This window comes from Caballeronia sp. INML2 (assembly GCF_023631365.1).
Lineage (GTDB): Bacteria > Pseudomonadota > Gammaproteobacteria > Burkholderiales > Burkholderiaceae > Caballeronia > Caballeronia turbans.
In genome coordinates this window covers 57111-141912 of the sequence record NZ_JALQDH010000061.1, presented here as the reverse complement: position 1 = coordinate 141912, position 84802 = coordinate 57111, and the positions used below count along the sequence as shown (strand labels likewise).

Here is an 84802-nt window from a genome sequence, read left to right as displayed (position 1 = left end):
CGTGCTGGGCCATGCGAAGACGCTAAAGATCGACGAGCAAGAGCCGATTCGCTTTACGCGTGACATGGCGGGACGGCCCAGTCGTGTGGGCTTCTCGGCGGAACTCGATCACGTTCTTGAGTACGACCGCGCCGGGCGACCCAGCCGTCACACGACGATGCACGGCACACAGACTGTCGATCAGGTTGCTTACCGTTACGACGTGCTAGGCAATCTCACCGAGCGCGACGACTCGCGGCTTGGCACAGACCGCTATCGCTATGATCCGTTAGGGCGCATCGTGGCGCATACGGACCCTGCGCAGACGTTGCGGCACTTCGTATATGACAGGCAAGGCGATCGTTTCAGCAGGCAGTATGCGAACAAGGATGGACGGCAGATAGAGCACGACGGCGGCGCGCGATGGTGGCTCGATGCGGCGGGACAACTCATCGAGCGGCATTATCACCGGTCGGGCGTGCAGCGTTTCAAGTGGGATGCGTTCGGTCGGCTCGTGCAGTTCGAGAACACGCGTAACGAGCAGTGGGCGTATCGCTATGACGCGCTGGGGAGGCGTATCTGCAAGGAGGCGCTGGGAAGACTTTACACCGCGCAGCCTGACGAGGTGCAGACCCGCTGCTTTCTGTGGGACGGCGATGCGATGGCGGGCGAGATCCGTCATGTACGCTCCAAGAACGAGGGCCGCTTCTATGCTTACCACCTGAAGAGCTTCGAGCCGCTGGCGATGCAGGCCGTCTCGATAGATGAGGCCGCAGGTGCGCCGCGTGCTGAAATGTTCTACTATCAGAACGACTCGAACGGCGCACCGGTGAGACTACGCACCGACGACGGGCAGATCGCTTGGGAGGCACACTATGGTGTAACGGGCGCGGTTGATCATATCCAGACGCATACAATCGACCAGCCGATCCGCCTCCAAGGCCAATACTCGGACGATGAGTCGGGACTGAGGTACAACCGGTATAGGTACTTTGACTCCTAGACCGGCAACTTCATCTCGCAAGATCCGATTGGCCTGCACGGCGGCGTTAATCCACATCAGTTTGCGCCAAATACATTCGGGTGGATCGACCCTACAGGCTTAACTAATGAGACTGTTCCGTATTGGCCGCCCAATGACGGCGCATCAGGGCCCGTTAGCACTATCACCTTGAAGCCGGGGACGCTTATCGATCGTTATGGCTATCCTGGCGGTAGTTATACATCACCGATAGGGACGCCATACCCGATACGAGCCTTGCCGCAAGGAACCGATGTCACGAAACCCTATTACACCTACGAGGTAGTCAAGCCTATAGAGGAAGTTAAAGCGAGCAAGATTGCAGCATGGTTTGGTGAACCCGGCGGGGGAATTCAATATCTTTTGCCACGATCAGTACAGGAGCTCATCGATTCTGGTCACTTGCGTGAGGTAAAGAGTAATTGTGAATAAACACGAACTAGTTAGAGTGTTGGAATCAACTGACTTTCCTAAGGACAGTTATTCAATTGATGAAGTATCGGACGAATCGCTTTGTTTGATTCATGAAGGAAAGACTTGGAGGATTTTTTATAGCGAGCGCGGTCAGCGCACCGAAGAGCGGTCGTATTCCGACGAAGCGGAAGCTTGTAGTGAATTCTTTGAAAGACTGAAGCACATGTTAGGACGATAACTCAAGGGAACGCGAAAAGCGTCCCTATTGCTGATGATCCACTCGGCAGAAAATCCAATGGGCCTTAAAGACAAGCGTAGGTTTTCGGGAGAGAGCTTTTATTGGAGCAGGCAGAATAACGGCGTCGGGCCGCTGACGCGGCGGCCTTTGGCTCTATCTTGTTCAGTGGGAATCGCAGGCCGATCCGCGACGACCTTGACGCGCTGCCTCAGCGCGAATTCGGCGGGCTTGGGAAGCGAGCGGGACAGACTAAATCGCGATTCCCATCGGTCCAACGCTCAACTTTGCTTGACGTGGCGAATGAGGTGCTCATTCGCCGACACGCGTTCATCAACGTCCTAACCGCCACCACCCGCCGCAATCCGCCCAGCCGCAGTCGGATCGCCATGCGGCACGAAGATATACCCCTGCCCCCAAACCGTCTGCACATAACGCGGCTCCGACGGATCGATCTCGAGCAGCCGCCGCAACCGCCAGATCGCGACATCGAGACTGCGATCGCGATGCGTGCCGTTTCCGCGCATCTTTTCATTCAACTCAGCGCGCGTGAGCACGACCATCGCGTTTTTAACGAGCGTCTTGAGCAGCGCGAATTCGCCCGAGCGCAGCGCAATACGCTCGCCATCGCGGCGCAGTTCGCGCGTGCCGAAGTCCATTTCGAACGGGCCGAAGCGATAGGCCGGCCGCATCTCCGGCGCGCTCGCCACGACCGGCGACGCGGGCTCGCGACGCCTCAGGATCGAGCGGATGCGTGCGAGCAGTTCGCGCGGATCGAAGGGCTTGCCGAGATAATCGTCCGCGCCGAGCTCGAGCCCGATGACGCGATCGAGCACGTCCGAGCGCGCCGTCAGAAGCATCACGGGGATATCGTCGCGCGCGTTGCGCAACTCGCGCAGCGCGCTGATGCCGTCCTTGCCGGGCATCATGACGTCGAGCACGATCATCGAAGGACGCTCGGCCTGCACGCGGCGCTTCAGGTCCGTTCCATCGCTCAGGACGGAGACATCGAAGCCGTGCTGCCGCAGATAGTCGCGAACGTGATCGCGCACAACGGGGTCGTCGTCGACCATCAGTACATGGGGTGTCATGGGCGGATTCTAAGCGCAAGCCCGATGCCGTCGCGATGGCCGCGAACTTTCCATTTCTTTCCGTTACGGCGCGTTTCAACGACGATGCGCCGGCGGCTCTCCCACGTACGCGGGTCCGCGCGAGATAGCACGCGCGTGCTTCACACGTTTCTGGCGTCCGCAATGCGTTCCGTAAACATCCGTAATGTCGCGCCAGGCGTACGAAGCGCGATAAGGAATTAAGGCCGAATAAAATTTTGAGATGTCTACATCGGTTCTTATCGTCGACGACGACCCCGCGGTGCGCGATTTGCTGCGCCGCTTCTTCAACGCGCAAGGCATCGACGTTTCCGTCCTCCACGACGGCGGCGGCCTGCGGCGGCGGCTTACACTCGAACGTCCGTCCATAGTCGTGCTCGACATCATGATGCCGGACATCGACGGCCTGCGCGCGCTGCGTGATCTGCGCGCGGCGGGCGAGGACATTCCGGTGATCTTCGTGACCGGTTGCGACAGCGTGCCGCAAAAGATCGCGGGGCTGCAGTCGGGTGCGGACGACTACCTCGCCAAGCCTTTCGATCCGCGCGAACTGCTCGCGCGCATCGAGGCGGTGCTGCGGCGGCGCGCGAGCGCGCCGAGCCGTCCGGAGCCCGCGCCGCGCGAACGCTTCGGGCGCTTCGAAGTGGACTTCGTGACGCGCTCGCTATCGAGCGGCGGCGAACGCATCGCGTTGCGCGATAGCGAATTCGCGCTACTCAAGGTGTTCATCAAGCATCCGTACAAGGTGCTGTCGCGCGTGCTGATTCACGATCTAGTGCATCGCGACGATCTGCCTTTTCGCGATCGCGGCCTCGATGTGCCGATCTGGCGTTTGCGCCGCCTCATCGAAGACGATCCATCGCATCCGCGTCATGTGCAGACCGTGCGCGGGCAGGGGTACGTATTCGTCCCCGACACGGACGCTCCGGCATCCGGCTGGACCGAGGCCTAACCACGATGCGTCCGGGTTTCTGGGAGTCCGCGCGCAGGCCGCGCGGTTTCATCGACACGCTGTTCGGCCGCATGGCGATCGTGTCGATCTGCGTGCTGCTCGCGCTTCAGGGCGGATGGTTCGCGATTCTGCACGTGCAAGGGCCGCACAAGGAAGCCGATGGTTACGCGCGCGCGTTGCTCATCGTGCTGGAAGCGGCGCATAACGATGTCGCGCTCGGCGGACGGCTCATGCGCGAGACGCGCGTGCATCTCGTGCCGGTGTGGAACATGCCCGAGCCGCTCACGCTGCGCGACGCCGCGAAGACGCGCCATGCGCACCTCGCGCGCCAGCTCGCCGAGCGGTTGCCGCCGGGCTCGCAGATCGCCGTCGATATCGATGGCCATAACAAGTCGCGGCTCTGGGTGCGTTATCCGTCGAGCAACGTGTGGATCGTCACGCCGATCGATCTGCCGCCGCCCGCGCCGTTCATCACGGAGGGCGTCGTGCTGCTCGCCGGTGCGCTCGTGCTCTCGCTCATCGCGACGTGGCAACTGCAACGCCCGCTCGCACGCGTCGCGCAGGCGGCGCGCCGCTTCGGTGGCGGCGAACGGCCGGTGCCCGTAGAGGAAAACGGGCCGCGCGAATTGCGCGAACTGATCGGCGCGTTCAATCAGATGATGAAGAAACTCACCGACGCCGACGACGATCGCGCCGTGATGCTCGCCGGCATCGCGCACGATCTGAAGGCGCCGCTCACGCGCCTGTCGTTGCGCGCGACCGTGCTCGCGAAAGACGAACGCGAGCGCGCGCATTTTCTGCGCGATATCGATTCGATGACGCGCATCGTGCAGCAGTTCCTCGAATTCGCGGGCCGGTCGTCGTCGGAGAGCGCGAAGACCGGTGTCGATGCGTTCATCGCGGAGCAGTTCGCATCGCCCGAAGATGGCGACGAACCCTTGTTCGCGCTGTCGCTCGAAGCGGGCGAGACATTCAGGTTGCCGCGGACCTTCATCGATCGCCTGATGACCAATCTCGTCGACAACGCGCTCGAGCATGGCGAGCCGCCTGTCGAAATCCGCACCGCGCGGCAGGGCGGCGACTGGCTGATCGAAGTGCGCGACCACGGACCCGGCATTCCCGATGAGCGTCTCGACGACGTGCTGCGGCCCTTCGTGCGGCTCGACCCAGCGCGCAGCGGCAACGGGCATTGCGGGCTCGGGCTCACCATCGTCGAACGTCTTGCGCGCGAGCAGCGCGGCCGCTGCGAGATCGGCAATGCCGAAGGCGGCGGGCTGATCGTGCGCATCGTCATTCCCTTCGAAGAAACATGATGCTCGTTTCGTCCATGTGCACGACGCCGTTGTCGCGCCGTGCTTTCATTCGCCGCGGCGCGCGTGCGGCGCTGCTTTCGACCACGTTCGGCGCAGGCGCGCTGCTATCGGCGTGCGGCGGCGCGAGCGACGGCCAGAACGTGACCGACACGCCGAAGCTGTCCACGATCGAAAACTTCCGCGATATTGCCGGGATGGGCGAGGGCTATCCGACCGTCGATGGCGCACGCTTGCGGCGCGGCATGTTCTATCGCTCGGGCGCGCTCACGCCCGACGATGCGGACGCGGCTGCGCTCGCGCGCCTGTCGCTGCGCGCGGTGCATGATCTTCGCGTCGTAGGAGAAGCTTCGATCGCGCCGGATCACCTGCCATCGGGCGCCGTGCGCGAGACGCACGAGATCGCGCCGATCGACGTTGCCGCGGCGAGTCCGGCCGACGCCGCTGCCGCGAGCGCGTGGATCGTGGAGCGTGAGCGTCAGCTCGTCACGGACCCGGTCGCGCGTTTGCAGTTCGGCTTGCTCCTGACGCGGCTCGCGCGCGTGTCGGGGCCGCAGGTGATCCACGGCACGGCGGGCAAGGACCGCACCGGCTGGGCGGCGGCGCTTCTGCTCTCCATCGCGGGCGTGCCGCTCGACGTGATCATCCAGGACTATCTGCTGACGAACACGGCGGCACAGACGCAGATCGACGCACGCATGACGGCGCATGCGGCGCGACTCGGCACCGATACGCAGACGGTCGCGCCGCTGTATCAAGCGCAAAGCGCGACGCTCGAAGCGGCGTTCGAAGAAATGCATCGCGAATTCGGCACGCTCGGCCGCTATCTCGCGCAGGGCTTGTCAATGAATAGTGTGGATGTGGCGATGTTGCGGGCGAAGCTGATTGCGTAGACGGGACGCTCAGGCTTGCGCATGCTCCCGATACGCCGCAAATTTCGACGTTTTCCCGATGCCCGGATTGAAGCAATTGCACGGATCGAGTTGCTTGTAGAACGCGGCGAGCTGCGGCTTCGCCTCGTACAGATGCCCTACGTTGTGCTCGGCGGGATACTCGGCGCCACGCTCATCGAGCAATGCGAGCATCTCGTGCTCGAGTGCCATGCAGTCGTTGCCCTTGGCGACGATGTAATCCTGATGGAACACATGACACAGAAAGTGCCCGTAATACAGCTTCAGAATGATCGGGCGCTCGATCTTCTCCGGCAAGCGCTCGTACCAGTCGCGGTCGTTGCGCCGTAGCGCGATATCGAGCGCGACGATATCCTCGACCTCGCGGTGATGCACCGCGCGATAACGCACCGCCGCGCTTGCCGCCGCAAAGCGATGCAGAAAGGCTTTGCGGCCCTCTTCGTCGGTGCATTCGAAATACGCGCCGCCGCCGTTCGCGAAACGCTGGGCCAGGAACGCGCGTGCTTCCTCGATGCCCGCTGCCGGCACCTTCAGCATCAGATGATGCTCGTACTGTGCGCGATACGCGTTGAGCCGCGCCGGCAGATGGTCGGGCAGACGCTCGCTCACCCACTGCAGCATGCGATCGCTCATATGCTTCGGCAGGACAGCGAGGCGCTCGAACCACGCATCGCATCGCGTCTTCAGATTGAAGAAGAGGGGCAATCGATCCGTGCCGAACCTGTCGATGATGACGAAGAGATCCTTGCCGTATCTCTTCGCGATGTCGAACGCATCGCGATGCAGATACTCGCCCGCAATCGGCAAATGCGTGAAGTTCGCGAGCGCATGCCGTCGAATGTCGGTCAGCACGTTCGTATCGTTCGTGCCGATGTAGAACACCTTCGCGCCTGGCTCCGCGGCGAACGTGTCGAGACGCACCGCGAACGTCATCACCTTGCCTGCCGAACCGGATGCTTCGAACAGGCGGCGCGGGTCCGCATTGAAGCGCGCGGGCGTGGGTGCGTCGATATCGCGGACGTGCGTCGCGTAATCGTGATCCGAAGCGGCCGCGCCATCACGAACATCGGCATCGGTGAATGTCCCGTTTTCGATGCGCGACAGAATCTCATCGGGCGTGCTGCCGAGTTCGATGCCCAGATGATTCACGAGGCGCAGCACGCCCGATGCATCGACGGCGGCGAACAGCGCCATCTCCGTATAAGCCGGCCCGCGATGCACGAGCGAGCCGCCCGAATTGTTGCTGATACCGCCGAGCACCGATGCGCCGATGCACGACGAGCCGATCACCGAATGCGGCTCGCGTCCGAGGGGCTTGAGCGCCCGTTCGAGTTGATCGAGCGTCGTGCCGCCGATACACACCACCTGCTTTCCGCCCTCGATCAGATGCACGCGTTTGATGCGCGTCGTGCTGACAATGACGACGTCGCGATCGTAGTCGTCGCCATCGGGTGTCGAACCGCCCGTCAGACCCGTGTTCGACGCCTGCGTGATGACGATTGCGCGCGCGGCGACGCATGCGGCGAGCACGCGCCATTGCTCGACGAGCGTGCCGGGCCGCACCACCGCCAGAACGCGGCCGCTGCCGAAGCGGTAGCCGGTGCGATAGCGGCGCGTTTCATCGTCGCCTGTGAGCACGTTGTGCGTGCCGACGACATCGCCGAGCGATGCGAGCAAGCTCGCACGCGACGCGCCGAACGAAAGGGCGGAGAGGGCGGTATCGGACATGATGGCCTCACGCGCGGCGCGGTTCCGAAGACGACTCTTGCGGCGCCCCCGCCGTTGCGCGCTGCGTGAGCGTCAGCACCGCGCCGACGACGAGCGCTCCCGCAACGACGACGAGACCGGCGTTCGTGCTGTGCGTGACATCCTTCATCCAGCCGATGATCGACGGGCTCACGAAGCCGGCGAGGTTGCCGATCGAATTGATCATCGCAATGCCGGCTGCCGCGGCGGTGCCGGTCAGCACGCTGCTCGGATAGGTCCAGAAAACCGGCATCATCGACAATACGCCGGCCGTGCCGAGCGACAGCGTGACAAGCGCGAGCGCGAGGTTGCCCGTATGGAGCGTGCTCGCGTAAAAGCCCGCTGCGGCCGCGATGCCCGCGAGCGCGAGATGCCAGCGGCGTTCGTTGCGGCGGTCGGAAGAGCGCGCGACGAGCATCATCGACACGATCGCGACCGCATAGGGAATCGCGGTGAACAGGCCGACGTCGAGTGCGTCCTTCACGCCCGCCGTCTTGATGAGCGTCGGCAGATAGAAGCTCACGCCATAGAGGCCCATCATGCAGCAGAAGTAGATCGCGGCGAGCCGCCACACGCGGCCGTTCGACACGACGCGCTTGAGCGAATGATCCGCGCCGGCGGAATCATCGCGTGCGATGTTGGCTTCCAGAAGCTGCTTTTCCTGCTCGCCGAGCCAGGACGCAGCGCGGATGCCGTTCGGCAGCAAGAATAACGTCAGGATGCCGAGCACGAGCGACGGCAGCGCTTCGAGCAGAAAGAGCCATTGCCAGTTCGACAAGCCGTGGACGCCATTGAACGCCTGCATGATCCAGCCCGAAAGCGGCCCGCCGACCACACCCGCCACCGGAATGCCGATCATGAAGAGCGCGTTCATGCGGCCGCGTCGCGTACCCGGATACCAGTACGTCAGATACAGCACGATGCCCGGAAAGAACCCGGCCTCGGCGACGCCGAGCAGAAAGCGCAGCGTGTAGAACATCGCGGGCGTCTTCACGAAGAGCGACGCCGCCGACACCAGCGCCCACGTCACCATGATGCGGCTGATCCACACGCGCGCACCCACGCGATGCAGGAGGATATTGCTCGGCACCTCGAACAGGAAGTAGCCGATGAAGAAAATGCCTGCGCCCAGCCCGTACACGGATTCGCTGAACTTCAGGTCGTTGAGCATCTGCAGCTTCGCGAATCCGACGTTGACGCGATCCAGATAGGCCGCGACGTAGCAGATGAAAAGAAAGGGCAGCAGACGCAAGGTCACTTTCGCGTACGTCGCGTTTTCGAACTGGGCGGTGGCTGTCGGGCTGTCTGGGTGCATCGTGAAAGTCTCCTGAACGTGCGGCTTCGTGCCGCTACTGGCTTTGCTGGAGCGCATTGTTCCGTGCCAGCAAGAGACTGTCGAGACGTCGAGCCACTGGTCCTACCACTTATTTTTCCCGTGCCAGATGTGCTTCGTGCTTGAATCAATGGCGGTGCGGCCGCCCGGGTTTCCGCACGTTTGTACGCCCGACGGGCGGTACGAGATTACGCCCAGCCTTTGAGCCGCAAGGTCGCGCGCACCAGACGCTGCTCTTCCGCCTCGATTTCCCGCATGCAGGCGGTCGTCGTGGAGATATGCGTGCTGGCGGCCTTGCGCGCCTGCTCCGGCTGTTTGCCGAGAACGGCCTTGTAGAGGCGTGCGTGCTGTTTGTCGATGACGCGCTTTTGCGCCTCGCGAGGATAGAGGTTATTGACCGAAGCGAAGACCGAGCTGAGCAGCAGATCCGTGAGCGAGCTCAGCGTGTGTACGAGCACCGGATTGTGCGACGCCTCGCAGATCGAGAGATGGAAGTTATAGTCGAGCCGCGCGCGGGTCGATTCGCCCACCTCGCTTTCGTTCGCGGCGAGCATCTCTTCGTATCGGCGGGTGATGAGCGCGAAATCCGCCTGCGTGCCGCGCAGCGTCGCCAGACGCGCCGATTCGGCCTCGAGCATTTCGCGCACTTCGAAGATGTCGTAGAGGGTGCGCGGCTGCGAGCCGAGCAGATGCATCATCGGCGTGAGTGCGGGTTGCGTGGTCAGCGCGGCGACGAACGATCCGCGTCCGTGCGACGTTTCGATGATGCCGCGCGTGCGCAGCACCCTGAGCCCCTCTCGCACCGCCGATCGTGACACGCCGAGTTTCGCCGTGAGCCGTCGCTCGGAAGGCAGCGCCTGGCCCGGCTTGAGCACGCCGTCGACGATCAGTCCTTCGATGCGTCCGGCGACGGCATCCGCGATCTGTAATGCATCTTCCTGGTTGTCTTCGAGCATGGCACCCCTCACTGGTCCGACCACTTGCAGGAGAATCCTAGCATTGTCGACGTCGGTGTGAAGGCTCGGCCGTTCGGTACGAACAGATCAAAAAAAACGGCTCGCCGCAAAACAATGGCGAGCCGCAAGAGGGATCGGTCAATAACTACAGCGTGGGCAGATTAGCATTGCTTCGATGCGCGAAATCGCATCGGAAAGATGCCGTAAGGAAAGCGCGCCTTACTGTGTGCGGGAGACCACCATGCGGTCCACCAGCGCATCCAGCTTCTGCCGCGCGCTCGCGAAACGATCGATGTTCAGACCATTGGTGTCGTAACGCGCGGTCACGAGAATCTGCCCTTGCCGCACGAGTGTCAGATCGATGGCAGACAGATACGACACCGGCTCGCTGCTGAACGCGTGCCGGTCCCAACTGGTCGTCGCGCCATAGACGAGCATCGCCTCGCAACCGGGCGGTGACGTGCCGGGGTTGTAGACCGCCGAATCCACGCCGCGCCGGCGCAAGGCGACTTGCAGCACCGGCACGAAGTCGCCGGTCGCGACGGTCTGATTCAGTTCGATGCAGACAGATTGCAGCGCGGCGGGCGGGCCCGTCACCGAAGTCGGCGACGAATAGTTCGACGCAACCGTGAAGCCCGCCTGCACCAGCGAGCCAGCCGCATCGGCGGCCGTGATCAACGTCCATGTGCAGCCGGAGAGCGCACCTGCGACGACAGCAAGGAGCGCGCGAGAAGCGAGCGTTCTGAACATGCGCTTGCCGTCATCCGCGTTCAGGAACTCAGCGGACGATGCGCAGGCGCATCGTGTTCGGCGTTTCGATCGTCGCGGTCATCGTGGTCACACGCTTGCCGTTCACGTCGCGCAGCGCGAAGTGCTGGCGTGTGGACGTGTTCACGTCGTGACGGACGTCGGGAAAGCAGGCGGCAATGTCCGCGCCCAACTCCTGCAGCGGGTCGGCAAGGACGCCGTCCGGGCCGCAATGCGCTCGCCAGCGGCAATCATAGACGTGCGCGCTGCCGCGGCATGCTCCCTGGCCCGGCGAAGCGGGCGGCATCAGCGCGCGACCCTTGGCGAGCGTATCGAACGAGGGTGCATCGACGATGGTCTTCAGCGCGGAACAGACGTCGGGGAGATCTTCGGCGGATGCGGACAGCACGGGCGCAAAAAGCGCTACGGCAACGAGCGCGCGGCGCACGGAGAAAAGGCGGAGGCGGATTGTAGGTTGAGCTTGCATGACCTGGCGTAGTGTCGAAGGAAGGAGGGCGTCATGTCGAGAGCGGACATCACGCATCGAGATCTTCCCGCGATGCACCGCGATTCGATATGCGGAGCAAAGCGCCAATCGTGCAAGTTATTTCCAGCTATTAATTCGCGCGCGCGACTCCATCATACGAACAAGGAGACAATGCCGCCGATGGTCACGGCCGCCGCCATCCATTTGCCCGCGGTGTAAAAGCCGTTCGTGTCGGTTGCCTGCATCTCGGGGCGTTCGAGGCCGAGTGCGCCATACGCGAGTGATTTCACCGACGATGGCGCGTCGGCTTCTTGAGTGACGTCAGCGGGGCGTTGGGGAGAAGGCGCATCGTCGCGCGTGTAAGTGGTCGTGGACGCACTGTTGATCTGCATCGTTGCCCTCGTCGCAATCCGGTCTGCAAAGCCGCGATAACGGCCGCTTCGCGCGCGGGCTTGAACGCAAGCGCCTTTCCGTTTCTTACCGCCGATGGATTTACATCGGATGGTTCTGCACGAAGTCCTTGTAGGCCCAGTAGGCGGCTTTCTTCGTCGTGCCGTCGCCCTCGAGAAGACCGTAGGCGCCTTCGCCATCGTCATAGAGCTGAAAGGCCTGAATCGACTGGATGTTGTACTTCGACGCGACGCTCGCGAATTGCGCCATCATCAGGTTGCCCGTCATGTAAGTCGCGATCTGGTCGTAAGAGCCCAAGTCCGGGCGCACGCCGAACTCGTTGATCCAGATCGGCTTGCCCATGTCGTGGAGTATCTGGAGCACGTCATGACATCCCGTTCCCCCGCAGGCGTGCGTGATGTCGCCTTCGTTCGAATACCAGTGCCACGAAGTGACGTCCCAGCCCACGGCCGGATGACCCCAGGTGCCATCGGGTTGCGAGCCGTCGGCGAGCATCTGAAAGAAGGCGGTGTGCATCCACGTGCCGCCCAGCACGATCTTCGCCGAGCCGTCGACGGACTTCACGCCCGCGATCAGGCCGCGGATCGCGCCGCGTGCGAGCGTGTAGGACCAGTTGTCGTATTGATACCAGACGGTGCCGTCGACATTACCGATGAGCGCCTTCGCCTCCAGCTCGTTGCCGACCTCGTAGTACTTGTAGTGATAGCTGCTCGCGGTTTCCTGGCCGAGCGTGAATCCTGCATTGTAGGCGTCGTCCTCGCTGTTGTAGTTGAGGTTCATGAGCATCACGGGATACATCGTGATGCCGGCTTGTTCCATCGTCTTCGCGACGCCCGCGACCATCTTCGCCGATGTCTGGCTGTACACGTCATTGCGATAGATCGTTGCGCCCAGATCCTGCAATTGCGAAAGCTGCGTCTGCACGCTCGTGAAGTCGTATGCGCCGCCGTTGCTGTTATGGCCGTTCGCGCCGTAGAAGATCGAGCCGCTGCCGCTTGCGGCTTTCGCGGTCGATTTGGGTGATGCGGCGCGCTTGCTCGCCGCGGCGGTGTCGGCGGGGCTGTCGCTGCCGCCGCAGGCGGCAAGCATCATACTTGCGACGATCGCCGCTGCGATGGAATGGGAGAAGGCGGGAATGGATGAGTTCTGCATATCAAGTAGTACGACTAACGGAGACGCGAGCATCGATCACGTATTCGATATGGTCGAGAAGCGTCGTTAGTGATCCGAATGACTGCCTGAAGATGAGCTGCTGCATCGGGCGCACATCAGTGCGCCACAACAGTCAAGGCAGTACAGATTGTCTGAAGCAAAATCCGAGTGCACCATCGACATGCAATCGGATAGCGGGAGCGCGGCGCCATGCGTGGCAAGCGCTCGATGATGACAGGCTCGACTCGGCGTTGCCTGTCCTCGGTAACATATGCGGCGACCGCGTCTCGGGCGCGTCAAAATTTCTGACGATAGCGCGAGTTACGTGCAACCCGCGCCTGTATCGCGGGGGTAAATCAGCGAGGAAAGGTTACTTTGTTCTGATGTAGATGTAAACCGGGCAGCAGAAAAAACATCTTGCTCATAGCAAGATTTAGATTGCTTACCTCTGCTTATCGTCGCTCCTGGCGCATTGGTTTCTACCGGTGGAAGATTCCCGGTTACGTCGTACCACCGACGCAGGCGCGAAATAGCGCGCGATGCAAAGGACATAGGTAATCAAAGCCGAGACGGTGTACATTGCCGATCGCTCCATGAAAAACAGAAGGAGCACGGCAATCGCGAGAAGCAGCATCTCGGCACGAGGCGCTATAGCGGACTGTTGCACATCGGGTCGCTCCAGCGCGGTGCCGAGAAGAATCACCAGAGGGATCAGCGCGACGACCATGTGAATCGGCTCGAGGATCGGCGCGGCGAGCAGCATCGTGATGCAGGCAAGCGCGTAGTCCATGCGCCTCTCGCGACTGCGGCGGAGCACGAGATAGCATGCGAACACACAGATGATCGCGGCGAAGATTGTCGATGTTGCGTGAAGCGTTGCCTCGGACGCGGGCATGCCGAGCTTCTCCGATATCGTCTGCAGGGCGCCACGGACCGAGCTATTGCCGGGCAGGCCGCCCGCACTCAGGATCTGCGTCTGCGCGCGCCCGATCTCGACGGTCAGGTAGTCCCAGATCACGCGAAAGCCGAGCCGGCTTGCGGTGAAGAGCGTGATTGCGATGGCGCAGACGCCCGTCGATATCACCGTGCGCCATTCACGCCGCAACAGAAGCAGGCCGACGACCGCGAGCGGCGTCACCTTGAATACGACTGCGAACGCGAGAAAGAGACCCGCCAGCCACCGATTGCCACGTTCGATCAGGAAGAACGACGTCGCGAGCAGAAAGAACAGAAGCTGATTCGATTGCCCGAGATACGCGTCATGCAGCACGGGAAAGCTCAACAGGGTCACCGCGATAAGCAGCGCCGTCACGCGCCTGTCTTCACCGCGATAGGCCATCTTTGCAAGCAGGATCGCGCCGACGATGCACAGTACGACGGACATCGCGACCCAGACGAGTTTTGCAGTGAACGACGGAAGCAATGCGAATGGAGAAAAGATCACTGCGAACTGCGGCGGATAACAGTAGATGAGGATATCGTCGAGATTCGCGCCGAGTTTCGACAGATACGCAACGAGATGCTCGTTGTTATAGATGAGCGATGGATCGTGCGGCGGGTTCAGCACGGTGCTGAACGCGTAATAGTAGAAGTTGAAATCGCTGAAGGCCCGTGGGTGATCGGACACATAGGTCAGCGTATAGTGATAGATGATGACCATGCGGATTGCGAGAAACCCTGCGGCGACCAGCATGAGCAGAGCTGCAATGATCCGCACATTGTCAGCGGATCTGGCGCCAGTCCGAGCGTTCAGCATGGACGTTCTCCCGTGTGTCGGCTATCGCGTTGTAGGGGCGCTCGACTAAGAGTCTCAGGATCGATCAGCCATTCGTCGTACAGAAACAAATATTTCGGCGGATCTTACGGTCTACGAATCGTGACAGCATCACCGGGGCGGCGTCAATCGCGTTTTGCGCGCCGCAGCGGCGAAATCATTTTTGAAAATGATGACGCGCATTTGTTTTTATGAGTCGGCGCGGCTTGCGAGAATTTATTAAGTCGTTATGGACGCGCCGCGCACGCTGCGCCGTTTCCGCACCGCGATGAAGCAGCGCAGACGGCGCAGTTCCCTGCCTCACTTTTCCGTGGCGACTTTGTCCTGCGTCCGCGCGGCGAAGTCTGACGCATCGTGGCGCTCGTGCAACTGCATCGAAGGCTCGCCGAAAGTCCGGTTGACCATGCGGCCGCGCTGCACGGCGGGACGCGCGCCGATCACGTCGGCCCAGCGTCGCACGTGCGTGTATTCCTGAACGGAAAGGAACTCGGCCGCGTCATACAGCCAGCCGTTCACGAGCCCGCCATACCACGGAAAGATCGCGATATCGGCGATCGTGTAGGCATCGCCAGCAATATAAGCGCTGTCGGCGAGACGCTTGTCGAGCACGTCGAGCTGACGCTTCACCTCCATCGCGAAGCGGTCGATCGGATACTCCATCTTGCTCGGCGCATACGCATAGAAGTGCCCGAAGCCGCCGCCGAGATACGGCGCACTGCCCATCTGCCAGAAGAGCCACGACAGGCATTCGGCACGCGTTGCCGGGTCCGTCGGCACCAACGCGCCGAACTTTTCCGCGAGATAGAGCAGGATCGCGCCGGATTCGAACACACGCACGGGTGTCGCGCCGCTGCGATCCACGAGCGCCGGTATCTTCGAATTCGGATTGACTTCGACGAAGCCACTGCCGAACTGTTCGCCTTCGCCGATGCGGATGAGCCAGGCATCGTACTCGGCGCCGCGATGGCCGAGCGCGAGGAGTTCTTCGAGCATCACGGTGACCTTCACGCCATTGGGCGTCGCCAGCGAATAGAGCTGCAGCGGATGACGGCCGACCGGCAACGCCTTCTCATGCGTCGGCCCGGAGATCGGCCGATTGATGCTGGCAAAGCGTCCGCCGCTTTCCTTGCTCCATGTCCACACGGCCGGCGGCACGTATTCGGGCAATGCGCTCATGCTTCACGCTCCTCGTTGCAATTGGATTGAATTCGCCCGAGGTTAGCAGTTCGACCGCAAACGTGCTCGACCGGGCCTTGGACAATCCGCGCTGCGTGCCACGAGGAGAAACGAATGAGCCAGCGTCCATCGCGCAACCGTTCAGGGCTCGCATGGCGCCGCCGCAGTTGCGGCCTGAAGCGACGGCACGTTCGACGATAGAGCGGGCATGCCGAAGCGTCATCGGCCCGCTTCGCGCTTTTCCTGTTCTTCGACCGTAAGTATGGCTTCGGGCATCGCGTCGAGGCGCGCTTTCGGAATGGGCACGCCGCTTTCGTCCGAAAGACCATAGGTGCCTTCCGCGATCTTCTGCAATGCGCGCTGGATATCGCCGATGCGCCGATCGTTCACATCGCGCAATGCCTGATTCGTGATGTCCTGCTCCATGCGCTGAGCATCGTCCTCGTACTCTTCTGCTTCCGAACCGCGCTCTTCCTGCAAGCGACGCTCGGCCGCGATACCGCCTTCTTCGTTGCCGAGCAGTTCGCGCTTCAGCGTGAGCAGGCGTTCTCGCTGCGTCGCGATGAAGTCGTCGCTCAAGCCGCTTTGTTGATTGGCCATGGTCATGCTCCATGAAACGGATGGTTGAAAGCGGGGCGGCCGATAGTGCCGCCACGCTCCATGCAGGCGATCAGTGTTCGCTCTTCGCGGATTCCTTCTTGCCTTCGCCCTTCGCCGCGTTTTTCTTTGCGGCGGGCCGGCCTTTCTTTTCCTTCGGTTGCGCCTGTGCGTCCAGCCTGGTGAACTTGACCTTATCGGTTTCCTTGTCGAAGCTCACGTTGACCGTGTCGCCTGACTTGAGCTTGTCGCCGAGGATTTCCTTCGCGAGACGCGTCTCCAGTTCCTGACGAATCTGGCGTTTCAGTTCACGCGCGCCGAACTCAGGCCGATAACCGACATCGGCGAGATGATCGATGACCGAATCATCGACCTTGAGCGTGATGTCCTGCGCCGCGGCGGTGCGCGTGACGCGATCGAGCTGGATCTCGACAATCGAGCGGATCACCTCGCGCGAGAGCCCATGAAACACGATGATTTCGTCGATGCGATTGAGAAACTCGGGACGAAAGTGGCCTTTCAGCACGTCCATCAGTTTCGCGCGCATCGCCTTCTCAGATTCGCGGTCCTTCTCGCTCTTCTCGAGATTGTCCATGATGATGGACGCGCCGAGATTGCTCGTCGCGATGATGATCGTGTTGCTGAAATCGACCACGCGGCCCTTGCCATCGGTGAGGCGGCCATCGTCGAAAACCTGCAGCAGCACGTTGTTCACATCGGGATGCGCTTTTTCGATTTCATCGAGCAGGATCACGCTATACGGACGGCGGCGCACGCGCTCGGTCAACTGACCGCCTTCGTCATAACCGACGTACCCCGGCGGCGCGCCGATGAGTCTCGCCACGGCATGCCGCTCCATATACTCCGACATGTCGATGCGAATCACCGCCTGTTCGTCGCCGAACACGGTTTCCGCGAGCGCCTTTGCGAGTTCGGTCTTGCCGACGCCGGTCGGGCCGAGGAAGAGGAACGTCGCGATCGGCCGATGTATCTGGCCCATGCCCGCGCGTGACAGGCGCACCGCATCGCTGACGGCGACCACGGCTTCGTCTTGCCCGACGACGCGCTCGCGCAACTTGTTCTCCATGTCGAGCAGCTTCTGACGCTCTTCCTGCGTGAGTTCGGTAACGGGAATGCCCGTGAGACGCGACACGACTTCCGCCACCGATGCGACGGTCACTTCGAGCGTCTCCGATCCGGTCTTGCGCTGCCACGCTTCGGTCAGTTCATCGAGCTTCGCCTGCTTCTCGTTGATGCGCTCTTCGAACCCCTTCGCCTCGTCGAAGCGCTTGCGTGACGACGCATAATCCTGCTCGCGCTTCAGTTGCGCGATCTCCGCTTCGAGCTCCTGCATCTCGGGCGGGCGCGACTTCGAACGGATACGTACCCGCGCCGCGGCCTGATCGATAAGATCGATAGCCTTGTCCGGCAGAAAACGCGACGTGATGTAGCGATCCGATAACTCCGCCGCCGCGACGAATGCATCGTCGGCAAAGGTCACCTGATGATGTGCTTCGAGTTTGTCGCGCAAGCCGCGCAGGATCACGATGGTCTGCTCGACCGTCGGCTCGGGCACGAGCACCGGCTGAAAGCGCCGCTCGAGCGCCGCGTCCTTCTCGATGTACTTCTGATACTCGTTGAGCGTCGTCGCACCGATCAAGCTCAGCTCGCCGCGCGCGAGCGCCGGCTTCAGCACGTTTGCGATATCGAGTCCGCCTTCGCCGCCGCCCTGGCCCGCACCGACGATCGTATGCAACTCGTCGATGAACACGATCAGTTCATCCTGCTTGGCCGTGATCTCGTCGATGAGCTGCTTTGCGCGCTCCTCGAATTCGCCGCGATACTTCGCGCCTGCGACCATCGAATTGATGTTGATCTCGACGAGCCGCTTGTTGCGCAGATCCTCGGGCACGTCGTCGTTGACGATGCGTTGCGCGAGTCCTTCGACGATCGCCGTTTTGCCGACGCCCGGCTCGCCGATCAGCACGGGGTTGTTCTTCTTGCGTCGCGCGAGCACTTCGATCGTGCTCTCGATTTCCTGCGCGCGTCCGAGCACCGGATCGAGCTTGCCTTGCCGCGCCATCGCGGTGAGATCGCGGCCGAACTTGTCGAGTGTCGGCGTGCCGGTGGGTGTGTCGACGCGCCCGTCTTCCGCGCCCTTGCCGACGATTTTCACGACCTTCTGACGCAAGGCCTCGGGCGTAACACCGTATTTCTTCAGGAGCGTGCCCGCAATGCTGTCGGGCACGGAAGCAAGACCGATCAGCACATGCTCGGGACCGACATAAGAATGGCCGAGCTCGCGTGACGCCTGAAACGCGAACTGGAACGCCTTCTTGAGACGCGGCGAGATTGTCATCTTCTCGACCGGCGCGTCGGGCTCCGCTTTACCTTTCTGCGCGTGCTCGTCGATATAGCGCTTGATGTCGTCGGGCGAAAGCTTCATCTCCTTGAAGAGCGCCTGAACGACATCGGTGTCGGCGAGCACGTATAGCACCTGTTCGGTGTCGAGCTCGGTCTTCTGCAGTTCGTGCGCTTTTTCTGCGGCACGCTGCAGCAGTTCCATCGTTTGTTCGCTGAAGGCGTCGGTGACATCGACGGATTCGCGTGGCACCGAGGCTACCATGTCTTCGGTATCGTTCTCATCGCCGTGGTCGGGCATGCCGCCCATCAGGCGCGACAGGCCGCCGCCGCCCAATAGCGAGTCGAACGGGTTCAACATGCTCTGATGCCGCATCAACTGGCGGTAGTCGTACTCGCAAATCGACATCGACTTGCGTTGGCCGTTCTGCACGACGGTCACTTGCGCAACCGCGGGCCGGGCATGACAGATTTCGCAAAGGGCTGGCATGATCGAGTATCTCCATGTTCAGGACGGTCGATGTCCGGCCCGAACGATCACGCGCCACGCAATGCAATCGTCGACTCAGGCCGCACCACCGCCAGATGAGCAGTGCATTCCCCTCATAGGTCTTTTATCGGCCATTCTTCTGATGCGGCTATTCGACGGCCGCGATCGAAACGGAGGCCTCGCTCGTCAACATAAGGAACGTGAGCGTTTCGCGCAAATAGAGTTGTACGGCTGTATCCGTATGGCTCGTATAACCGATCGACAGGTCCTGTCCGATGTGCAGTTCATAATCGCCGCCGCGTGTCGAGAGCACGCAGCCGCCCTGAAGCGCGGGCGCCCATACGAGGTCGCCGCTCACGATGCGCTTGATGTGCTGGATGACCGGATATCCCTGATCGCTTGCTTCGGCGAGCGCGGTATAGGCATCTGCGCCGAGGAGCACGGAGTAGGGACCATCGACGCCGGCGAGCCGCAGTTTTTCGAGTGCCTGGCTGATCGCGGCGGGGTAGTCGGCCACATCCGCGGGCAGAAGCGTGGGGGCGTTCGAACTGCCTTCGCGAATGCCGGTGATGCCGGCGGCCGCGAAGCCGTCGAAGATCGCGGCGTCTTCGGCGAGTGCGAGCTCGTTCGCGGCGGTCTTCGCGGGTTGCCAGTCGCCGTCGTTCGAGCCGCGCTCCACGCTGTCGATAGCTTCACGCTGCAGCGTGAAGGGCACGGTGAGTTGCACGAGTTGCTTCACGTCGTAAAGGCTTGCCAGGACGCCTTTCTTCGGCGCTGCGATGTTCGCCTGATGTCCCGTGCCGATGCCCGACAACGCGACGCCGCCGGGACTCTTCACGTCGACGACGCGGCGGCCCGCGAGCGCGCGCTTGAAGGTGCGGGCCACTTCCGCTTCGATCTGCGACCATGCGGCGCCGGAGATCGGCGCAAGCTCTCTATGCAAGTTATTCATCTTGTGATGTTCCTCTGAGTGAGCCAATGTTCAACGTGCCTTCTCGCTCATCCTTTTGCTGGCCTTCGCCGATGGACGACGGCGCGGCGTCCGGGTTCCGGTCGGGAAGCTCGTCGAGCAGATCGCTGGACGGCACGAAGAACAGGCCGCCCGTGACCGCGCGGCTGTAGTCGAGCAGCCGGTCATAGTTGCCCGGTGGCCTGCCGACGAACATGTTCTCCATCATCTGTTCGATCGGCGCGGGCGTGCGCGCATAGCCGATGAAATACGTGCCGAACTCCTTCGATCCCGGCCGGCCGAAAGCCATGTTGTGCCGCAGGATCTTCACTTCCTTGCCGTCCTCGTCGATCGTCGTGAGCGAACTGTGCGAGCAGGAAGGCTTGATCGATTCGTCGAGCTCGACATCGGATAACTTTTCGCGTCCGATGATTCGCTCCTGCTGTTCGACGGTGAGGCCGTTCCATGCATCCAGGTTATGCAAATACTTCTGCACGATCACATAGCTGCCGCCGGCGAACTCGGGATCTTCTTCGTCGATGATCGTGTATTGCGCAGCGCTCTTGCCCGTCGGATTTTCGGTGCCGTCGACGAAGCCCACCATGTCGCGCAAATCGAAGTAGCGAAAGCCATGCACTTCATCGACGACCGTGACTGCATCGCCCAGCTTGTTTAGCATTTGCGATGCAAGCTCGAAGCATAGGTCCATGTGATCGGCGCGGATATGCAGGAGGATGTCGCCGGGCGTTGCAATCGCGCGGCGATCGCCCTGGCCGAACTCGCGAAACGGATGCAGCGATGCGGGACGCGGTGCGCCGAAGAGAAGGTCCCACGCATCGGCGCCGAAGCCGCATACGCATGACAGGTTCGCGGCAGGCGCACGGGTGGCGACCGCGCGTACCAGCGCCGCGATATCGCCGCACCATGAGCGCACGACATCGGCTTTGTCTTTGCCGCGGGCCACGGTCGCGACGATGAAGATCGCGCTTCGGGAAATCGGATTACAGACGGCTTGTGGTTCGGGTGTGTTGTTGGGCATCTGAAGAGTTCGATTGCGTGAAGCGGTTGGTCAAAACGATTTGCAAGTCACGGCGCGCGTCGCTTTTTGAAAAGCGACGCGCGCAGGATCCCGGCGGAGGCACCGGCGCCTTAGAAAAGAAGCATCCGGCTCGAGCGAATGTCTTATCGACCGGGCGTAAAGGTGTGCCCGGAAAGTCGTTCCGTTTCGGTGGTGAACCATGTTTGGGCGTGCCGGCGCGTGGCAACCCAGGAATGATGGGCGCGGTCGTCGAGGTGCTGCCTGATCACGCGCCGGGCCCGTTCGATGCCGTCGCGTATCGCCTCGTCCGGTGTGCGCCATTCCGGTTGCACGGTCTCGGGCCAGGGAGCGAGCACGGGCTTGCCATCGCGATTCACCGACAAGTCCGCGACCCATGCGCCGCGTTCGTTGCGTCGCGCCGCAACCGAGATTTCGAATCCCGCATAGACGTCAAAGGCAGATTCCATCTGGTCCTCCGATGCGGATCAAGGCTGCGATAAAGGCAACCTGAAGATTTATACGATTATATGCTCACGTATTCCACGCGCTTTGAGCGAAAGCAGTGGACTGACGATACACCAACTCGATGCAACGAACACTTCACAAGGCACGGCTTTGTAACATCAGGCCGAGCGCGACGCTGTGATCCTTAGCATCCTTTTGACTGACAGGAGCGACTGTGAAACTGACCGACTTCGACACACTGACGTTCGACTGCTACGGCACGCTGATCGACTGGGAAACGGGAATTTTCGAAGGACTGCGCCCGTTGCTGGAGCGCGTAGCGCCCGCATTGACGCGCGATCAGGTTCTGGAAGCCCATGCGCGTCACGAGTCATCGCAACAGAAGTACACGCCGGGCAAACGCTATCAGGCGCTTCTGGCCATCGTCTATAAGCGGCTGGCCGAAGAGTGGGGCGTGCCCTTCACTCAGGAAGAATGCATTGCCTATGGTCGCTCGATTCGCGAATGGCCCGCCTTCGCGGATTCCGCCGATGCGCTCCGATATCTGAAGCAGCATTACAAACTCGTGATCCTGTCGAATGTCGATAACGAAAGCTTCGCCCATAGCAACGCAAGACTACAGGTGGATTTCGACGCGATCATTACGGCGGAGGATGTCGGATCGTACAAGCCTTCGCCGCGCAATTTCGAATACATGCTGGAAAAGCTAGGCGCACGCGGTATCCGGAAGGAAAAGATTCTGCACACGGCCGAAAGCCTTTTCCACGATCACAAACCCGCGAACGGTTTCGGTCTTGCGTCGTGCTGGATCTATCGCCGTCATTCAAAGCCCGGCTTCGGCGCGACGATGGACCCAGGTTCTCAGCCGAGAATCGACTTCCGCTTCAACAGCATGGCCGAACTGGCGGACGCGCATCGCGAGGCGCTGCACGGAAAGTAACGTCATCGCTAGGGATCGGCACGGCGCGATATAGCGCGTGCCGAATCGAATAAATCGGAAGACTAACTATTATTCGTTTCTCACGCAACTAACTGTCTCTTATTCGCGCCGCCTTCAGGCGGAATATGTCATCGCCACAGTTCGGCCAGTCATGCGACGAGCCGCCAAAAAACGGCGACTTGCCGCTAAAATTCGAAGATTTTCGCTAGCGTTTCATTTTCTTGTCGTCAAGGCGGCAACAATGCCTATACTCGGAGCTATCCCCGTGCCCGTGACGGTCGGCATAATGTGGACCATCAAATGAATATCGCAATACGATCGGCAACCGCAAACATATGAGCGAACAACGAGCAAAACGAGACCCGGAAGGCACGCGACGGCGCATTCTCGAAGCCGCCACCGAGCAATTCACGAAATTCGGCCTCGCGGGCGCACGGGTCGACGCCATCGCCACGGCGGCGGGCACGAACGAGCGCATGCTTTACTACTACTTCGCAAGCAAGGAAGGGCTGTACGTCGCCGTGCTCGAATCGATGTACGCGCAATTCGCGCAGCGGGAGCAAAGCCTCGAACTCACCGCCATGCAGCCGGCCGATGCGATCCGCGAGCTGGCGCAGTCCATCTGGGCGCATTTGCGGGAAAACCCGCAATGGCTGAGCCTCATCAATAATGAAAATCTGCACGAGGGACGCTATCTGGAGCGTTCGAACCACTTGCGCGAGACCATCTCGCCGGTGGTCGACCTGCTGCGCGTCACGCTCGAGCGTGGCGCGGCAGCGGGGCAGTTCCGTCAGGGCGTCGATCCGCTGGACTTCTACGTGACGCTGGTTGGCATGGGCTACTACATCGTGTCCAACCGCTTCACCATCGATATGTTCACGGGCCGGAATTACGTCGAGCAACGCCATCAGGCGTCGATTTCCGCCATGCATCTCGACATGTTGCTCGCGTACCTGCGTCCGGTGAACTAGGCGGCGGCGCGCGGCTTACCTGATGAAGCCGAGCTGCGCGCTGATCCTGTCGAGAACGGGCTTCTTCTTTTCGTTGAACGCGGCCTTGTTCTGCTGAATCAGGTTGTTGCCCTTCGTGTCGATGGAAATGATCAACGGCCCGAATTCGCGGACGCGATTGATCCACAGGGTTTCGGGCATGCCGAGATCCTGCCACTCCGCGCCTTCGATTTCCTCGACCAGCGTCGCCGCCAGCACCGCGCAACCGCCGGGGAAAATGGCGTGCACCGCCTTGTGCTCCTCACATCCCGCAGCCGTTTCAGGGCCCATTCCGCCTTTGCCGACGATCAGCTTCACGCCGGTCTGCTCGATGAACTCGCGCTCGAACTTCTCCATCCGCATGCTCGTCGTCGGGCCGATGGACACCATTTCGAAACTGCCGTCGTCCTTCTTCCGGACGATCGGACCCGCGTGAAAGATCGCACCGCCTTCGAGATCGACAGGCAGTTGCCGGCCCTGTTCGATCAGTCGCCTATGCGCGACATCACGGCACGTCACGAGCCGGCCCGTCAGATAGACGACATCGCCGACCTGGAGATCCTCGAGATCTTCGCTCTTGATGGGGGTCGTCAGAATCTTTTTCACAGCACCACTCCTTCGTGGGAAAGGATTTCATAGGACAGGTCGGCATGAATGCGGATCTTGCCGCGCCGGTGCGCCCAGCAGCCGGTATTGATGGCGACGCCGATGGTCGATGGATGACGCGCCGACGACTCGATGTTGACGCCCATCACGCTGTTATTGCCCTTCAGGCCTTGCGGGCCGATGCCGATCTCGTTGAGTCCGTCCTCCAGCAATTGCTCCATCAGCGCGGCGCGGGGGTTGTCGCTCTTCGAATCGACCGGCCGCAGGATCGCCAGCTTGGACAGGCGCGCCGCGGTCTCGACCGAAGTCGACACGCCGATGCCGACCAGCAGCGGCGGACACGCATTGACGCCGCGCTCCGTGATCACATCCATCACGAATTCGGCCACACCTTCGTAGCCCTGTCCCGGCATCAGCACCTTGGCCGCACCGGGCAGCGTGCAACCGCCGCCGGCCATGTAGACGTCGATGGTGCAGCTATCCTTTTCCGGGACGATGCGCCAGTCCAGCCACGGGATCTGTGTGCCCGTGTTGGTGCCGGTGTTCTTTTCGTCGAACGTCTCGACGGCGTTGTGGCGCAGCGGCCCCATCCGCGTGGCGCCCGCGGTGGCTTCGCGCAGGATTTCCTCCAGCTCGCCGAGCAGCGGAAAGTTCGCGCCGGCCTCGACGAAATACTGAATGACGCCGGTGTCCTGGCAGCTCGGGCGATCCAGCTTGTCGGCCGCTTCCTGATTGCCGTCCATCGAGTCGTAGATCGACTTGGCGAGCGGATTGGTTTCCAGCGTGCGCAACTCGGCGAGCTTTGCCTTCACGTCGCGGGGCAGACGCTTGCCGATATAGGCGGTGAATTTGGCCATCGTGTCCGTCACGGACTGAATGGCGAGTTCCTTATCCATGTTGCATTCCTCTGACAACGTAACGAGATTGGGGGAGGCGTTTTTTCAATGCGCGGCCGCATTGCCGGGCGCGACCGGCGATTTCTGCGTGCGGGCCAGCAAGAGCGTGAGCACGGCGGAGAGCATGAGCAGGCCCGCCACGAAATAGAGTCCGCCGGTGAAGCTGCCCGTCTGATCTTTCACCCAGCCGATCATCGCCGGGCCGGCGAAGCCGCCGAGATTGCCGATCGAATTGATGGTGGCGATGCCCGTCGCGGCTGCGGCACCCGAGAGGAACATCGTCGGCATGGTCCACAGGGGCGGCTTCGCGCAACTGATGCCGATGTTCACGAGCGTCAGCGCGGCGATGAGCCCGACGACGCTGTTGGCCATAGCCGCCACCACGAGGCCGATCGCCGCCGCCACGCACGCCAGCACGACGTGCCAGGTGCGCTCGCCGGTGCGGTCGGAATGGCGCGACCAGAAGATCATCGCGACTACGGACACGATCGGCGGAATCGCGTTGAGCAGGCCTGTCGTCATCGACGAAACGCCGAGTTGCCTGATGATCTGGGGCGCCCAGATGCCGAGCGTGTAGAGGCCCGCCGACGTGCCGAAGTAGATCAGCGACAAAGCCAGCACACGCGGATTCGCAAGGCCGCTGATGATGCCGTGCGCGGCGCCCGCCGTGGCTCTGCTCGCGGTTTCCGCATTCATCACGTTGACGAGCCATGCGCGCTCGTCGTCCTTCAGCCACTTCGCCTTTTCGGGCCTGTCGGTCATGTAGAAGAACACGACGACACCCAGAATGAGCGCGGGCACGGCTTCGAGAATGAACATCCATTGCCAGCCGCGCAGACCCATCACGCCGTTCATTTCGAGCAAAGCGGCGGAGAGCGGCGAGCCGAGCGCAGTGGAGATCGGCGCGGCGGCCATGAAGAACGCCGTCACGCCCGCCCGATGCCGCGCTGGAAACCAGTAGCTGAGATACAGGATGATGCCGGGGAAGAAGCCCGCTTCCGCCGCGCCGAGCAGAAAGCGTATGACGTAGAAGCTGGTCGGCCCTTCGACGAAGGCCATCGCCGCGGAAATGACGCCCCACGTGACCATCACGCGGGCTATCCACAGTCGCGCGCCGACCTTGTGAAGAATGATGTTGGAGGGCACTTCGAACATGAAGTAGCCCCAGAAGAAGATGCCGGCGCCGAAGCCGAGCATCGAGGCGGTGAAGCCCAGGTCCGTCTTCATCGTGAGCGACGCGAAGCCGATGTTGACCCGGTCGATATAAGCGACGAAGTACAGCAGCATGATGAACGGCACGATGCGCCAGGTGATCCTGCGCAGGGTGCGTTTTTCCAGATCGATATCCATCGAATGTCTCCTTGATTCCGATGACCAGTCGAATGTCTTAGCCGTCTTTTGCGGCCTTGCTCTAGTCGGAACCAAGGTTAAAACCGATGGAATCGCGTATGAATCGATCTAGACTAAATACATCCTTGCAAAAAAATCACGAATGAACATGGACTCGGAACTGGGCTTCTTCTGCCTGCTCGTGAAGCAGGGCAGTCTGGCCGCCACCGCGCGCGAGTTGAACCTCACGCCGCCCGCGGTTTCCCGCCGGCTTTCGGCGATGGAAGATCGTCTGGGCGTGCGCCTTCTCAACCGCACGACGCGGCGGATCAGCCTGACGAGCGAGGGCGAGGTCTATTTCGCGAATGCGCAGCGCATCCTGAGCGACATCGACGACATGGAACAGCTCGTTTCCAGCAGCCGGGCCGCGCCGAAAGGACTGCTGCGGGTGAATGCGCCGCTGGGGTTCGGGCGCTCGTATATCGGTCCGTCGATCTCGCTGTTCAGTCAGCGTTTTCCCGATGTCGAAGTGCAGTTGCATCTCACCGACCGGCCCATCGGCCTGCCCGACGAGAGCATCGACGTGTCCGTGCGTTTCGGCGAGATGCCGGATTCGCGACTCATCGCGAAGAAGATCGCGTCCAACCGGCGGCTGCTGGTGTCGTCGCCGGGTTATCTCCGTGGCGCGGGCGAACCCGCTCATCCGCATGACCTGACGCATCATCAGTGCATCGTGCTGCGGCAGAACGAATCCGCCTATGGCAACTGGCGCCTGAGCCGCGGCGGGCGCACGGAGACGATCAAGGTGCACGGCAAGCTGAGCACCAACGACGGCGAAGTGGCGCTCAACTGGGCGCTGGAAGGACACGGCATTCTTATGCGCGCGGAATGGGACGTCGCCAAATACCTTCGCAGCGGTCGTCTGGTGCAGGTCCTGAGCGACTACGACACGCCGCCCGCCGACGTCTACGCCGTCTATCCGGAACGCCTGAATCTCTCGGCCAAGGTCGCGTGCTTCGTCGATCACCTGCGCGACTATCTGGGCCAGCATGCCGACGGCCCGACGCGCGTCAGTTCGAACTGGTAGTCCTCATTCGTGCACAAAACTTAATAATGCTTTAAGTTTCGCGCCGGTTTCCGCGCCCGGATGTGAGTAAAGTCCGGTGACATACCCATCTGGAGGACGGAGACATGAAGACCTATCGCATCGCGACCATTCCTGGCGACGGCATCGGCAAGGAGGTCGTGCCCGCTGGCCGTCAAGTGCTGGAGGCGCTGGCACGCAGCACGCATGATTTTGCATTCCAGTTCGAGAATTTCGACTGGGGCGCGGACTATTACCGCGAGCACGGCGTGATGATGCCCGCCGATGGCCTCGACGCCCTTCGCGACAAGGACGCGATCCTGTTCGGCTCGGCGGGCGACCCGGACGTGCCCGATCACATCACGCTGTGGGGCCTGCGTCTGAAGATCTGCCAGGGGCTCGACCAGTACGCCAACGTGCGCCCGACGCGCATCCTGCCGGGCATCGACGCGCCGCTCAAGCGCTGCAAGCCGGAAGACCTGAACTGGGTGATCGTGCGCGAAAACTCGGAAGGCGAATATTCGGGCGTCGGCGGCCGCGTGCATCAGGGCCATCCGATCGAGACCGCGACCGATGTTTCGATCCTCACGCGCGCCGGTGTCGAACGCATCATGCGTTTTGCATTCAAACTCGCGCAGGCGCGTCCGCGCAAGCTGCTGACGGTCATCACGAAGAGCAACGCGCAGCGTCACGCGATGGTCATGTGGGACGAGATTGCCGGCGAAATCGCGAAAGAATTTCCCGACGTCAAATGGGACAAGGAACTGGTCGACGCATCGACCGCGCGCATGGTCAACCGGCCCGCGTCGCTCGATACGATCGTCGCCACGAACCTTCATGCCGATATTCTCAGCGACCTCGCCGCCGCGCTCGCGGGCAGCCTCGGCATCGCGCCGACTGGCAACATCGATCCGGAGCGCCGCTATCCGTCGATGTTCGAGCCGATTCACGGTTCCGCCTTCGACATCATGGGCCACGGCCTGGCGAATCCGGTCGGCACGTTCTGGTCGGTCGTGATGCTGCTGGAACATCTCGGCGAATTCGACGCCGCGAACCGCGTGATGCAGGCGATCGAAGCCGTGACCTCCGACAAGTCGCTGCACACGCGCGACCTCGGCGGCGTCGCGACGACCGCGCAAGTGACCGATGCCGTGTGCGCGCTGATCGGCACGAGAGCGGCTCACGCCGCCTGAAAGGAGCCGGGGCCGCGAGCAGAACGCGCAGACGGACGGGGCCCGACTCACGAAGTACCGCTACCCCTTCGAAGCCGGCGCTAGCCGGAGTAAACTGTTTTTGCGGTGTGCTTGCCGCGAAAGGAGGTTGCGATGAGATTCGCCGACATGTTCAAGCGCCCGAAACGCGGCGCCACGGCTGCTCACACCGGTGACGCGGAGCCTCACCACGAGGACCACGCGAAGTCGGTGCAGAAGCAGGCGCGCAAGCTGTGGGACGCGATCGGACGCAATCGCCATAAGAGCGCGAAGTGGTAGTAGCAAGGCGGGCCCGGGAACGAAAGTCCCGGGCCCGAAACGTCTTCAGGCTTTTAGCGCCCTCACCACGACACGCCGACTTTACTCTTGCGTAAAACCCGCGATATAAAGGGATTACTCTTGAATTAAAGTCAACGATGAAAGTCACTCTCGACGAGCTTCAAACCTTTGCGACGGTAGTCGACACAGGCTCCATCACGGCGGCGGCGCAACAACTCGATCAGACGGTATCCGGTGCGAGCCGCACGCTCGGACGGCTCGAAGAGAAGCTGCAGACGACGCTACTGCGCAGAACCACGCGGCGTCTCGAGCTGACGGAGGAGGGCAAGAGCTTCCTGCAGAGTGCGCGCGAGATCATCGGCGCGGTGGAAAGCGCCGAGGAACAGATCGCCGCGCGCCGCGAGCGGCCTTCGGGGCTGCTGCGCGTCGATGCCGCGACGCCGTTCATGCTGCATGTGATCGTGCCGCTCGTCGCGGGATATCGGGAGCGCTATCCGCATGTCGAGCTCGAGTTGAACAGCAATGAAGGCGTGATCGATCTGCTGGAGCGCCGCACCGATGTTGCAATTCGCATCGGCAGGCTGAAGGATTCGACGCTGCACAGCCGCCCGATCGGCAGCAGCCGCATTCGGGTGCTCGCGACGCCGCGGTATCTCGAGACTCACGGTCTTCCGAAGCGCGTCGACGAACTCGCGAATCACTCTCTGCTCGGCTTCACGCAGCCCGAATCGCTCAATGTCTGGCCGCTTTCGGGGCACGACGACGAGCCATACCGGATCACGCCGAGCATCGCTTCATCGAGCGGCGAGACGCTGCGGCATCTCGCGCTGGAGAGCGCGGGCATCGTGTGTCTGTCTGACTTCATGACGCTGCGCGATCGGCGCGACGGCAAGCTCGTGCAGATCCTCGCGCGTCAAACGCAGGAAGTACGGCAACCGATCAGCGCCGTCTACTATCGCAACACGGCGATCTCCGCGCGCATCGCGTCGTTCGTGGACTATCTTGCCGAAGCCGTGAAGGCCACAGAATTCGCGCCGACGGGCCGTCGCTGACGCGTCAGTCTTCCTCAAGCCGCGAACATCGCCGGGTCGATATCAGGGACCGCCTTGAACGCAGGCCTCGCAAAAAAATAGCCCTGCATCAGCGTCACGCCGTTCGCTGCGAAGAAATCTCGCTCTCCACGCGTTTCGATCCCTTCGGCAATGACCCGGATTCCCAGGTCGCGGCATATTGCAAGCACGCCGCACGCGATCCGCTGGCGCACGAAATCCGTGTCGATTCCGCGCACGAGCTCCATGTCGAGCTTGATCAGATCGGGTTGAAAGTCCGCCAGCAGGGTGAGGCCGGAATAGCCCGCGCCGAAGTCGTCGATGGCGGTCTGGAAGCCGAAGCGCTTGTACGCGCGGAATATGTCGACCAGATGCGGCCGGCTGATGATGTTCTCGCCCTCGACCGTCTCGAAGATGATCCGCTCGATCGGAAAGCCGTGCCGCTCGGCCGCCTCGAGCGTGCTGCGGATACAGGCTTCCGGCCGGTAGACGGCGTTCGGCATGAAGTTGATCGACAGAAACCCGTCCATGCTCAACGCGGCGGCCTGGGCGATCGCGGTTGTCCGGCACCGCTGGTCGAAGTGATAGCGATTGGTCGCGTCGACCTGCGCGAGCACCGATCCCGCCGACTCGCCGTTCGGCCCGCGCACGAGCGCTTCGTGCGCGTATGCGCGGCCGGCGGCCATATCGACGATCGGCTGGAAGGCGAATGCGAACTCGAACGGCGTGGCTGTGTCGCTTTTGCAACCGGCACAGCCACGGTTCGGAGCCAATATTTCAGGGATGCTTGCGTCGGACGTCTTCGTCATGCGTGGTGCTCGATCAGTGCAACGAGGGAACCCGTTGTGCGGGCCTGCTCCTGTTTAACGGACGACGCACGCGGATCTTGAGCCCGGCACGAACGGCAAGGCAGCAAGCCCATGCGCTTCGTGTTGCACGCGCTCACTCGATGAGTCGCGGCGAATCAGCGAGCGCATGGGCCGCGCGAGCCGTGTCTCAAACCTGAGCCATGCCGCCGTCGATGAAAAGTTCGATGCCGTTGATGAAGCTCGCCGATTCGGATGCGAGGAAGGCGACTGCCTTGCCGATTTCCTCGGGTTCGCCGAGGCGGCCGAGCGGCACTTGCGAGGCGAGCGCGTCGTACAGGCCTTGACGCGCTTCATCGGGCACGAGACCGCCCAGGCCCGGCGTCCGGACGGGTCCGGGGCTGACGACGTTGACGCGGATGCCGCGATCTTTCAGATCGAGCGCCCACGACCGGGCGAAATTCCGGACTGCCGCCTTGCTGGCGCTGTAGACGCTGAAGCTGGCGGTCCCCGTGACGGACGTGATCGACGAAGTCAGAATGACCGATGCGCCGTCGACGAGCAGCGGCAACGCCTTCTGCACGGTGAACAGCACGCCGCGCACATTCGTGTCGAAGATACGATCGAAGTGCTCTTCGGTGATCGCGCCCAGCGGCATCATGTCTCCACCGCCCGCATTGGCGAACAGGACATCGAGCTTGCCCGCTGTTTCGGCGATTTGGGCGTACACGGCATCCAGGTCGGACAACACCGATGCATCCGCGCGAATCGCGGTGGCCGACGGGCCGATGGCGGCTACGGCTGCATCCAGTTCGGCCTGACGGCGACCCGTAATGAATACGCGCGCGCCTTGCTCCACGAGTTCCTTTGCCGCCGCGAGACCGATGCCCGTGCTGCCGCCGGTGACGAGCGCGATCTTTCCGTTCAGTTGCGTGTTCATGACTTGCTCCAGTTCGAAGTTTTAGAAAGTGCCAGGATTTGCCCGTTGCGTCGCGCCTTCAAGGTCTTCCGATGCGAGTCGCGTTGGGCATGGGTGAACTTTAGCGGCGGTGAGTTTTTTGATAAATGGTGAATAATGAATTGACTATGCACGCGTATGTATAATCGGCGCGGATCATCTACGGGACGCGAATCGAATGGATCAATTGCTGGCAATGCGCGCTTTCTCCCGCGTGGTCGAGGCGGGCAGCTTCACGCGCGCGGCGGACTCGCTCGATATGCCCAACGCGACGATGAGCAAGCTGGTTCAGGAACTCGAAGCGCATCTGGGCGTGCGGCTGTTACAGCGGACGACGCGACGGGTCACGGTAACGCCGGAAGGCCAAGACTATTACGCGAAGGCGACGCGTATTCTCAGAGACCTCGAAGATATCGACTCGTCGTTCAGTGTTGCACGAAGCAATCCGCGCGGCCGTCTGCGCGTCGATGTAGGCGGATTGCCCGCGCGAAACGTGCTGATTCCATTGCTTTCGGATTTCATCGCGCGTTATCCGGACATCAGGATCGATCTGGGCGTGTCCGATCGCCCGGTGGACTTGATAAGCGATAACGTCGACTGTGTCATCCGTGGCGGGCCGTTGGACGACTCGTCGCTCATCGCGCGTCATATCGGCGATGCCGTGATGGTCACATGCGCCACGCCGAAATATCTTAAGCAGTTCGGCGTTCCCGCCTACCCCGAGGAACTGAAGAACGGGCATAAATTGATCAGCTACCTGTCACCGCAAAACGGCAAGGCAATGCCATTCCGGTTCGAGCGTGACGGCGACAGGATCGAGATACAGGCGCAGCGTCATATCGGGATCAACGAAAGCAACGCGCATCTTGCGGCTTCCATCGCGGGACTGGGCATCGTTCAAACCTTTGCCTACGCCGCCAATCCGGCTATTCGCGATGGGTCGCTCGTGGAGATCCTGAAGAAATGGCGTCCGCCGCCTTATCCGTTCCATGTCGTGTATCCGAACAACCGTCACGTGACACACAGGCTTCGGGTGTTCGTCGACTGGCTGCTGGCGTGCTTTCCCGCCGGGGTGCGCGGTACGGACCGGCGCTAGCCTGATTCGACGATCGTTGCCGGCCACGACGCGGCATCCTTTTTGCGCGGGGAGGGTTACGCCTGCATATTGCGGGCATATCGGAGAGCGATCATGAATGAGGATCAGGTGAAGGGCGTCGGGGAGAAGGTCAAAGGTAAGATCAACGAAGGCGTCGGCAAGGTGACGGATGACCCCGTGCAGGAGGCAAAAGGCGACGCCCAGCAGGTCGAGGGCGAAGCACGCAAGGATCTCGGTGACGCCAAAGAGGATCTGAAGGACGCCACTGACGACACGGCGAAGCCCTGACTTGCCGGCCCGTGAAGCCGGGCCGCGTCGATGGCGCGGCCCGGCGCAGCGTGAGCGCCCGCTTCCCGCGGGCGTTTTTTTACTTTCGGAGCGCTGTCAGCCGCCCGTATTCACACGATGAAAGGCGAGACGGTGGCGAGAGACTTGCTTGCACAGTCGCCAACTCCCTCAGCGTTCAGGCTCTTCATGCCGCGACCGTCGTTCTCGACTCAGCTCTTCGCGCTCTGGATTCTCGTCGCCATTTTGTGCGGCCTCCTGACGGCGGTCGTGTGGCTCATGCTTTCGTCAGCGCTCGGCGAGCGCGTCACGACCGCGAAGCAGCAGGCGGCTGCGGCCTGCACGGCGGTCGCATCGCGCTACGATCTGTCGATGCAGCGCCCCGGCGAAACCAACATCGATCTCATGCACGCCGTGCTTGATCTCGTGCTGATCCGCACCGATGGCATCGAAGGCGGTTTCTGGAACGGCACGGCGGCGGCCGGCACGCCCAGCGGCTTTCTGGCCTATGCGTTTCCTACCTACGAAGGCAGCGGCGTGAAGCGCGATATTCCCGAGGCCGAGACGCCGCTCATTCTGCGCACGCTGAGGAAAGCGGGGGGCGCGGGCCAGATGCAGGTCGATGTCGTATCGAGCGGTGCGGATGCCGTCATCGCCGTCGCTTGCCCCGTGCCGCGCCACGCGGGCCTGCTGGCGTGGATGCTCACGCGCGCGCGGCCGCCGCTCGGACCGTACGGCGAGCGTGCCGCGACCATTCTGGTCGGGGTGCTCGCAATCATCGTCGTGCTGGCGTTGTTTCTGGCCGTAGCGCTCAGGCGCTGGAGACGCAACCTCGCGCGGCTGGAACAGGCGCTCGCGCCCGATGGCGGATTCGAGCAGGGCAGGCGGCTCGAACGGCTCGGCGAGCGCGATCTGGACCTTATCGTCGATGCGCTCAATCGCTATGTCGAGCGCGCCGAGCGCCTCCAGCGCGAGGCGAGTGCGCTTGGCACGCAGCTGGCGCAGGCCGAACGATTCGGCGCGCTCGGCAAGATGGCCGCGCAGATTGCGCACGAGATCCGCAACCCCGCGGGCGCGATGCGTCTCAAGGCAGAAAACGCGCTCGCCGGCGACAGCGTGCGCCGCGAAGCCGCGCTGCGAACGATCATCGAGCAGGTGGGGCGCATCGAGGCGCAGGTGACCAGTCTGCTCGCGCTCACGCAGCCGGTGACCGTGAACGCGCGCGCAGTCGATCTGCACGCGTGGCTCGGCGACATCGTGCATACGCATGAACCGGGCGCGGCGAACCGCGACATAGCGTTGCGGGCGGTGATCGAAACGGGCGCGATGCAGCCCGTCTTCGATCCCGCGCAACTGGCGCGTGCGCTCGACAACCTGATCGTGAATGCGCTGCGCCACGCGCCGCCGGGCGGTCACGTGACGGTGCGCGCGACGGGCGCACGATGGACAGAGGGCGAACGCCTCCGGCTGGAAGTGATGGACGATGGTCCCGGCGTGAGCGCAGCCGAGCGCGAGCGTATTTTCGAGCCTTTCGTGACGGGCCGGCCCGATGGCTCCGGTCTCGGCCTCGCCGTGGTGCGCGAGATCGCGTCGGCACATGGAGGCCGCGCGTATCTCGCCGAGGATTCAGAGGTGACATGCTTCGTGATCGCCTTGCCATGGCGACCATACTGATCATCGACGACGACGATGCCTTTCGCGAAGGCCTCGCCGAAACCGTGCAGGATCTCGGCCACACGCCGCTCGAAGCGCGCTCGGGCGAAGCGGCGCTGGAACACTTGCGCGAGCGCGGAGCGCCCGACTGCATCTTTCTGGACTTTCGTCTGCCGGGCGCGGACGGTCTCGCCGTGCTCGAATCGCTGCGCGGCATGGAGGGCCTGCAGCACGTGCCTGTCGTGATGCTGACCGCGCATGCGACGAGCGACAACACCATCGGCGCGATGCGGCTCGGCGCGTTCGAGCACCTGACCAAACCCGTCGGCCGTGACGAGATCGCGGTGCTGCTCGGACGCATGCTCGCGGCGCATCCCGATGCGCCTGTCGCCGCAACGTCGGCCTTCGCGGACGAACCGTCGTCCTGCGAGCCGCAACTGCTCGGCGTGAGCGATGCCATGCGCGACGTGCAAAAGCGCCTGGGCCGCGCGGCGGGAACCCGCTCGACCGTGCTCATCACCGGGGAGACGGGCACGGGCAAGGAAGTGGCGGCGCGCGTGCTGCATCGCGCATCGGCGCGGGCGGGCAGGCCGTTCGTGGCCGTGAACTGCGCGGCGATACCGGAGGACTTGCTCGAAAGCGAGCTCTTCGGGCATGGCAAAGGCGCGTTCACCGGCGCACATGCGGAGCGGCGAGGGCGTTTCGAGGAGGCGCACGGCGGAACGCTCTTCCTCGATGAAGTCGGTGACATGCCGCTCGCCATGCAGGCCAAGCTGCTGCGCGTGCTTCAGGAACGGCAGGTCACGCCGCTCGGCACGAACCGGCCCGTCGCTGTCGATGTGCGCATTGTCGCCGCGACGCATCGCGATCTGGCGGCGATGGTCGCGGCGGGAACATTCCGGCAGGATCTGCTGTATCGGCTGAACGTGATCCCGCTGCACTTGCCGCCCCTGCGAGAGCGCGTAGCGGATATCCTCCCGCTCGCGGAGCATTTCCTGTCTACTCCGGGGGCATCGCCCGATGCGGCGCACAAGCGGCTCTCAGCCGATGCGCAGCGCATGCTCGTCACCTTCGGCTGGCCCGGCAACGTGCGTGAACTGGCGAACGCGATCGAGCGGGCGAGCGCACTCGCGCCGGGTGCGTTGCTCACGCGCGAGGACTTCGCTTTCCTCGTCGACACGACCGCCGGCGGCAATGACGCAATCCCAGTCAGCCTCGCCGAACTTCCGCTCAACGACGCACTCGCGCAACTCGAACGCGCGTTGATTGCGCGCGCCCTCGCGCTCACCGACGGCAATCGCGCCGAGGCGGCACGCAGGCTCGGCATCAGCCGTCAATCGCTCTATACGCGGCTCGCGAGCCTCGGGATATCCGGCGCCGATGCCTGAGCGAGTGTCAAGCGATCGGACACCTGGCGTCCGATCGCTTGACACCATTCCTTGCCTCATCCCGCCGATTCCTTGACCAGCAACGTTTTTCGTCCCATGGCATAGCCTTTGCACATCCCTCCACGCCATGTGAGGGAGTGAATCATGCAATCGACATCGACGAAGCGAGTCCGCCGCGACACCGCACGCGTCCTGAGCGCGATCAATCTCGTCGCGCTGCTGGCGACGAGCGCGGGCTGCGTTGCTCAGACTGAACCGCCTGTTGCGGCAGCGGGCTTGGCGCCGCCGCCTGCGCCCCGCATCGGCGCGGCTCCGCTCGTGGAAGGGACGGCCGTCAGCGCGCAAGCCACGGTTTCGCGCTTTCTCATCAACCCGGACGGCGATGTCGACGGCTTCCTGACCGGCGACGGCGCGCTCGTTCACTTCCCGCCGCATATGAGCGCCCAGCTCACGTCGGCGATACGCCCGGGTGACAGCGTGCAGATCGACGGATGGCGCGTTGCGGGCGGCAATCTCGAGGCGCAACGCATCACCGATGCACGCAGCGGCCAGCAACTCACCGATCAGCCGCCCTTGCCGGGCACGCTGCCGCGTGAGCTGCGCGGCGCCGGCCTTTCACGCCTGAGCGCGCAGGGACAAGTGGCGCACATCACCACCGCGCCACGCGGCGAGCCCGACGGCGTGATTCTCGCGGATGGCACCGTCATCAAGCTCACGCCTCCCGTCGCCCAGCAATTCCCGAGGCTCGTTCAATCGGGCGCGCGCGTGTCCGCGCAAGGCTACGGCACGCGCAACCAGTACGGCACCGCGCTCCAGGCGACGTCGTTCGGTTCGCCGGGCAACCTGACCCGGCTCTACGACCGCGTTGCGCCCGGCCCATGAGCGCGTCGGCTGCCGACACGCTTTCATCGACATCAACCGAGGATCAACGACATGCATTGGATCGACCCCGAAAGCCTTCCCGAAACGCGCGGCACGGTGACGCGTTTTCTATTGAACCCGCACGGTGAAATCGACGGGATCGTACTCGGCGCGCGGCAGGCGCTGCAGGTTCATTTTCCGCCTCATCTGTCGCCACAGATCGCGCGACAGGTCGCCGTGGGCGACGAGGTTCGCGTGCGCGGCGTGAAGCCGCGCGGCGCGGACATGATCGCGGCGGTCTCGCTCGCGACGAAGAACGGCAAGGTCATTCTGGACGAAGGCCCGCATCACGACGGCGAAAAGCATCACAAACCGTACGTCGAACACAAGCCGATGGACGCGCTCGGCGAAGTGGTGCTGTCGCTCTTCGGGCCGAAGGGCGAGCTGCGCGGCGCGTTGCTCGACGAAGGCACATCGCTGCGGATGCCGCCGCATGCCGCCGCCGAACTCGCGGCGTATCTCGCGCCGGGCGCGCACGTACACGCGTGGGGGCACGGCATTCGGAACCGTCATGGGCGGACGATCGAAGTGGATGAGATCGCCGAGCTCATCGACGCACCGGTCGCCGGCTGACGCAACACAAGCTGCCGGCCGTGAGCGCGTCCGGGGGCAACCCGAAGCAAACAGGCTTGCAACTCGAGCCCGACAAGAACAGACGTCGCGGATGACCGGCCCATGAATCCTCTCTATGCACTCGAAGGACTCAACTTCTTCATGGCCGATGTCCAGGCGGGGATCGGCCCTTTTCTCGGCGTCTTTCTGCAGGCGCAGGGCTGGCATCCCGAGTCGATCGGTACGGTGATGACCCTCGGCGGCATCGCCGGCATGCTCACGACGTCGCCGGCGGGCGCACTCGTCGATGCGACGCATCACAAGCGCCGCCTCATCGTGGCTGCGGGCGTCATGACGACGCTCGCTTCGCTCGCGCTGTGGGTGTCGCACGACTTCTGGATGGTCGCCGCCTCGCAGGTCCTCACGGCGGTGACCGGTGCCGCGCTCGGGCCGGCGGTCGCGGGCGTGACGCTCGGCATCGTGCGCGAGCGCGGCTTCGACCGGCAGTTCGCGCGCAATCAGATGGCGAATCACGCCGGCAACGTCGTGGGCGCGGCGCTTTTCGGGCTGGCTCGGCTGGCGCTTCGGATTCGGTGCGGTGTTCGCGCTCGCGGGCGTATTCGGTGCGATGACGGTCCTCTCGACGCTGCTCATCAGCCGGGATTCGATCGATCACGACAGCGCGCGCGGCCTCGTCGCCTCGTCGTCTTCGTCGTCTTCTTCGGAGCATGAGCACGCGAGCGGCTTTCGCATGTTGCTCGCGTGCAGGCCGTTGCTGTTGCTCGCCGCCGCGCTCGCGATGTTCCACCTCGGCAATGCGGCCATGCTGCCGCTCTATGGCCTCGCCGTCGTCGCCGCGCATCAGGGCGATCCGAGCGCCTTCACCGCGCAGACGATCGTGGTCGCGCAACTCGTGATGGTCGCCGCGGCATTCTTCGCGAACCGGCTGATTCAACGCGCCGGCTACTGGGGCGTCATTTTGATCACTTTCCTTGCGCTGCCGCTGCGCGGACTCGTCGCGGCGATCTTCATCACGGCATGGGGGGTGTGGCCCGTGCAGGCGCTCGACGGCATCGGCGCGGGGCTGCAAAGCGTGGCTGTTCCCGCGCTCGTCGTGCGTTTGCTGCAAGGCACCGGGCGCGTCAATGTCGGGCAGGGCGTCGTGATGACGGTGCAGGGCATCGGTGCCGCGCTCAGCCCCGCGCTGGGCGGCGCGCTCGCACAACATTTCGGCTATGTGAGGGCGTTTCTCGCACTGGGCGCCGTATCGACGGGCTCGCTCGCGCTGTGGCTCTGCTTCGGCGCATCGCTCAAGAAAGCGTGCGGCAATTGCCGCGATTCCGCCAACGATCCGTCGCTTGCCACATGAATCCGATTTTTCTCGCGTGCTTGCCGTGAACCGTGCGAAAGGCTCGCCGCGCAAGCTCTTCTTGCTGATGCATCTGGTTCGCCGTGCGCTTTCGAACGGCAAATGAAACGCGAGCACGGGCGGTGACGCCTTCGTGAGTCGATCGCCTGGCGTGTCGTGCCGCTCACGGCTCCGGTGACGTCGCCGCTTCAGTTGATGGCCAATGCCTGAACCCGTCAACGCGCTCTCCCGCACTAAAGTTTTCCGTCGATCTTCCGTTATCTCATTGTCGGCGCGTCCCGAAGGGTTGCGGCCTGAACACACTCCGAATACCAAAAACACGCCATGAAACTCGTATCGAAGCTCACGCTGCTCGCTTTGCCGATACTCGCTGCCTGCGGCGGCGGGAATGACGACCAGACTTGCGTGTCCGACCTCAGCAATCTGAAGAAAACTTGCGTCGCTACGACTTCCCATGCGTTGCCGGAAGGCGTCTGGTACGGATCGGTGAATTCGTCGCAGTCGGTTGCGGCGCAGACCATCGTTCTCGAAACCGGTCAGTACTACAGCATCTTTACGCAGGGCGGTTCGTTTGTCTGGCTGATCGAGGGCATCATGACGGCAACCGACGGCGCATTCAGCGATCCGGCGACCGTCGGCTTCCACACACTTGGCGCGATTCGCGCTGGATCCCTCTCCGGCAACTTCACCACGAAGAGCGCGCTCACGGCGACCACGAGCCTCTTCGTCGCGCCGGATACGACCGCCACGAACTTCAACGGCAACTACAATGCGACGTACGACACGCCGATCGCCATCAGCGACGTCGCGCGCACGTGGAACAGTGGGGCGGGCGTTGCGCCGGTCTCAACTATCACGTTCGCCACGGACGGCACAGCGAAAGGCGCGCAAAGTGCCTGTACGTTCACCGGCAGCTTCAAACCGCGATCGACGGGCAAGCACCTGCTCGACGGCACGCTGAATTTCGCGGGTTCGTCGTGCGCGCTCAATAACGTGTCGATGTCCGTCGAAGCGACCGTCATAAACGGCCTGCTCACGGTCGTCGGCGTAACCCCGCAACGAGACCAGGCGTTCTATCTGTCGGCCCAGTGAGCGGCGATTCGCTGGTTCGGCCGGCCCGGCGGATTTGCATCTGATCCTTCAGGCAAGCGGAATGCGCGCATCATCGAGCGGGCGCAGCTTGCCCGGATGCACGACGCGGCACAAGGCTTCGACAAAGAAGAAGTCACCGAACATGGTTGCGCCGTCCACGCCGATGTTATGCGGCTTCGAATAGCACGAGTTATGCAGCAGGCCATGTTGGCCGTCCTTCGTGAACTCGTCGCGGCACAGTGCTTCGAGCATCGCCACACCGTGACGCTGCCACTTCGCGGCGGCTTGCGCATCCGGATGCAGACGCGCCATTTCCAGCAGCGCCGATGCCGTTACCGCAGCAGCGGCCGTATCCTTGATCTCCGCATCGCGGCCCGTCGCGTCGAAGTCCCACGGCGGCACCTGGCGGCCATCGAGGCGGCGCAGGTAGTAATCGGCAAGACGCTCGGCGAGATCGAGATACGTGCGCTTGCCCGTCTCGCGCGCGGAGTTGACATAGCCGTAGATCGCCCATGCCTGGCCACGGCTCCACGCGGATTCGTCGAAGGCGCCCTGAAACGTGTAGCCGCGCTTGCGTGCGCCGCTTTCCACGTCGTATTCGACGGCGTGATAAGTCGAGTCGTCATTGCGCACGAATGCGCGCGCGGTCATCTCGGCATGAGCATCGGCGGCGTGCCGGTAGCTGCCGTCGCCGGCGTGATTTGCGGCCCAGTAGAGCAAGGACAGATTCGCCATCGTGTCGATCGCGGACGCGCTTCGGCCGCGCGCATCGGAAAGCGGGCCCCATGACGCGAGATACGCGCCGTCGCGTGTCGTCACGAGCCGCGCACGCAGCTTGTCGGCCGCTTCGAGCGCGATGCGCGCGAACCGTTCGTCGCCCGTGATGTGATGCCCGGGCACCGCGCTGCTGTCGAAGATGAAGCCGATATCGTGCGTGTTCGGGTCCTGTGCGCGCTGCTCGACCAGCAACATGCGGGCACGCGCCCATTCGAGAAAACGCGTCTCGCCCGTATGCAGATACGAGGTCAGCAGGAGCCCTACCCAGAAGCCGCAGAACCAGTTGCCGTGGCTCCATGCGTCGCCGTCGTAGCCTGCGGAAAGCGAGGCGGGCAGACGCACCCATTGGCCATCGGGGCCGGTCACTTGCGGAAATTCGACGCCGAAGGTCAGCTCGTCGGCGGCGACTTTCTGCGCGGTCTTATCGAGAGTCTGGCGAAACAGTCTCGTCTGTTCGTCGGAAAGCGCCAGCGTTTGCGTTGCGTTCGACACGGTGTCTCCTTGAGTTCGTCATGCGCAGGACGATTGTAAAAAGCCCCTGCGCAACGGCGTTAGGATGAAACGCGTGAACTGTTGGACATTTCCGCACCGGCGCGGCGCGCGTGACGAATCAGATATGCAGCTTCTCGAGGCTGCGCCGATAGTCGATCGGTGAGCGGCCGGTGTGCTTGCGAAAGCAGCGGCTGAAATAGGCAGGATCGTCGAAGGAGAGCATGGCGGCGATCTCGGCGACATTCACTTCGGAGTGCAGCAGCAAACGCTTTGCCTCGAGCATCACGCGCTCGCGGATCAGTTTGGGCGCCGTGCTGCCGAGCGCCTGACGGGTCGACTCGTTGAGCGCGCGTTCGGTCACGTTGAGCAGGCGCGCATAGTCCGCCGCTTCGTTGACCGATCGAAAGTGCTTCTCGAGCAGGCTCTTGAAGCGACGAGACAGCAGCACGCTGCGCGATGCGGCGGCATCGCGCATGGCGGCGGCATCGCACATGCGCGCAACCTTGATCAGAAATACATGCAGCCAGGCCCAGATCGCATCCGTGTAGCCGACCTGCTCCTCCTGATACTCCTGGCGGATGCCGTCCATCACGCGCGTCAGTTCGCGCACCTGTGCATCGCTCAGATGCAGGCAGGCACCGAGTTGCTCGAAGTCATAGACGGGTACATCGGTCGCGGTATGACGGTTTTGCACCCGAAACGCAAAGAACTCGGACGAAAAGCTGATCGAATAGCCGAGCGTGTCGGCGGACAGGTCGAGATCGTGGATCTGTCCGGGCGTCATGAAATAGAGCGTATGCGGGCGCACTTCGTAGCGCACCGAATCGATCACGTGAGAGCCGCTGCCCGCGATCACCCACATGACGTGATAGAAGTCATGGCGATGCGGATAGACGAGCGTTGATTTGAGCGCTTCGATCGGCGCGAGATGAAAGTCCGGCGTCTTGACGTGCGCGCCGTATTCGTAGTCCTCGATCCTGATGACCGGAACGTGGCAGCAACATGCGGTATCCAACTGTCTCCTCCTCGTCGTCGGCGATGTGTCTTCGCGCCTGCAGCATGCCCGCGCGATCGCGGGCCGCTGCACGAGTGTAGCCGCGCAGCCAGCGGGGCGTAATTGGCACTTACACCATGCGACGCGCGACGTGCGAGGTCATGCCGCGACGTTGCGCGCCATCATTGCTTCGTCGAAGCGCAGTTCCTTCAACGCGGAAAGCCCGCTCAACACCACGTGGCCGTGCTGATTTCGAACGGTCGTGTCCATCACGAGAATATGCTTGGCGGGCTTTTTCTCGACGACGCAGACGTTGATCGTCGCCGTATCGCCGATATACACCGGCCCGAGAAATCGCAGCTCCTGTCCGACATACGCGAAACCCGGCCCCGTCAGTTCCGTATGCGCCGCCGACACCAGCGCCGCCGTCAGAAGACCATGCACCACGCGCCGGCCGAAGGGCGAGCATTCGGCGAACGCGTCTTCCATGTGCAGCGGATTCAGGTCGCCGGACAGATGCCCGAACGCGTTCACTTCGGCTTCGGTGACCGTATGCACGACCACCTGCGTGCGGCCGATTTCGATATCGTCGAAGCGCAGGAGCGCCGGCCAGTTGTTCGGTTGTGCGCTCATGCGTCTCTCCTCGAAGTCAGTGCAATGCGCCCCTCGACAAAGGCGTCGATCTCTTGCGGCGTATATCCCAGTTCCGCGAGCACCTCGCGGGTATGTTGTCCGTGTTTCGGCGGATGCCGGCGCAGAGGCGGCGCCTCGCCGTCATAGCGCACCGGATGCGCCAGCACGCGCACCGGGCCGGCCTGCTCGTGCTCGAACGACATGATCATCTGATTGTGCGCGACTTGCGGATCGTGCTCGACCTGTTCGTAATCGTTGACCGGCGCGAACCAGATGTCGTGTTCCTCGAAGATGCGCATCCATTCTTCGGTCGTGCGCGTCGTGAGCGTGTCGTAGACAAGGCGGTTGATTTCCTCGCGGCGCATGACATTGTCCTTCGGATGCGTGAACCCGGCGAGTGCGGGACAAGACAGCGCACCGGCGAGCTTCTGGGTCGGCGTGAGCGACATCGCAATGTAGCCGTCCCGCGTCCGGTACACGCCATACGGCGCCGGGTGGAAACGGCTGCCGGTAGGCGGATGCGTGCGCGGCCACAGCGGCCCCTTGTTCATGTAGTACGTGAACGGCTCGATCTGAAGATCGAGCGCGGCGTTGAGCAGGTTGCTCTCGACGCGCGTACCGACGCCCGTGCGCTCGCGCGACTGCAACGCGGCGACCACGCCGAACGCGGCGAGCACGGCGGCATGCTGATCGACGATGGCTGAGCCGACCGGCGTGGGCGGCGACTCCGCATCGCCGGAAAGCATGGTCATGCCGCTCATCGCCTGAAGCAGCAAGTCCTGGCCCGGACGCTTCAGATAAGGTCCGGACGAGCCGTACCCCGTGCACGAACAGTAGACGAGACGCGGGTTGGCCTCATGTACCTGCGCATAACCGAAGCCGAGCTTGTCGAGCACGCCCGGCCGATAGTTTTCGATCAGGACATCGGCCTCACGAATCAGGCGCCAGACGATCTCGCGCGCGGCTTGCTCGCGAAGATCGAGCGAAATGCTGCGTTGATTGCGGTTGCCGAGCAGAAAGAAGACGCTCACGCCTTCGACGAACGCATCCGCCCCGGTCCAGCTACGCTCGAATGCGCCGCCGGGCGGCTCGATCTTGATCACGTCGGCGCCGACATCGGCGAGCATCTGCACGGCGGCTGGGCCTTGCAAGAAGTGCGTGAAACTCAGTACCTTGATGCCTTCCAGCATAAACACTCCCCTCGATGTTTCAGCGCGAATTCACGCGAGCAGCGTGCGCGCGATGATCATGCGTTGTATTTCCGACGTTCCTTCGACAATCTCGAGCACCTTCGCATCGCCGAACGCGCGTGCGACCGGAAACTCGGCCATCACGCCGTAGCCGCCGTGGATCTGCAAGGCCTGGTGCGCCGCCGTCATCGCGTGTTCCGAGGCGAAGAGCTTCGCCTGCGACGCCTGCGTATCGAAGGGCGCGCCCGCACCCTTGAGCGCGGCCGCGTCGTAGAGCATGAGGCGTGCAGCATGCGCATGGGTCGCGATGTCGGCGACCTTGAATTGCAGTCCCTGAAACTCGGCCAGGGGCCGCCCGAACGCGCGACGCTCCTTCATGTATGCGATGGAACGATCGAGCGAGCCTTGCAAGATGCCGAGCGCGAGCGCGCCGATGAGAATGCGGCCCGTGCTGATCTGCGCGAGCGTCTGACGCAGGCCCGCGCCGCGTTCGCCGAGCAGTTGATCGGCGGGAATCGCGCACTGCTCGAAGAACAGCTCATGCGTGATCGAAGCGCGCCAGCCGATCTTGCGCAGCTTGCGGCCCTTGCTGAACCCCGGCGTTCCCTGCGGCACGACGAAGTTGGAAATCTCCTTGCGGCCATCGGGACGCGTGCCCGTCACCGCCGCGATCACCGTGGGGCCGCCTATCTCCGTGCCCGAATTGCTGATGAACGTCTTCGCGCCATCGATGACCCAGCGCTCGCCGTCGAAACGCGCGCGCGTGGCGATGTTGGCCGCATCCGATCCGGCGTCCGGCTCGGAAAGGCCGATGGCCCCGATCTGCGTGCCATCGAGGATGGGCTTCAGGAAGCGCTCTTTCTGAGCGCTCGTGCCATAGTTGGTCAGCAGGCTCGCGACCGTCGCATTGGCCATCAGCGCATTGGCGACGGCGCAATCCACGCGCGCGAGTTCCTCCAGCACGATGACGAACGACAGCCAGTCGCCACCGCCGCCGCCGAATTGTTCGGGATAGGGCAAACCCGTGAAGCCGAGTTCGCAAGCCTGACGCCATAGCGTGTAGGGAAACGCCTCCTGTTCCCAGAGCGTTTCCGACTGCGGCGCGATTTCCTTTTCGGCGAAGCGTCGCACCGCTTCGCGGATCATCGCGTGCTGTTCGCCGAGCCAGTGCGGCTGCTTCAGGCTTGTCATCATGGTGTGAGCGGTGCCGGGTTGGGGCGCGCCGTGCGCCGGGTGAGCTTCTGTTCCATGAATTGGCGCAGCCCGGCGCGCGCGCCTTCGCTCGAAAAGTTGACCGCGTATTGCGCGGCTTCGAAATCGAGTCCCGCCGACAACGGCATGTCGCTCGCGCGATTCAACGCGCGTTTGGCCATCTCGACTGCGAACGGATCGTAGGATGCCAGCGTCGCAGCAAGGGACTGCACCGCATCGAAAAGCGCATCGGGGGCCGCAAGCTCATGGATGAAGCCGAACGCCTCGCATTGCGCCGCGGAAAAACGCCTGCCGCTCATGATGAAGCGCTTGGCGCACGCGAGCCCCATCTTGGCGACGGCGAGTTGCGTGCCGCCCCAGCCGGGCATCGTGTTGAGCGTGATCTCCGGAAACGCGAAGCTCGCATGATTCGATGCCACGATGAAGTCGCACGCGAGCGCCAGCTCGAAGCCGCCGCCGAGCGCATAGCCGTTGACCATCGCGATGGTCGGCTTCGCGCACTCGTGCAGGCGCAGCAAGGCGCGCTGACCGGCGACCATGTCGCGATAGGCGGCGACGCCATCGAGCGAGACGAGCCGTTCTATATCGTTGCCGGCCGCGAATGCCTTCGCACCGCGGCCGGTGACGGCGATCACGCGCGTGGCGTCGTCGGCCGTGGCGTCGTCGATTGCGGCCGTGAGCGCGGCCAGCATCTCGGGCGTGAATGCGTTGAGCTTGTCGGCCCGATTGAGCGTCAGGAGCCGCAAGGTGCCGTGCTGCGAGGCGAGGACGGGGTCCGTGTTGTTCTCCATGGCCTTCACAGCACTTTCAGGTAAGTCTTGCCCGATGCGACGACCACGCCGTCCTGGCGGGTCACGTCGGCGGCGAACACGCACACGTTGCGTTCCTCGTCCTTGTCCTCGAGCGTCAGGCGTGCGGTAACCGTATCGCCGATGAACACCGGTGCGTTGAAGGTGATGTCATAGCGATACGAAACCGCGCCGGGGCTGGGCGCTTTCTGCGCCATCAACCCCATCACCGTCGACAGAAATCCGACCGACAGGCAGCCCTGCGCGATACGCTTCTCGAAGCGCGTGCTCTTTGCATATTCCTCGTTGAGATGCACGGCGTAAAAATCGCCGACGATGCCGGCAAAGCCGTAGATGTCGTATTCGGAGACGGTCTTGGCGAAATCGGCGGTGTCGCCGATTGCATAGCAATCCATATGAGGACGTTTGGCCATGTCGATGAGTCTTCGTTGTCGGTGGAGATGAACGTGACACGGTGCGTTCCGGCACCGTGCCGCCAGCATGGAAGTCACTTTAAAGAGAGGCCACGGCGAACCGGTAGGACGGTTCGCGCGATCTTTTGGACTTTTTTGCAGCGCTTCGCACGAGGCGCGAGCGCACCGTTAAAAAGTCCAAGAAATTCGAAGACTGGTCCTAACGCATCATCGCCACGATCACAAATACTTGCCTCAACCCGCCGGCCTGTGAAAGTTCATCGTCAGTCAGCATCGGGGCGATGCACGTCACACGCGAGGCGGTGTCCATATCGAGCAAGGAGACAACATGAGTTCGCTTTTCAAAGCGCAGAACATGCTGCGCGTGGCGATGAGCGCAGCGCTCGCCGCGATGTGCGTGGCCGCATCGTCCAGCGCGATCGCGCAGGACAAGGTCGTGATGAAACTCGGCCATACGCTCGCGCCCGACAATCACTATCAGCTCACGGCGCAGGTGTTCGCGAAGGAAGTGGCGACACGCACGCATGGTCACATCGAGATCCAGTTGTTTCCGCAGTCGCAGCTCGGCGGCGAAGTGCAGATGGCGCAGGCATTGCGCACCGGCACGCAGGACCTGATGATTTCCGCGCAGGCGCCGATCGACAACACCATCAAGCAATGGCAGATCTTCGACATGCCGTATCTTTTCTCCGGCATGGACGAAGCCAATCGCGTGCTGCAAGGTCCGGTCGGCCGCAAGTATCTCGACATGATGAAGCCGGTGAACATGATCGGACTCACCTGGCTCGCGGTGGGCGAGCGCAACCTCTTCACGACCAAGCGCCCCGTCACCTCGCTTGCCGATATGAAAGACCTCAAGGTGCGCGTGATGCAGAGCCCCGGGTATATCGCGGGCTACAAGGCGCTGGGCGCGAATCCGACGCCGCTCGCCTATAACCAGTTGTTCCTCGCGCTCTCGCAAGGTCTCGTCGATGGCGCCGACACCTCGCCCGAGCAGTTCGTGCAGGACAAGTTCTCCGATATCGCCAAGCATTTCTATGTGACGCACGTGAACTATCTGCCGGTCGTGCTCGCGATGAGCAAGGCGTCATGGGACAAGCTGTCGCCCGCGGATCAGAAGGCGTTCCAGGAATCGGCGAAGATTGCGGCGGACTACGACCTGAAGGAATACAAGCACGAATACGACGACGCGATCGCCACGATGAAGTCCAAGGGCATACAGGTGACGGTCGTCGATACCGCGCCGTGGGCGCAAGCCACCAAGGCCGCGCGCGACGAACTGGTCGCGAAGATTCCGGACGGCCCGGCGCTCTATCAGGAGATCAACACGGCGAGGCAAGCGTCCGCGGTCGCATCGAAATGACGGACGCGAACGACGGTCGAGGCTCGAACCCGGCATCGGAGATGACACGCATGGAAAAGCTCGCGCGCGGCTTGATGTCGGTCGACGACATCGTGCTGAAGATCAATCTGTTCGTCTGTAGCTGCCTGCTGCTCGGGGCGGTGATCGTGGCCGGCCTCGGCGTGATCTTCCGCTTCGTGCTGCACGATTCGCTGTCGTGGTCCGACGAGGTCTCGGCCTATCTGTTCGTATGGCTCACGTGCCTCGGCGCGGCAGCGGGCGTGAAGCTGCGCGCGCATCCGGAAGTGCGCGTGCTGGCCGATCGCGTGCCGGCCGCGTTCGCGCCGTTGCTCAAGGACTTCACGGATTGCGCGATTCTCGCGCTCGGCGCGGTGTTCATGCTGTACGGCACCGACATGCTGGCGCTGATGGGCACCGAAACCGCCGCGTCGATTCCGATCTCGATGGTCTATCCGTATCTCTCGATTCCCGTGTGCGGAGCGCTGCTCGCGTTTCACTCGCTGGTGCGCATCGTCGTCTCGCATCTCGCGCCGCAGGCGCAGACAGACGCCACGCTGGTCGAGGGCGTGTCGGAACATCTCTAGGATAAACATCATGTGGGCAATCGCTTTTGGAGCAGGACTGCTCGGGCTCGGCGTGCCGGTGGCCATCTGCATCGGCATTGCGGCGACGCTCGCGCTGTCGATCAACGGCACGCCGCTGCTCGTGATTCCGCAGCAGTTGTTTTCGAACCTGAACAACGTCGGTCTGCTCGCCATTCCGTTTTTCATGCTGACGGGCGCGATCATGGACTCGGGCGGCGTGTCGAAGCGCATCATCGAGTTCTCGCAGGCACTCGTGGGCTTCATGCGCGGCGGGATCGGTCAGGTGACGATCGTCGCGAGCATGTTCTTCGCGGACCTCTCCGGCTCGGCCACGGCGGACACAGCCGCGATCGGCTCGGTGATGATTCCGGGGATGGTGAAGAAAGGCTATAACCGCGCGTTCGCGGTGGCGCTGCAATCGGCGGCGGGCTCGCTCGGGCTGCTTTCACCGGTGTCGATGAGCATGCTCGTCTATGCGTACACGGCCAACGTTTCGGTCGGCACGATGTTCATCGCCGGCATCATTCCGATGCTGCTCGTCGTGGCGTCGTTCATGATCGTCAATTACGTGACCGCCGTCAGGAACGACTACAGCGCAGTCGAGCCGTTCGATGGGCGCAAGCTGTGGACGACCTTCCGCGAGGCTTTCTGGGCGCTGCTCACGCCGGTCATCATTCTGGGCGGGATTCTCGGCGGCATCTTCACGCCCGTCGAGGCGGGTGTGGTCGCGGCGGTCTATGTGACGCTCGTGAGCGCGTTCATCTTCCGTACGCTCAAGCTCTCGCATTTCAAGGACATTCTGGTGCGCACCTCGGTGAACACCACGCGCGTGTCGTTCCTGCTCGGGCTGGCGTTCGTGCTCGGGCGCTATCTGATCGAGGCGCAGATTCCGCTCCACGTGGCGAACAGTTTTCTTGCAATCACGACGAGCGCAATCGTGTTGCTGATCCTGATCAACCTGTTCCTGATCGCGGCGCATACCGTGCTCGAAACGATCTCGAGCATCGCGGTGGTGATTCCTGTGTTTCTGCCGCTCGTCGTGCAGATGCATATCGACCCGATCGTGTTCGGCGTGATCGTGCTGATCAACTCGGCCATCGGCATCAATCTGCCGCCGATCGGCTTCTGTCTGTTCACGGCCGCGTCGATCGGCGGCGTATCGGTGGAGAAGGCAACACGCGCGATCCTGCCGTTCATCCTGGCGCTGGTGATCGACTTGTTGCTGATCATCTTCTTCCCGCATATTCCGCAGTTCCTGCCGCATCTGCTGGGCGCGAAGTAAGCGGATCACATTCCACGCAGCGCACGCAGGCGCTGCGCCTCACGTCCGTCCGCGCGGCGCTTCGATTTCGAAGCGCCGCGTTTTCACTCGTTACGCAAGCGCAACCACCGCAATCTCGACCAGCAGATGAGGCGCTGCAAGTCTCGCTTCGACGGTCGCGCGCGTCGGCGCGCAGCCTTGCGGCACCCACGCATCCCAGACTTCGTTCATGCCGGCGAAATCGCGCGTGATATCCGCGAGCCACACTTGCGCGGATACGAGGCGCGTCTTGTCGATGCCGGCTTTCTCCAGAAAGCCGTCGATCTTCTCCAGCACTTTCGCGGTTTGCAGCTTCACATCGGGCGTCGGATCGGCGCAGGTCTGCCCGCCGATGAAGACGAGGCCCGCCGCCTTGACGACGCGGCTCATGCGCTGATTGGTGTCGATGCGAACGATATCGCTCATGAAAATCTCTCCGATAAAGGAATGAAAGCGCCGCACGGGCCGACCGGTCCGCGCGCGGCAAGAAGAAAACGGGTTCAGTGAGTGACGAGTTGCGAGCCGCCGACATCCGACGATGCGGTGTCGAGGCCGAAGCGATCGATGGCGAAGGCATCGATCGAAATCGACGGCGCGCCGTCGACCATCAGTTCCGACACGAGCTTGCCGCAGCCCGGCCCGAGCTGAAAACCGCTGCCGCAATAGCCGAACGAGTAGTAGAGATTCGACGCCCGGCGGCTTGCCGAGATCACCGGCAGTTCGTCTTCCGTAAAGGCCTCGACACCGGCCCATGCGCGATTCACCCCGAGATGGCGCAGATGCGGAAAGAGCTCCGTCACGGTGCGCGCGCTCTTCACGAGACGGATGAAATCCACTTCGCCGTGACGATGTGCGAGATCCGCAATGCCGATCAGCTTGCCGCCGATCACCACGGTGCCGTTGTCGAATTGCTTGAACGAGAGCGGCCGGCCGGTCGCGCCGAGCGTCGCGCGGCAGAACGGCGCGACGCGATGCGTGACCATCAGCATCAGGCCTTCGGGATGCACCGGGACCGGTTCGCCCACTTGTTTCGCAAGCTCGCCGGACCAGGCGCCCGCCGTGACGAGCAGCTTTTCCGCGCTGAAGGTGCCGCGCGGCGTGTGCGCGAGCCAGCGCGCACCGCGCTGCTCGATGCGGCGCGCGGGCGTGCCTTCCAGAAAGCGCACGCCGAGCTTCTGCGCGGCGAGGCGAAAGGCGGTCGTGGTTCTGAACGGCAGCGCGTAGCCGTCGCGCTCGACCCAGATGCCGCCCGTGACGTGCCGCGCGAGTGCGGGTTCGAGTTCGAGCACGGTTTCGCGGTCGATTACTTTCTCATGCGTGAAGCCGTGCGATTCGAGCAGCGCGACGCGCGCGCGGCACGCTTCGAGTTCGTCATCGGTTTCGGCGATCTTCAACTGGCCGGAGGCAACGAAGCCGCCGTCCTCGCCGATCAGATCGGTCATGCCGTGCCATATCTCGCGCGACATCAGCGCGAGCGGAATCTCCGGCACGGGGCGCCCGAGCGTGCGCACGCCGCCCGCATTGACGCCCGACGAATGACGCGCGACGTAATCGGCTTCGAGCACGATCACCTTCGCGCCGCGCCGCGCCAGGTGAAACGCGCTGCTCGTGCCGTGCAGCCCGCCGCCGATGACGAGCACGTCCGCTTCCTGCGATTCGGTTGCGTCATTCACCGGCGAGTTCTCCGAGCGTGAGCGGCTTGATCGGCGGACGAATGCGGTAATAGCCGACTTCGGCGGGCGACACCTGGCGCGCATCGGCGATGACTTCCGTCACCGTGAGGCCGCACATGCGGCCCTGGCACGGTCCCATGCCGCACCGTCCGAACGATTTCGCCTGATTCGGTCCCACGCAACCCAGTTCGACGAACTTGCGCAACTCGCCCGCCGTGACTTCCTCGCAGCGGCACACGATGGTCTCGCTGCGCGGAATGCGGTTGACGTCGCGCGGGCGATACAGGCTGTCGAGAAACGGGCGGATGCGCGTGACATCCGCGAGCGCGCGGCGCAGTCCGGCCGCTTCGGCATCGCGCTTCGCACGTTCGACCGCGCCCAGTTGCGCCGCCGCCGCGAGCCCCGCGAGCGTGCCCTGCAGCGCCGCCGCCTGCGCGCCGCCGATGCCGGCGCCATCGCCCGCGACGAAGATGCCGGGTACATCGAGCTCGCCCCACGCATCGACGTTCGGCGTGAAGCACAGCTGGGCGTCGTCCCAGCGATGCGACGCGCGCAACGCCTGCGTGAACTGCGTATTCGGCACGACGCCCTGATGCAGCAGTATCACGTCCGCCTCGATGCGGTGCGCCGTGCCCTGCGTCGTGAAACTGAGCGCCGCCGCATGTTCGACCCGATCCGCGCCGAGGCGCGATTCCACGCGCAGATCGTCGGCTGCTTCGAAGATCGGCACGCCCGCCTCGCGCAGCGTACGGATCAGTTGCAGGCCCTTCGAGAGAAACGGCCACGCGCGCAGCGCCGAGAGCAGGTGGCGCTTCGCGCGCCAGCGGTCTTCGTGGCGCGTGGTATCGACGAGCGCGCGGATCGGCACGCCGGCGCGCACGTATTGCCAGCCGAGCAGATACAGGAGCGGGCCGCAGCCCGCGAGAACCGGCGGCGCGGCGGGCACTTCGCCCGCGCTCTTCAAAAGGATCTGCGCCGCGCCCGCGGTCAGCACGCCGGGCAGCGTCCAGCCGGGAATCGGGAAGGGGCGCTCGAGCGCGCCGCTCGCCAGAATCACGCGCTGTGCGTCGAAGGAGCCGATCTTGCCGTCTTTCAGGAAATTGACGCCGCGCTCGCGCGTGACCTGCCAGACGCTCGCGTTCGTGAGGTGACGCGCGCCGGATGCGGCGAATGCTTCCGCGATGGCGGCGCCCGCCGCGTAGTCCGGCCCGAGAATCTCCTTGCGGCGCGCGTCCGCCTTGCCGATCGCCCGATAAATCTGTCCGCCGACGGCGTCCTGCTCGTCGATCAGCACCGTTTTCAGGCCCGCGCGGGCGGCGCGTGTCGCGGCGCTCATGCCGGCGGGACCGGCGCCGATCACGACGACATCGACGGCTTCCGAAGCGAAATCAGCGGCCATGCGCGTTCTCCAGCGAGGCGTCGATGGGCGCCGCGGGCGGCAGATCGCGTGCGCCTTCCTGCGAACGCACGCGCATGCCGGCTTTCACTTCGACCATGCAGCTCTGGCGGCTCGGCACGCCGTCGATTTCGACGAGGCATTCGAAGCACGCGCCCATCATGCAGTAGGGTGCGCGCGGCGCACCGGAGACGGGCGTCGCACGAAAGCGCGAGATGCCCGCCGCGAAGAGCGCCGCCGCGACGGAGCGGCCCGCGGCCACGGTGAGCGGTCGGTCGTTGAACCAGATTTCGATGGCTGCGGCGCCTTGCTCGCCCGGCAGCGGTTTGAAGAGCGTATGGATCGTCTGGGAAGTCATGGCGAATTCAGTGAGCGGGAGTCAGTTCCGCGGCGTTTTCAAAGCGGCGCGCGGAGAAGCTGGGCAGTTCGTCGGGCATCGGCGCGCCCGAAATCCACGGCGCCACGCGCAGCGCATGCGCGGCCGCGAGCGTCACGCCGCTGTGGCAGGTGACGACGAACGCACCCGGATGCGTCTGCGAGCGGTCGTAGATCGGAAAACCGTCGGGGCTGTAGACGCGCAGCGCGGCCCACATGCGCACGAGGCGCACGTCCTTCAGCATCGGGAAGGCACGCACGCCGCGCCGGGCGATGTCGGAGAGCACGTGCGTCGTCGTGAAATCGTTGAGGCCGACTTCTTCCATCGAATCGCCGAACTGCACGCTGCCTTCGTCGGTCTGGCGCACGTTGAGGGTCGGATAGTGGAGAAACGGCGCGACGCGCTCGGTCACCAGCACCTGGCCGCGATTGGGCGCGACGGGCGCATTCAGCCCGACGAACGGCGCGAGCGCGCGATTGCCGAGGCCGGCGGCCAGCACCACGCGGGCCGCGCGATATGTCCCGCGCCTCGCGTGGACCGTGAAGCCGTTCGCGTCCGGCACGATGCGCTCCGCGCGCTCGCCCGGAACGAGCCGCACGCCGCGTGTCTGCATCGCGGCATGCAGGCCGCGCAGCAGCTTGAGCGGATTCACGTGACCGTCCATCGGCGTATAGCTCGCGCCGATCACGGCCGGCCCGACCTGCGCAATCCGCTCGCGCACTTCGGCGGCGTCGAGCATCTGATACGGGTAGTCGCCAAGCTCGGCATTGAGCGTCGAAAGGCGTTTCTCGCGATCGGCGAGTTCCGCTTCGTTGAAGCAGAAGTGAAAGCCGCCCGGCTGACGCAAGGCCACGTCGATGCCCGTTTCCGCGAGCAACGCATCGGCGAAACCGGGCCAGCGCACGGCCGACGAGCGCGACCAGCGCGCGTAAGGCGAGAGGCCGTAGCCTTTGCCCTGAATCCACACGAGGCCGAAATTGCCGCGCGAAGCGCGAAAGCCGCCGTCGTCCTCGTCGAGCACCGTCACGCGCGCGCCTTCGCGGGCGAGTCCGTAAGCGACGGCCGAGCCGACGAGGCCGCCGCCGAGCACGAGCACGTCGGGGCTGGCGGAACTTGAAAGGGTCATCGGGCTTCTCCGATCAGAATGCGATCCAGCCCGACCATGCGGTCGAGCAGCATCATCAGCAACACGGTGCCGACGATCAGCACCGCCGACACCGATGCGACCAGCGGATCGATCGTCTGCGCGATCTGGTTGTACATGGCGACGGGCAAGGTGGTGGTGCCGGGCGTCGCGACGAAGATCGTCATCGTCAGCTCGTCGAAGCTCTGGATGAACGACAGCACCCATCCGCCCGCGACGCCGGTGCGGATCATCGGCAGGACGACGCGGCGAAACGCGGTGAAGCGGCTCGCGCCGCACGAGAGCGCCGCGCGCTCGGCATCGCGATCGAGGCCGACTGCCGACGACAGCGCGAGCCGCAGCGCATACGGCAGCACGATGATCACGTGCGCCGCGACGAGCGACCAGAACGAGCCGGACAGATGCAGCAGCGACAGGAAGCGCAAAAACGCGATGCCGAGCACGACGGCCGGAATCATCATCGGCGAAAGGAAGAAGCTCGTGAGCGCGGCGCGGCCGGGAAAGCGGTAGCGCGCGATGGCGAGCGCGGCGGGCACCGCGAGCAGCACGCCGATGGTGGCCGCGGCGAAGGCAAGACGGACCGACAGCCAGAACGCAGAGACGATGTCGCCGTTCTCGACGATCGCGCGGAACCAGCGCAGCGACGCGCCGTCGAAGGGCATCGAAATGAAGCCCTTGTCGGTGAAAGCCACGAGCATCACCACGACCAGCGGCGCGAGAATGAAGGTCAGGAAGCAGGCGTTGAAAGTGAGCCCGAGCCAGCCGTTTTCTTTCATGTTCGTTCTCCGCTCAATCGAAAATGTGCCGGAAGCGGCGTTCCGCGAGGCGGCTGCAGCCCATCACGATCGCGACGTTCGCAATCAGCAGCAACACCGCGATGCTCGCGCCGAGCGGCCAGTTGAGCGTGCCGAGGAATTCGTCGTAGGCGGCGGTCGCGACCACTTTCAAGCGTCGTCCGCCGATCAGCGCCGGTGTCGCGAACGCGGAAGCCGACAGCGCGAATACGATGATCGACCCCGAGAGCACGCCCGGCATGATCTGCGGCAGGATCACGCGGCGAAACACCGCGAGCGGCGAGCCGCCGAGCGAGCGGCCGGCCCATTCCATTTGCGGGTCGAGCTTTTGCATCGTCGCCCAGACCGACATCACCATGAAGGGCACGAGCACGTGTGTCAGCGCGATGATGACCCCGGTCATCGTGAAGACGAGGCGCACCGGCTCGTCCGTGATGTGTAGCGCCTGCAGCACGTTGTTCAGGACGCCGTTGTTACCGAGCAGGATCTGCCAGCCGAGCGTGCGCACGACCACCGAAATGAGCAGCGGGCCGAGCACGATCAACAGACACAGCGATTGCCACGGCCGCTTCATGCGCGCGAGCACGATGGTTTCCGGCACGCCCAGCACGATGGACAACAGCGTGACCGCGAAGGCGAGGCCGGCGGTGCGCAGGAAGATGGTGCCGTAGTACGGGTCGCTCACCACTTCCCAGTAGTTTCCGAGCGTGAAGCTCGGCAACACGCCGGCCGTGTCGCTGAACACGCGAAACGACAGCAGCAGCGTGAGCAGCAGCGGCACCAGCAACAAGCCGATGAACAGCAGCAGCGCGGGCCCCGACAACAGCCACGGCGCGGCGCCGGGACGGGCGTCGTCAAGCGTGGCCATTCGCGTTCTCCCGGATATCCTGCGTGAGCACGCGCAGATCGTCATCGGTCCAGTCGAGGCCCACTTCGTCGCCTTCCTCGGGCGGCGGCGCGCCATGATTCGGCTGTGCGACACGCAGCTTGCCGAGCCCGGTTTCGACTTCGAGCAGCCATTGATTGCCGACGAAAACACGCGTCGCGATGCGGCCGCGCACGCGGGCGTTCGCCCCATTGCCGTTCGCAAGGTGGACCTTCTCCGGGCGGATATAGACGTTCACGGCGCCATCGACGTGACGGCCTTCGTGCGGCACGTGCAGCGTCGTGCCGGCGACATCGACGATCGCGCAGCGCGGATTGCGCTGCAACACTTCGCCGGCGAACGCGTTGGTGCGGCCGAGGAAGGTCGAGGTGAACTGCGTGGCGGGGCGCTCGTAGGCGTCGTAAGGTGTGGAAAGCTGTGCAATGGCCCCGCGATGCATCACCGCGATGCGGTCGCTCATGGTCATGGCTTCCACCTGATCGTGCGTGACGAGGATCGTCGTGATGCCGAGGCGCTTCTGGATGGCGCGCAGTTCGATATGCATTTCCTCGCGCAACTTGGCGTCGAGGTTGGACATCGGTTCGTCGAGCAGCAGCAGCTCGGGCTGCATCGCGATGGCGCGCGCGATCGCGACGCGCTGGCGCTGGCCGCCCGACAGTTCCTTCGGAAAGCGATGCCCGAGCCCCTTCAGGCGCACGAGCGCGAGCGCTTCCTCGACGCGCTCTTCGCGTTCCTTGCGCTTCACCTTGCGCATCTCCAGCCCGAAGCCGACGTTGCCCGCCACCGTCATATGCGGGAAGAGCGCGTAGCTCTGAAACACCACGCCGATGCCGCGCTTTTCCGGGCGCTCGTTCGTGATGTCGCGGCCATCGAGCAGGATGCGGCCGGTGGTCGGCGTGACGAAGCCCGCGACCATTTGCAGCGTGGTGGTCTTGCCGCAGCCGGACGGGCCGAGCAGCGACAACAGCTCGCCGCGCTCGACCGAAAGATCGAGCCGTTCGATCGCCGTGAAATCGCCGTAGCGTTTCGAAATGCCTTGCAGAGTCAGAAAGGCCATGCGCCTTGCTCCTTCGTCACGTCAACGGATGCCGGGCCGCGAATCAGCGCTCGACCGAACGATTCCAGCGCTCGGTCCATTCGGTGCGATGCTGGTTGATCGTGGCCCAGTCCATCGCGGTGAGCTTGCTGATCTGGTCGGGACCGTACGGCACGCGGGCGGCGACATCGGGTGTGAGCTTCACCGTCTTGTTGACGGGACCGAGGCCGATGTTCTGCGCCTGCAAGGTCTGCACTTCAGGCGTGAGCAGGTACTGCACGAACTGTTGCGACAACTGCGGCTGCGCATTCTCCGCCACGACGCACGCCGCCACCTGCAACGCGACCGCGCCTTCCTTCGGGTAGATGAACTTGAGCGGAAAGCCGGTGTTCTGCAATGCGACGGCGCGGCCGCTGCCGTAGGGCGCGAGGATGACGTCGCCGGACTGCATCTGGCCGTCCATCTCGCCGGGCGTCGGCGCCCAGGAGAGCACGTTGGGCGCAACCTGCTTCGTCATCTCGGTGAAGCCCGGATCGATGTTCTTCTCGCCGCCGCCGGAGAGGCGCGCCAGCATCACGAGCGTATGCAGGCCGTAGGTATTGGTGATCGGCGGCACGCCGAGCTTGCCCTTGATGCGCTTGTCGGTGAGCGCCTTCCACGAATCGGGCGGCGGCAGCCCGGCTTTCTTGAACGCTTCCTCGTTGTAGCCGATGCCGGTCGCTACCATGCCCACGCCCACCGACGTCTCCCCGAGCTTCGCGAGCGGATAGACGTCTTTCATGATGGGCGCATCGTCGAGCTTCGCGCACAGGTTCATCTGCATCGCCTGATACATGGGGCCGTCGTCCATCACGGCGACATTGATCTGCTGATGGCCCTTCTGCGCCTGCAGCTTGGCGAGCGTGTCGCTCGAATTGCCCGCGACGTAGACGATCTTGACGTTGTGCGCCTTCTCGAACGGCGGAATGATCTTCTGCCGATAAAGCTGCTCGTTCGAGCCGCCGACATTGGCGACATAGAGGGTGGTTTCAGCGTGGGCCAGAAGCGGCACGGCGAGCGCGCCGGTAATCGACAGTCCGGCGAAAGCGGTGCGGGACAGGCAGGACAGACGGCGATGCAGCGTGCTTCTCATGACGATGATCTCCAGTGTTCCGGTACGTGGGGCGCGGGCTGAGGGCCCGTCGATGAAAGCAGTGTCGCGCGGGCGATTCATATCGTCCAATACGAATAAAATACAAACCCATACCTGGTTGATATGGACTGGGGACAGCGAGAATAGGGAAAACACGCAATGAATCTCAAGCACATCGAGGCGTTTCGCGCCGTCATGGTGTCGGGATCGATGACCGCCGCGGCCAAGGCGCTCTTCACGTCGCAGCCCAACGTGAGCCGTCTCATCTCGCAACTCGAGCGCGAAACGGGCTTGCAGTTATTTCAGCGCAGCGGCGTGCGGCTGATTCCGACGAGCGAGGGCACCGCTTTTTTCCGCGAGGTCGAACGTGCATTCGTCGGCTTGCAGGGACTGGCCAATGCGGCCGCGCAGATCCGCAATCTCGGCAGCGGGCGTCTGCGCATCGCGGCGATGCCTTCGGCGGGCATCACGCTCGTGCCGCACGCCATCAAGCGTTTCGTCGAGCTGTATCCGGAAGTCACGGTGTCGCTGCACGTCAACACGTCGGGCACGGTCAACCACTGGACGGCTTCGCAGTTCTGCGATCTGGGTGTCGCCGTGTACGTGAGCGAGGCGTCGGATTGCGAAGTGGAACAGTTGTCGAGCGTCGCCGCGGTGTGCGTGATGCCGGCGGCGCATCGGCTCGCGGCGAAGCGCGTGATCAGGCCGGAGGATCTGGAAGGCGAGTCGTTCATCTCGCTGTGTCACGGCGACGGCACGCGCGCATTGATGGACGAAGTGTTTCAGCGCGCGGGCGTGAAGCGTGTGCTCGCCATCGAGGCGCAGTACACGGCGATGTGCTGCGAGATGGTGCGGCACGGCATGGGCGTGACGCTCGCGCATCCGATCGTCGCGCGCGACTACAGGGGACCGGATACCGCCATCCGTCCGTTTCTGCCGGCGACGCGCTTTCCCACCTATCTGCTGTTTCCTCCGCACAGGCCGCGTGAGCGGCTGGCGTCGGCATTCGTCGAGGTGTTGCGCGGACTGCATGAAGAGTTGCTGGCTGATGTCGTCGCGCCGGCGAAGCGCACGCGCGTGAAGGGGGCATCCGGTCAACGTCCGGCGTAGCATCGTACGAGCCTGCGTGCGCCAACCATCGAGCAGCTTTCGAGCGGCGCCACGCATACCTCGTGATAGCTCGGCCAGATCATCGGAGATCGCGCGCATACCCGATGAGATCTACGCCGCTTCGAAAAGCTGGACGGAAAAGGCTTGTCCGAAGCTGATTCGATACAACGTCCTTCGAAAGGGCGGTCACTTCGCAGCGTGGGAGCAGCCGCAAGCCTTCACGCAGGAACTCCGAGCGAGCTTTAGCCGCTATCGCTGATATTGCAAGGACCACGCAAGAGCGATACGACATGGCGCGAGCTTCGCAAATTTTCGGACCATCCTAAAGTTTCGTCGACTTCGGTCGTAGTTGTTCCTTACCGATCGCACGTCTGCAAGGCACCGCCGATCTCATCTTCTACTGCCGACGACACATCATGGAAATGTCCGCTGTCAGACTCCGAGTGACTGCCTCATCTCTTGAGCGTCAGCGTGGTGCGATGGCGATCACCATGCCTTTCGCATTGATTGCAGCGCTCGCCTTCGGTGCTTTCGCGGTCGATCTGGGGCATGTCTTTCTGGCAAGGACCGAACTGCAAACAGCGGCCGACGCTTCCGCGCTGACGGGCGCTGGCACGCTGCTGGCCGGCGGTTCGACCCCGAACTGGAGTTCCGCCAGCGCATCGGCTGCGACTGCGGTGAGCCTGAATTCGTCAGATGGTGTCACTCTAAAGAATGCATCGGTGCAGACCGGGTTCTGGAATCTTGCAAACGCGTCATCCGGCCTCAAGGCGACGAACATCACACCGGGCGCCTACGACGCCCCCGCCGTGCAGGTTATCGTGTCCCGAGCCGCGGGACTCAACGGCGGCGCTATTGGTTTCTGGTTTGCCAAGCTATTCGGCGTCGGCAGTGGACCGGCGAGCGCGACGGCGCTAGCCATCGTGGCGGCACCCGGCTATGTCGCCCCCGGCGGGCTTTTTCCAGTCGCGATCGGCAAGTGCATTTACAGCCAGTACTGGAACGTCCAGTCGGGTACGCCCGCAATCGATCCCGCTACGGGCAAGCCCTTCACAATCCAGATCGGCAATGGCGCGACCTACCGCGGCTGCGAAGCCGGTCAGTGGACTTCGTTCCAGACCGATAACAACGATGTCACGACGGTGCGGGGACTGATCAGCGGCGGCAATCCGACCGGGCTGAGCATCGGGGATGCGATCTGGATCGAGCCGGGCGTAAAGACTTCCATCTACGCCAACGTGCCATCCAACATTGATGTACTGGTGCCGGTGGTCGAACAGGCCACGACGTCGAGTCAGCCCGTCATCGCCTTCGCAGCTTTCCACATTGACAATGCGACGGGCGGAAGCGGCAAGTACATCGAGGGCCACTTCATCGCCGGCTACAAGATCACGGCGTCTGCCGGTCAGGTCGGACCTTACTATGGCGCATACGTCCCGCCCCGGCTGGCGCGCTGACAACCCACAATGGGCGGCGCCCGAGTTCCATTCTTGGGGCGTCCCACGTCCCGGTCCAGCTAAACCGGCATCGTTGGCCCTGAAGCGCGCCACGCAAGAAAACAGCCCGATCGGCGCGAGCCGAGCGAGCTGTTCTTTGTCATGCGGGCTTTTTTTGCGAGCTAGTCGCAGATCGGTCATCGCTCAACAGTTGCCTTTCTTGCCTTGACCGGGCGGGCAAAAGCCATTGCCGACACCGCCTTGCGGCTTGACTGCAACAGGTGCGGGGTCGGGAACGTACACGGCGCATGCGCTTGTGACGCCGGCGGCGATCAACAGCGCAGCGAGGGCTGCGACTCTCTTCATCATGTTCTCCTGGTTGAAGGGGGCCTGGCGGTTCATCGCCGCCACGTTGGATGCGTTAGAAGTTGAAATTCACGTTGGCCTGACCGGTTGTCGCGGTGACACCCGTCGATTGCGTGGCGCCCGATGCGGCGTCTGCCTCGAGCGTGTATTGGCCGGCTGCGGCCGGTGCGGCGGCGAAGCTCAGAGGCAGCGCAGCAGAGTAGGTGCTGACGATGGGCGCAGCGGCCGGCAACGATAGCGCGTAGACGCCCGTGTCGAGATTCGCGTTGATGGAGCCGATCTCGAACGCGGCCGCATTGACCGGCTGCAACGCACGGACGAGGGCATCGGCGGTCGGCGTCACCTTCCCGCTTACCGTACTCATCGACGACGAAGGCAGCGCGATGGGTGCGTCAGAGGTGGACACAGCCGTGCTCGTGTTGACGACGACCGGCACGGACCGTATGACACCGGTGGCGACGTTGTTCTGGACGATGACTACATCGTAGTTGCCTTGTGTGGAGCTTTGAATGAGCGGCGACAGCACGAATTTGCCGGTGCTGTCGGCGAGGGTGCCCTTGACGACCTTCCCGCCCTGCTCGGCATAGACGGTGGCGCCTGCCTGCGCGCGCGCGACATAACCCGCGATTTGCCCGCTCACGGTCGTCGGCGTTGCTGTCACGACCGGCTTGAGGGCGTAGGAGCCGTTGCCGCGCGTGACGACCGACTTGCACGCGTTGAAGTCGAGCACGAGGTCGACCAGCGTGTTTGGTTGAACAGTGAAGGGCTGGATGATCTTGTAGCCGCTCTGCGTCGCGCTCGGGGTATCGAGCGGCTGCTCGGTGCCGCCGGAGGGCACCACGGAATTGGCAATCGTGTTGCCTGCGTTCGAGGCGAGCACCAGGCGAACCTGCTGGTATTCGCCGGCGGGCAGCGCGCTTTGGCCGAGATCGGCGAGCACGCCGTTGGTCAATGACAGCAGATCGATCTTCTGCGGCGCGGGCAAGGCGACTGTAGTCCAACCCGCGTCGTTGTCGCCCGCCTGTGCGCTCGCATTGACGCGCACCTTTGAAACGGTCACGTAGACGTGATCGAAACCGCAAGACGGCGCGTCCGTTATCGCGACGTGCAGCGTGCCGGACGGCGTGCTAGAAGCGCCATCACTCCCGCCTCCGCCGCAAGCCGCGAGCGCCAAAGGCAGCAGCGCTGCAAGAACCAGCGCTTTCCAAATTTTTCTAGTCATCTTCGCACCCTTTGTTTTTTTATTCGAGGTGGGCGGAAGCTTAGCTTTGAAATCGTCCGAAGATTGTAACCGTGAGCTTTAAAACTGTAACTTCTAAAACAACATGTACTGCGGTCATTTCAGCTGGCTGGATCGCAATCCTTAAGCATTTCATAATTTTCTACGCGATACATTCACGCTCCCAGAACGTTGTGTCGAGCGCGCCAAAGTTATCAAAAAAAATATGCGAAGAAATGAGGACCGTTCCAGTCACTTGCAAATCCGGAGAGGTGGACGGCGGTCTGCCACACAAGCGGGCAGTGTCGCGCTGGAATTCGCCATCCTGCTTCCGTTTTTGCTCATGGTGCTAGTTGGCATCGTCGATGTCGGCTTGATGATTTACGACAAGGCAGCGCTTGCCGCCGCAGCGCGCGCGGCAGCCAGAGCCGGGACGATGGTGGCGGTGCCTGCGCTCTCTGCGACCCAGATTTCCGCGGTCGCTAGCGCCAATTGCAATGAGCTTCTCAGTTTCGGGAACGCAGGCAATTCACCAAGCGTTACCGTGAACAATGCAAGCGGGACCAGTCCGGGAAATACACTCACGGTTCGAATTTCTTATACCTATCGGGGCTTGATGCTGGGATCAGTGTTCAGCGCGTTGACAGGTCCGGTCGTGCTCAATGCGACAGCGGTGATGACTTACGAATGAGAGCGATGTTCCTGCGCCTGGCGAACAAGACGACTCGATAAAGGCGATGAGTGATTCAAACCGGTTGATTCTCTCGACGCCATGAGCGACGCACGCCCATGCAGCCATCTGGCGCGTGCGTCGTAAGCGTCAGAACTAAGACTTGTTCAAATGAGCAATGACCGCACCCTCCGTCACGTCCGGCGCGGCCGCTCCAATGCTTCCCGCATTCTTCGCGATCCACTCCTTCGCTTTTTGCACGCTCTCATCAATACCCGCCTTGTCCCGACACACAGTCACGGAAAATCCGCCCTCGCCGGTGCGCACGAGCGTGTATGTGACCAAGCCTTTGACACCACCCATCCATTCTTCGACCTCAGCGTTATGCTTCTCGAGCAAATCAAACAATTCTGTCGCGCCCTTTCCGGAATATCGTCTTAGAACAGTTTGCATGATTGGTTCCTCCAATTCAGCAAGATAAGGCGCCCGAGAACATACAACGATGCATTCCGTCTCATCATTGCTCAGTAGCGGCTACGAACACGGCAAGACCGGCCGTCGCCACAACAACCAAGTGTAGTAATCAAGCTGCCTATGTAAAGCAGTTGCTAACCGCTGATTCGCTTTTCGATACCTTGAGTAAGGTAAGCTGATACTCCCAATTTTCGGAGCGGGGCGTGCAGTGAACCCCTGAGGCTGCCTTTCTTCAGTCGAAGCGCTTGCGAATGAATCGGCATGGATTGCCACCATAGACGCCCTCAGGCGCGAGCGAACGATGCACGACGGACAGCGGCGTGACCACGGTGGAACGGCCGATCGTCACGCCCATCTGCACGACGCAGTTCGCCGTGATCCACACGCCGTCTTCGATGACGATCGGCGCGACGCGCAGGTTCATCGTCGTGCTCATCTCATGTGAGCCGGTCGTCAGGAAAGTCCTTTGCGAGATGCAGACATTCGAGCCGATCCGAATGGGCGCCTGGTTATAGATCCACGCATCGGCGCCGAACCAGGAGTGATCGCCGACCACGAGATTCCAGGGCGCTTTGACATGCACAGCGTGCAGGAACCGGCAACCCACGCCGATCTTCGCGCCAAAGAGCCGCAACAACGCCACGCGCAGAGCCGAGAACGGCACGAGCTTGTTACTGATGATGGTGGCTTCGGCGATGAACCATAGCGTCTCGATCAACGTCGAACGGACCTTTACATAGTTGCCCTGGTCGGCGCGACTCAGATCGATGACGCCGCCAGGTTCGCGATCGCGCTCGATGTCGTGCGGAGGAGTTTCAGGCGGCGACACATGCTCGTCGCGAAAGAGTTCCGAGGCCATTTAGAGTTCCCGTTGGGTTCAGGAATTGCGGTTGCGAGAAGTCTGCGTGGAGGGCGCCCAGCACATGCGCCGTGCCTGGAATGCTTCCAGTGCGCCTCTGAGTGTCGAGAGCCGCTGCTCGTCCGTGAGTGATTCGATACGCCGCTTGCCTCGCTCGACGAGCGTATTCCTCAGTTCGACATCCGTGATGAGTCTTCGAAGCGCGTCGGCCATCGTGTCCGGTCTCAGCAGGTCGACGAGAAGGCCCGCGTCGCCGACCTGGTCGCGCAGGTTCACGAGATCGGAATACAGAACCGGGACACCGAGCTGAAACGCCTCGTAGGGCGGCAGGTTCGTCGGACCGAAATAAGTGGGCATGACGAGGGCGATCGACTGGCGATAGAGGCAGGGCACTTCGCCGTCGGGCACGAAGCCGGCAAAGCGGACCCTGTCGGTCAGCCCGAGGTCCGAGGCGACGGAACGAACGTAAGCCAGATTGCCGAAGTCGCGTCCCGAGAAGATGGCACCGGCCTTGATCCCGAAGCGGTCTTCCAGACGGCGGAGTCCGCGCAAGATGTACACGTGGTTCTTGTGCGGCCAGAACTGCGCGGGATAGTAGATGTAGTCGCAGGCCAGGTCATATTTGAGTTTGACGTCGATGAAGCGCTCGGGCCGGGACAACTCTTCCTCCGATAGCATCGTGCCGACGGCGGGACAGAAGGGAATCACATGCACGCGTTCCTCATCGATGCCATAGCGCCGGACCACGTTATCGCGCCCCGCCTGCGAATCGACGACGATGCCTGTCGCCTTCTTTAACGCATGTTGATAGATCTGTTCACGACGCTCGAACTCGCCGTTGGCACGCACCTCGGGAAAGTCCGGGTCGTCCCGGTGCGAAAGGTCCCAGACAGTGAAGAGATAGCTGAACTGCGTGGTCACGAGCGCAAGATAGGACGGGCACGTGAAATAGACGAGATCGGCGCCCATATCCCGCAGCGACCGGTCCAGCCAGCTGGAGTGGAGGTTTCCCATGAGCGGGCGGGACACACTGAGCTGCCGCCACAGCACCTCAAAGCGGGCGAGCGCGCGTTGCCATTTTCGAACCGGAAGGTAATGTGCGTCGAGGCCGCTCCTCTGCAATTCCTCGATTGCCGATTGCCGCGTCGTGACGAAGGTTACGTCGCAGAGCTCAGGCGGCAGACGCCTGAACAGCAGCGCGGCGTTTATTGCCTGCTGAAATCCTCCGCCCGTCGAATTGTCCTGCTCGAGAAGCACCACGATCCGGATCGGCCGAACCCGAAAGCGGTCAACCACGCGATCCACGTCGTTCGCTTGCCCGTGCTCGCCGGCGCCGTGGTGGGCGGGGCCCGGCTCTGCAAGACTACTGTCGTATTCGGGATTTGAAGCGACTCTGTTGAACAGCATATTCTCAGCCCCCGGAAAAGGATGCACAGGTAGACGCTGACAGCGATTTCACGTTTGTCCAACGGTAGCCCGTGTGATATGGACCAGCTCGTTCTGACGGAACTCGGCAAGACGTTGGCTGAACGATGAGCGTGGCGGCTCGATCGGATCATGCATTGCGCGCGCGGACAGCCGGCCAAAAGCTTGATGATTTCCGCCAAGTGAACGGGCGGCGTCAGACGAGCCACTACGATTGCGATTCGAGCGCGGGTCGTGACGCCCCGTGGCAACCGCCATGAAGCTGTCTTGCGCGTTCACGCGGCTCGCGCACGCGTCATGGTTCATCGGAGGATTTTCATTGAAAACGCTCCACATCATTCCGACGATCGAGGCCCGGTCTGGCGGGCCGGCCGAGGCCATCAAGAGAATCGCGGCCGAAATCCGGCGTTGCGGGCACGCCGTGGATGTCGTCTGCCTCGACTCTTCGGCGCATCCGGATAAGTCCGATGACGCGGCGTTCGACAGTGTCATCCGTCTGGGACACCATGCAGGCAAGTATTCATTCAGCTTTCGTCTGGTGCGGTGGCTGATGCAGCACGGCAGGCAATATGATGCGATCGTCGTGGACGGCATCTGGCAGTTTCACAGCGCGGCGGCGATGATCGCACTGCGCTCGCAGGGCGTTCCTTATTACGTGATACCGCACGGCATGCTCGATCCGTGGTTTAACGTCGGTCGTCCGCTGAAGTACACAAAGAAGCTTCTCTATTGGATGTTGGTGGAACGTCACGTTCTCAGCAATGCGCAAGGCGTTCTGTTCACCGCCGATAGCGAGCGCAAACTCGCGCGCAAATCTTTTCCGCTATACCGGGCAAAGGAATTCACGGTGACGTACGGAACCGCGCCGGCGCCTTCGATAGCAAATTCGGACCCGGGGAAATGGCGCACCCGCGCGGATTGGGGAGGCAGGAAAGTCATTCTTTTCCTCGGGCGCATCCATGAAAAGAAGGGCTGCGATCTGCTGATCCGCTCGTTTCACGATCTGAAGGACGCGAGGGACGATTATCAACTCGTCATTGCGGGGCCGGACAATAACGGCCTTGCTCCCAAGCTGCGTCGCGAAGCGGAGCAGCTCGGGCTTGGTGGGCGAATCAGCTGGCTCGATCTCGTCACGGGTAACGACAAGTGGTCCTTGTTGCGAGCAGCCGACGTCCTGGTCTTGCCCTCGCATCAGGAGAATTTCGGCATCGTGGTGGCCGAAGCGCTCGCGTGTGGCGTCCCGGTGCTTCTGACCGACAAGGTCGGCATCTGGCAGGAGGTCGTCGCCGACGGCGCGGGATTCGCGGACGAAGACACACAGCGAGGCATAACCCGGCTCTTTCTGAAATGGACGAACTTGCCAGAAGAGGCGAAGGCGACGATGAGGGCGGCGGCGAAGCAGTGTTTCGATAGCCGCTTTCATATCTCCCACGTTGCGCAAAGCTATATCGCATTGCTATACGGACCGCGACGCGAATCGGTCAACACCTTGCCAGATTCCGTCACCGGCTGACCGGCGAAGGGCGCTCGCCGCTATGCTCGGACTACACGGCGTATCGGGCCTGCGCCTTTGTCGCGTCTCAAGGCGATTCATCGGAAATCATGCTTACATGCCGCTGCGCATGCAGCGGTCCATGTCGAACAATCCCGCCGGGGCACATCATGACGCTACTCGTAGCCGAACAGGACACCGTGGTCGATAAGGAGCTGGAAACCATCGTTCACGACGGCGTCACACTGGCTCTGATCGTCCGGGACTCGTTCTCAAAAGAAGGCATCAACTTCTTTACGCCGCATGAGTACTCGCAGCAACTCGCGCACATGACGCATCCGGCCGGAAAGAAGATTCCCGCTCACGTACACAACGTCGTGGTGCGCGAGGTCAAGTTGACGCAAGAGGTTCTGTTCATCAAGAAAGGCCGCGTGCGTGTCGATTTTTACGGCTCGAATCTGCACTATGTGACGAGCCGCACGCTCGGGCCCGGCGACGTCATCTTGCTGTCCTCGGGCGGGCATGGCTTCGAGATACTCGAAGACGCGGCGTTCATCGAAGTGAAGCAGGGACCCTACGTGGGCGATCAGGACAAGGTGCGATTCGAACCGCGCGTTTAGGCCACAGCGTTTCCGGCGATCAGCTAAAGGATGAAACGCCCCATGCCGCCTTCAGAGCGTTCTTTTGCGCGCGCCCCCGCCTTCTTCCTGAGGCACTGCTTTCGTTACCTGCCATTCGGCGTCGGCAGCTCCGAGGCGCGCGACCGGGAGCGCTATGTCCGCGCAGCACGGTCGGTCGCCTGCAATTCGGTGAGTGCGGCGTTGGGCTTCGCGGTCGTCCTGCTCTCGGTCTCGTTCACGCTGCCATATCTGGGACAAGAGCGCTTCGGCATCTGGATGACGATATCGAGCCTCGCGGTGATGTTATCGGTGCTGGATCTCGGCGTGGCGAACGGACTCGTGAATCTCGTTGCGGATGCGGAATCGTCCGCCGACCGCGACGCGCTGCAGACCATCGTTACGCGGGGCATCATGCTGCTCGCCGTGATCGGCGTCGCCGCGGCGGGGGTACTCGTCGGGCTCGTCTTGCTGCTGGATTTTCAGCGCCTGCTCAAGGTCGAGTCGACGATCGTCGCGAAAGAGACCGTGCTGGCGACGCTCACGTTCATCGGGCTGTTCTGCCTGAACATTCCGCTCGGTGGCGTTAGAAAGGTCTTCGTGGGCTTGCAGCGCGCATGGGAACCGCATACGGCCGCGGCAATCGGATACCTGTGTTCGTTGCCGCTTCTCTATCTCTGTGCGCGCGTGCGCGCACCCATGCCCTATCTCGTCCTGTCCACCTATGGCGTTCAGGTCGCGAGCGCGATGATTCTGCTCGTGCGCCTGCGCCGGGAGGGGATCTTCAGATTCCATCGCGGCATCTGGGCCGGCACCGGTTGGCTCGACTATTCCGTGCTGACGAAGACGGCGGGCATATTTCTCATCGTTCAACTCGGCTTCATATGTGGCAGCGCGTGTGACCCGTTGATCGTCTCGAACATTCTCGGCGCCAAGGAAGTCGCGCGACTGGCCGTCGCACAACGGCTGTTTCAGGTGGTCACCGTTGCAATGTCGATGTTGTCGGGACCATTGTGGGGCTTGTACGCTGATGCCCGATCGCGAGGTGAAAGGACCTTCATCAGGAACACGCTGAAGCTGTCCATGTGCGTGACGACAGGTACCGCCCTGCTGATGAGCGCGCTGATCCTGATAGCGTCGCCGTGGCTCCTGAAGATATGGACGGGCAATCAGCTCGACGTGCCGTTCGAGTTGCGTTGCGCCGCGGCGGTGCTCGCCGTGGTCGACGCGATGGCCAGCGCCTTCGCCATCTTTCTGAACGGCGTGAAGGAATTGCGTCCGCAGTTGCTCGCCGTGCTGGTCTTTTGCACTGTTTCCATTCCGCTCAAGGTTTATCTGCTCACGAAGTTCGGCACGGTGGACTGGGTGATCTGGTCGACCATCATTGCCAGCGTCGCGGTGGACTACTCCGTGTATATCGGCATCTGCAGAAAGCAGATTTTTGCCCATGCTTCGCTGAAGCCGCTGTCGTAGCGCTTCCCACAGGCCTCGAGACGTCATGGTCCAGCTCCGGAGCAAGTGGCAGGCCGCCGGCGAGGCGCTCAAGACGAGACGACGGGCGCTCAAGAAGATCATCGTCGCCTGCTGCGGCGTCTCGGGCGTGGCCGGCGAGGCGCGTCGTGCGCAGGCCGCGAAAAGCGAGCCCACGCAGATTCAGGGTGCAGCCGCTTCGATGCAGCTTGCGGAAAGCCTTGCACCCGACGACAGGATGGTCGTCATCAGGGGGGCGCTGCTTCAGGCGCGCATCGCAGATGTGTCCGGCTTCATCCTGAACGAAGGTCCGATCCAGGGCTACGCGATGTTGCGTCAGTACACCGGAACGCTCACGCGCCTGCTCGTGTCGCAGCATCCGGCAGGCCGTCGCGCGTCGGACATCGCGTGTTATCGGCTCGATCCGGACGATGCGTCGAGTGCGGACAATGGCGGCACGATTATCGTGTCGAAGTCCGGAAAGCGCTGGAAACGCGTGTTCGAGGGCGACATCTACGCGCGCTGGTTCGGTGCGCAAGGTGACGGCATCGCAGATGACGCCGACGCCATCAACCGCGCCGTCGCTTTCGCGGGCGCATGTTATGCGTCGACAGGACGCGCGCAGCGTGTGGTGCTCGATAACGGCACGTTCCGCATCGCAGCCGCATCGGGGACGCTCGCCATTCCTTGTCACGACGACGGCCGCACGAGAAGCGCAAAGGACAAGCGGCTTGCGCCCGAGCCGGCATTGCGCCAGGCTTACTGCGTGGGCGCGTGGCCCGGAGTCAAGGTATGCGGCATCAACGCCGTGGTGAAGGGAGGGTATCGCTACGGCATGGCGGACGCGCGTCAGCCGATCACCTTCGGCCTACTCGATGGACACGACACCGCGTTCGAAGCGGGCCTGGAGAACCTGACTTTCATCGATTGCTTCATGGCTTTCGGTGCGCTTTCCGCGACACTCGCCTGCTGCATCTTCGACAAGCTTCGCTTTCTCGGCTGCGGCATCGGCATCTATGCAGCGGTGCTGGAGCAATGCATGTTCAGCAATATCGAGGCCCAGGGCACGGGCGTGCCGGTTCTCGTCGGAGGGCAATGGGCGGACCGCAACGACGACTATAACGAGCGAGGCGGCTTTGCGGACAAGTGCACCTTCATCAACGTGCGCAACATCTACAGCCGGGCCTATGGCGATGACGAGCGGCGTATCGACACCTGGTTCGACGCCGCGTTCTTCAAGACGCGAAACAACGAGTCGAGACTGAGTGCGCAACTCAACGCCGCGTCGCAGGCGAAGGCTTATCCCTACAGGGGCATCTGCGGTTTCTGCATCAGGGTCATGTCGCGTTATGCGCGCCCGTCGAACGCCAACGTCTTCATGCAGATATCGCACGCGATGTCGCCGCGACCCGCCGTGCTCGTCGATGCATGTCAGTCCGCCGTCTTCAACGGCGTTTATCTGGAGCGCGTCGGCTATCGCGACAGTCCGGCTCGCACGGGACCCGTCGGCGCCGGCTGGAACGACCCGTATCTGGGCGACGGTGTACTCGTTCCGGCATTTGTCGGGACACTCGACGGCGCTTCCTCCGTCTTCGGCGTCAACGTCCAGCAAGCCTACGGCGCATCGGCCGTGGCGTCGGACGGTCCGGTCGCGCCCGTGCAGTCGTGGGATTGCACGCTCACGAATGCGCAGGATCACTTTGCCCTGGGCGCCGCAACGTTCGCCGACGATGTGACGATACAGCGTGGAGCGTTCCGCGCCGTGGAGGAGGTCAGGCATGAGATCGGCGGGCTCGGCCTCTTCAGCATGGATTTCGACGGCGCGAGCTTCGACACCGGTCTGACGCTTCCACGCGACGACAAGGCCCATGCCGTGATCGTGCTCGTGTCGCGTAACGCGGACCGGTCACATCAGGCTTTGTCGGGTCTGTATCTGCTCCATCTGCCACGACGCGGCGCTGGCGAGCCCGCCCGAACGCTGGTATCGGGAAGCGACCTGGTCCGCTTCTCGGTGACCCAGAAAGGAACGCTTGGACTCGTCGCCTCGACCGCGGGCGCGCATCGCGCGCTCATGCTCGGCAATCGCCCTTTCGAATAGCCGCATCGGTGCGCAGGCGAGCGGCGCGCGTGGCGCGAGCAAGGGCTCAGGTAATGACGCGGTCCGACACGTCGCGCTTTTTCTGCAGCTCGATGACGACGCGGCTCTCGAATGCAGCGAGAATCTTCTCCCGCGAGAGATGGGTCGTGGCATAGCTGCGTCCGAGCGAGCCGAGTCGCTCGCGCAGCGCGGGATCGTTCGCCAGATGGACGATCGCTTCCGCCAGGGCGGTCGCATTGCCCGGTTCGGTCACGACGCCGACCGACCGAACGATGTTCCATAGCTCCGTATGTTCCGCGGCGGTCGCGATGACCGGGCGTGCGCTCGACAGCATGCCGCCGAGCTTGGATGGCATCACGATGTCGGCGGCGTCCGCGCGCTGCGGAAGAGCGTGGATGTCCGCAAGCCCCATCAATTCATTGAAGCGCTTGTTCGGCTGCATGTCGATCAGTTTGATGTTCGGAAGCTCCGCCGCCTTGGCGCTCAGATAGTCCTTTGCAGGACCATTGCCGCAAATGACAAACACGATGTCGCGACGATGCACCAGCCTGTGCGCGGCTTCAGGAAGCAGTTCGAGTCCTTGCTTGGCGCCGAGATTTCCGGAATACAGCACGACGATGACATTTTCGCCAATACCCAGCCGGGCGCGAAAAGCGCTGGCTCTGCCGAGCGGGCGGATGCGCCCGGTGTCGACCCAGTTCGGTACGAGAGACAGCTTTTCGTTAGGCACGCCTTTGGCGGCTGCGATTTGCGTCATCGCAGCCGAAGGGGCCGACACTCCGTCCATGCGTGCGAGAAGCGATCGCTCGAACTTGAGGCAAAGCTTCTTCACGGCATTACCCTTGAGCATGCCGAGCTTGAATGCAGCGTCGACTTCATAGTCCTGAATCTGCAGCCAGCACAGTGCGCCGCTCAAGCGCGCAGTGAGCAGTGCAAACGGGCTCGCGAACAAAGGCGGCTCGACCACCCACACGAGATCGGGACGCCAGCGTACGCGGGCGATGGCTGGCAGCGCGGCAGCGAGGGAGAAACTCATCAGGTGAATGAGACGCTTCACGCCATTCGGCCGGCGCGGACACCAGAACGGCACGCGCGTTACCGACACGTCGTTGATCGATTCGGTGGAGAACTTGCGCGCGCTATAACCTTCCTGCACGCGCCAGCCAGGATAATAGGGCGATGCCGTGATCACGCGCACTATATGCCCCTTTCTTGCGAACCACTCGGCCAGCTCGGACGAATACTTCCCGATACCGGAAACCTCGGGAGCATAGTTCAGTGAAATCATGAGGATCTTCATTCGATAGCCTGTATTGGAATTGAATGAAATTTCTTGCTCGCATGCGCGCGTAGAAGAAATCGGCATCAAGCTATCCGGCGAATGGTACAAGCCACTTGTTCACTCCAGCCGACAAAGGCTTGCCGAGACACGCCACCGCTTCGACACCGGGTTCCATTCTTACCGACATGACTCAGGCGACCGACAACATCTTGGCGATTTCCGTCGCGATGTCCTGCATGACAGAGGCGTATGTAAAGTTCTCAACGGCGACGGACACGGGAGACCCGGGGGCTTTCTCGAACCAGGCGTGCTGCGCTGCTTTGTTTGTCCATTGATAAGAACAAGGGTAACAGTCAGAACGGACGCACACCGGATGCGTCGCTCCTATGAAATCGCGCCTCCCGGGCGAGCACCGCTGTCGGGGGCAATGGACCTTATCGGCAAACACATGACCTCGATGAAGCAAGGCATGCACGACGATTCGATGCACGGGGATGGCGTGTCGATATCCGACTACGTTCGGGTCATCATCGATGGCCGTCGTCTCGTATGCGTGGTCGCGCTCGGCACGCTCGCGCTCGGTGCGCTATATGGAGCGGTCATCCAGCCCGTGTACCGTGCCGACGCGCTGGTTCAGATCGGCGCGCAGACTTCGAGTTCTCCCGAAGCCGAAGCATTGGGGCGGCTCGCATCGATCTTCGATTCGAAAGTCAAGGCGGGCGCCGACACCGAAATGGAGTTGATCCGCTCGCGGCTCGTCGTAGGTGAGGCGGTGCGGCAATTGCATCTGGAAGTAACCGCGCAGCCGCGCTACTTTCCGCTCATCGGTCATTGGATAGCCAGGCTGAACAGGGGGATGGGCGACTCAAAACCGCTCTTCGGCTTGCGGCGCTTCGCATGGGGCGACGAGAACATTGACGTAAAGGTGTTCGACGTGCCGCGCAAGGCCCTCGGTCGCGCATTCACGATCAAGGCGGGAGAGGGCGGTTCATTCGAACTGCTATCGCCCGATGGCATCGTCCTCGGACGAGGAGCGGTCGGTCAGGAACTGACCGTGCCCTACGACAATGGCGAGGCGCGCGTCCTCGTCAACACGCTCGAGGCGCCTCCCGGCTGCGAATTCACGCTGACGGCACAATCGAGCCAGGCGACCACTCTGGCGCTCCAGAGCAAGCTGGCCATCGCGGAGCGCAAGACACAGTCGGGCATGATCGGCGTGGCGCTCGAAGGCTCCGATCCGACGCGCGTTGCCAATGTCGTGAATGCGATCGCGCAAGAGTATCTGGCTCAGGATTTCGCGAGGAGATCATCCGAAGCCGAACATTCGCTGCTCTTTCTCGAGGAGCAGTTGCCGAAGCTGCGCGAGGAGTTGCAGCAGGCGGAGGACCAGTACAACGCGTTTCGCAACAGCAAGGGCACCGTCGATCTCGGCATCGAAAGCCGCCTGCTATTGCAACAAGTTATCGAACTCGACACCAGCATGCGCGCGCTGATGCAGCAGCGCGACGATATCGCCGGGCATTATCAGCCGGGTTATCCGTCGCTCACGGCGATCAATGCCAAGATCAGCCGCTTGCAACAGGATCGCGACGCCCTGAGCCGGCGCGTGGCTTCATTGCCGGATACCGAGCAGACGGCGCTGCGCCTTATGCGCAACGTTCGCGTGGACACCGACCTCTATACGAATCTCCTCAACAGCGCGCAGCAGTTACGCGTCATCAAGGCGGGCAACGTCGGCAATGTGCGCATCGTCGATCGCGCCATGCCGCCCGAGAAAGCGATCAAGCCCAATTGGCGTGTCCTGCTGGCGCTGTCCGCGGTGCTCGGCGTCGTGCTCGGCATCGTCGCCGCATTCTTGCGAAGGGCGCTCTTCGGTGGCGTGGAGCGCAGCGTCGAGATCGAGCGCGCCCTCGGCATTCCGGTCTGCGCGGTCGTGCCGCACAGCGTCCGGCAAGTCAGGTTGCAGGAGGACATGCGCCGCAAGCTCCCTGGCGTGCATGTGCTGGCGGCGCGCTCGCCTGGCGACGTGGCGGTCGAAGGCGTGCGAAGTCTGCGCACCGTGCTGCAATCGATCAGCGGAGCGCACAGAAACAACGTGATCATGATCACGAGTTCGACGCCTGGCGCGGGCAAGTCGTTCCTCTCGGCCAATCTCGCGGCCGTTCAGGCGGCCGGCGGCAAGCGGGTGCTGCTGATCGATGCGGATATGCGCATGGGCAACATGCATGCATCTTTCGGACCGAGCGACGGACCCGGACTGCGCGAGCTCCTCAACGGCGCGCCATTCGACGACGTGGTGAGGCGCGACGTCATCGAAGGCGTCGATCTGATTCCGCGTGGCGCCGACTCGGCCAATCCGGCGGACATTCTCATGAGCGGGCGCCTCAACGAACTGCTCGACGCGGCGTCCCGGCGTTACGACTCCGTCGTCATCGACACGCCGCCAGTGCTCGCCGTCACCGACGCCTCGCTCATCGGACGGCAGGCAGGGACCACGCTGCTCGTGGTGCGGCACGGGCGGCAGTCCGTCGCCGAAGTGCACGAGGCGCTGAGCCGACTGCAAAACAGCGACGTGAGCGTGAGCGGCATCCTGTTCACCGATGTTCCCGCCGAAAGATCCCGCTATGGCTCCGGCTACGTCACGACCTACGGGTATGGCAAGGACCGCGGCGAGAGCAACATCAAGCCTGCCTGATGCATTTCGAAAGTCGCGTACGCAAACGAGGAGAAGAAGCGATGTCGAAGAAGGTCGCGCTGGTCACCGGGATCACCGGTCAGGATGGTTCCTATCTCGCTCAATTCCTGCTCGACAAAGGATACGAGGTGCATGGCGTGAAGCGCCGTTCCTCGCTCTTCAATACCGACCGGATCGATCATCTCTATGAGGATGATCATGTCGCAAAGCGGCGTTTTCACTTGCATCACGGCGACCTGACGGACTCGACCAGCATTCTGCGCATCATCCAGCGCGTGCAGCCCGACGAAATCTACAATCTGGCGGCGCAAAGCCACGTAGCGGTGTCCTTCGAAGAACCCGAGTACACGGCCAACGCAGACGGCCTCGGCGCTCTGCGAATTCTCGAAGCAATACGCATATTGGGCCTGCAAAAGAGCGCGCGCTTCTACCAGGCCTCCACATCCGAGTTGTATGGACTGGTCAGGGAAGTGCCTCAGCGCGAGTCCACGCCGTTCTATCCGCGCAGTCCTTATGCCGTCGCGAAGCTATACGCATACTGGATCACGGTGAACTATCGCGAGGCGTACGACATATATGCATGCAACGGGATTCTGTTCAATCACGAATCGCCGGTTCGCGGAGAGACATTCGTAACGCGCAAGATCACGCGAGCCATCGGCCGCATTGCGATCGGGTCACAGGACTGCCTGTACCTCGGCAATCTCGGGGCGATGCGCGACTGGGGACACGCGCGCGATTACGTCCAGATGCAGTGGCTCATGTTGCAGCAGCCGGAGCCGGAAGATTTCGTCATTGCGTCGGGCGTGCAATACAGCGTGAGGGAGTTCGTGCAGCAGGCGGCGGCCGAGCTCGGCATGAAGATTCGCTTCGAGGGTAGCGGCGTCGACGAGGTCGGCATCGTGGACAGCATCACGAGCAAGGAATGCCGGGTCGCCCCGGGGACGGTGATCGTGCGAGTGGACGCGCGCTATTTCAGGCCAACCGAGGTCGAGACCTTGCTCGGCGATCCGTCGAAGGCTCACGCGAAACTCGGATGGGCGCCGACGGTGACATTCGCCGCGCTCGTCAAGGAGATGGTGCTGTCCGATTATCAGATCGCGAAGCGGGATGCGCTGATCACGCTGGCCGGATACCGCGCGCTGGAGCATCACGAATGAGGACGAGCCTGCGTTGAGCCGAACGGCAAGCACCGGAGCGTATGCCATGTGGACCCGTTGGGTATTCGCACTCGTCGTCTACACGCTTTTCGCCGCAGCGCTGGCGCAATACGCGGACCAGGCGTTCAGTGCGCTTGGAACCCGCTCCATCGACGTATGGAACATGAGCACGGCCGGAATGAACGAGGCCGGCGCGGTCCGGTATGTGAAGGACGTGCTCACGGTCGTCATCGGTGTCGGCTGGCCCATCGCGCTGGGAAGGGGCCGCTTTCCATACGACATGAGCAAGTTAGTTCTTCTGTACTTTGTCTGGCTTTTCTGCGTGATATCGATCGGACTCGTGCCGTTCATCCTGGGCTGGACCCCGCTGTTCTTTCTTGCAGCAGGAATGCGTTGGGTGCTGCTGCTTCATGCGTCGTTCGGGCTGTTCCTGTTCGGGCGATGGCTGCCCGACGGTGTACGGGGGCAGACGGCCTTCGTGATCGCGTTGCTCGCGCTCGCCGCGCTCGACTTCTACGTCGTGCTGCGGCAATGGATGGATCTTGGGCAGGGGCGGGTGGTTTCATTTGCGGGCGATCGCTACACGGGTCTTCTCAGCAACGCAACGCTGGCAGGCATGTATGCGATTTCCCTCGCGTGCATGACGCTGATTCTCGACCGGGCGCGGCTTCTCTTTCGGCTCCTGCTGATCGGCTTGGCGGTGGGGATTGCAGTGTCGTCCGGTACGCGTTTCGCGATGCTGTGCGTCGCGCCGGTGACCGGCCTCGTGTTCTGGGAAGTGCTGGCGGGCAGGCTCGATCGACGTGCCCGGATGCTGCTCGTGATGAGCGCGTTGCCTATCGCTGCGTCTCTGGTGACGGGCGGCTACGCACACATGGTCGACGCGGTCGGCCGTGGCGACGTTCTGGACAACCAGATCGCCGAAGGAGGGCGGCTGTACAACCTCGTGCAGATCGCAGATCAGCTGTCGCAAGCGAATGTGCCGGAGCTGCTGATCGGACGTGGGCTCGGCGTGGGCACGAACACCGCGTACTCGATGGTGCAGCAAGCAGGCGCCGAACCCGAGCAGTATCGTTTCAACCTGCTCATCGACAATGCCTTTGTCACGATGCAGTTTCAGCTTGGGACGATCGGAACATTGCTCTTCGTCACGGGCGCCGCGGCTTTCCTGTGGCGGCTGCGTCCGCGCCATTCAGGGTATCTGCGGGCGCGTCATCTGGTGTTCGTGGGCATCACATTAGGCGCTTGCATGGATATCAATCTGCTGGAGCAATATCCGCTCGTGACGACGCTGTTCGTCTGTTTCGGGGACACGTACTGGCGCGCGGTTCATAAGACGGGCGTGCGCCTTCAGGCAGCGCCCGGTCGCGCGCGACCCAAAGTCGGCGTCGACGAAGCGCCTTTCCTGAACATGTGATCTGGGAGTCGACATGTTAGTGTTCATCGCACCGTACAGCGCCGCCAATCGCGAGAGGAACCGCGATCTGGGTGCTGCGCGCAAAGTCGAATTCTTCCTGACGCTGGCAGTCCATCTGGCGCGCGATGTCGTGTTGATCAACTCCGCGCACGAAGAGCAGGAATGGTTGCCGAGAGAAGTGCGCGACGCGCGCATTGGCGACAGGCCCATTCGTGAGATTGCACTGCGCCGGTATCCGGTGCGAACCATCGGCAAGATGCTCAACTTGTTCGAAGTGGCCGCGGTGAGCCGCGAGATTTCGATGCTGGGCAAACCCGATACCGTATGGATTTACAACCCCTACGCGTTCGAATCGATGCTGGCGCGCGAGCTGACCAAACGCTTCGGCGCGCGTCTCGTTCTTCAGTTCGAAGACTGGCTGTTCTCGCGGCGGCGCTGGCATCCCAAGCCGATGCTCGACTTCATTGCATGGCGCTTTCTTTTGCCGGCTCCGACTGTATGCCTTGCCGTCAACGAGTCGTTGTCCGCGCGCGAGCACCGACGCAGCGGCTGCCCCGTCGTGTTGTGTCCAGGCGTGGTGTCCGACGAACTGGTCGAGGTATGCAGACGGCGCCGGCCATTCTCACGCGAAGGCGCGCCAACCGTGATCGGCTACTTTGGCGGCCTGAGCGCGGAAAAAGGTGCGGACATCGTTCTCGATCTGATACGCCTTTCGCGCGGACGCTTCACCTTTCATGTGTGCGGGGCGGGCCCGCTGGCATCAGCGTTCGCGAACCTCGGTGCCGAAGGGCACGCGGTGCACTTTCACGGCCGGGTGGACGACGAGACGCTGCTCACGTTGATCTCCGAGTGCGATGTGCTGGTCAATCCGCACGCTTCAATCGAGAAGATGGGCAACGGTGTTTTTCCCTTCAAGGTCATCGAGTATGTCGCGTCCGGAAGACTCGTCATATCTACGGAACTTCCGGCCATCAGCATGAAGGAGATTCACGAAGCAATATGCTTCGCGGCGCCGGAAGCGGCTGCCATTGCCGATGCGCTGGCGGGCGCGGAGCAGATGTATCTGCGCAAGCGCACGGAGATAGAGAGGGCAATAGAGGCGGCAGCGGCGCTGCTCTCGCAAGGGGCGCTGAGGCGCACACTGTCGCCGATCCTGTCGGCATGAGAACCGCAATAGGGGGAACGCGGCAGGCCGAAGAACGTCTGCCGCGAATCACGCGTTGACGTAACCGGTGCGCTGTTCCCGCTTTGCGAAGTCGGCATACGTGGCCGCGATGCCGTCTCCGAGCGCGATCGTGGGCTTCCATCCCAGTTCGGCCAGCTTCGACACATCGAGCAATTTTCTCGGCGTACCGTCGGGTTTCGATCCGTCGAAATCCAGCGTTCCGGTAAAGCCTATGATGTCGCAGACGAGACGGGCGAGGTCCGCGATCGTGATGTCACGTCCGGTGCCGATATTGAACACGCCGTCGGTCCGACCGCTTTCTAGCAACGCGAGCACCGCCGACGCGAGGTCGTCCACATGCAGGAATTCGCGTCGTGGCGAACCTGATCCCCAGACGCCGACCGATTTCAGTCCGTTCAGCTTTGCCTCGTGCGTCTTGCGAATGAGCGCGGCCAGAACGTGCCCGTTCTGAAGATCATAGTTGTCGTTCGGACCGTAAAGATTGGTGGGCATCACGGACAGGTAGCGCATGCCGTGCTGCCGGTTATAGGCTTCGCACAGTTTGAGCCCGGCGATCTTCGCGATCGCATAGGCTTCGTTGGTCTGCTCGAAGGCGCTCGTGAGCAGGTACTCTTCCTTGATCGGCTGAGGGCAATATTTCGGGTAGATGCATGAGGAGCCGAAGAAGACCAGTTCGGGCGTGCCGCTCGTAAACGCTGCGTGAATCACATTGGTTTCGATGACGAGGTTCTCATAGAGAAACGACGCCGGCTGGGTCGAGTTGGCGTGTATGCCGCCAACCTTCGCGGCAGCGAGGAGCACGACGTCGATGTGCTCCTGTGCGAAAAAGTCCCTCACTGCACGCTGATCCAGCAGGTCGAGCTCCGGTCGGGATCGCGTGACCAGGTGGTGATAGCCGTGACTGGCAAGACACCGGACGAGGGCTGAGCCGACCATGCCATTGTGTCCGGCGACATAGATGCGAGAGCCTTTGTTCATGTTGGTGCTCGATCGTCCATTGGGATGCGTTGTCGGACCGTCATTTCCCGAGAGACACGGGATGCGGGAGGCACGATGTGCGGTTCCCAGATTAGCGATCGCCATCGACATTTTTCAGGTGGTGGCGGACGGTGCCAAGGTATTGGCGCGGTCCGCGCTTTCGCACCGGCATTGTCATGGTCTCGAGAGCATGCGTGGCGCGACGTCTTACGCGGCACCTGATCCGGCCAACGTCATGGCATATTCGGCCAGCCCGGCAGACGAGCCTCGGGTGACTTCTATGCTGCGTGAACGCGTGCAGCCCGCTCGCGTGAGCATCCTGTTCGCCGAGCGGACCGGCTCGGACCAGTCAATGGGCGTCGGGCCTGAAACCAGGAGAAGCACACGATGATTCCGGTAAACGAACCCCTGCTCGACGGAAACGAGAGGATCTACCTGAACGAATGCATTGAGAGCGGCTGGATTTCATCGGATGGTGCATTCGTCGAGCGCTTCGAGCACGCGATGGCGGCATACGTGGGTCGCAAGCATGCGATCGCCGTGGCCAACGGCAGCGCGGCCCTCGACGTCGCCGCAGCGGCGCTGAAACTCGGTCCGGAAGATGAAGTCATCATCCCCACGCATACGATCATCTCCTGCGCATCGGCGATCGTTCGCACCGGCGCGCGTCTGCGATTCGTGGACTCGAGCGCGGATACGTGGAACATGGACGTCACGAAAATCGAGGATGCCATCACGAGCCGTACCCGCGCGATCATGGCGGTGCATATCTTCGGTCTGCCCGTGGACATGACGCCCGTGCTTGAGCTCGCGAAGAAACATGGCCTGGCCGTGATCGAAGATGCCGCGCAGGCCATCGGGCAGACTTATAACGGAAAGGCGTGCGGCAGCTTCGGCGAGATATCGTGCTTCAGCTTTTATGCAAACAAGCACATCACGACCGGCGAAGGAGGCATGATCCTTTGCGACGACGACGCGCTCGCCGCGCGCGCAAGAAGTCTGCGAAACCTGTGCTTCAAGCCGGAAAGGCGCTTTGTTCATGAAGAACTGGGTTGGAACTATCGCATGAGCAGCCTCCAGGCGGCGGTAGGTCTCGCGCAGTTCGAGAAGCTCGATGCGCATGTCACCAGAAAGCGGGAGCTGGGGCGGCGTTACGACGCGCTGCTGCGCGGTGTGCGGGGACTGGAACTGGCGCCGGTGACATGCGCCTTTGCAGAGAATATCTATTGGGTCTTTGGCGTCATGCTGGATGACGCGTTGCCGATCGATGCCGACGAAGCGCGCGCCATATTGGCCGACGCGGGCGTCAGCGCGCGGCCGTTCTTCTGGCCTATGCACGAGCAGCCCGTGTTTCGCAAGCAAGGTCTGTTCGAGGGAGAACGTTATCCCGTTGCCGAGCGTATGGGTCGCCGCGGTTTCTATCTGCCGAGCGGGCTTGCGCTGACCGAGACGCAGCAGGATCAGGCCGTCGCTGCGGTCCGAAACATGATGAACACGTTCCTATAGGACATCGCCTGCTTCATATGGTCGTTATCCCTCACGTCAGCGCCTTGCCGGTCGACAAGTTCGTGCGCAGGACCGGACTGACCAATGGCGAGCGCTTCTAAAAAGTATTCAGGAGGCAGTTTTCGATGTCGCCGACGGAATACCGGTCCGAAGAAAGAACGGCAATACGCCTTAGTGGCGGCGATTAACGCAGGAGCGGGACGTAGGCTGGATGCCGCGGCTGAAAATTAACCCCGCGCCTCGGATTCGCGGCGCGGTCGTCGGTTGTCAACTTCTTTCGCTCTATCCTGGACCGGCACATTCAGACCGACGCTGCGGCGGGAGAATCACTTAACCAGGGCTTTGATGGCCAGTTTCTTCGCCATCTGAAATGACTTGGGGAACGTCGTTTCGATCCCCAGCACGACCCGGCTGGACAGCCGCTCCATGTCCTTCGGACAATGGAACGCCATACCGTTGAACTCGCGCAGATTCAGTGGCTTGATCTTCGACTGGAACTGCAGGAAGCGGTGAGAAACCGGGATGAAATGCGACGTCAAAGAACTGCGAGAGAATTGCGGGCGCGTCGTGCGCAGGCTGCCGTGGATCGTCTTCGAATTCCAGAAAAGCACGTCACCTTTTTGCAGGAATGGCGCGCGGAATTCGAGTTGTTGTTCAGAAAGAATCTTCTTGACCAGTTCCTTGTATTGTCCGTGATTGAATGCCACGTCGAAGTTCTTTCCGTTCTTCACCATGTCGATGCGGTGACTGCCCGGCACGACGAAGAAACGTCCGGCACCCGCGTCGATATCTTCAAGGGCGTACCAGCACGCTACCATCGTGCCGATCCTCTCGCTGTCGAGATAATACGTGTCCTGATGTGGCCACGTCTCCGCGTTCCCTTCGAAGTACATGCTCTGCACGAGCTTGCCGTCTTCCGAGAGTATTTCCCGCGTGATGCGCTTGATAGGTGTACTCGCAAACGCCTTCACCGTCAGCTTCTTGAGTGGCGCGAATCTCACCTCACTAAGAGACTGAAGGTTGAGTAGCGAATTCATTACGAAGCCATACTCATTGATTCTGTTCTTTTCCGGGTTCGCGGTCGCCTGCCTGTATATGTACCCAGGATAGCTCTTGACGGTAGTCTCGAACGCATTCCGGATAGAGTCGCACAGAACCGGGTCCACCACGCCGCGCACGACGACATAGCCATTTTCATCGTAGTATTGCCTTGCTCCGGCGAGTTCGATCAGATCGAACGTGGTCGAGTTTTGGGCCGCATTTTCTGGAATTTCAATTTCAGTTCCAATCGGACTAAGTATTTTGTACATAATGGGCCTCAAGGTACTCACTAGACCGGTGCGCGAGAACGCACTTTAGCGGACTGTTCAAGCACTGCTTTTGATGCAGGACATCTTTGGCCATTCGACGATTGCAGCGATGACCATAGTCTCTCGTGAATCCTTCTCAATCTATGTCGAACCAATAACCTTGCGTCACTCCTGACCGATTCCGCCAAGTGATTGGCCGGTGAGCGCTGCGCACTTTCAACCCGCGCCAACGGTGGAGGCGCGGGTATCAGCCGGCCAAGAGCCTGTCGTCTTCCGCCTTCGTGATTTCTACGCCGCCTGCTGACACTAACATCCATCTCGATTCGGTCGACGGCGGTGGCCGTTCGCAACAACCTCGGGAGAAAGCAATGGCAAGCGTGCCCCTGAATGATGGCGATTCGCGCAGCGCCATTGAAATGAGCGTCGATGAGACGTCGGCGAGCGCGAGTCGCGTCAGAGTCGATGACAGACGGAACGAAACGACACTGTTTGTCGGTGAGTTTCTGGCCGTCGACATGGACCAAATCATCGGGGACCTGAACAAAAAGGGCTATTACGCCTTTCCATCGGCCATATCGCCAGACACGCTGAAAGCCATCGAGCGCGACGCGACGCAAACGAGACTAGGACTGAATGAGAACTCGATCAGCGGCGTATATTCCGAGAAGCAGTACTACCTGACCAATCTGCTCGCTGTGTCGAAGGCCTTCTACAACTTTGCTACGTCTTCCTTCGTGTTCAATGTCTGCGAGCGGTATCTGGGTGATCAATTTAGACTGAAAGCACTGCGCTACTATGAAACATATGGCGGACACCACATGCAGTGGCATACGGACAACAAGACGGACAAGGCATTCGCGCATATTCCCGGAATCATCTTCATCTTCTATGTATCGGACGTCGAGGATGGTGAATTCCAATATATCGAAGGCTCTCATCGCTGGTCCGGCGATAAGGCCTATAGCGATTACACTGACGGGTTCATCGAAGAGAACTATGGGACGGCGATCAGAAGCTTTAAGATGCCCAAAGGTTCCTTGCTGATCTACAACACATATGGAATTCACCGGGCAAGACCCGTCAAGGACAAGAACTTTGTCAGGAAGAGCGTCTTCTTCCAGGTAGACAGCGAAATCCAGAAGTCGGAGCCGATCATCGTCAACACAGAATTCATCACGAACATGAATGATCAGATCTCGATGTTTCTGGGCTTTGGAAAGCCATCAAACTATCAAGTCTTTCCAAAAACCACGCTGAACTCACTGGTCCTCGATAAAACGATGATTCGTGTCTTGACGAACTATGTCTTTCATCGCATCGCGCGCGCGGCTTTATCAAGGCTCCCGCTATCCGTCCAGCCCACCGTCAGGCGGCTCGTCAAAAGATGACCGCTCTCGAGGCAGCCCATCTGCGCCCCGCCGATCCGGTCGTCAGACCGGTCCCTACATGCCGACGTAACCGACCGGCTTCGTCGTGTTGCTCATCGCGACGTCTGCGTTCGTCGAGACCACATACTGCGGCAATTCCGTCAGCGTCAGCGTCACCGCGCCGTTGGTGTACGGAACGCTCGACAGGTTGCCCATTGCGTCGATCAGTTGTACCGAGCCGCTGTTGCCGTCCGCATCGACTGTGAGCGTGTAGTTCACGCTGTACTTGGTGCTGAAGTCGCCGTTCGACGCGGGCCACACGTCGTTGTTGTGCGTCCACAGCG

General features: G+C 62.5%; 79 protein-coding genes and 2 pseudogenes (1 of these 81 running past the window's edge). 36 read left to right on the top strand and 45 right to left on the bottom strand.

Annotated elements, in window-relative coordinates:
* The coding region (locus NCT32_RS22445; protein ID WP_409241540.1) for an RHS repeat domain-containing protein at positions 1-982 on the top strand (982 nt) is incomplete at its 5' end.
* Between the two features lie 168 nt (positions 983-1150).
* The gene (locus NCT32_RS37640) at positions 1151-1432 is read left to right on the top strand and encodes a TNT domain-containing protein (protein ID WP_409241539.1); all 282 of its coding nucleotides are present in this window, start codon (positions 1151-1153) and stop codon (positions 1430-1432) included.
* Positions 1433-1990: 558 nt separating this feature from the next.
* On the opposite strand, the gene NCT32_RS22440 is transcribed toward NCT32_RS37640, so the two are convergent.
* A complete protein-coding gene (locus tag NCT32_RS22440) occupies positions 1991-2740 on the bottom strand; it encodes a response regulator (protein WP_250490547.1) in 750 nt (249 codons plus the stop codon).
* Between the two features lie 241 nt (positions 2741-2981).
* Here NCT32_RS22440 and NCT32_RS22435 point away from each other — a divergent pair, with 241 nt between their 5' ends.
* The 3 genes from NCT32_RS22435 to NCT32_RS22425 are packed head-to-tail and all read left to right on the top strand — an operon-like array spanning position 2982 to position 5913.
* Complete coding sequence (locus tag NCT32_RS22435) at positions 2982-3710, top strand: response regulator (RefSeq protein ID WP_061118924.1); 729 nt, start codon at positions 2982-2984, stop codon at positions 3708-3710.
* A 5-nt stretch (positions 3711-3715) separates the two neighbouring features.
* Complete coding sequence (locus NCT32_RS22430) at positions 3716-5023, top strand: ATP-binding protein (protein WP_061118925.1); 1308 nt, start codon at positions 3716-3718, stop codon at positions 5021-5023.
* A complete protein-coding gene (locus NCT32_RS22425; protein ID WP_250490546.1) occupies positions 5020-5913 on the top strand; it encodes a tyrosine-protein phosphatase in 894 nt (297 codons plus the stop codon). The genes NCT32_RS22430 and NCT32_RS22425 overlap by 4 nt, the downstream gene beginning before the upstream one ends.
* Before the next feature lie 9 nt (positions 5914-5922).
* Here the strand turns inward: NCT32_RS22425 and dld are convergent, their stop codons facing one another.
* The 14 genes from dld to NCT32_RS22355 all read right to left on the bottom strand — a co-directional run bounded on the left by dld (position 5923) and on the right by NCT32_RS22355 (position 21616).
* Positions 5923-7659, bottom strand: coding sequence for a D-lactate dehydrogenase (dld, locus tag NCT32_RS22420; protein ID WP_250490545.1), 1737 nt, complete (start codon positions 7657-7659; stop codon positions 5923-5925).
* A gap of 7 nt (positions 7660-7666) precedes the next feature.
* Complete coding sequence (locus tag NCT32_RS22415) at positions 7667-8992, bottom strand: MFS transporter (RefSeq protein ID WP_250490544.1); 1326 nt, start codon at positions 8990-8992, stop codon at positions 7667-7669.
* Between the two features lie 206 nt (positions 8993-9198).
* On the bottom strand, positions 9199-9966 hold the full coding sequence (gene glcC / locus NCT32_RS22410) for a transcriptional regulator GlcC (protein ID WP_250490543.1): 768 nt from the start codon (positions 9964-9966) through the stop codon (positions 9199-9201).
* Between the two features lie 219 nt (positions 9967-10185).
* Positions 10186-10716: a hypothetical protein gene (locus NCT32_RS22405; RefSeq protein ID WP_250490542.1), complete on the bottom strand. Its 531-nt coding sequence runs from the start codon at positions 10714-10716 to the stop codon at positions 10186-10188.
* A 28-nt stretch (positions 10717-10744) separates the two neighbouring features.
* On the bottom strand, positions 10745-11200 hold the full coding sequence (locus NCT32_RS22400) for a hypothetical protein (protein ID WP_250490541.1): 456 nt from the start codon (positions 11198-11200) through the stop codon (positions 10745-10747).
* A 152-nt stretch (positions 11201-11352) separates the two neighbouring features.
* Complete coding sequence (locus tag NCT32_RS22395) at positions 11353-11592, bottom strand: hypothetical protein (protein WP_061118931.1); 240 nt, start codon at positions 11590-11592, stop codon at positions 11353-11355.
* Positions 11593-11692: 100 nt separating this feature from the next.
* Positions 11693-12703 (bottom strand): lipopolysaccharide biosynthesis protein, encoded by a 1011-nt coding sequence (locus tag NCT32_RS22390; protein ID WP_250490540.1) that lies wholly within the window; start codon positions 12701-12703, stop codon positions 11693-11695.
* A 502-nt stretch (positions 12704-13205) separates the two neighbouring features.
* Positions 13206-14456, bottom strand: a complete 1251-nt coding sequence (locus tag NCT32_RS22385) for a glycosyltransferase family 87 protein (RefSeq protein ID WP_250490539.1) — start codon at positions 14454-14456, stop codon at positions 13206-13208.
* 381 nt (positions 14457-14837) lie between these two features.
* Positions 14838-15713 carry a glutathione-dependent disulfide-bond oxidoreductase gene (gene yghU / locus NCT32_RS22380; protein ID WP_061118934.1) on the bottom strand — a complete coding sequence of 292 codons (876 nt, stop codon included), beginning with the start codon at positions 15711-15713 and terminating at the stop codon, positions 14838-14840.
* Between the two features lie 219 nt (positions 15714-15932).
* Positions 15933-16313 (bottom strand): TraR/DksA family transcriptional regulator, encoded by a 381-nt coding sequence (locus NCT32_RS22375; protein ID WP_250490538.1) that lies wholly within the window; start codon positions 16311-16313, stop codon positions 15933-15935.
* 70 nt (positions 16314-16383) lie between these two features.
* On the bottom strand, positions 16384-19161 hold the full coding sequence (locus NCT32_RS22370) for an ATP-dependent Clp protease ATP-binding subunit (protein WP_061118936.1): 2778 nt from the start codon (positions 19159-19161) through the stop codon (positions 16384-16386).
* A gap of 148 nt (positions 19162-19309) precedes the next feature.
* Positions 19310-20113: a family 1 encapsulin nanocompartment shell protein gene (locus NCT32_RS22365; protein ID WP_250490537.1), complete on the bottom strand. Its 804-nt coding sequence runs from the start codon at positions 20111-20113 to the stop codon at positions 19310-19312.
* Entirely contained in the window at positions 20106-21149 is a 1044-nt protein-coding gene (locus NCT32_RS22360; RefSeq protein WP_250490536.1) for a Dyp-type peroxidase, read from the bottom strand. The genes NCT32_RS22365 and NCT32_RS22360 overlap by 8 nt, the downstream gene beginning before the upstream one ends.
* Positions 21150-21292: 143 nt before the next feature.
* The gene (locus NCT32_RS22355; protein ID WP_061118939.1) at positions 21293-21616 is read right to left on the bottom strand and encodes a DUF6566 family protein; all 324 of its coding nucleotides are present in this window, start codon (positions 21614-21616) and stop codon (positions 21293-21295) included.
* Positions 21617-21828: 212 nt separating this feature from the next.
* Here NCT32_RS22355 and NCT32_RS22350 point away from each other — a divergent pair, with 212 nt between their 5' ends.
* Positions 21829-22554, top strand: a complete 726-nt coding sequence (locus tag NCT32_RS22350; RefSeq protein WP_061118940.1) for a haloacid dehalogenase type II — start codon at positions 21829-21831, stop codon at positions 22552-22554.
* 335 nt (positions 22555-22889) lie between these two features.
* Positions 22890-23525, top strand: a complete 636-nt coding sequence (locus tag NCT32_RS22345; RefSeq protein ID WP_061118941.1) for a TetR/AcrR family transcriptional regulator — start codon at positions 22890-22892, stop codon at positions 23523-23525.
* A 15-nt stretch (positions 23526-23540) separates the two neighbouring features.
* Here the strand turns inward: NCT32_RS22345 and ttdB are convergent, their stop codons facing one another.
* From ttdB to NCT32_RS22330, 3 genes are read right to left on the bottom strand one after another with little or no spacing between them, the layout of a single operon-like run.
* Positions 23541-24149 (bottom strand): L(+)-tartrate dehydratase subunit beta, encoded by a 609-nt coding sequence (gene ttdB / locus NCT32_RS22340; RefSeq protein ID WP_061118942.1) that lies wholly within the window; start codon positions 24147-24149, stop codon positions 23541-23543.
* Complete coding sequence (ttdA, locus tag NCT32_RS22335; protein ID WP_250490535.1) at positions 24146-25045, bottom strand: L(+)-tartrate dehydratase subunit alpha; 900 nt, start codon at positions 25043-25045, stop codon at positions 24146-24148. Before ttdA ends, ttdB begins: the two co-directional genes overlap by 4 nt.
* A 45-nt stretch (positions 25046-25090) precedes the next feature.
* The gene (locus NCT32_RS22330; RefSeq protein WP_061118944.1) at positions 25091-26395 is read right to left on the bottom strand and encodes an MFS transporter; all 1305 of its coding nucleotides are present in this window, start codon (positions 26393-26395) and stop codon (positions 25091-25093) included.
* 142 nt (positions 26396-26537) lie between these two features.
* Here NCT32_RS22330 and NCT32_RS22325 point away from each other — a divergent pair, with 142 nt between their 5' ends.
* The 4 genes from NCT32_RS22325 to NCT32_RS22310 all read left to right on the top strand — a co-directional run bounded on the left by NCT32_RS22325 (position 26538) and on the right by NCT32_RS22310 (position 30000).
* Positions 26538-27461, top strand: a complete 924-nt coding sequence (locus tag NCT32_RS22325) for a LysR family transcriptional regulator (RefSeq protein ID WP_061118945.1) — start codon at positions 26538-26540, stop codon at positions 27459-27461.
* A gap of 104 nt (positions 27462-27565) precedes the next feature.
* The gene (locus tag NCT32_RS22320) at positions 27566-28651 is read left to right on the top strand and encodes a tartrate dehydrogenase (RefSeq protein WP_250490534.1); all 1086 of its coding nucleotides are present in this window, start codon (positions 27566-27568) and stop codon (positions 28649-28651) included.
* Between the two features lie 132 nt (positions 28652-28783).
* On the top strand, positions 28784-28948 hold the full coding sequence (locus NCT32_RS22315) for a hypothetical protein (RefSeq protein ID WP_250477592.1): 165 nt from the start codon (positions 28784-28786) through the stop codon (positions 28946-28948).
* A 137-nt stretch (positions 28949-29085) separates the two neighbouring features.
* Complete coding sequence (locus tag NCT32_RS22310) at positions 29086-30000, top strand: LysR family transcriptional regulator (protein WP_061118947.1); 915 nt, start codon at positions 29086-29088, stop codon at positions 29998-30000.
* Positions 30001-30014: 14 nt separating this feature from the next.
* Here NCT32_RS22310 and NCT32_RS22305 read toward each other — a convergent pair whose 3' ends face one another.
* Positions 30015-30806 (bottom strand): EAL domain-containing protein, encoded by a 792-nt coding sequence (locus NCT32_RS22305; protein WP_250477591.1) that lies wholly within the window; start codon positions 30804-30806, stop codon positions 30015-30017.
* A 187-nt stretch (positions 30807-30993) separates the two neighbouring features.
* A complete protein-coding gene (locus NCT32_RS22300) occupies positions 30994-31743 on the bottom strand; it encodes a glucose 1-dehydrogenase (protein ID WP_061118949.1) in 750 nt (249 codons plus the stop codon).
* A 196-nt stretch (positions 31744-31939) separates the two neighbouring features.
* Here NCT32_RS22300 and NCT32_RS22295 point away from each other — a divergent pair, with 196 nt between their 5' ends.
* From NCT32_RS22295 to NCT32_RS22260, 8 genes and pseudogenes are all read left to right on the top strand, one after another.
* Positions 31940-32857, top strand: coding sequence for a LysR family transcriptional regulator (locus NCT32_RS22295; RefSeq protein ID WP_061118950.1), 918 nt, complete (start codon positions 31940-31942; stop codon positions 32855-32857).
* 93 nt (positions 32858-32950) lie between these two features.
* A complete protein-coding gene (locus NCT32_RS22290; protein WP_061118951.1) occupies positions 32951-33145 on the top strand; it encodes a CsbD family protein in 195 nt (64 codons plus the stop codon).
* Between the two features lie 186 nt (positions 33146-33331).
* Positions 33332-34816: a HAMP domain-containing sensor histidine kinase gene (locus NCT32_RS22285; protein WP_250490533.1), complete on the top strand. Its 1485-nt coding sequence runs from the start codon at positions 33332-33334 to the stop codon at positions 34814-34816.
* Entirely contained in the window at positions 34801-36183 is a 1383-nt protein-coding gene (locus NCT32_RS22280) for a sigma-54 dependent transcriptional regulator (protein WP_061118953.1), read from the top strand. The genes NCT32_RS22285 and NCT32_RS22280 overlap by 16 nt, the downstream gene beginning before the upstream one ends.
* A 144-nt stretch (positions 36184-36327) precedes the next feature.
* Positions 36328-37065: a hypothetical protein gene (locus NCT32_RS22275; protein ID WP_061118954.1), complete on the top strand. Its 738-nt coding sequence runs from the start codon at positions 36328-36330 to the stop codon at positions 37063-37065.
* A 51-nt stretch (positions 37066-37116) separates the two neighbouring features.
* On the top strand, positions 37117-37677 hold the full coding sequence (locus NCT32_RS22270) for a hypothetical protein (protein WP_061118955.1): 561 nt from the start codon (positions 37117-37119) through the stop codon (positions 37675-37677).
* A gap of 102 nt (positions 37678-37779) precedes the next feature.
* Positions 37780-39025: pseudogene (locus tag NCT32_RS22265) on the top strand (MFS transporter).
* Positions 39026-39349: 324 nt separating this feature from the next.
* The gene (locus tag NCT32_RS22260; protein ID WP_061118957.1) at positions 39350-40117 is read left to right on the top strand and encodes a hypothetical protein; all 768 of its coding nucleotides are present in this window, start codon (positions 39350-39352) and stop codon (positions 40115-40117) included.
* Positions 40118-40165: 48 nt separating this feature from the next.
* Here the strand turns inward: NCT32_RS22260 and NCT32_RS22255 are convergent, their stop codons facing one another.
* From NCT32_RS22255 to NCT32_RS22225, 7 genes are all read right to left on the bottom strand, one after another.
* Positions 40166-41386 carry a glycoside hydrolase family 88 protein gene (locus tag NCT32_RS22255; protein ID WP_061118958.1) on the bottom strand — a complete coding sequence of 407 codons (1221 nt, stop codon included), beginning with the start codon at positions 41384-41386 and terminating at the stop codon, positions 40166-40168.
* A gap of 118 nt (positions 41387-41504) precedes the next feature.
* Positions 41505-42401: a helix-turn-helix domain-containing protein gene (locus NCT32_RS22250; RefSeq protein ID WP_061118959.1), complete on the bottom strand. Its 897-nt coding sequence runs from the start codon at positions 42399-42401 to the stop codon at positions 41505-41507.
* A gap of 138 nt (positions 42402-42539) precedes the next feature.
* Entirely contained in the window at positions 42540-43013 is a 474-nt protein-coding gene (locus NCT32_RS22245) for a MaoC family dehydratase (protein WP_061118960.1), read from the bottom strand.
* Positions 43010-44203, bottom strand: a complete 1194-nt coding sequence (locus tag NCT32_RS22240) for a CaiB/BaiF CoA-transferase family protein (protein ID WP_061118961.1) — start codon at positions 44201-44203, stop codon at positions 43010-43012. The genes NCT32_RS22245 and NCT32_RS22240 overlap by 4 nt, the downstream gene beginning before the upstream one ends.
* A gap of 30 nt (positions 44204-44233) precedes the next feature.
* Complete coding sequence (locus NCT32_RS22235) at positions 44234-45397, bottom strand: acyl-CoA dehydrogenase family protein (protein WP_250490532.1); 1164 nt, start codon at positions 45395-45397, stop codon at positions 44234-44236.
* A complete protein-coding gene (locus tag NCT32_RS22230) occupies positions 45394-46206 on the bottom strand; it encodes an enoyl-CoA hydratase/isomerase family protein (RefSeq protein ID WP_061118962.1) in 813 nt (270 codons plus the stop codon). The genes NCT32_RS22235 and NCT32_RS22230 overlap by 4 nt, the downstream gene beginning before the upstream one ends.
* A 5-nt stretch (positions 46207-46211) precedes the next feature.
* A complete protein-coding gene (locus tag NCT32_RS22225) occupies positions 46212-46637 on the bottom strand; it encodes a MaoC family dehydratase (RefSeq protein WP_061118963.1) in 426 nt (141 codons plus the stop codon).
* Between the two features lie 328 nt (positions 46638-46965).
* On the opposite strand from NCT32_RS22225, the gene NCT32_RS22220 reads away from it, so the two are divergent.
* The 3 genes from NCT32_RS22220 to NCT32_RS22210 are packed head-to-tail and all read left to right on the top strand — an operon-like array spanning position 46966 to position 49866.
* Positions 46966-48000, top strand: a complete 1035-nt coding sequence (locus tag NCT32_RS22220; protein ID WP_250477589.1) for a TRAP transporter substrate-binding protein — start codon at positions 46966-46968, stop codon at positions 47998-48000.
* A 50-nt stretch (positions 48001-48050) separates the two neighbouring features.
* Entirely contained in the window at positions 48051-48584 is a 534-nt protein-coding gene (locus NCT32_RS22215; RefSeq protein WP_061119076.1) for a TRAP transporter small permease, read from the top strand.
* Positions 48585-48594: 10 nt separating this feature from the next.
* Entirely contained in the window at positions 48595-49866 is a 1272-nt protein-coding gene (locus NCT32_RS22210) for a TRAP transporter large permease (RefSeq protein WP_061118965.1), read from the top strand.
* A gap of 90 nt (positions 49867-49956) precedes the next feature.
* Here NCT32_RS22210 and NCT32_RS22205 read toward each other — a convergent pair whose 3' ends face one another.
* The 9 genes from NCT32_RS22205 to NCT32_RS22165 all read right to left on the bottom strand — a co-directional run bounded on the left by NCT32_RS22205 (position 49957) and on the right by NCT32_RS22165 (position 58321).
* On the bottom strand, positions 49957-50310 hold the full coding sequence (locus NCT32_RS22205) for a RidA family protein (protein WP_061118966.1): 354 nt from the start codon (positions 50308-50310) through the stop codon (positions 49957-49959).
* 74 nt (positions 50311-50384) lie between these two features.
* Positions 50385-51557: an FAD-binding oxidoreductase gene (locus tag NCT32_RS22200; protein ID WP_061118967.1), complete on the bottom strand. Its 1173-nt coding sequence runs from the start codon at positions 51555-51557 to the stop codon at positions 50385-50387.
* Positions 51550-52956, bottom strand: coding sequence for an NAD(P)/FAD-dependent oxidoreductase (locus tag NCT32_RS22195; protein ID WP_061118968.1), 1407 nt, complete (start codon positions 52954-52956; stop codon positions 51550-51552). The genes NCT32_RS22200 and NCT32_RS22195 overlap by 8 nt, the downstream gene beginning before the upstream one ends.
* A complete protein-coding gene (locus NCT32_RS22190) occupies positions 52946-53311 on the bottom strand; it encodes a (2Fe-2S)-binding protein (protein WP_250477588.1) in 366 nt (121 codons plus the stop codon). Before NCT32_RS22190 ends, NCT32_RS22195 begins: the two co-directional genes overlap by 11 nt.
* Before the next feature lie 7 nt (positions 53312-53318).
* Positions 53319-54455 carry an FAD-binding oxidoreductase gene (locus NCT32_RS22185; protein ID WP_061118970.1) on the bottom strand — a complete coding sequence of 379 codons (1137 nt, stop codon included), beginning with the start codon at positions 54453-54455 and terminating at the stop codon, positions 53319-53321.
* Entirely contained in the window at positions 54452-55249 is a 798-nt protein-coding gene (locus tag NCT32_RS22180) for an ABC transporter permease (protein ID WP_061118971.1), read from the bottom strand. The genes NCT32_RS22185 and NCT32_RS22180 overlap by 4 nt, the downstream gene beginning before the upstream one ends.
* A gap of 13 nt (positions 55250-55262) precedes the next feature.
* The gene (locus tag NCT32_RS22175; protein ID WP_061118972.1) at positions 55263-56135 is read right to left on the bottom strand and encodes an ABC transporter permease; all 873 of its coding nucleotides are present in this window, start codon (positions 56133-56135) and stop codon (positions 55263-55265) included.
* Positions 56122-57210, bottom strand: coding sequence for an ABC transporter ATP-binding protein (locus NCT32_RS22170; RefSeq protein ID WP_061118973.1), 1089 nt, complete (start codon positions 57208-57210; stop codon positions 56122-56124). The genes NCT32_RS22175 and NCT32_RS22170 overlap by 14 nt, the downstream gene beginning before the upstream one ends.
* A gap of 43 nt (positions 57211-57253) precedes the next feature.
* Positions 57254-58321, bottom strand: coding sequence for an ABC transporter substrate-binding protein (locus NCT32_RS22165; RefSeq protein WP_061118974.1), 1068 nt, complete (start codon positions 58319-58321; stop codon positions 57254-57256).
* 159 nt (positions 58322-58480) lie between these two features.
* Between NCT32_RS22165 and NCT32_RS22160 the strand changes: the two genes are divergently transcribed.
* From NCT32_RS22160 to NCT32_RS22150, 3 genes and pseudogenes are all read left to right on the top strand, one after another.
* A complete protein-coding gene (locus tag NCT32_RS22160; protein WP_061118975.1) occupies positions 58481-59431 on the top strand; it encodes a LysR substrate-binding domain-containing protein in 951 nt (316 codons plus the stop codon).
* An 88-nt stretch (positions 59432-59519) separates the two neighbouring features.
* Positions 59520-59690, top strand: a pseudogene (locus tag NCT32_RS22155) (epoxide hydrolase); the annotation flags it as partial.
* Positions 59691-59847: 157 nt separating this feature from the next.
* Positions 59848-60888, top strand: coding sequence for a pilus assembly protein TadG-related protein (locus tag NCT32_RS22150; RefSeq protein WP_250490531.1), 1041 nt, complete (start codon positions 59848-59850; stop codon positions 60886-60888).
* Positions 60889-61071: 183 nt separating this feature from the next.
* Here NCT32_RS22150 and NCT32_RS22145 read toward each other — a convergent pair whose 3' ends face one another.
* Both NCT32_RS22145 and NCT32_RS22140 read right to left on the bottom strand, forming a co-directional pair.
* The gene (locus tag NCT32_RS22145; RefSeq protein ID WP_061118976.1) at positions 61072-61269 is read right to left on the bottom strand and encodes a hypothetical protein; all 198 of its coding nucleotides are present in this window, start codon (positions 61267-61269) and stop codon (positions 61072-61074) included.
* Between the two features lie 19 nt (positions 61270-61288).
* Positions 61289-62455: a DUF4382 domain-containing protein gene (locus tag NCT32_RS22140; protein WP_061118977.1), complete on the bottom strand. Its 1167-nt coding sequence runs from the start codon at positions 62453-62455 to the stop codon at positions 61289-61291.
* Positions 62456-62678: 223 nt separating this feature from the next.
* Here NCT32_RS22140 and NCT32_RS22135 point away from each other — a divergent pair, with 223 nt between their 5' ends.
* Positions 62679-63143 (top strand): TadE/TadG family type IV pilus assembly protein, encoded by a 465-nt coding sequence (locus NCT32_RS22135; RefSeq protein WP_086961190.1) that lies wholly within the window; start codon positions 62679-62681, stop codon positions 63141-63143.
* Positions 63144-63278: 135 nt separating this feature from the next.
* On the opposite strand, the gene NCT32_RS22130 is transcribed toward NCT32_RS22135, so the two are convergent.
* The 3 genes from NCT32_RS22130 to NCT32_RS22120 form a co-directional block, all read right to left on the bottom strand.
* The gene (locus NCT32_RS22130; protein ID WP_061119079.1) at positions 63279-63575 is read right to left on the bottom strand and encodes a hypothetical protein; all 297 of its coding nucleotides are present in this window, start codon (positions 63573-63575) and stop codon (positions 63279-63281) included.
* A gap of 253 nt (positions 63576-63828) precedes the next feature.
* Positions 63829-64455 carry a putative colanic acid biosynthesis acetyltransferase gene (locus tag NCT32_RS22125; protein ID WP_143756354.1) on the bottom strand — a complete coding sequence of 209 codons (627 nt, stop codon included), beginning with the start codon at positions 64453-64455 and terminating at the stop codon, positions 63829-63831.
* Positions 64456-64473: 18 nt separating this feature from the next.
* On the bottom strand, positions 64474-65889 hold the full coding sequence (locus NCT32_RS22120) for a glycosyltransferase family 1 protein (protein WP_250490529.1): 1416 nt from the start codon (positions 65887-65889) through the stop codon (positions 64474-64476).
* Positions 65890-66199: 310 nt separating this feature from the next.
* Between NCT32_RS22120 and NCT32_RS22115 the strand changes: the two genes are divergently transcribed.
* The 4 genes from NCT32_RS22115 to NCT32_RS22100 all read left to right on the top strand — a co-directional run bounded on the left by NCT32_RS22115 (position 66200) and on the right by NCT32_RS22100 (position 71557).
* Positions 66200-67393, top strand: a complete 1194-nt coding sequence (locus tag NCT32_RS22115) for a glycosyltransferase (RefSeq protein ID WP_061119082.1) — start codon at positions 66200-66202, stop codon at positions 67391-67393.
* Between the two features lie 149 nt (positions 67394-67542).
* Positions 67543-67992: a hypothetical protein gene (locus NCT32_RS22110; RefSeq protein WP_061118978.1), complete on the top strand. Its 450-nt coding sequence runs from the start codon at positions 67543-67545 to the stop codon at positions 67990-67992.
* 42 nt (positions 67993-68034) lie between these two features.
* Positions 68035-69462 (top strand): lipopolysaccharide biosynthesis protein, encoded by a 1428-nt coding sequence (locus NCT32_RS22105; protein WP_250477583.1) that lies wholly within the window; start codon positions 68035-68037, stop codon positions 69460-69462.
* A gap of 25 nt (positions 69463-69487) precedes the next feature.
* Positions 69488-71557, top strand: a complete 2070-nt coding sequence (locus NCT32_RS22100; RefSeq protein WP_061118980.1) for a hypothetical protein — start codon at positions 69488-69490, stop codon at positions 71555-71557.
* 46 nt (positions 71558-71603) lie between these two features.
* Here the strand turns inward: NCT32_RS22100 and NCT32_RS22095 are convergent, their stop codons facing one another.
* A complete protein-coding gene (locus NCT32_RS22095; protein WP_250477582.1) occupies positions 71604-72845 on the bottom strand; it encodes a glycosyltransferase WbuB in 1242 nt (413 codons plus the stop codon).
* A gap of 442 nt (positions 72846-73287) precedes the next feature.
* Between NCT32_RS22095 and NCT32_RS22090 the strand changes: the two genes are divergently transcribed.
* From NCT32_RS22090 to NCT32_RS22075, 4 genes are read left to right on the top strand one after another with little or no spacing between them, the layout of a single operon-like run.
* Positions 73288-75534 (top strand): polysaccharide biosynthesis tyrosine autokinase, encoded by a 2247-nt coding sequence (locus tag NCT32_RS22090; protein ID WP_061119083.1) that lies wholly within the window; start codon positions 73288-73290, stop codon positions 75532-75534.
* A 41-nt stretch (positions 75535-75575) separates the two neighbouring features.
* Complete coding sequence (gmd, locus tag NCT32_RS22085; RefSeq protein WP_250490528.1) at positions 75576-76694, top strand: GDP-mannose 4,6-dehydratase; 1119 nt, start codon at positions 75576-75578, stop codon at positions 76692-76694.
* 46 nt (positions 76695-76740) lie between these two features.
* The gene (locus tag NCT32_RS22080; RefSeq protein WP_061118983.1) at positions 76741-78111 is read left to right on the top strand and encodes a hypothetical protein; all 1371 of its coding nucleotides are present in this window, start codon (positions 76741-76743) and stop codon (positions 78109-78111) included.
* A 13-nt stretch (positions 78112-78124) separates the two neighbouring features.
* On the top strand, positions 78125-79276 hold the full coding sequence (locus NCT32_RS22075) for a glycosyltransferase (protein ID WP_061118984.1): 1152 nt from the start codon (positions 78125-78127) through the stop codon (positions 79274-79276).
* 48 nt (positions 79277-79324) lie between these two features.
* Here the strand turns inward: NCT32_RS22075 and NCT32_RS22070 are convergent, their stop codons facing one another.
* Complete coding sequence (locus tag NCT32_RS22070) at positions 79325-80275, bottom strand: GDP-L-fucose synthase (RefSeq protein WP_061118985.1); 951 nt, start codon at positions 80273-80275, stop codon at positions 79325-79327.
* 387 nt (positions 80276-80662) lie between these two features.
* On the opposite strand from NCT32_RS22070, the gene NCT32_RS22065 reads away from it, so the two are divergent.
* Positions 80663-81781 (top strand): DegT/DnrJ/EryC1/StrS aminotransferase family protein, encoded by a 1119-nt coding sequence (locus tag NCT32_RS22065; protein WP_061118987.1) that lies wholly within the window; start codon positions 80663-80665, stop codon positions 81779-81781.
* Between the two features lie 326 nt (positions 81782-82107).
* On the opposite strand, the gene NCT32_RS22060 is transcribed toward NCT32_RS22065, so the two are convergent.
* Complete coding sequence (locus tag NCT32_RS22060; RefSeq protein ID WP_061118988.1) at positions 82108-83091, bottom strand: phytanoyl-CoA dioxygenase family protein; 984 nt, start codon at positions 83089-83091, stop codon at positions 82108-82110.
* 368 nt (positions 83092-83459) lie between these two features.
* Here NCT32_RS22060 and NCT32_RS22055 point away from each other — a divergent pair, with 368 nt between their 5' ends.
* Entirely contained in the window at positions 83460-84479 is a 1020-nt protein-coding gene (locus NCT32_RS22055) for a phytanoyl-CoA dioxygenase family protein (RefSeq protein WP_061118989.1), read from the top strand.
* 54 nt (positions 84480-84533) lie between these two features.
* Here the strand turns inward: NCT32_RS22055 and NCT32_RS22050 are convergent, their stop codons facing one another.
* Positions 84534-84802: the end of a hypothetical protein gene (locus NCT32_RS22050; RefSeq protein ID WP_250490527.1), read on the bottom strand. 1633 nt of this gene lie beyond the right edge of the window; 269 of the gene's 1902 nt are visible here — the last part of the coding sequence; its start codon lies beyond the right edge, outside the window — the gene reads right to left on this strand; its stop codon occupies positions 84534-84536.

Bases quoted from the DNA above. Each gene is read 5' to 3' on its own strand.
- NCT32_RS22440 (WP_250490547.1), bottom strand. From the start codon at position 2,740: ATGACACCCCATGTACTGATGGTCGACGACGACCCCGTTGTGCGCGAT.
- NCT32_RS22435 (WP_061118924.1), top strand. From the start codon at position 2,982: ATGTCTACATCGGTTCTTATCGTCGACGACGACCCCGCGGTGCGCGAT.
- NCT32_RS22430 (WP_061118925.1), top strand. From the start codon at position 3,716: ATGCGTCCGGGTTTCTGGGAGTCCGCGCGCAGGCCGCGCGGTTTCATC.
- NCT32_RS22425 (WP_250490546.1), top strand. From the start codon at position 5,020: ATGATGCTCGTTTCGTCCATGTGCACGACGCCGTTGTCGCGCCGTGCT.
- dld (WP_250490545.1), bottom strand. From the start codon at position 7,659: ATGTCCGATACCGCCCTCTCCGCCCTTTCGTTCGGCGCGTCGCGTGCG.
- NCT32_RS22415 (WP_250490544.1), bottom strand. From the start codon at position 8,992: ATGCACCCAGACAGCCCGACAGCCACCGCCCAGTTCGAAAACGCGACG.
- glcC (WP_250490543.1), bottom strand. From the start codon at position 9,966: ATGCTCGAAGACAACCAGGAAGATGCATTACAGATCGCGGATGCCGTC.
- NCT32_RS22405 (WP_250490542.1), bottom strand. From the start codon at position 10,716: ATGTTCAGAACGCTCGCTTCTCGCGCGCTCCTTGCTGTCGTCGCAGGT.
- NCT32_RS22400 (WP_250490541.1), bottom strand. From the start codon at position 11,200: ATGCAAGCTCAACCTACAATCCGCCTCCGCCTTTTCTCCGTGCGCCGC.
- NCT32_RS22395 (WP_061118931.1), bottom strand. From the start codon at position 11,592: ATGCAGATCAACAGTGCGTCCACGACCACTTACACGCGCGACGATGCG.
- NCT32_RS22390 (WP_250490540.1), bottom strand. From the start codon at position 12,703: ATGATGCTTGCCGCCTGCGGCGGCAGCGACAGCCCCGCCGACACCGCC.
- NCT32_RS22385 (WP_250490539.1), bottom strand. From the start codon at position 14,456: ATGCTGGTCGCCGCAGGGTTTCTCGCAATCCGCATGGTCATCATCTAT.
- yghU (WP_061118934.1), bottom strand. From the start codon at position 15,713: ATGAGCGCATTGCCCGAATACGTGCCGCCGGCCGTGTGGACATGGAGC.
- NCT32_RS22375 (WP_250490538.1), bottom strand. From the start codon at position 16,313: ATGGCCAATCAACAAAGCGGCTTGAGCGACGACTTCATCGCGACGCAG.
- NCT32_RS22370 (WP_061118936.1), bottom strand. From the start codon at position 19,161: ATGCCAGCCCTTTGCGAAATCTGTCATGCCCGGCCCGCGGTTGCGCAA.
- NCT32_RS22365 (WP_250490537.1), bottom strand. From the start codon at position 20,113: ATGAATAACTTGCATAGAGAGCTTGCGCCGATCTCCGGCGCCGCATGG.
- NCT32_RS22360 (WP_250490536.1), bottom strand. From the start codon at position 21,149: ATGCCCAACAACACACCCGAACCACAAGCCGTCTGTAATCCGATTTCC.
- NCT32_RS22355 (WP_061118939.1), bottom strand. From the start codon at position 21,616: ATGGAATCTGCCTTTGACGTCTATGCGGGATTCGAAATCTCGGTTGCG.
- NCT32_RS22345 (WP_061118941.1), top strand. From the start codon at position 22,890: ATGAGCGAACAACGAGCAAAACGAGACCCGGAAGGCACGCGACGGCGC.
- ttdA (WP_250490535.1), bottom strand. From the start codon at position 25,045: ATGGATAAGGAACTCGCCATTCAGTCCGTGACGGACACGATGGCCAAA.
- NCT32_RS22330 (WP_061118944.1), bottom strand. From the start codon at position 26,395: ATGGATATCGATCTGGAAAAACGCACCCTGCGCAGGATCACCTGGCGC.
- NCT32_RS22325 (WP_061118945.1), top strand. From the start codon at position 26,538: ATGAACATGGACTCGGAACTGGGCTTCTTCTGCCTGCTCGTGAAGCAG.
- NCT32_RS22320 (WP_250490534.1), top strand. From the start codon at position 27,566: ATGAAGACCTATCGCATCGCGACCATTCCTGGCGACGGCATCGGCAAG.
- NCT32_RS22315 (WP_250477592.1), top strand. From the start codon at position 28,784: ATGAGATTCGCCGACATGTTCAAGCGCCCGAAACGCGGCGCCACGGCT.
- NCT32_RS22310 (WP_061118947.1), top strand. From the start codon at position 29,086: ATGAAAGTCACTCTCGACGAGCTTCAAACCTTTGCGACGGTAGTCGAC.
- NCT32_RS22305 (WP_250477591.1), bottom strand. From the start codon at position 30,806: ATGACGAAGACGTCCGACGCAAGCATCCCTGAAATATTGGCTCCGAAC.
- NCT32_RS22300 (WP_061118949.1), bottom strand. From the start codon at position 31,743: ATGAACACGCAACTGAACGGAAAGATCGCGCTCGTCACCGGCGGCAGC.
- NCT32_RS22295 (WP_061118950.1), top strand. From the start codon at position 31,940: ATGGATCAATTGCTGGCAATGCGCGCTTTCTCCCGCGTGGTCGAGGCG.
- NCT32_RS22290 (WP_061118951.1), top strand. From the start codon at position 32,951: ATGAATGAGGATCAGGTGAAGGGCGTCGGGGAGAAGGTCAAAGGTAAG.
- NCT32_RS22285 (WP_250490533.1), top strand. From the start codon at position 33,332: ATGCCGCGACCGTCGTTCTCGACTCAGCTCTTCGCGCTCTGGATTCTC.
- NCT32_RS22280 (WP_061118953.1), top strand. From the start codon at position 34,801: ATGGCGACCATACTGATCATCGACGACGACGATGCCTTTCGCGAAGGC.
- NCT32_RS22275 (WP_061118954.1), top strand. From the start codon at position 36,328: ATGCAATCGACATCGACGAAGCGAGTCCGCCGCGACACCGCACGCGTC.
- NCT32_RS22270 (WP_061118955.1), top strand. From the start codon at position 37,117: ATGCATTGGATCGACCCCGAAAGCCTTCCCGAAACGCGCGGCACGGTG.
- NCT32_RS22260 (WP_061118957.1), top strand. From the start codon at position 39,350: ATGAAACTCGTATCGAAGCTCACGCTGCTCGCTTTGCCGATACTCGCT.
- NCT32_RS22245 (WP_061118960.1), bottom strand. From the start codon at position 43,013: ATGAGCGCACAACCGAACAACTGGCCGGCGCTCCTGCGCTTCGACGAT.
- NCT32_RS22240 (WP_061118961.1), bottom strand. From the start codon at position 44,203: ATGCTGGAAGGCATCAAGGTACTGAGTTTCACGCACTTCTTGCAAGGC.
- NCT32_RS22235 (WP_250490532.1), bottom strand. From the start codon at position 45,397: ATGATGACAAGCCTGAAGCAGCCGCACTGGCTCGGCGAACAGCACGCG.
- NCT32_RS22230 (WP_061118962.1), bottom strand. From the start codon at position 46,206: ATGGAGAACAACACGGACCCCGTCCTCGCCTCGCAGCACGGCACCTTG.
- NCT32_RS22225 (WP_061118963.1), bottom strand. From the start codon at position 46,637: ATGGCCAAACGTCCTCATATGGATTGCTATGCAATCGGCGACACCGCC.
- NCT32_RS22220 (WP_250477589.1), top strand. From the start codon at position 46,966: ATGAGTTCGCTTTTCAAAGCGCAGAACATGCTGCGCGTGGCGATGAGC.
- NCT32_RS22215 (WP_061119076.1), top strand. From the start codon at position 48,051: ATGGAAAAGCTCGCGCGCGGCTTGATGTCGGTCGACGACATCGTGCTG.
- NCT32_RS22210 (WP_061118965.1), top strand. From the start codon at position 48,595: ATGTGGGCAATCGCTTTTGGAGCAGGACTGCTCGGGCTCGGCGTGCCG.
- NCT32_RS22205 (WP_061118966.1), bottom strand. From the start codon at position 50,310: ATGAGCGATATCGTTCGCATCGACACCAATCAGCGCATGAGCCGCGTC.
- NCT32_RS22195 (WP_061118968.1), bottom strand. From the start codon at position 52,956: ATGGCCGCTGATTTCGCTTCGGAAGCCGTCGATGTCGTCGTGATCGGC.
- NCT32_RS22190 (WP_250477588.1), bottom strand. From the start codon at position 53,311: ATGACTTCCCAGACGATCCATACGCTCTTCAAACCGCTGCCGGGCGAG.
- NCT32_RS22185 (WP_061118970.1), bottom strand. From the start codon at position 54,455: ATGACCCTTTCAAGTTCCGCCAGCCCCGACGTGCTCGTGCTCGGCGGC.
- NCT32_RS22180 (WP_061118971.1), bottom strand. From the start codon at position 55,249: ATGAAAGAAAACGGCTGGCTCGGGCTCACTTTCAACGCCTGCTTCCTG.
- NCT32_RS22175 (WP_061118972.1), bottom strand. From the start codon at position 56,135: ATGGCCACGCTTGACGACGCCCGTCCCGGCGCCGCGCCGTGGCTGTTG.
- NCT32_RS22170 (WP_061118973.1), bottom strand. From the start codon at position 57,210: ATGGCCTTTCTGACTCTGCAAGGCATTTCGAAACGCTACGGCGATTTC.
- NCT32_RS22165 (WP_061118974.1), bottom strand. From the start codon at position 58,321: ATGAGAAGCACGCTGCATCGCCGTCTGTCCTGCCTGTCCCGCACCGCT.
- NCT32_RS22160 (WP_061118975.1), top strand. From the start codon at position 58,481: ATGAATCTCAAGCACATCGAGGCGTTTCGCGCCGTCATGGTGTCGGGA.
- NCT32_RS22150 (WP_250490531.1), top strand. From the start codon at position 59,848: ATGGAAATGTCCGCTGTCAGACTCCGAGTGACTGCCTCATCTCTTGAG.
- NCT32_RS22145 (WP_061118976.1), bottom strand. From the start codon at position 61,269: ATGAACCGCCAGGCCCCCTTCAACCAGGAGAACATGATGAAGAGAGTC.
- NCT32_RS22140 (WP_061118977.1), bottom strand. From the start codon at position 62,455: ATGACTAGAAAAATTTGGAAAGCGCTGGTTCTTGCAGCGCTGCTGCCT.
- NCT32_RS22135 (WP_086961190.1), top strand. From the start codon at position 62,679: ATGCGAAGAAATGAGGACCGTTCCAGTCACTTGCAAATCCGGAGAGGT.
- NCT32_RS22130 (WP_061119079.1), bottom strand. From the start codon at position 63,575: ATGCAAACTGTTCTAAGACGATATTCCGGAAAGGGCGCGACAGAATTG.
- NCT32_RS22125 (WP_143756354.1), bottom strand. From the start codon at position 64,455: ATGGCCTCGGAACTCTTTCGCGACGAGCATGTGTCGCCGCCTGAAACT.
- NCT32_RS22110 (WP_061118978.1), top strand. From the start codon at position 67,543: ATGACGCTACTCGTAGCCGAACAGGACACCGTGGTCGATAAGGAGCTG.
- NCT32_RS22105 (WP_250477583.1), top strand. From the start codon at position 68,035: ATGCCGCCTTCAGAGCGTTCTTTTGCGCGCGCCCCCGCCTTCTTCCTG.
- NCT32_RS22100 (WP_061118980.1), top strand. From the start codon at position 69,488: ATGGTCCAGCTCCGGAGCAAGTGGCAGGCCGCCGGCGAGGCGCTCAAG.
- NCT32_RS22095 (WP_250477582.1), bottom strand. From the start codon at position 72,845: ATGATTTCACTGAACTATGCTCCCGAGGTTTCCGGTATCGGGAAGTAT.
- NCT32_RS22090 (WP_061119083.1), top strand. From the start codon at position 73,288: ATGACCTCGATGAAGCAAGGCATGCACGACGATTCGATGCACGGGGAT.
- gmd (WP_250490528.1), top strand. From the start codon at position 75,576: ATGTCGAAGAAGGTCGCGCTGGTCACCGGGATCACCGGTCAGGATGGT.
- NCT32_RS22080 (WP_061118983.1), top strand. From the start codon at position 76,741: ATGTGGACCCGTTGGGTATTCGCACTCGTCGTCTACACGCTTTTCGCC.
- NCT32_RS22075 (WP_061118984.1), top strand. From the start codon at position 78,125: ATGTTAGTGTTCATCGCACCGTACAGCGCCGCCAATCGCGAGAGGAAC.
- NCT32_RS22070 (WP_061118985.1), bottom strand. From the start codon at position 80,275: ATGAACAAAGGCTCTCGCATCTATGTCGCCGGACACAATGGCATGGTC.
- NCT32_RS22065 (WP_061118987.1), top strand. From the start codon at position 80,663: ATGATTCCGGTAAACGAACCCCTGCTCGACGGAAACGAGAGGATCTAC.
- NCT32_RS22060 (WP_061118988.1), bottom strand. From the start codon at position 83,091: ATGTACAAAATACTTAGTCCGATTGGAACTGAAATTGAAATTCCAGAA.
- NCT32_RS22055 (WP_061118989.1), top strand. From the start codon at position 83,460: ATGGCAAGCGTGCCCCTGAATGATGGCGATTCGCGCAGCGCCATTGAA.